Source organism: Pseudomonas sp. FP1740, from assembly GCF_030687165.1.
Lineage (GTDB): Bacteria > Pseudomonadota > Gammaproteobacteria > Pseudomonadales > Pseudomonadaceae > Aquipseudomonas.
Genome location: NZ_CP117461.1, coordinates 5,008,839 through 5,122,382, shown reverse-complemented (window position 1 = coordinate 5,122,382; position 113,544 = coordinate 5,008,839). Strand labels below are relative to the sequence as shown.

Genomic DNA, 113,544 nt, shown 5'->3' with positions numbered 1-113,544 from the left:
GGTGCCGGCGGCGAACTCGTTGTGGGCGGAGTTGGCGACATAGGTCCAGGCTCCGTCGGTGCCGATGGAGAACTGGCCGTAGCTGCCGGCGATGTTGGTTTGGGCGACGAAGGTTGCGGCGCTGTCGACGTCGCTGATGGTCAGGGTGCCGGCGGTGGAGATGTCGACGGCGGCATTGGTCTCGGTGAGGTTGGCGGTGCCAGCGGACAGCACGGCCGCATCGTTGGTACCGAGGATGTGCACGGTGACCGAAGTGAGGGTGCCGTCGGCACTGCTCACGGCGAAGGTGTCGGTGTAGGTGGTGCCGGCGGCGAACTCGTTGTGGGCGGAGTTGGCGACGTAGGTCCAGGCTCCGTCGGTGCCGATGGAGAACTGGCCGTAGCTGCCGGCGGTGTTGGTTTGCGCGACGAAGGTTGCGGCGCTGTCGACGTCGCTGATGGTCAGGGTACCGGCGGTGGAGATGTCGACGGCGGCATTGGTCTCGGTGAGGTTGGCGATGCCGGTGGACAGCACGGCCGCATCGTTGGTACCGAGGATGTGCACGGTGACCGAAGTGAGGGTGCCATCGGCACTGCTCACCGTGAAGGTGTCGGTGTAAGTGGTACCGGCGGCGAACTCGTTGTGCGCGGAGTTGGCGACGTAGGTCCAGGCTCCGTCGGTGCCGATGGAGAACTGGCCGTAGCTGCCGGCGGTGTTGGTTTGCGTATGGAAGCTTTCCGGGCTGTCGATATCACTGACGGTCAGGCTACCACCCGTGGTCAGCGGAGCATTGGTTTCAGTCAGTGTGACACTGGCCGAGGACAGCACGGCGACGTCATTGCTGCCGGTGACGGTCACGGTCACCTGCTGGGTGTCGACGCCACCGAGGCCATCGCTGACCTGGAGGGTGAACACTTCATTGTGAGTCTCGCCGGCCTGCAACGATTGCACGGCACTGGCGACGCCATTGGTGCCGTTGGCCAGGGTGTAAGTCCATTGGCCCGTGCTGTCGACGGCGATCGAGCCATAAGTGCCGGTATTGGACCCAGCAATGCTCCAAGTGGCGGTGGCCGCATGGTCGATGTCGCTCGAGCTGAACTGGCCACTGACGCTGAGGGTGGTGTCTTCCTGCACGGTGCCGACATCGTTGCCCGACGCGAAGCTGAGCACCGGCGCGTCATTGCTGCCGGTGACGGTCACGGTCACCTGCTGGGTGTCGACGCCGCCGAGGCCGTCGCTGACCTGGATGGTGAACACTTCGTTATGGCTCTCGCCGGCCTGCAACGATTGCACGGCACTGGCGACGCCATTGGTGCCGTTGGCCAGGGTGTAAGTCCATTGACCGGTGCTGTCGACGGCGATCGAGCCGTAGGTTCCGGTTGCCGAGCCATTGATCGACCAGGTGGCGGTGGCCGCGTGATCGATGTCGGCCGAGCTGAACTGGCCGCTGACGCTGAGGGTACTGTCCTCCTGCACCGCACCGGCATCGTTACCCGACGCGAAGCTGAGCACCGGCGCATCGTTGCTGCCGGTGACGGTCACGGTCACCTGCTGGGTGTCGACGCCACCGAGGCCATCGCTGACCTGGAGGGTGAACACTTCGTTATGGCTCTCGCCGGCCTGCAACGATTGCACGGCACTGGCGACGCCATTGGTGCCGTTGGCCAGGGTGTAAGTCCATTGACCGCTGCTGTCGACGGCGATCGAGCCGTAGGTGCCGGTATTGGACCCGGCAATGCTCCAGGTGGCGGTGGCCGCGTGGTCGATGTCGCTCGAGCTGAATTGGCCGCTGACGCTGAGGGTGGTGTCCTCCTGCACGGCGCCGGCATCGTTGCCGCTGGCGAAACTGAGTACGGGTGCGTCGTTGCTGCCGGTGACGGTGACGGTCACCTGTTGGGTGTCGACGCCGCCGAGGCCGTCGCTGACCTGGATGGTGAACACTTCGTTATGGCTCTCGCCGGCCTGCAACGATTGCACGGCACTGGCGACGCCATTGGTGCCGTTGGCCAGGGTGTAAGTCCATTGACCGCTGCTGTCGACGGCGATCGAGCCATAGCTGCCGGTATTGGACCCGGCAATACTCCAGGTGGCGGTGGCCGCGTGGTCGATGTCGCTCGAGCTGAATTGGCCGCTGACGCTGAGGGTGGTGTCCTCCTGCACGTTGCCGGCATCGTTGCCGCTGGCGAAGCTGAGCACGGGGGCGTCGTTGCTGCCGGTGACGGTCACGGTCACTTGTTGGGTGTCGACGCCGCCGAGGCCATCGCTGACCTGGATGGTGAATACTTCGTTATGAGTCTCGCCGGCCTTCAGTGACTGCACCGCACTGGCGACACCGTCGGTGCCATTGGCCAGGGTGTAAGTCCACTGACCGCTGCCGTCGACGGCGATCGAGCCGTAGGTTCCGGTTGCCGAGCCATTGATCGACCAGGTGGCGGTGGCCGCATGGTCGATGTCGCTTGAACTGAACTGGCCGCTGACGCTGAGGGTGCTGTCTTCCTGCACGGCGCCGGCATCGTTGCCCGATGCGAAGCTGAGCACCGGCGCATCGTTGCTGCCGGTGACGGTGACAGTCACCAGATGGGTGGCGACGCCACCGAGGCCATCACTGACCTGCACACTGAACACTTCGTTGTGACTCTCGCCAGCCTTCAGCGATTGCACGGCACTGGCGACACCGTCGGTGCCATTGGCCAACGTGTAGGTCCATTGGCCGCTGCTGTCGACGGCGATCGAGCCATAGCTGCCGGTGTTTGACCCGGCAATGCTCCAGGTCGCCGTGGCCGCGTGATCGATGTCGGTCGAGCTGAACTGGCCACTGACACTGAGGGTGGTGTCTTCCTGCACCGCGCCAGCATCGTTGCCGGTGGCGAAACTGAGCACCGGCGCATCGTTGCTGCCGGTGACGGTGACAGTCACCAGATGGGTGGCGACGCCACCGAGGCCATCACTGACCTGCACACTGAACACTTCGTTGTGACTCTCGCCGGCCTTCAGTGATTGCACCGCACTGGCAACGCCATCGGTGCCGTTGGCCAGGGTGTAAGTCCATTGGCCGCTGCTGTCGACGGCGATTGAGCCGTAGGTTCCGGTTGCCGAGCCATTGATCGACCAGGTGGCGGTGGCCGCATGGTCGATGTCGCTTGAACTGAATTGGCCACTGACGCTGAGGCTGCTGTCCTCCTGCACCGCACCGGCATCGTTGCCCGACGCGAAACTGAGCACCGGCGCATCGTTGCTGCCGGTGACGGTGACAGTCACCAGATGGGTGGCGACGCCACCGAGGCCATCACTGACCTGCACACTGAACACTTCGTTGTGACTCTCGCCAGCCTTCAGCGATTGCACGGCACTGGCGACACCGTCGGTGCCATTGGCCAACGTGTAAGTCCATTGGCCGCTGCTGTCGACGGCGATCGAGCCATAGCTGCCGGTGTTTGACCCGGCAATGCTCCAGGTCGCGGTGGCCGCATGATCGATGTCGCTCGAACTGAACTGGCCGTTGACGCTGAGGGTGCTGTCTTCCTGCACGGCGCCGGCGTCGTTGCCCGATGCGAAGCTGAGCACCGGCGCATCGTTGCTGCCGGTGACGGTGACAGTCACCTGTTGGGTGTCGACACCGCCGAGGCCATCGCTGACCTGAATGGTGAACACCTCGTTATGACTCTCGCCGGCCTGCAACGATTGCACGGCACTGGCGACGCCATCGGTGCCGTTGGCCAACGTGTAGGTCCATTGGCCCGTGCTGTCGACGGCGATCGAGCCATAGCTGCCAGTATTGGACCCGGCAATGCTCCAGGTCGCGGTGGCTGCATGATCGATGTCGCTTGAACTGAACTGGCCGCTGACGCTGAGGGTGGTATCCTCCTGCACGGCGCCGACATCGTTGCCGCTCGCAAAGCTGAGCACCGGCGCGTCGTTGCTGCCAGTGACGGTGACAGTCACCAGATGGGTGGCGACGCCACCGAGGCCATCACTGACCTGCACACTGAACACTTCGTTGTGACTCTCGCCGGCCTGCAGTGATTGCACGGCACTGGCGACGCCATCGGTGCCGTTGGCCAGGGTGTAAGTCCACTGACCGCTGCCGTCGACGGCGATCGAGCCGTAGGTTCCGGTTGCCGAGCCATTGATCGACCAGGTGGCGGTGGCGGCATGATCGATGTCGCTTGAACTGAACTGGCCGCTGACGCTGAGGGTGGTGTCTTCCTGCACGGCGCCGGCATCGTTGCCGCTCGCAAAGCTGAGCACCGGTGCGTCGTTGCTGCCGGTGACGGTGACGGTCACCTGTTGGGTGTCGACGCCGCCGAGGCCATCGCTGACCTGGAGGGTGAACACTTCGTTGTGAGTCTCGCCGGCCTGCAGTGATTGCACCGCACTGGCGACGCCATCGGTACCGTTGGCCAGGGTGTAAGTCCACTGACCGCTGCCGTCGACGGCGATCGAGCCGTAGGTTCCGGTTGCCGAGCCATTGATCGACCAAGTGGCGGTGGCATTGTGATCGATGTCGCTCGAGCTGAACTGGCCACTGACGCTGAGGGTGGTGTCCTCCTGCACGGCGCCGACATCGTTGCCGCTCGCAAAGCTGAGCACCGGCGCATCGTTGCTGCCGGTGACGGTGACAGTCACCAGATGGGTGGCGACGCCACCGAGGCCATCACTGACCTGCACACTGAACACTTCGTTGTGACTCTCGCCAGCCTTCAGCGATTGCACGGCACTGGCGACACCGTCGGTGCCATTGGCCAACGTGTAGGTCCATTGGCCGCTGCTGTCGACGGCGATTGAGCCGTAGGTTCCGGTTGCCGAGCCATTGATCGACCAGGTGGCGGTGGCCGCGTGATCGATGTCGGCCGAGCTGAACTGGCCGCTGACGCTGAGGGTACTGTCCTCCTGCACCGCACCGGCATCGTTACCCGACGCGAAGCTGAGCACCGGCGCATCGTTGCTGCCGGTGACGGTCACGGTCACCTGCTGGGTGTCGACGCCACCGAGGCCATCGCTGACCTGGAGGGTGAACACTTCATTGTGAGTCTCGCCGGCCTGCAGTGATTGCACGGCACTGGCGACGCCATCGGTGCCGTTGGCCAACGTGTAGGTCCATTGGCCCGTGCTGTCGACGGCGATCGAGCCATAGCTGCCAGTATTGGACCCGGCAATGCTCCAGGTCGCGGTGGCCGCGTGATCGATGTCGCTTGAACTGAACTGGCCGCTGACGCTGAGGGTGGTGTCTTCTTGCACGGCGCCGACATCGTTGCCCGATGCGAAGCTGAGTACGGGCGCATCGTTGCTGCCGGTGACGGTGACAGTCACCTGCTGGGTGTCGACGCCGCCGAGGCCGTCGCTGACCTGGATGGTGAACACTTCGTTATGGCTCTCGCCGGCCTGCAACGATTGCACGGCACTGGCGACGCCATTGGTGCCGTTGGCCAGGGTGTAAGTCCATTGACCGGTGCTGTCGACGGCGATCGAGCCGTAGGTGCCGGTTGCCGAGCCATTGATCGACCAGGTGGCGGTGGCGGCATGATCGATGTCGCTTGAACTGAACTGGCCACTGACACTGAGGGTGGTGTCTTCCTGCACCGCGCCAGCATCGTTGCCGGTGGCGAAACTGAGCACCGGCGCATCGTTGCTGCCGGTGACGGTGACAGTCACCAGATGGGTGGCGACGCCACCGAGGCCATCACTGACCTGCACACTGAACACTTCGTTGTGACTCTCGCCGGCCTTCAGTGATTGCACCGCACTGGCAACGCCATCGGTGCCGTTGGCCAGGGTGTAAGTCCATTGGCCGCTGCTGTCGACGGCGATCGAGCCATAGCTGCCGGTGTTTGACCCGGCAATGCTCCAGGTCGCGGTGGCCGCATGATCGATGTCGCTCGAACTGAACTGGCCGTTGACGCTGAGGGTGCTGTCTTCCTGCACGGCGCCGGCGTCGTTGCCCGATGCGAAGCTGAGCACCGGCGCATCGTTGCTGCCGGTGACGGTGACAGTCACCAGATGGGTGGCGACGCCGCCGAGGCCATCACTGACCTGCACACTGAACACTTCGTTGTGACTCTCGCCAGCCTTCAGCGATTGCACGGCACTGGCGACACCGTCGGTGCCATTGGCCAACGTGTAGGTCCATTGGCCGCTGCTGTCGACGGCGATCGAGCCATAGGTGCCGGTATTGGACCCGGCAATACTCCAGGTAGCCGTGGCCGCATGATCAATGTCGCTCGAGCTGAACTGGCCGCTGACGCTGAGCGTGGTGTCTTCCTGCACCGCGCCGGCATCGTTACCGGTGGCGAAACTGAGCACCGGCGCATCGTTGCTACCAGTAATGGTGATGGTCACGGTCTGCGTCGCCGAAACAGCGTTAGCCGCGCCGCTGTTGTCGGTGGCGACCACGGTGTACGAGAAGGTGACGGTTTCACCCGCGCCGAGGAAATCGAGGTTCTGGCTGGTGCTGTAGTCCCAACTGTTGTGATCGACCGAGAAACCGGCGACCAGTGCCGAAGCCACGCCCGCATCGAGCGTGCCGCCGCTCCAGGCGATGTTGCCGTTGGAGGTGTGCGACACAGTCACCACGTCGATGTTGTCCACATCGGCAAAGCTCAGTGCACCGCTGTCGCTCAGTGTGGCCGTACCGTTGCCTTCGCTCATGGCGCCGGTGGTGTCGGCAATCGTCAGCGTCGGCCGGTCGTTGGTGCCGGTGATGGTAATGGTCACGGTCTGTACCGTGCCGTCGCCGATCGCCACGTTATAGGTCTGGGTGAGGGTCTGGCCTTCGCCCAGGAACTGCACGGCGGCGTTGTCTACCGCGAAGTGCCAGCCCAGCGAACCGCTACCGGTGCCGGTGCTGTCGTGCAGTGGATCTGTGGTGAAGCTGCCCAGGTAGCCGGAAGCGCCCGGTGTGACGGTGACGCTATGGGTGTCGATCAGGTCGGCGTCGGTGAAGGTGATGCTGCCGTTGGCGGCGTAGTCGCCACTGTCTTCCTTGGCATCGCCGGTCTGCACGCCGCTGGTGATGTGCACCTGGTCGTTGGTGCCGGTGAGGGTGATGACCACATTTTGCGTTGTCGACGAACCATGCCCATCGTTGAGGGTGACCACATAGGTTTCGGTCGCCGTCTGACCTTGGGCCAGGTACTGGGCTGCCGCGTTGTTCACGGTGTAAGTCCAGTTAACGGTGCCATTGGCCGCATTGGCCGCTTCAATGACAGAGGCAAGGCTGAAGTTGCCCAGCGCCGTGGTATTGCCTCCCGCCGCCACGAATGACGCGGTATGCGTGTCGCTCAGATCGACATCGCTAAATGCAATCGTGCCCGTCGTGCTCAGCGAGTCGGTTGTGCTCGGCGTTGTGGGCGCATCTTCGGTCACCGTGCCAGCCTGCACGCCAATGTTCATCGTCACGCTGTCATTCATACCTGCGAATTGCACTTGCGCAGTGGCCCAGCTGAGCGTGCCATTGCCGAGACGAATCGCATACGTAAAGCTGTCCGCCAGAGACGCTCCGGCAGCAAGCGACTGAAGCTGCGCCTTGAAAGCAGTCGACAATGTAGCGGCGTCGTAGCCGACCTTGCCATCCGAGGTAATCCAGATCTTTGCCCCATTGAGGCTGGTGTCGGTGCTCGTTGCCTCGATTCTGCTCGTGTCCTGGACCAGCAGATCGGCCGGGGCATAAACCTTGGTGGCAGTAGAAAGACTGGTCGCGTTATCAACTGACCAGAGCGTCTTTGCGCTACCGCCCAGGTCATTGGACATGACGTCCAGGTACACGACTCCCAGCAGGTCTTCAGTGATGGTCGAGCTGCTGGTGCCAATGACGCCTGTAGTGAAAATGTCGTCCTGCGCCTGCGGTGTATTGGAAAACGAGGTAACGGTGCCGTCGCTGGTCGTTGTGGTGGTAGCCATGTCTTTCTCCCGAGAATGTTTTTTTTATTGGAATCGCCAGGGACTGCTAACAGGACGAAGTCCCATGCTTACGCCGCTCAGAGTGTTCAGGAGCGGTACGGGACGGCTACCGGACATCGTCGAACGTCTGGGCTTGACGGGACAGGTGCTGCCGGCAGAGAGGCGCTGGTATTGCGGGGGGGAAGAAACTCGCCGTACTTGAGGAGCGAATCGCAGGAGCGGTCGGGCGAACGTGGGCCCAAGCCTGAGGCTGCGCTGCGCATGGCGCGCAGTATCCTGAGAGCGCCCATAGTGAAGGGACTCCTGAAGTAATGGCTGGATGAGGCCGTATTTTGGTACAGCGCTGATTCAGGGATACGGCCTTTCCTGATATCAGTTTGATAGGTGTTTAGTTGTGGGGTCAGGCTTTGTAAAGGTGTTAAGCGCAGGTAACAGTACGATGTGCCAATATTCCGACAAGTGGATGTTTTGGTGTCAATATTATGTCGATTTGTTTTTGGCGAAGTGCCCGCCGGCACTCAATAGTGGTGTGCCTCAAATGAGCTGAAACCCTTATGCGGCAAGGGCTGGCTGCGTAATTTCAGTGCAAGGACATTCTAAAATTGCAGCGTCAGTGGTTAAAAAAGCCCGTTAGAGCATTCCTCTGGCGGTTTTTTTCTTGCTCGAACCACCTGACGACTTACGTGGAAAACCCGTCATGACAACGAATTACGCGATTGCACACCCGCTGCTTCAAGGGATTGCCACTACTGGCCGATAACCCGATCGGTCGTTGTGAATTTCGTCTCCGGCGACCGGCAAACCTTATTACGCGATTGTGCGAAATTGCTTGATAGCCGATGGCCTCTCGCTATCATCTGCGCGCCTGAAAAGTCGCAAAGAAACTCGCAGTCATTGCCTTTAGGTTGTTCTTCCTTAAATTGCCTGGAAATCTTCGATGCTGTCGTATCACCAAAAAAGCTTTCTGATCGTCGATGATTTCTCGGATTTCCGCAGTTCCGTCAGGTCCATGCTGCGGGAGTTGGGCGTCAAGGACGTCGACACCGCCGATACCGGTGAGCAGGCGCTGCGCATGTGCTCGCAGAAGTCCTACGATTTCATCCTGCAGGATTTCCACCTGGGCGATGGCAAGAAAAACGGTCAGCAGGTACTCGAAGACCTGATGATCGAGAAGCTGATCAGCCATGAAAGTGTGTTTGTCATGGTCACCGCCGAAACCAGCCAGGCCATGGTGCTTAGTGCACTGGAGCATGAGCCCGATGCTTACCTGACCAAACCGTTCAACCGTTCCGGCCTGGCTCAGCGCCTGGAGCGACTGGAACAGCGCAAGACCTTGCTCAAACCGATCCTGCAAGCGCTTGACCGGGGTAAACCGGTTGAAGTGCTCAATGCCTGCATCGCCTTGTGCAAACAAGACATTCGTTATTCGCCGCTGTGCCTGCGTTACCGCGCCGATGCGTTGCGCGACCTGAACCAGAACGAAGCGCTGGAGCGTCTTTACGACAGCATCATTGCGGATCGGCCTTTGCCCTGGGCGTTTGCCGGGTTGGGCCAATTGCTGTTCAAGCGCGGGCAGGTCAGCCAGGCCAAGGGCATTTACGAAAAAGCCTTGAAAGTCTTCCCGATGATGCCGGCCCTCTACGATGGCATGGCCGATGTGCTGGTCGCCGAAGGCGACACCAAAGCGGCGCAGAAAGTGTTGGAGGAAGCAATTCGCCTGTCGCCGCTGGCGGTGCGCCGGCAAGCGTTGCTGGGCAAGCTGGCAATGGCCAACGAAGATTTCGACACCGCCTCCAAAGCCTATCGCCAAGCCGTGAACCAAGGGGCGCAGTCACGTTTCAAGGATGCGGAAAGCAACCTCGGCCTGGCCCATGCCTTGATTAGCAAAGGTGCGGAAAAGGGCCTGGACACTCGAACCCGCCTGGAAATCAACACGACGCTGAGTGCAGTGGCGAAGGAGAACCCTTCCGACCCAGGCCTGCAGATTCGGGCGCGTTTGATGAAGGCTACCAGCCTGCTGCTCAACGATGCCGAAACCGCCGAGAAGCTCACCGAGCAAGCGTTGATGCGCCTCGATGGCATGGAGCAGTTCATGAGCGCCGAAGCGGCGCTGCTGGTGGCCAAGCAGCTGCAAATGCTGGGGCAGGCGAGTGCCGGCGCTTCGATGCTGAAAAACTGTGCGGAGATCTACGGCGACGATCCGACCGTGATGAAGGGCATCGCCAAGCTGACCGACGATCCGACCATCCTCAACTCGGGCAACGCCGCCGCCGACCTCAACCGTCAGGGCGTGCGGGTGTACAAGACCGGCAACCTGGTGGAAGCCCGGGAGGTGTTCCGCAAAGCCCTGGCGCTGCAACCGAAGAACATCAGTATTGCCCTGAACATGGCGCAGTCGCTGCTGCACGGCACCGACACCAGTGTGCCGTCGGCCGAACTGGAAGAGTGCCGGGCCTGCCTGAAAACAGTCGGCCTGATGCCCGATACCGACGCGCGTTATCCGCGCTACCAGAAACTGAAAATCAAGGCGTTCGGCGAATGATCGACAGCGAACCGTCACTCGACTTCTCCACGGTGATTGCCTCCACCGTGCACGACATGAAGAACTCCCTGGCGATGCTGATGCAGGCCCACAGTCAATGGCTGGCGCGCTTGCCTGATCCCAAGCGGCAGACCCCGGAGCAGGGCGTGATCGACTTCGAGTTCGCCCATCTCAATGGCATGCTGGTGCAGTTGTTGGGACTGTACAAACTCGGCGTCAACCAGATGCCGTTGCAGCCGGCTTACCATGAACTGGATGACTTCATCGAGGCGCAACTGGCGGCTCACCAGGAAGTGTTCGCCAGCCGCGGCATTATCGCGACCTATGAAGTGGACCCGTTAAGCCCGCTGGGTTTTTTCGACCGTGAACTGATTGCCTCGGTGCTCGCCAATTGCATCAACAACGCCATCCGTTACGCTCGCCACGCCTTGTTGATCAGCGTCAGCGATGAAGCCGGGCAACTGGTGCTGACCATCAATGACGATGGCGAGGGTTATCCGGCCGAGATGATCGAGCGTCAGGCCGATTACGTGCAGGGCATCAACCACAGCAGCGGCAGTACCGGCCTGGGCTTGTACTTTGCCGGGCGGATCGCCGCGTTACATCAACGCAATGGCGTCGGTGGGCGCACCGAAATCAGTAACGGCGGCCCATTGGGTGGTGGTGTGTTCAGCCTGTATCTCCCCTGAGCGACACGATCCTCACAGGATTGCGCCTTTTTGTTTGACGCTGCTTGATATTCCGAACAGCCGGAGCCTATTTTGTACGGGTCGCCGTTCGCGGCTCGTACAACAACAAGGATTGCGTCATGACAACCGATGGCCATCGTTCACTCGCGCAGCGATTGACGGGCATTGATGAGATTGAATGTGTTACGCCGGACTTGAACGGCGTGCCACGCGGCAAGGTAATGACCGCTGAAGGATTTCTTGAGGGGCGGCGTTTGCAAATGGCGCGGGGAGTACTGCTGCAATGCATCATGGGCGGCTATCCGCCCGCGCACTTTTACGGCAGCGATGATGGCGATCTGGCGCTGGTGCCTGATCCGGGGCAGATCCATCGCTTGCCCTGGAGTTCGCACCCTCGGGCACTGGCCATATGCGATGCGCAGGAGCTGACCGGCGAGAGTTCGCATCTGTCGACTCGCGGCCAACTCAAGGCGGTGATCGCTCGCTACGCCGCCCTCGGTCTGGCGCCGGTCGTGGCGACCGAGCTGGAATTCTTTGTGTTCGCGCCCAACCCTGACCCGACGCAACCCTTCCAGCCGCCGGTCGGCCTGGACGGTCGCCGCGAGGACGGTCATTCGGCGTTCAGCATCAGCTCCAATAACGGCCTGCGGCCGTTCTTCACTGAAGTCTACGCAGGCATGGCGGCGCTGGGTTTGCCGCGCGATACCTTCATGCACGAGATGGGCGTCAGCCAGTTCGAGATCAACCTGCTGCACGGCGATCCGCTGCTGCTGGCCGACCAGACCTTGCTGTTCAAGCATCTGCTCAAGGAAGTGGCGCTCAAGCATGGCCTGACCGTGGTCTGCATGGCCAAGCCGTTGGCTCACACGCCGGGCAGTTCGATGCATATTCACCAGAGCGTCGTCGAGATCGACAGCGGGCGTAACGTGTTCAGCGACAAGGCCGGCGAGCCGACCGCGACCTTCCGTCATTTCATCGGTGGCCAACAGGCTGGCCTGGCGGATTTCACCGCGCTGTTTGCGCCGAACGTGAACTCTTATCAGCGCCTGTGCCATCCTTTTGCATCGCCGAACAATGCCTGCTGGTCCCATGACAACCGCGCGGCCGGCCTGCGCATTCCGGCCAGTTCACCGGTCGCTCGTCGGGTCGAAAACCGCCTGCCGGGGGCTGACGCCAATCCGTATCTGGCGATTGCCGCGAGCCTGGCGTCGGGGCTGTATGGCATCGAAAACAAACTGGAACCGAGCGAAGCGGCCCGGGGCGAATTCGTGGTGCCGGATAATCTTGCGTTGCCGTGTACCTTGCATGCCGCTCTTGAACGTCTGAAACGTAGCCAATTGGCGAAGGAACTGTTCGGCAAGGAGTTCATCGAAGGCTACATCGCTTCGAAGACCATGGAGTTGACCAGCTTCCTCGATGAAATTACTCCCTGGGAACGGCGTGTTCTAGCAGCCCAGGCCTGACGATCTGTCGCCATCGGGCTATCGTTGTCGATAGCCCGATACTCACTGCAAGGAGCCGCTCGGAACGCCGATGCGCCAAATCCTGAAATCCTTTCGAGGACTTTATTTCGCCTCGCTGATGATGTTGATCGGCTCGGGCCTGTTGAGTACCTACCTTGCCCTGCGCCTGGCGGCCGATAAAGTCGACAGCCTGTGGGTCGGCGCGTTGATGGCGGCCAACTATTTCGGCCTGGTGCTGGGCGGCAAGATCGGCCATCGGCTGATTGCCCGGGTCGGGCATATTCGAGCTTATTCAGCCTGCGCCGGGATCGTCGGTGCGGCGGTGCTGGGCCATGGCCTGGTGGACTGGCTGCCCGCGTGGTTGTTCCTGCGGGTGATCGTTGGCCTGGGCATGATGTGCCAGTACATGGTGATCGAAAGCTGGCTCAACGAGCAGGCAGAAGCCAAGCAACGTGGCGTGGTGTTCAGCGGCTACATGATCGCTTCGTACCTGGGGCTGGTGTTGGGTCAGCTGATTCTGGTCATGCACCCGGGCCTGGGCCTGGAACTGCTGATGCTGGTCGCACTGTGTTTCGCCCTGTGTCTGGTGCCGGTGGCCCTGACCCGGCGGATTCACCCGGCACCTTTGCACCCGGCGCCGATGGAGCCGCGCTTCTTCATCAAACGCGTGCCGCAGTCACTGAGCACGGTGTTGGGGGCGGGATTGATCGTCGGTTCGTTCTACGGCCTGGCGCCGCTGTATGCCTCCCAGCAAGGATTGTCCACCGAGCAGGTCGGTCTGTTCATGGGCAGCTGCATTTTTGCAGGCCTGGTGGTGCAGTGGCCGTTGGGGTGGCTATCGGACCGCTACGATCGGGCGCTGTTGATCCGCAGTTTTGCGTTTAGCCTGGCGCTGGCCGCGTTGCCGCTGGCGATCATGCAGCAGGTACCGCTGGAGGTGCTGTTCATCGCCGGGTTCCTCTGTTCGTTGGTGCAGTTCTGCCTGTACCCGCTTGCGGTGGCGTTCTCCAACGACCACGTCGAGGGTGATCGCCGGGTGTCGCTGACGGCCATGTTGCTGGTGACCTACGGTGTCGGCGCGAGTGTCGGACCGCTGGTGGCCGGGGTGCTGATGAAATTGTTCGGCAGTCACATGCTCTATGCCTTTTTCAGCTTCTTCGCGCTGGTGCTGGTGTGGCGAATCCGTCCGAAAGCGGTGACCAACCTGCATCAGGTGGACGATGCTCCGCTGCATCACGTGGCCATGCCCGACAGCATGTCGAGTTCGCCACTGGTTGCGTGCCTTGACCCGCGTGTCGATGAGCAGGTGGTGCAGGATCAGATGCAGAACCCGGTCAACCCGGAGGCTGATGTCGATCCGGATGCCGAGCCCAAACCAGAACCTGAACCAGTTTCGGATTCAGAAGACCCGGACGCAGGTCGCGAGCAAAGTTTTACCGAAGCGCGGCCTTGATCCAGGCATAAAAAAACGGGCGGCCCCCGCAAGGGACTGCCCGTTTTTTATTGGCGGGGCGTATCAGAAATCGTCTTTATCGAAGCGCCGCGCTTCACGCTGAAGCTGATAGACGAACCGCTCGACCTGCCGTTGCACCAGGCCGCTCATGTTGTGAAAACGCACGCCGGCGAAGGTGGTGTTGATCTTTTCTTCAAAGTGCAGGTAACGCAGCTCTACCGGTGCCGTCATGCTGCCGAAGGGCAGGGCGGCGATGAAGCGGTCGTAGACCTGGCCCAATTGCAGCTTGGCGGTAATGTCGCCTTCGAAGCGCAACTTGCAGCCGGTGGCGGAGATGTCCAACAGTTTGCCGCCGAGGGGCGACTTGAGTTTCTCACCGCCCAGCTCGACATTGACCAGTTGTGCCAGCTTCAACGCAGCGCGGAAAGCATTGCGGCGCTGGTGGTAAACCACCTCATCGGGCAGCGCGCCCCGGTAGCAGCGGCCATCACCGGACTCGTCGATGGTCAGCGGGCCATTGCTTTCCCAGGCGATGCGTACGCCATCGTGGAAGCCTTCGACCTTGAACGGTTCGCCGGCCAGCAGAAAGCGTTCGCCGTCGCGCGGGATCATTTCGTCCAGGGCGATCATCTTGCTGTCACGGTCGACGTCCACCAGATAACTCTGGAAGCGCTGGCTGCGCTCATGGAACGTGATGATCAGCGGGTCATGGCTGTCTTGCAGCTGACGCAGGTTGCCGGAGATTTCCAGGGGCGTGGTGAGCACCTTGGGTGGCTGCGGAGCATCTTCCGCGCTTAAGGCATTGGACACGAGGTATCAATCTCCAGACAAATATGACTACTGGCCGGCATTCTGCCAGCATGTTTCGCGTCTTGATAGGGCGTGCTCATTGAAAGGCTCAAGCCTGACTGAGCGGGCGTGGCTTGGCGAGCCTGGAGGTTGATCCGCGGGCATCGTAGAGCGCTGGCGGTTCGCCGCCGGTGAGGATTTTCAGCTGGTTGGCCGTGGCGGCCTGCTGCACCAGAATCGACTGGCCATTGTTGGCATTGGCGGCCTGGCACTGGGCCAGGAGGTCGGTCAGCACGTCGCTCTGTTCCAGCAACCGTTCGCCAATACTCGACTGGCTGGCGAGCTGCTCCAGGCCTTGGCGGTTGGTTGGCAGGTTGAGGCTGGCGAGGATTTCACTGCGCTTGCGGCCATGCTGTTCGAGCAGAATGATCAATGCCTGTTTATGCGCCAGAATTTCTTCGAGCAATGGCATGTCACGACCGTGCAAGGCGAGGGACTCGGTTTGCAGTAGCTCCAGCAGTTGTTGCGCCGGGGCAAAGTCGTCGATGATCAGTTGCAGTAAATGAGTGTCGTGCATGGCTGGCCTTGGGTTTTAAGCGTCCAAAAGCCTGGCGCGGGCCGTGGCCTAGCGCTGGGCTTCGAAGTTGAGCAGTTTGCTGGCTACACGGTTGCTGTCGACTTTATAGCTGCCATCGGCAATCGCTGCTTTCAACTCGGCCACGCGGGCGTTGTCGACGGCAGGCTGATCGCGCAGCTTGTCAGTGACCTTCTGCAACTGTTGAGCCTCATTGCTGAGGTGTACCGATTCCCCGCTTTTGGTGGTACTGGCCTGTTCGGCCGGGGTATTCAGCGGCGCGGATTGGCCGGCTTCGGCGGTTTCCTTAGCGGTGCTGGTACGCGTACTGCCCGTAAGTGACGAGGAGCTGTTTAAACGACTGAAATCGATGACCATGACAAAAAACCTCTGGATATTTGGACGCTTGCCATGTTTTCGGCGATTCCCCGAAAAACTTTAGGCCCATTTATCAATGAGCTCGCAGGCGCCAGCGCATGCCCTGCATGCGGCACAGTTTAGGCAACCGCCAGGCGGTGCGCCATCACTTCACAAACACAGAGCCCTTACATGGCCACTTCCACCTGGCCGGGCGCTGTGACTTGCGCCTTGATGACCCGCTGGGAGTTAAGGTTCTTCACGCGAATCTGCTCGCTCAGGCCGCCGTTGGACAGCGCTTCACCCGGCATGCGCACACTGAGCGTACCGCTGCGGGCGGTAATCACCACCTGGTCGCCCTTGCGAACCACTTCCGCCTGTTCGAGATGCACCAGCGTAATGATCTGATCGGCGACCATTGGTCGGGTAAGTTTTTGCCCGATCGCCTGATCGACGGAAGTCAGAAACCCCTGATTTATCAGGCTGATATCACGCTCGCGCAGGGTTACGTCCTGAGGTTCGATAATCCCTGTGCGCTTGAGCGGACGAGTGGTCGTCACAATGTCGCGAAACAGCTTCACTTGAGCGGGCACGAAGACCGTCCAGGGCGAGGCGCCCTCGCAGCGAACCTTGACCGTGACCCGTCCCAGAGGCCTTGCCGGGCTCTCGAGGGTGGCTGTCAATTCCTTGTCGCACATAGGCATGCGCAGGCGCGGATCGAGCTGGTTGACCTGGATTTCGTAGCGACCTTGCGTTTGACTGGTGGCCAGATAGTCCTCTACGGTGAATTCAAGAAAGCCCTGGGTGACGCCGATAAGCATGTCAGGCAAGGTAACCGTATCAGCAAGGGCAGGGCTGCCAGCGTTGAACAGGCAAGCGGCCGACATCGCGCAGAGCAATCTGCGGCAGGTTGATGTCAGGTGTCGGAAAAATGTCGGTTCTGTGTTCATAAGAGTTAAAAAGCAAGCGCCGTGCCGTTTCGTGATGAATGTGCGTCGCAACACACTTAGCGTTGGTGTAGGAGTCTGGGCATGGCTGGTGTAATGGATTCGGTAAACCAGCGCACGCAACTGGTAGGGCAGAATCGCCTTGAGCTGTTGTTGTTCCGTCTCGACGGCCAGCAGCTGTATGGGATCAACGTGTTCAAGGTTCGCGAGGTGCTGCAATGCCCCAAGCTGACCCTGATGCCCAAGTCCAGTCCTGTCGTGTGCGGTGTGGCGAATATTCGGGGGGCAACCATTCCGATCCTGGATCTGGCGATGGCGACCGGTGCCGGTCGGTTGCTGGACCAGAGCAATCCCTTCGTGATCATCACGGAGTACAACACCAAGACCCAGGGTTTCCTGGTTCGGTCGGTGGAGCGCATCGTCAACATGAACTGGGAGGAGATTCATCCGCCACCCAAGGGCACGGGGCGCGATCACTACCTGACGGCTGTGACTCGGGTCGACAACCAGTTAGTCGAAATCATCGACGTCGAGAAGGTGCTGGCGGAAGTGGCGCCGACACCGGAAGCGATTTCGGTGGGCGTGGTCGATGTTGAAACCCAGCACAAGGCGCTCTCTTTGCGCGTATTGACGGTCGACGACTCGTCGGTGGCGCGCAAGCAGGTGACCCGTTGCCTGCAAACGATTGGTGTCGAAGTGGTGGCGTTGAACGACGGCCGGCAAGCGCTGGATTACCTGCGCAAGCTGGTTGACGAGGGCAAGAAGCCGGAAGAAGAGTTCCTGATGATGATCTCCGACATCGAGATGCCGGAGATGGACGGGTACACCCTGACGGCCGAGATCCGCGCCGACCCGCGCATGCAAAAGCTCCATATCATCCTGCATACTTCGTTGTCGGGTGTGTTCAATCAGGCGATGGTCAAGAAGGTCGGTGCCGATGACTTCCTGGCCAAGTTCCGTCCTGATGACCTGGCATCCCGGGTAGTCGACCGGATCAAAGCAGCAGATAACAGCTAGAGGCCTTCTGCCCCTGGCGGTCAACACGATTTAAGAGGCGGTATCTTTGTCTACGGGTAATTTGGATTTCGAACAGTTCCGGGTATTCCTGGAAAAAGCCTGTGGCATTTTGCTCGGTGAAAACAAGCAATATCTGGTCTCGAGCCGTCTCAACAAACTGATGGAACAGCAGGGCATCAAATCGTTGGGTGAGCTGGTTCAGCGCATCCAGACCCAGCCGCGCAGCGGTTTGCGCGAGATGGTGGTGGATGCCATGACCACCAACGAAACTCTGTGGTTTCGTGACACCTATCCGTTTGAAGTCTTGAAGAACAAGGTATTGCCTGAAGCGATCAAGGCCAGCCCCGGTCAGCGCCTGCGGATCTGGTCGGCGGCGTGTTCGTCGGGTCAGGAACCGTATTCGCTGTCGATGTCCATCGATGAGTTCGAACGGGTCAACATGGGCCAGTTGAAGATGGGCGTGCAGATCGTTGCCACCGACCTGTCCGGCACCATGCTGACCAATTGCAAAACCGGCGAGTACGACAGCCTGGCCATCGGTCGCGGTCTGTCGCCCGAGCGCCTTCAGCGTTACTTCGACCCCAAGGGGCCGGGGCGCTGGGCCGTCAAGGCACCGATCAAGAGTCGGGTGGAGTTTCGCTCGTTCAACCTGCTGGACAGCTACGCAAGCCTGGGCAAGTTCGACATCGTGTTCTGCCGCAACGTGCTGATCTACTTCTCCGCCGAGGTGAAGAAAGACATCCTGTTGCGCATTCACAGCACGCTCAAGCCGGGCGGTTATCTGTTCCTTGGCGCGTCCGAAGCGCTGAACGGTTTGCCGGACCATTACCAGATGGTCCAGTGCAGCCCGGGGATCATTTACCAGGCGAAGTAGTGATTCGTTGACGGCATACAAAAAAACGGGAGTCCTCAGGGGCTCCCGTTTTTTTTGCCTGCTTGTTTCTCATAGGCACCCCAATACCTGTAGGAGCGAGGCTTGCCCGCGAAAGCGTTGGGGCGGTCAATGATGATTGTTGTCTGGCACACCGTTTTCGCGGGCAAGCCTCGCTCCTACAGTTGATCGGTGTTGCCCTGGGAAAGCGGCAGAAAAGCGGCAGGCGGCGGAAATCGGTTGCCGCTTTTCTGGCATTGCCGCCTCGTCACTGCCCGCAAAGCCCCGGTTTACGGGCTTTTTTGAATTGGCACGCCGCTTGCTATGTTCACGTTACGAAAAATCAGGTCACCCGAAGGTTTCCCGACATGAGCATCAGCTTCGATAAAGCGCTCGGTATCCACGAACAAGCCCTGGGCTTCCGCGCTCAGCGTGCCGAAGTCCTGGCCAACAACATCGCCAACGCCGACACCCCGAACTACAAGGCTCGGGATCTGGACTTCTCGAAAGTGCTCGCCGAGCAGAACGAGAAAACCAAAAACGGCAAGTTCGCCTTGAGCATGACCAACAGCCGTCACATCGAAGCTGAAGGCCTGGGCAATGGCGATGAGTCGCTGATGTATCGCACGCCGATGCAACCGTCGATCGACCAGAACACCGTGGACGCCCAACTGGAACAGTCGAACTACGCGGAAAACGCGGTCAACTTCCAGGCCAGCTTCACCCTGCTCAACAGTAAATTCAAAGGGCTGGTGTCAGCCCTGCGCGGAGAGTAATTCATGTCCCTGTCCAGTGTTTTCAACATTGCCGGTAGCGGCATGAGTGCCCAGACCACTCGCTTGAACACCGTCGCCAGTAACATCGCCAACGCCGAGACCGTTTCGTCGAGCATCGACCAGACCTACCGCGCTCGTCACCCGGTGTTCGCCACCATGTTCCAGGGCGGCCAGAGCGGCGCCAGCGATTCGCTGTTCCAGAACCAGGACGCGGCCGGTCAAGGCGTGCAAGTGCTGGGTGTGGTCGAAGACCAGAGCAACCTTGAAGCGCGCTACGAGCCGAATCATCCGGCTGCCGATGCCAAGGGCTACGTCTACTACCCGAACGTCAACGTCGTCGAAGAAATGGCCGACATGATTTCCGCAAGCCGTTCGTTCCAGACCAACGCAGAAATGATGAACACCGCCAAAACCATGATGCAGAAGGTCCTGACCCTCGGTCAGTGATAAGGGGCGACTTTCGATGAGTGTTACCGATACCACCAGCGGCGTAAGCATCAAGGATGTCCTGGCCAACTCTTCGGTCAAGACCACGACCACCAGTGATGGTCTTTCCGCGGCGACCAGCAGTGCCACCGGCAGCAAGGCATTGGGCAAGGATGCGTTCCTGCAACTACTGGTCACCCAGCTGAAAAACCAGAACCCGCTCGATCCTCAGGACAACAGCGCGTTCGTAGCCCAGTTGGCGCAGTTCAGTAGCCTGGAAGGCATCACCACGCTGAACGACACCGTCAGCGGTATTGCCGGCAACTACAACTCCTCGCAAGCCTTGCAGGCTTCTTCGCTGGTGGGCCGCTCGGTCATCGCGCAGACCGACAAGGCCGTGGTCGACACCTCCAAGAGCCTCAACGGTACCGTCGTGGTGCCAACATCGGTTTCCGCAGCCACCGTCAAAATCACCAACTCGGCAGGTACGGTCATCCGCACCCTCGACCTGGGCAGTCAAAGCGCCGGCAATGCCAGCTTCATTTGGGACGGCAAGGACAGTTCGGGCGCGGTGGCACCGGCGGGTACTTACACCTTCGGCGCAACGAGCACCATCGACGGCACGAACACCTCACTGATTACTTACCTGCCGGCAACGGTCAACAGCGTGACCATCAGCCAGACCGGCGGTGAGTTGATGTTGAACCTGGCAGGCCTGGGCAGCGTTGCCCTGTCCAAAGTGCAAACCATTGGTCTATAGAGCCGACTAACACGGCACAAAGGAGTGGAATATGTCTTTCAATATCGGTCTTAGCGGTCTCTATGCAGCCAACAAACAACTGGACGTGACCGGCAACAACATCGCCAACGTCGCGACCACCGGTTTCAAATCGTCCCGTGCAGAATTCGAAGACGTGTACTCGGCCACTCGCCTGGGTACCGGCAGCAAGACCATCGGTAACGGCGTGCGCCTGGCCAACGTTTCCCAGCAGTTCAGCCAGGGTGATGTGAACAACACCGGCAACGTGCTGGACATGGGCATTCAGGGCAACGGCTTCTTCATCCTCAGCGACAACGGTTCCCTGAGCTACACCCGTGCCGGTGCGTTCAAGACCGACGCTCAAAACTTTGTTGTCGATAACAACGGCAACCGACTGCAGGGTTATGGCGTCGACTCCAATGGCAAGATCATCAACGGTGTGTTGACTGACTTGAAGATCGATACCTCGAGCCTGAAGCCGAATCCGACTACCAAGGTTGATCAGACGATGAACCTGAACTCGGCGGAAACCACGCCGACCGTGGCCCCGTTCAGCCCGACCGATACCAACAGCTATAACAAGACCATCTCCACCAAGGTCTACGACAGCCAGGGTAACGAGCACACCATGGACCAGTACTACGTGAAAACGGGTACCAACGCGTGGCGTGTCTATACCTACATGGACGGTCGTACCCCTTCGGATCCGGCCAACAACACCTTGACTCCACTGACGGCTGACATCACGTTCAACTCCGACGGCAGCATCAACACGCTGACAGCCGGCGCTGGCTGGACCAAAACCGGCAACACGTTGACCATGACCGGTTGGGTGCCAGGCGCCATTACCAACGCCGCAACGATTCCTGTGACCTGGGGCCCGAACGGTTCCGTCGCTGCCACTGGCGGTATCGCGTTCAACATGGCGCTGACCACCTCTTACAACTCGCCAACCGCCCGTACCGCCCAATACCAGGACGGCTACGCCACCGGCCAGATCTCCAGCCTGACCATCGACGCCAGCGGCGTCATGACCGCCAACTTCAGCAACCAGCAAACCAAGGCCATCGGCCAGGTGGCGGTGGCCAGCTTTGCCAATGAGCAAGGCCTGCAGCCAATTGGCGGTACCCGCTGGAAAGAAACCTTCGCCTCCGGTGTAGCCGGTGTCGATGCACCGAAGACCGGTACCCTGGGTTCGGTCGTGTCCAACTCCCTGGAAGAGTCCAACGTCAACCTGACCAACGAACTGGTTGATTTGATCAAGGCGCAGAGCAACTACCAGGCGAACGCCAAGACCATCTCCACCCAGAGCACCATCATGCAGACCATCATTCAGATGACCTGATGCTGTATAGCGCTGCATAAAGAACCCCTCTCACGAGGGGTTTTTTTTGTCTTGCAGAATCAGGCAGGCAAAAGAAAACCCCCGACCAGCCAAAGGCTCATCGGGGGTTTCAGGTAAGCGCCCTGGAGCGCCTACCGGCTCAGCTTATTGGCAAGCTTCGCAATCCGGCTCATCGATGGCGCAAGCCTTCGGCACTGGAGCTGGACCGGCTGGGGCTGCCAGGACCGAGTCGTCACCGTGGTTGCCGCCGCTGGAAACAGCGTTCAGCTTACCGGTGTTGATGGTCGACTTCTCGGTGCTGGTCGCGGCCAGGGCACGGAGGTAGTAAGTGGTTTTCAGACCACGGTACCAGGCCATGCGGTAGGTCACGTCCAGCTTCTTGCCCGAAGCGCCGGCGATGTACAGGTTCAGCGACTGAGCCTGGTCGATCCACTTCTGACGACGGCTGGCGGCGTCGACGATCCATTTGGTGTCCACTTCGAAGGCAGTCGCGTAGAGCTCTTTGAGTTCTTGCGGGATGCGCTCGATCTGCTGCACCGAACCGTCGTAGTACTTCAGGTCGTTGATCATGACCGAGTCCCACAGACCGCGAGCCTTCAGGTCGCGAACCAGGTACGGGTTGATCACGGTGAATTCGCCCGACAGGTTCGATTTCACATAGAGGTTCTGGTAAGTCGGTTCGATCGACTGCGACACGCCAGTGATGTTGGCGATGGTTGCGGTCGGTGCGATGGCCATGATGTTGGAGTTACGAATGCCTTTCTGTACACGGGCGCGAACCGGTGCCCAGTCCAGGGTTTCGTTCAGGTCAACGTCGATGTACTTCTGGCCACGCTGCTCGATCAGGATCTGTTGCGAATCCAGCGGCAGGATGCCTTTGGACCACAGCGAACCCTGGAACGTCTCGTAGGCGCCACGCTCGTCAGCCAGGTCGCAGGAAGCCTGGATCGCGTAGTAGCTGACCGCTTCCATCGACTTGTCGGCGAACTCGACGGCAGCGTCGGAACCGTAAGGGATGTGCTGCAGGTACAGAGCGTCCTGGAAGCCCATGATGCCCAGACCGACCGGACGGTGCTTGAAGTTGGAGTTCTTCGCTTGCGGCACCGAGTAGTAGTTGATGTCGATCACGTTATCGAGCATGCGCACGGCGGTGTTCACGGTGCGTTGCAGCTTGGCGGTGTCCAGCTTGCCGTCGACGATGTGGTTCGGCAGGTTGATCGAGCCCAGGTTGCAAACGGCGATCTCATCCTTGTTGGTGTTCAAGGTGATCTCGGTGCACAGGTTCGAGCTGTGAACCACGCCCACGTGCTGCTGCGGGCTGCGCAGGTTGCACGGGTCTTTGAAGGTCAGCCATGGGTGGCCGGTTTCAAACAGCATGGACAGCATTTTGCGCCACAGGTCTTTGGCCTGGATGGTCTTGAACAGCTTGACCTTGCCCGGGTACTCGGTCAGGGCTTCGTAGTACTCGTAACGCTCTTCGAAGGCCTTGCCGGTCAGGTCGTGCAGGTCCGGTACTTCGGACGGCGAGAACAGGGTCCACTTGCCGTCATCGAAGACACGCTTCATGAACAGGTCAGGGATCCAGTTGGCGGTGTTCATGTCGTGGGTACGACGACGGTCATCACCGGTGTTCTTGCGCAGTTCGATGAACTCTTCGATGTCCATGTGCCAGGTTTCCAGGTAGGCACAGACAGCGCCTTTGCGCTTGCCACCCTGGTTAACGGCGACGGCGGTGTCGTTCACCACTTTCAGGAACGGCACGACGCCCTGGGATTTGCCGTTGGTGCCCTTGATGTACGAACCCAGCGCCCGAACCGGGGTCCAGTCGTTGCCCAGGCCGCCGGCGAATTTCGACAACATGGCGTTGTCGTGGATCGCGTGGTAGATGCCCGACAGGTCATCCGGCACGGTGGTCAGGTAGCAGCTCGACAGCTGTGGACGCAGGGTACCGGCGTTGAACAGGGTCGGGGTCGAGGACATGTAGTCGAAGGACGACAACAGGTTGTAGAACTCGATCGCACGGTCTTCTTTCTGCTTCTCTTCGATCGCCAGGCCCATGGCCACGCGCATGAAGAAAATCTGTGGCAGTTCGAAGCGGATACCGTCCTTGTGGATGAAGTAACGGTCGTACAGGGTTTGCAGGCCCAGGTACGTGAACTGCTGATCGCGCTCGTGGTTGATCGCCTTGCCGAGTTTTTCCAGGTCGAAGGATGCCAGAACCGGGTTCAGCAATTCGAATTCGATACCTTTGGCGATGTACGCAGGCAGTGCCTTGGCATACAGGTCGACCATTTCGTGGTGGGTCGCGCTGTCGGCGACACCGAGGAAGCCCAGGCCTTCGGCACGCAGGGTGTCCATCAGCAGGCGGGCGGTCACGAACGAGTAGTTCGGCTCACGCTCGACCAGCGTACGGGCGGTCATCACCAGAGCGGTGTTGACGTCGGTCAGGGCCACGCCGTCGTACAGGTTTTTCAGGGTTTCGCGCTGGATCAGCTCGCCGTCGACTTCTTCCAGGCCTTCGCACGCTTCGGTGACGATGGTGTTCAGACGACCCATGTCCAGAGGGGCGAGGCTGCCATCGGCGCGGGTGATGCGGATCGATGGGTGAGCGTTGACGGCTTCTTCGGCAGGGGAGTGCGCTGCGCGCTCTTTGGCGCGGGAATCACGGTAGATCACATAGTCGCGGGCGACTTTCTGCTCGCCGGCACGCATCAGGGCCAGTTCGACCTGGTCCTGGATTTCTTCGATGTGGATGGTGCCGCCCGAAGGCATGCGACGCTTGAAAGTCGCGGTGACTTGTTCGGTCAGGCGGGCAACGGTGTCGTGGATTCGCGACGAAGCGGCAGCGGTGCCGCCCTCAACTGCGAGAAACGCTTTGGTGATGGCGACGGTGATCTTGTCATCGGTGTAAGGGACGACAGTGCCGTTACGCTTGATCACGCGCAGTTGGCCAGGCGCGGTGGCGGACAGATCCGAATTCGAATCGGTGGCCTGCGGCAAGGTGCCCTGCGGGTTCTCGCGAGTTGTGTCGGTTTGCATGGGGGGTTGTCTCCACATTCTCTATGTTTGTTTGGGCACCATCACGGTGCCCACCGTTCTGTCCTGAAGCACTACAACCGGCGGGGGCCGGGCATACCAACTTCGGGACAGATCAGGAAGGGGGCTATTGGGCGCCGCTTCCATGCCGAAGTCTTTGGTGTCACGCCTTGGGCCTGAAACCGAATTCCGTTTTGGGCGGCAGTAAATGACTGCAACACCCGTACCGTTATCGCCGTTTCGGGCTTAAAAACAGTAGCCATCCGCACGCGCGGTTTGGTCTTTCGAAAATACGTTTGGTTCAACCGGAAAGAGGCAATAAAAGCGCTTGAAATCGGTGTCCGGTTTGTGTTTGGTTTTTGGCATAAAACCCTACATGTAGGGTTTTTTTTGCGCCGAGGTACAAGATAATGCGTTTTGGAGGGTGTTGCAACGTACTACCTGTGGATAAACCTGTGCGTAAATTGTGTGTGAAAGAGGGAACAGGCGTGTAGGCCGCGACCTAGCTGGAGCCGACCATTTTTCACTGATTTTCAGCGACAGAAAACAGTCATCCGGATTTTTAAGGGCGCGAACCCTATCACAAAAAACCGTTGTGTCCGAACGCATTTACCGGCTTGTGTTCCAGACGTGTGGCGTTTATACAATCGGCCCATGCAGATGCGTTCTTATCCTCCCCAATCATTACAAAAAGACGGGTGGATCCTTCCTTATTGATGGTGTTGGCAAGCAGAGGTCATCGTGGAGCAAGAAGCCTGGCAGGTATTGATTGTCGAGGACGACCAGCGTCTGGCCGAACTGACCCGCGATTACCTGGAAGCCAATGGCCTGCGCGTATCGATCGAGGGTAATGGCGCCCTGGCCGCAGCACGCATCATCAAGGAGAAGCCGGACCTGGTGATTCTCGACCTGATGCTCCCCGGCGAAGATGGCTTGAGCATTTGCCGCAAGATTCGCGACCGCTATGACGGGCCGATCCTGATGCTCACCGCGCGCACCGATGACACCGATCAGATTCTTGGCCTGGACCTGGGCGCCGACGACTACGTCTGCAAACCGGTGCGTCCACGTTTATTGCTCGCGCGTATTCAAGCCCTGCTGCGCCGCAGCGAAGCCCCGGAGGTGGCCCCGGAAAAACTCCGGCGCCTGCAGTTCGGCCCGCTAGTGGTGGACAACGCATTGCGCGAAGCCTGGCTGCATGACAAAGGCATCGAATTGACCAGCGCCGAGTTCGACCTGCTCTGGCTGCTGGTGGCCAATGCCGGGCGTATTCTGTCTCGTGAAGAAATATTCACCGCGCTGCGCGGTATCGGTTATGACGGCCAGGACCGCTCCATCGACGTGCGCATCTCGCGCATCCGCCCCAAGATCGGCGATGACCCGGAGCATCCGCGGCTGATCAAGACCGTCCGCAGCAAAGGCTATTTGTTCGTGCCGGAAGCCTGCACCCTGTGAACTCGATCTTCCTGCGTATTTATGGCGGCATGTGCGCGGCGCTGATTCTGGTGGCCGTACTCGGCGTGCTGGCCTTGCACCTGCTTAACCAGGTGCGCAGCGAGCAGTACCGCGAGCGCCTGGCCCACGGCACCTTCTCGCTGATGGCCGATAACCTGCAACCGATGAACGAAACCGAGCGCCATCGGGCGTTGCTGTTGTGGGAGCGCTTGCTCGGGATTCCGCTGGCGCTGAAGACGTTCCCCCAGACCGACCTCGACCTGACCCAGCGTACCCGCGTATTGCGCGGCCAGGCCCTGGTGGAGCAGACCGGCCCGCACGCGGCGAAGGTTTATCGTCTGGTCAGCGACAAGGAGCAACTGGTGCTCACCGGTGAAGTCCAGCAGATCAGCGAGCAACTGGCGCGGGCGACCATTTACCTGCTGGCCGATGAACTGGTGCGCTACCCGGTGGCCGAGCAGCCCAAGCGTCTGGAGCAGTTAAAGGAAGATAAGGGCTTCGGCTTCGATCTGCGGCTGGTGACGGTCGATGAAGCCGACATGGACGAAGACCAGAGCCGCCGCGTGTCAGAAGGCGACACGGTGATGGCGTTGGGCAAGGGCGGCGATTCGATCCGGGTGTTTGCCGGCATGGTCGGTACACCGTGGGTGCTGGAAATCGGTCCGCTGTATCAGATGAATCCTTACCCGCCCGAGTGGTTGGTGCTGATCGCGGCCCTTGGCCTGAGCCTGATTGGTTTGATTGTCTATCTGTTGGTGCGGCAACTGGAGCGTCGTTTGCGCGGTCTTGAAGCCGCCGCCACACGCATTGCCAAGGGCAGCCTGGAAACCCGCGTACCGGCACGCGGCGCCGACTCGGTGGGGCGGCTGGCCTCGGCGTTCAACGGCATGGCCGAGCACTTGCAGCAATTGTTGGCGATTCAGCGAGAACTGGTGCGTGCCGTGTCCCATGAATTGCGCACACCGGTGGCGCGCCTGCGTTTTGGCCTGGAGATGATCGGCTCGGCCACCACGCCTGAGGCGCTGGAGAAATACCGCGAAGGGATGGACCACGACATCGAAGACCTCGATCGACTGGTCGACGAGATGCTCACTTATGCGCGGCTGGAGCAGGGCTCGCCGGCGCTGAATTTCCAGCGGATCGATCTGGATGCGTTGGTCAATCAGGTGATCGAGGAGTTGGCACCGTTGCGCGCCGAGGTCACGGTACAGCGCGGCTTGTGCCTGTCGGCCGCCGATTGTGACGGCGCTTGGGTCGAGGCCGAGCCACGTTACCTGCACCGGGCGTTGCAGAATCTGGTGAGCAACGCCATGCGCCATGCCCATTCACGGGTGACCGTCAGCTATCAGGTGGGTCAGCAGCGCTGTCGGGTGGATGTCGAGGATGACGGGCCGGGCGTGCCGGAAACCGCGTGGGAGAAAATCTTCACCCCGTTCCTGCGCCTCGACGATAGCCGCACCCGCGCCTCGGGTGGGCATGGGCTGGGGTTGTCGATCGTGCGGCGGATCATCCATTGGCACGACGGGCGAGCGCTGATCAGCAAGAGCAAAAGCCTGGGCGGGGCGTGTTTCAGTTTGAGCTGGCCGAGGAATCAGGAGCGGCGTTGAGGTTGGGCACGTGACAGGGGGCTTCAGGCCTTGATACTGACCAGACTCAACAACTGCCCATCCATCACCGCAAACTGCGCGTCCAGTTCGGTGCCGCTATGCCATTCACTGGACAGGTCGGTCAGCAACCGCAACCGTACTTCACCGCCCTCGCTCCACTCCAGCACTTCGGCGTGTTCGAAATAGAAGCGCTTTTGGACGATCGGGTAGAGCGCCTTGAACAGACTTTCCTTCACCGAAAACGTCAGCGTCACCACCATCGCCAACTGATCGCGAGCCCCGGCGGCCATGCGCCGCAACTCAGGCCCGGTGAGAATCTCTCCGGCCAGGCGTTCGGCCCGTTCTGCGTCGAGCAGATTTTCCAGGTCCATTCCCAAGCCGCGCCAATGGGCCTTGTTCGCGACAATCGCCGCGGCCCGGCCGGTGCTGTGGGTGATCGAACCGGTGATATGCGCTGGCCACACCGGTGCGCGGTCTTCACCTATGGCCGGAATGAAGCTCAACCCTTCCAGCTGTAGCAATGCGGCCCGAGCGCAAATCCGCCCGGCAAGAAACTCGGCCTGACGCTTGGCCACCGAACGCTGGATGCTCGCGGGCGGCTCGATGGCACTGCGCTGGAAATCATCGCTGGCCAATTGCTTGGTATCGAAGTGAGTGCCCAGCAGGACCGTATCGGGCAGCACAATCGGCAGCGGCCAATGGGCGTCGAGCGGGGTGCAGCAGGCGGGTAGGGCGGGGACGGGATTCATGACGGGCATTTTGCCGTTTAGCTCAATGGCTGGGTAGTGGCAGCAGGGCTTTTGTGGCGAGGGGGCTTGCCCCCGTTCGGCTGCGAAGCAGTCGTAAACCCGGTCAACGTAGTGTGTCTGTCGACATGCGATTGCAGGTTTTGGGGCTGCTTCGCAGCCCAACGGGGGCAAGCCCCCTCGCCACAGAGGTCTATCTGATCAGCCAAAGATCTTCTTGAAAAACGCCTGCATGTCCGCCCACGATTTCTCATCGGCGGCCTTGTTGTAACCAATGTCCGGCCCGCCATGATCGCCGTGGCTCAGACGATCCGCATCAGGGTTGCTGAAGCCATGCTTGGCGCCTTCGAGGCTGACAAATTTATAGTCGGCACCGGCCTTGTCCATTTCCGCCTTGAACGCCGCCACATTATCCGCCGTGACCATGCTGTCCAGCGCGCCATGCTCCACCAGGATTTTCGCTTTCACACTGCCAGGCGCCGCCGGCGTATTGGTCGCCAGTGCACCGTGGAAACTCACCACGCCCGCCAGCGGCAAGCCCTGGCGTGCGGCATTCAGCACCACTGCGCCGCCGAAGCAATAGCCGATGGCCGCCAGTTTGGCCGGATCGGTCTGTGGCTGTTTCTTCAGCAAATCGAGCCCGGCCTGAAACCGCGCGCTGGCTGCTGCGCTGTCCTTCGTCGCGGCTTGCATGAACGCCATGGCGTCCTTGGGGTGTTCGGTGTTCTTGCCGTCGCCATACATGTCGATCGCCAGCGCGCTGTAGCCCAGACCGGCCAGATCGCGGGCGCGACGCTTGGCGTAGTCGTTGAGCCCCCACCATTCATGCACCACTACCACACCCGGGCGCGGGCCTTTGATAGCGTCATCGTAGGCGTAATAACCGATCAGTTTTGTGCCATCGGCACTTTGATAGGGAATTTCCTGGGTCTTGATGGCGGCCTGGCTGAGCCCGCTCACGGCCAGCAATACAAGGGCGAGCAACACACGCATGGCTGAATCTCCTTATAAACAAACGTCAAGAAAGCGTAGTCGATTTGATTCAGCTCAGGTTCAGAGTGCGTTCAGGGGCCGTACAGGGTGAGGCCAGTAACCTTGCCCCGTACCCAAAAAGCACATAGCGCATGAGGAAATTCCCCAATGACTACTTTGAAAAAACTGCTGCTGGCTTTCACCGTGATGGGCGCCAGTGTTGCCGCCCACGCCGACACCACCAATTTTGCCGGCCTGACCTTTGGCCAGACCAGCGACAAGGTTAAAAAATCCAGTGCCCTGAACGACAACCTCAACCACCCTAACGCCGACGGTGTGATCGGCAAGGACAACACCTGGGGTTTGCGTGTGGGCCAGCAAGACAGCCAGGGCCGCTACTACGCCACTTACGACAACGTGTCGGGCTCGCATAATGGCATTAAACTGCGTCAGGAAAACCTGCTGGGCAGCTACGATCTGTTTTACCCAGTGGGTGGCAGCACCAAACTGTTCGGCGGTGCCACGGCCGGTTTGACCAAAATGACCCAGGAATCGCCAGGCTTCAGCCGCGACAGCGACATCGGTTACGCCATTGGCGGCCAGGTCGGCGTGTTGCAGCAAGTTACGCAAAACACCTCGGTCGAGCTGGGTTACCGTTACCTGCGTAGCAACGCCAGCACCGAGATGAGCGAGCGCGGCGGCAGCAAACAGGGTTCGCTGGACTTGACCAGCAGCGCCCAGACGTACTTGTCCGCCAACTACGCTTTCTAAACAGCGTTTGGTTGCCAGTCAGTTAAGCCTCGCAACCTGTGGGAGCAGGCTTAACTGACCTTTGGAGATGTTGATTTGCCCCGGAGAGCCTTATGAAATTGCTGGTTGTCGAAGATGAAGCGCTGTTGCGCCATCACCTGCAGACCCGTTTGACGGACAGCGGCCACGTGGTCGAGGCCGTGGCCAACGCCATCGATGCGTTGCATCAGGCCGAGCAGTTCAACCATGACCTGGCGGTGATCGACCTCGGTCTGCCGGGCATGGGCGGGCTCGACCTGATTCGTCAGCTGCGCTCCCAAGGCAAGACGTTTCCGATCCTGATCCTCACCGCGCGCGGCAACTGGCAAGACAAGGTCGAAGGCCTCGCCGCCGGTGCCGACGACTACGTGGTCAAGCCGTTCCAGTTCGAAGAGCTGGACGCCCGGCTCAATGCCTTGCTGCGTCGCTCCAGCGGTTTCACCCAGTCGACCATTGTCGCCGGTCCCTTGCTGTTGGACCTCAATCGCAAACAGGCGTCCCTCGATGACCAGCCGCTGGCGCTGACCGCCTACGAATACCGGATCCTCGAATACCTGATGCGCCATCACCAGCAAGTGGTGGCCAAGGACCGCTTGATGGAGCAGCTCTACCCGGATGACGACGAGCGCGATCCAAATGTGATCGAAGTGCTGGTCGGCCGCTTGCGTCGCAAACTCGAAGGCCCGGCCGGGTTCAAGCCGATCGATACCGTGCGTGGCCTAGGCTACCTGTTCAATGAGCGCTGCACTTGATTCGTTCCCTTCGTGTCCGCTTGATGCTCGCCGCCACCACCCTGGCGGTGTTGTTCATGCTGGCGTTACTGCCGGCGATGCAGGGCGCGTTCAGCCTGGCGTTGCAGGACTCCATCGAGCAGCGCCTGGCGTCGGACGTCACCACGCTGATCTCCGCCGCCCGGGTGGATAACAACCGCTTGCAAATGCCGGCGCAGTTGCCCGATGAGCGTTTCAACCTCGCCGACAGCCGATTGCTCGGCTACATCTATGACCGCGAAGGTCACCTGGTCTGGCGCTCGAAGGCCACCCAGGAAGAGAACATCAACTACAAGCCGCGTTACGACGGACGCGGCAACGAGTTCGCGAGGATTCGCGAGGCCAATGGTGAAGAGTTTTTCGTCTATGACGTCGAGGTCAAGCTGCTCGGCGGCAAAAGCGCGGCGTTCAGCATCGTCGCGCTGCAACCGGTGCGCGAATACGAAGCCACCCTCGAAGGCCTGCGGGAAAACCTCTACCTGGGCTTCGGTGCCGCGCTGCTGGTGTTGCTCGTTTTGCTCTGGGTTGGCCTGACCTGGGGCTTGCAGGCGTTGAGCCGGCTGAGCCAGGAGCTGGACCAGATCGAAAGCGGCACCCGCGAAAGCCTCAGCGAACAACACCCGCGTGAACTGCTGCGCCTGACCGGCTCGCTCAACCGTTTGCTGCACAGCGAGCGTGAACAGCGCAGCCGTTATCGCGACTCTCTCGACGACCTGGCCCACAGCCTGAAAACTCCGCTGGCGGTGCTGCAAGGGGTCAGCGAAGACATGGCGCAAAAGCCGCAAGAGCGCGATCAGGCTTGGGTGCTGCAAACCCAGATCGAGCGCATGAGCCAGCAGATCAGCTATCAACTGCAACGGGCCAGCCTGCGCAAAAGCGGACTGGTGCGCCATCAGGTGCGCCTGCGCCCGGTGCTGCAAAGCCTCTGCGACACCCTGGACAAGGTCTACCGCGACAAACGCGTGCGGGTCGCCTTCGATCTGCCGGATCAGTGCTACGTGCCGATCGAGCAGGGCGCCTTGCTGGAAATGATGGGCAACCTGCTGGAAAACGCCTATCGCCTCTGCCTCGGCGAAGTGCGCATCAGCGTGCGCGAAACCCTCAGTGGCATTGAGCTTTGCATTGAAGACGATGGCCCCGGTGTACCACCGGACCAACGCGCGCGAATTCTCGAGCGCGGCGAGCGGCTGGACCGCCAGCATCCGGGGCAGGGGATTGGCTTGGCGGTGGTCAAGGACATCATCGAAAGCTACAGCGCCAAGCTGACGCTGGGGGATTCGCCGATGGGCGGGGCGGCATTCCGGATTCATTTTCCGGTGGTTTGATGTGGGTGCCTGGCCGAAAAGATCGCAGCCTCGTTGCACTCGACAGCTCCAGGGAATTGCGTCCACCTGTAGGAGCTGTCGAGTGCAACGAGGCTGCGATCTTTTGATCTTAAACGGCGATGTTTAAACGACACTTCCAGAAACTCACTCAGGCTACACATCCTTGCGCCGTTGCCTACGACTACGCCAGAATCCGCCGGCTAGTGCGCCTGTGGCGTGGGCTATATCGTTTCCCTGTCGTTGACGAATCAGCGATCGGGTCTCGCAGCCCGTGTATCTCTAGACGCACAACATCCTCCGTTCACATTATGGCGGCTGTACGTGGGAGACCTTCGGGTCTGCCGGTTCTAGAGTCCCGGTCTGCGACCCGCGTATAGCTGCCACCTTCTTTCGTCTCGCAGCGAACAGTGGCGGCTCCATGACTCTAGGAGGCTTTATCCATGTTCAAACCAACGCCTAATCCACCAGCACCCGACGACGTTTCCCCCTACGAATCCCTCGACTCAAAAAAACTCCACGAAGCCGCCGACCGCGCCCTCGACCACTACCTCAAACCACCCACTCCCAAAGACACCAAGCGCAAACCCAGCACCATTTACCATGTCGGTGCGAAGGTCGATAACGAAACCCTGCTGGTCAACGCCTGCGAATCCCTGGCGTCAGCGAGCGTGATGCTCAGTGAATTCGCCGGGTTGATGGACATGCCACATCGCAACATGATGTTGGGGATTCAATCGGTGGTCATGCTCGGTGAGCTGGCCGTCAACCGAGTGCTGGATAACCTTGATCCGCAGGGCTAGCGAGGATCTGTGGCAAAGGGGCTTGTTGTGGCGAGGGGGCTTGCCCCCGTTCGGCTGCGCAGCAGTCGCAAAACCGGTGTATGCGGTGTACCTGAATACCTGCGGTTGCAGATTTTGGGGTCGCTTCGCAACCCAACGGGGGCAAGCCCCCTCGCCACAACAGCCTGTCTAGCTGCATAGTTATGCGGTGAGTACACCATCAATTCTCCTGCGCCCGATAAGCCCCCGGCGTCAACCCCGTCCACTTCTTGAACGCCCGGTGAAACGCCGAAGGCTCTGAAAACCCCAACTGCTCGGCAATCTGTTGCAACGACAGGTCCGCCCGCCCCAGGTGATAAATCGCGATGTCCCGGCGTAACTGATCCTTCAATTCCTGAAAACTCGTGCCTTCCTCACGCAAATGCCGACGCAAGGTTTGCGGGCTGATGTGCAGGTGCGCCGCCACCGCTTCCAGATCCGGCCAGCGTGCGCTGTCGCGGCTGAGCAAGCGCCGCAATTGGCTGCTCAGGCTGTCGCCTTCGTCGGGGCGTGACAGCAGGTCGGCAGGGGAGCGCTCGAGAAAGTGCTTGAGGGTTCGTTCGTCCTGCAACAGCGGCATGTTCAGGTAGCGGCTGTGGAACAGCAGGCTACTCTGAGTAGTATCGAACGTTAGCGGGCAGGAAAACAGCAAGTCGTATTCGGCCCCGTGCTCGGGCCTCGGGTAGCTGAATGTGGCGTGCTCCAGACGAATGCGCTGGCCGATCAGCCAGCTGCCGAAGCGATGCCAGATCACCAGCAGGCTTTCGCTGAGGAAGTGGTCCGGGTCCCACAGCGGCGAATCGTCGAGACTCAGGCGAATCATCTCGCCTTCGCGGCTCAGAGTCAGACGCGGCGCCCCGGGAAACAGGCTGTAAAACAACAGGCCGCGATTGAGTGCTTTCTCCAGCGTGCGGCAGTGGATCACCGCGTGGCACATCATCGCGAAGCTGCCGGGTTTGCTCGGGGCCTGCCCGAAGCCCAGGTATTCGTCGTCCAGGGCCAGCCACAATCCCTGGATCAACCGGGTGAACTGTTCAGGCGCGATTCGGGCGCGCGGTTCTTCAAGCAACTCGGGGCTGATCCCCAGTTGCTGCATCAGGCTCGAATAGTCGTAGCCACGTCGGCGCGCGCCGCCGAGGGCGGCACGGGCGAAATGGCTGGCGATGGTGCGTTCACGCATGGGGGCAGGTCCGTCCACTGAGCAATGGATGGTAGCGGTGCCCATCGACGATGAACAAGGCGGATATCCGCCAAATTGCAGGACGAGGTCAGGCGGGTTGGCGGAAATCCGCCACATAGTTGTAACTGGTTGGTGACCAAAAGAAACCTGTAACCCTTGATGTCAAAAGGCTCGCAGGCTTTTTGGCGAATGTGGCACGGGCCTTGCGATACAACCAGCAGATGCCTGCCGTTGCGCAGCTCGACAAAACAAATCCCTCCAGTGCAGGAGGGTTCGCAATTGAAGTGTCTTGGGCAACAGATGGATGTTGTCACCGGGCGCTCTTGAGGAACTTTGCAATGACGACTCGTCAGCCACTGTACAAATCCCTGTATTTCCAGGTGATCGTTGCCATCGCCATCGGCATCCTGCTCGGTCACTTCTACCCGCAGACCGGTGTAGCCCTCAAGCCGTTGGGTGACGGGTTCATCAAACTGATCAAAATGATCATCGCTCCCATCATTTTCTGCACCGTCGTCAGCGGTATCGCGGGCATGCAGAACATGAAGTCGGTTGGCAAGACCGGCGGTTACGCGCTGCTCTACTTCGAAATCGTTTCGACCATTGCACTGCTGGTCGGTCTGGTGGTGGTCAACATCGTGCAGCCGGGTAACGGCATGCACATCGATGTCACCACGCTGGATGCCTCCAAAATCGCTACCTATGTGGCTGCCGGTGCGGATCAAAGCGTCGTTGGCTTCCTGCTTAACGTCATCCCGACCACCATCATTGGTGCGTTCGCCACGGGCGATATCCTGCAAGTACTGATGTTCTCGGTGATCTTCGGTTTCGCCCTGCATCGCCTGGGTGCCTACGGCAAGCCGATCCTGGACTTCATCGATCGCTTCGCCCACGTGATGTTCAACATCATCAACATGATCATGAAGCTCGCGCCGCTCGGTGCCTTCGGTGCCATGGCGTTCACCATCGGTGCCTACGGTGTGGGCTCGCTGGTGCAACTCGGTCAGTTGATGGCCTGCTTCTACATCACCTGCCTGCTGTTCATTCTGGTCGTGCTGGGTGGTATTGCTCGCGCTCACGGCTTCAGCGTGCTGAAAGTGATTCGTTACATCCGTGAAGAGCTGCTGATCGTGCTGGGTACTTCCTCTTCGGAGTCGGTACTGCCACGCATGCTGATCAAAATGGAGCGTCTGGGTGCGCAGAAATCCGTGGTAGGTCTGGTGATCCCGACTGGCTACTCGTTCAACCTCGACGGTACTGCGATCTACCTGACCATGGCGGCAGTGTTCATTGCTCAGGCCACCGACACCCACATGGACATCACTCACCAGATCACTCTGCTGGTGGTGTTGCTGCTGTCCTCCAAAGGCGCAGCTGGCGTGACCGGTAGTGGCTTCATCGTACTGGCCGCTACCTTGTCCGCTGTTGGCCACCTGCCGGTTGCCGGCCTGGCGCTGATCCTGGGTATCGACCGTTTCATGTCCGAAGCCCGCGCGTTGACCAACCTGATCGGTAACGCGGTTGCCACCATTGTTGTGGCCAAGTGGGTCAAGGAACTGGACACCGACGTGCTGCAATCCGAGCTGGCCTCGGGCGGTCGCGGCATTGCCGACGAGCCTAAAGACGATGTTTTGGGCCACGTCGAAGGGGCAACCCCGACGAACGCCAAGTAAGCCTTGTTGTAATGAAAAACCCGCTTCGGCGGGTTTTTTGTTGCCTGCGATTTGAGCGTAACGGTCAGCGTCACTGGCACATAAGGTGATTGCTGCAATGTCCCGGGCTGCCTAGGCTTGGGGGACTGCACTGGAGAACGCTCATGCTCGGTCCACTGGCATCACTCAAGGTTCTGGATTTCTCGACATTGTTGCCGGGGCCGTTCGCCTCGTTGCTGTTGGCGGACATGGGCGCCGAGGTGCTACGCATCGAATCGCCGACCCGCATGGATTTGCTGCGGGTGCTGCCGCCCCATGATCAAGGCGTGTCGGCCAGCCACGCGTACCTCAATCGCAACAAGCGCAGCCTGGCGCTGGATCTCAAGCAGCCCGAGGCGCTGGAGGTGATCAAGCAATTGCTTGTGGACTACGACATTGTGCTGGAGCAATTCCGCCCTGGCGTGATGGAACGGCTGGGCCTGGGGTATGAAGCCTTGAAGGCGATCAATCCACGGTTGATTTATGTGTCGATCACCGGCTACGGCCAGACCGGCCCTTACAAGGACCGCGCCGGCCACGACATCAACTACCTGGCGCTGGCGGGCCTTTCGAGCTACACCGGCCGTGCCGACAGCGGCCCGTTGCCGTTGGGCATGCAGGTGGCGGATGTCGCGGGCGGTTCGTTGCATGGGGTGATCGGGCTGCTGGCAGCGGTGATTGCGCGGCAACAGACCGGGCAGGGGCAGCATCTGGATGTGAGCATGACCGACTGCGCTTTCAGCCTGAACGCCATGGCCGGCGCGGGATACCTGGCCTGCGGCGTTGAGCCGGGCAGGGAAGACCAGATGCTCAACGGCGGCAGCTTCTACGATTACTATCGGTCACGCGATGGCCGCTGGTTGTCGGTGGGCAGTCTGGAACCGGGGTTCATGCAGCAACTGTGCACGGCGCTGGGCCGTCCGGAACTGGCGGCCGAGGGACTGTCGTCCGACCCCGCCCGGCAACGGGCGCTCAAGGACGCACTGAACATTGAATTCGAAAAACACGACTTTGCCTGGTTGTGTGAGCTGTTTGCGGGGGTCGATGCATGTGTCGAGCCGGTGTTGAGCCTGGGCGAAGCGGTCACGCACCCGCAGTTGCAGGCGCGGGAAATGGTGGCTGAGGTGCCGCGGGGCGATGGCTCGACCCAGGCGCAGATGGCCTGTCCGTTGAAGTTTTCAGCGGGGTTGCCTGAGCCGCGGCACATAGGCGCCCGGCTGGGGCAGCATACGGATCAGGTGTTGGGGGAGTTGGGGTTTAGTGTTGAGCGGATTGAAGCGCTGCGGCGGGCCAAGGTAGTTATCTAGCGTCTGTCCCGGCCGAAACTCAACTTATTCGACCCGCATCTCCCCACTGAACACCAACGTACTGCGACAGCGCCGGCACAAATACCGCCGCCCCTGGCGCACCAGGCTATGACGCTGGGCCGAAAACGGGAAATCGCTGTCGGCGCAGGGGCATTTGTAGATGTAGCGGGTCACGCTGCGGCGTTTGACGTCATAGGTGTGGCAGCGGTTGGGCGGCAGTTCGTAGACGCCGCGCATGATCAGTTGCCACTCTTCGCCGTGGGGCTGGATGCGGTCGCCGAACAGTTGATGGGCGATCAGGTGCGCGACTTCATGCGCCACGGTCTGCTTGAGGAAGTCTTCGGTGTTTTCCCGGTACAGCTGCGGGTTGAAGCGCAGCAGGTTCTCATGCAAATGCGCGACACCGGCTTTTTGCCCGCGCAGCTTGAGGCTCACCACGGGGCGTTTGAAAGGTCGTTTGAAAAAGGATTCGGCTTGCAGGAAACAGTCTTCGACGCGGGTATTGAGTTGCTCGGGCATGCTTGATGGATCTCCAAGGATGTCGAGTATGCCGCAACCCCGAGGGCTTGCGAATCGCTCAGGCGCCGAATGGTCGTTGCTCGCATTAGAAGGCCGCCTTGCGGCGGCCTGTCGTGGCGGAACGTGTTTTTTATGTCGGCGCTTGTTTGTCAGTTGGTATAGACCGGTCCCACGCCAAGGCCCCAGACAATCACGGTAAACGCCATGATGGCTACCAGCACCACCAGTCCTACGGCGAGCACCGAGCTCGAAAACAGGAAGCCCTCGTCCGATGGGATGTTCATGAACGTCGGTAGCCCCACATACAACAGGTACACCGTGTAGCAGACAGCCGCGGTGCCGACGATCATCCCCAGCCACAAGTGCGGGTACAGCGCCGCCAGGCCGCCGATGAACAGTGGGGTGGCGGTGTACGTGGCGAATGCGATACAGCGCGCCAGGCTCGGGTTGGCGTCATAGGTACGGGCCATCCAGTGAATGAAGGCGCCCATCACCGCGACACCGCCGAGCATCGCCAGGTACGACATGATGGTCATCCATAGCGCGCTTTCCATGGTCAGCATGACCGGCGCTCGATTACCGATGACCCAGCCGACTTGCGTAGTGCCGATAAATGCCGATATGGCAGGGATCGCCGCCAGAATCAGGGTGTGTGTCAGGTACATGTGGCTGATGCTTTCTTCCTCGTCGCCACGGATTTCTTTCCATTCCTGGTCAGGGTGGGTAAAGAGTCCCACTACGTGATGGATCATGCCAGTCACTCCTCTTGTTGTTGCCATCGCCCCCCAGCGGAGCGCTTACGGGCCAAAGTGGCCAGGTAAGAACAGGTCTGAATACGTGTGCGACCTTATGTCGCAGTATAGAAAGGAGTTACTTGCAATAGTGCGAGGGCTTTAGAGCAAATCGCGCTGTAAAGCACACCGTTAATCGCGGAAGTGTCTTGAGATTTTGATCCTCGGTGGTGCTGAAATGACCGAAGATCGCGGATATGTACCCGAATCTCGTACGATCCATCAGGGCTCTTCGCCCTTGAAGGGTTTTTGCGTAAAATGCCGGCCTTTCGTCACACCTCACGGATTTCGCGTCATGGGCACTCTTACGGTCAACCAGAACAAACTGCAAAAGCGCCTTCGCCGCCAGGCCGGTGAGGCTGTAGCCGATTTCAACATGATTGAAGACGGCGACAAGGTCATGGTCTGCCTGTCCGGTGGCAAGGACAGCTACACCATGCTCGATGTGCTGATGCATTTGCAGAAGGTCGCGCCGATCAAGTTCGAGATTGTCGCCGTGAACATGGACCAGAAACAGCCAGGCTTCCCCGAGCACGTGCTGCCGGCTTACCTCAAGGAACTGGGCATCGAGTACCACATCGTCGAGAAAGACACCTACTCGGTGGTCAAGGAGCTGATCCCGGAAGGCAAGACCACTTGCTCGCTATGCTCGCGCCTGCGTCGCGGCACGCTGTACACCTTTGCCGATGAAATCGGCGCGACCAAAATGGCCCTTGGTCACCACCGTGACGACATCGTCGAGACGTTCTTCCTGAACATGTTCTTCAACGGTTCGCTCAAGGCCATGCCGCCAAAGCTGCGCGCCGACGACGGGCGCAACGTGGTGATTCGCCCGCTGGCCTACTGCAACGAAAAAGACATCCAGGCCTACTCGGACCTCAAGCAATTCCCGATCATCCCGTGCAACCTCTGCGGCTCTCAGGAAAACCTGCAACGCCAGGTGGTTAAAGAGATGCTGCAGGAGTGGGAACGCAAGACCCCGGGCCGCACCGAGAGCATTTTCCGCAGCCTGCAGAACGTGATCCCGTCGCAACTGGCGGACCGCAACCTGTTCGACTTCACCAACCTGCGTATCGACGAAAGCGCCGCATCGCGGTTCGTCAACGTAGTGAACCTCTGACGGTTCAAGTCACTCAGACACACGGCGCTCGCGGGCGCCGTTTTCATTTCATCCCATAGGAGAGGGCATGCGCGATTACAAGTGGCTGCACGAATACTGTCTGAACCGCTTCGGTTCGGCGGCTGAACTGGAAGCCCATCTGCCGGTTCCCAAGACCCCGGCGCAATTGCGCAAGATCAGCGACGACCGCTACCTCTCGACCATGGCGTTGCGGGTATTCCGTGCCGGGCTCAAGCACAGCCTGGTGGATGCCAAGTGGCCGGCGTTCGAAGAAGTGTTCTTCAAGTTCGACCCGGAAAAAGTCGTGCTGATGAGCGCCGAGCATCTGGAGCGCTTGATGCAGGACGCGCGAATCATCCGCCACCTGGGCAAGCTCAAGAGTGTGCCGCGCAATGCGCAGTTTATTCTGGACGTAGCCCATGAGAAGGGCAGTTTTGGCGCCTTGCTCGCCGACTGGCCGGTGACCGACATCGTCGGGCTGTGGACCTACCTGAAAAAACACGGCCATCAGTTGGGCGGGTTATCGGCACCGCGATTCTTGCGGATGGTCGGCAAGGACACCTTCGTGCCGAGTTATGACGTGGTGGCAGCGCTGAATGCGCAGCAGATCGTCGACAAGGTGCCGAGCAGTCTGCGGGATCTGGCCACGGTACAGAATGCGTTCAACCAGTGGCATGAAGAGAGCGGTGGGCGGCCGATGAGCCAGATATCGATGATGCTGGCCTACACCGTCAATCACTGACGAAGATGATCGTTCCCACGCTCCGCGTGGGAACGCCGCCCGGGACGCTCCGCGTCCCTGTGACGCGGAGCGTCACTTGATGCATTCCCACGCAGAGCGTGGGAATGATCGGAGGGGGCCGTCAGGCGGGGGAAGTCTCGCCTTCCCCCGCCAACTTGCGGTTCAACTGATAGCGCCACCGCACATACAGCATCGCCGAGCAGAACACCGCCAGGCTCGCGCCCATCTCCAGCAAACCGAACAGCTGCCGGTTCGGGTCATAGGCGGCCAATGCGCCCTTGATGAAATACAGATTCACCACAAAACACATCCACGAATGCCCACGGGCACTGCCGACGATCATTCCCGGTGCCAGCAACAGCAGCGGCACCAGTTCGATCAGCAGAATCACCCACGGCCGCGCGCCATGCAGGTCGGCGAACACCAGGTAGTAGGCGCAAAGCAGCCCCGCCAGACCGAAAAAGCACAGCAGGCTGATGACGCGCATCGCCCGTACACGTGGTTCGAGCCATTCGATGGCAGGCAACACCTTAGGCTTTTTAGCCACGATGGCTCTCCAGTTTCTGCGCAGTCTTGGCCAGGCGCAGGCCCAAGGCACGGCACAATGCGACTTCATGTTCGTTCAAGCCGCTTTTGCCATCGGCCCCGGCGTGATGACTGGCGCCGTAAGGCGTGCCGCCGCCACGGGTTTCCAGCAGCGCCGATTCACTGTAGGGCAGGCCGGTGATCAACATGCCGTGGTGCAGCAATGGCAGCATCATCGACAGCAGTGTGGTTTCCTGACCGCCGTGCAGGCTGGCGGTCGAGGTGAAGACCCCGGCCGGTTTGCCCACCAGGGCGCCGGTCAGCCACAGGTTGCTGGTGCCGTCGAGGAAGTACTTCAACGGTGCGGCCATGTTGCCGAAGCGGGTCGGGCTGCCCAGGGCCAGGCCGGCGCAGTTCTTCAAATCGTCGAGGCTGGCGTACAGCGCGCCTTCATCGGGAATGTCCGGCGCCACGGCTTCGCATTCAGTGGAGATCGCCGGCACCGTGCGCAACCTGGCCTCAAGGCCGGCCTGCTCGACGCCACGGGCAATCTGCCGGGCCATTTCATTGGTCGAGCCGCTGCGGCTGTAATACAGCACCAGAATGTACGGCGCGCTCACGGCAACAACTCCAGTACATTTTCCGGCGGACGGCCGATGATGGCTTTATCGCCGACTTCGAGAATCGGCCGCTCCATGAGTTTCGGGTGTGCGGCGATGGCGGCGATCAATTGCGCCTCGCTCAAACCGCTGTCGGCCAGGTTGAGGGTTTTGTACTCGTCCTCGCCGGTGCGCAGCAATTGCCGGGCGCTGATGCCGAGTTTGTTCAGCAGGCTCTGGATTTGCGCGGCGTCCAGCGGTGTTTCCAGGTAGCGGACGACCGTTGGCGTCAGGCCACGGGCTTCGATGAGTTCGAGCGCACCGCGGGATTTCGAGCAGCGCGGGTTGTGATAAAGCGTCAGATCGGTCATGTGCGGGTCGCTTCTTGCGTAAAGTGGCGGCTATTCTAACTGTGCGGCGCGTAATCCAGAACCTTGGGAGGCGATGGGTCGCAGGTGCATTCCATTTTTGACAAGGATTGAGACATGACAAGGCGACTGGCAGCGGCATTGGCGATCATGGGGGCGTTATTACTGGGGGGCTGTGGCAACGACTATGGCATCGACCAGAATGGTCACAAGGTCGCCGCCGAGCGTCTGGACAAACAATGGCTGGTGCTCAATTACTGGGCCGAGTGGTGCAGCCCGTGTCGGACCGAAATCCCACAGCTGAATGTGTTGGCCGAGCAGCTCCAGGGCAAGAAGATCGGCGTGTTCGGGGTCAACTTCGACAATGTGCAGGGCGAAGAGCTGAAAAGCGCCAGCGAGAAACTGGGGATCAAGTTCATTGTATTGGCCCAGGACCCGGCCGACCTTTTCGAGTTGCCGCGCAGTGAAGCGCTGCCAGTGACTTACATCATTGATAACAAGGGCAAGGTGCGGGAACAGTTGATGGGCGAGCAGACGGCGGCGGGGGTGATGGCGAAGCTTGAGGCGTTGCAGGCGACCAACTGACCGAGCACCGACCTGTTGAGTTGATCGTTCCCATGCTCTGCGTGGGAACGCCGCCCGGGACGCTCCGCGTCCCTGTGACGCAGAGCGTCACTAAATGCATTCCCACGCGGAGCGTGGGAACGATCAGTTCGGTGCGATCAGTGCGAGGGCATCAACCCTCTTCAAGCCACCAACGCAATGGCTTGCCTTCGGCCGGCCAGAAGCGCATCTGATCAATTGGTGAGACGTCCCAGCGCTGGACGTTTTCCAGCGCCTGCAGGAAGCGTTTTTCCTGCTCCATCAACGCCGGCGCGCAGAGTTTGCGGGTGCTGCCGATCTTGCCGAAGCTGAGCTTTTCACCTTCCAGGGAATACGGCGCGAACCAGTGGTTGCAGCCGCCGTTACCGTAGGCCCGACCGTCGTCACCGAGCGTGATGGTCAGGTGGCTGTAGTCCATCAGCGGACGTTCGCCGATCCACTCCAGAATGTAACTGCGGTTCTGTTGCAACTTTACCGGCTCGGCGGCGCAGCCCAGCAGGCTGGCACCGACCATCGTGGTCAGAGCAAGGCGTTTCATCACGCAGGCTCCTGGCACTTCGGGCACAGGTGCTTTTCGCCGGCTGCGGTCCAGCCCAGTTCGGCAATCCGTGCGGTGGCGGCCGGTTTTTCAGCTTTGTTGCCCAGCTTGGCGTCGACCGCGAACTCGAAGCTCAGCTCTTTGGCACAGCTGTCGCAGTTGACTTTCCAGGTGTGGATCGCCAGTTCGCCGAACACCGGACCACTGGCCACCGCGACCCATTGGCCCGGCGGGTTGATCAGGTGGCGAACCGTTTCGACGGTCAGTCGCATGGACAAGTCCTTGCTGCCTTTGAGGGTCACTACCAGCACGTCGTTGTTACGAATCGAGCCACCGTTGCCGGTGACTTGATAACGCCCCGGCACCAGGGCGCGGCATTCGGTGAGGGTGTGTTGCGGGTTCATCAGGCTGTAGCGGAAATCGTGTTCGACCATGGGTCCTCCAAATATGCGCGATATGCTAGCACGGGCATCAACCCAGCATGGCGCGGGCATGTGACCTTCGATCTGGTTCAAATGAGCTGCCCACTCGTGGCACACTGCCACTTTTGCATCTCTAAGGAACAGAAATGGCGTTGATCGAATGTTACGAGTGCAAGCAACGCATCAGTTCCGTGGCGCCTGCTTGCATTCATTGCGGTGCGCCTGCGGCAATGGTGCACGCGGCCACTTCGACGGCAGCGCCTGTGGAAGCACCGCTTTCTTTCGGGCGTTTGCCGAGCAATGAGAGTGTGCCTCGGGTGACCCCGGCCGCCTTCGGGCGTAAACGAAAAACCGAAATCCAGGCTGAGGTCCCGGCACCGGTGCTCAATGGACCGCGTCCGGTGGAACTCTGGCTGAAACTGATGATTTTCTTTCTGCCGCCGTTTTTTGTCTGGTTCCTGCTGCGTCGCGGGCATTCAACGGGGCAACGCTTGTTGGGCTTCGGCTGGCTGGGCCTGATGTTCGTCTTGTCCAAGGCCTGAGCCGTTCAGCGCTCGACCTGATTGTGTGGCGAGCCGGCCGCCCAGGCCGCGATGTTCTGCAATGTGGTCGCGGCAATCGCACCCAGGGCTTCGCGAGTGAGGAAGGCCTGGTGTGCGGTGATGATCACGTTCGGAAAGGTCAGCAGGCGCGCCAGCACATCGTCTTGCAGTGGCAGGTCGGAGCGGTCCTCGAAGAACAACTGCGCCTCCTCTTCATAGACATCGAGCCCCAGATAGCCCAATTGGCCGTTTTTCAATGCGTCGATCAGCGCCGGCGTGTCCACCAGACCGCCACGACCGGTGTTGATCAACATCGTGCCGGGCTGCATGTGCGCCAGTGACTCGCGGTTGATCAAATGTTTGCTCTGCTCGTTGAGCGGGCAATGCAGGCTGATGATCTGAGACTCGGCCAGCAGTTGCGGCAAGCTCAGGTAGCGTGCGCCGAGGGCTTCGACCTGTGGGTTCGGATAGGGGTCATAGGCCAGCAATTGGCAGCCGAAGCCGTGCATGATTTTCGCAAAGGTCGCGCCGATCTGCCCGGTGCCGACCACGCCGACGGTCTTGTTCACCAGATCGAAACCGGTCAACCCGTGCAGGCTGAAATCGCCCTCGCGGGTACGGTTGTAGGCGCGGTGCAGACGGCGGTTGAGCGCCAGGATCAACGCCACCGCGTGTTCGGCCACGGCGTGGGGTGAGTAGGCCGGGACCCGCACAACCGTCAGCCCCAGGCGCTTCGCCGCCGCGAGGTCGACATGGTTGTAACCGGCCGAGCGCAGGGCGATCAAGTGTGTGCCACCTGCTGCCAGGCGTTCAAGCACCGGAGCGCTGAGGTCGTCGTTGATGAAGGCGCAGACCACCTCGTGATGCTCGGCCAGCGCCGCCGTGTCGAGGCTCAGTCGTGCCGGCTGGAAATGCAGTTCGATGCCGGCGGGCAGGTCGGCGGCGAGAAAACTCTCGCAGTCGTAGGTCTGGCTGCTGAAAAGAATCGTGCGCATGCTGTCCTCCTGGAAGTCTCAAACCCCGTAGCAGCCTTCGGCAGCTGCTACAGGGTTTAAGTTTAGCGTTCAGGCCCTCCTGCGTTATTGCGCTGCATCAGGCATTGATGCGCGCATGGGCCGCGAGGCGATTGATGGCGCGTTCGAGTTCTTCCAGCGCGACGGGGGCTTTCGGGTCCTGTTGCTTGAGCAGGGTTTCGCTGCGCTGGCAGGCGGCGCGCAGTTGCGGGACGCCGCAATAACGGGTTGCCCCGTGCAGGCGATGGACCCGCTCGATCAGGGCGTTCTGGTCGTTGGCTTCACGAGCTACGCGGATGGCCTCGCGGTCGGCTTCCAGGGAGGCCAGCAGCATGGCCAGCATGTCCGCCGCCAGATCGGCCTTGCCGGCCGCCAGGCGCAGGCCTTCTTCGTGGTCGAGCACCTGCAGTTCATGACCGCTGTTGTTATCGCTATTACGCTCCGGCCCCTGATTGCGCAGCGCCAGGCCCGTCCATTTCAACACCACTTGCGCCAGTTGCCGTTCGCTGATGGGTTTGGTCAGGTAGTCGTCCATGCCGCTTTGCAGCAATGCGCGTTTTTCATTGGCCATCGCATGGGCGGTGAGGGCCACGACCGGCAGTGGCGTGCAATGCCGCTCGCTTTCCCATTGGCGAATGGCTTCAGTGCTTTGGCGCCCATCCATGCCGGGCATTTGCACGTCCATCAACACCAGGTCGAAAGTCTCGTTCTGTACGGCCTTGACCGCGGCGTAACCGCTTTCTACCGCGAGCACCTTGGCGCCCATGTCTTCGAGCAGGGTTTGCACCAGCAGCAGGTTGGCCGGGTTGTCGTCCACGCAAAGGACCTTCGGCGCGCGGCTGGAAACCGGTTCGGCGGGGTCGCTGCGCTGCTGGCGCGGGTTGACCAGATCAGACAGGGCCCGACGCAGCTTGCGGGTGCAGGCCGGTTTGGACTGGAGCTGGCTGTGGGGGTTGGGCACCGAGAGATGGAACAGCGTCAGTTCGGTGGTCGGGCACAGCACCAACACTCTGCAGCCCAGGTGTTCAAGGTCCCAGATGTGCTGGTTGAGGCGCTCCGGCGGCATGTCGTTGCTGGTGATGCCGAGCACCGCCAGGCCGATTGCCTGATCGGTCTGGTGGGCGCCGGTCACGCCATTGGCCAGGCTTTCCAGGGTATTGAACGGCGTGACGCTCAGGCCGCAGTCTTCCAGTTGATGCTGCAATGCCTGACGGGCCAGTTCATGGTTTTCCAGGACGGCCACCCGCTGCCCGAGCAACGGTGGGCCGGGCAGGTCTTCGGCGTCGTCGCGGGTTTTGGGCAGGCTCAGGCTGATCCAGAACTCCGAGCCTTCGCCCGGCGTGCTGTCGACGCCGATCTCGCCGCCCATTTGTTCGATCAGCCGTTTGGAAATCACCAATCCGAGGCCGGTGCCGCCGGGTTGTCGGGACAATGAGTTATCGGCCTGGCTGAAGGCCTGGAACAGGGCGCGCACGTCCTGGTTCGACAGACCGATGCCGGTGTCCTGAATGCTGATGCGCAGTTGCACGCTGTCTTCATGCTCTTCTTCGAGCATCGCCCGGGCGACGATGGTGCCTTCGCGGGTGAACTTGATCGCATTGCTCACAAGGTTGGTGAGGATCTGCTTGAGTCGCAACGGATCGCCCACCAGCGACAGTGGCGTATCGCGATAAACCAGGCTCACCAGCTCAAGCTCTTTGGCGTGGGCGGCCGGGGCGAGGATGTTCAGGGTGTCTTGCAGCAGGTCGCGCAGGTTGAACGGAATATGGTCGAGCACCAGTTTGCCGGCCTCGATTTTCGAGAAGTCGAGAATCTCGTTGATGATCCCCAACAGGCTGTCGGCGGACTTTTCGATGGTGCCCAAGTAATCGAGCTGGCGCGGTGTCAGTTCGCTTTTTTGCAGCAGGTGCGTGAAGCCGAGAATGCCGTTGAGCGGCGTGCGGATTTCATGGCTCATGTTGGCCAGGAACTCGGACTTGATCCGGCTCGCCTCCAGGGCTTCCTTGCGCGCCAGGTCCAGCTCGATGTTCTGGATTTCGATGGTTTCCAGATTCTGACGCACGTCTTCGGTGGCCTGGTCGACGCTGTTTTGCAATTCTTCCTGAGCGTTCTGCAGCGTCCCGGCCATGCGGTTGATGCCGGACGCCAGTTCATCCAGTTCCTGGCTCCCGAGGGGCGGCAGGCGGGTTTCCAGATGGCCGTCCTTGAGTTGCGCCACGGCTTGTTTGATCTGGCTCAATGGCCGGTTGATGGTTCGGCCCATGCGTAACGCCAGCAGCGCCGCACCGGCCAGGCCTCCGCCGATCAGCAGCAGGCTGGCGAACAGGCTGCGGTAACCGCGCAGCAGCATGCCGTTGTGGGACAGTTCGAGTTCGACCCAGCCCAGCAGGAGGTCGGCTTCATCGGGGATCAGGTCGCCGGCCAGGTTGCGGTGCTTGCCGAACACCGGCAGCAGGTAACGCGTGGCGTCATTGCCACTGCGGCGCAGCAACTGTGAACCGTTGCCCAGGGGCGCCTGATTGAGCATGGTCGGGCCGGCATGGGCCAGCGGCGTGCGGTCGGGGGCGAGGAAGGTCACCGCGCGCACGTCGGTCTGTTCCAGGGACTGGGTGGCGATGCGCTCCAGCAGCTCGTTGTCTTTGCGGCCCATGGCCGGCGCCACCAGGGGGGCCAGCTGTTCGGCGATCATTTCGCCGCGTTGCATGAGTTGGGATTGCAGGTCCGATTGCTGCATCCAGGTGAAATAGCCGCCCAGGACCAACGCCATCAGGGTGGTCGGCAACAGGGTCAGTAACAGCACGCGGCCTTTAATTCCCAGTTTCTTGAGCACGCATCTCTCCTGCATCCAGCTGTTTATTGACCTGCACATGCGTCCGGCACGCGCCACCTGCGCAGTGTAGCGATTTGCATGCGGGCAATCTTCGTAAAATTGATGTCGTTATTCGTCGGTCAGTTCAATGCTTTGGTCCAGGGAGGCAAACCTTGGGTTGCCCCTGGAGAGGCAATCTTGAATAATCATCAATTGAGAATTATTTGCAGATACTCATGACTCCCATTGCTATTGGCCATCCTCGCATCCTCTCTATCGAAGACGATCCAGTGCTCGGTGCTTATGTTCATGAGCATCTGGGGCGCTACGGTTTTCAGGTGACCTGGTGCCAGAACGGGCAGGAAGGCCTGGCGATTGCGCGCCAGCAGGCCTTCGATGTGGTGTTGATGGATATTCTCTTGCCGGGGCTCGATGGCCTGGCGGTGCTGACCCAATTGCGCCAGAGCCATTCCACGCCAGTGGTGCTGATGTCGGCGCTGGGTGCCGAGGCGGATCGCATCAGTGGTTTTCGCCTCGGGGCCGACGATTACCTGCCCAAGCCTTTCAGCATGGCCGAGTTGCGGGTGCGCATCGAAGCGATCCTGCGGCGGGTAGCGTTCGACCGTCGACCAGCGCCGATACCGACGCCCCCTGCGACGGACTGCCTGCGTTTTGACGATGAACTGGGCGAGGTCTTTTGGGGCGAGTACGCGGCCGGCCTGACCCGCAGCGAGTACCGCTTGCTGGACACGCTGAACCGCAACGACGATGAAGTGTTGAGCAAGGCGTTCCTTTATCAGCAGGTATTGCAGCGCGGTTATGCGCCCCATGACCGCAGCCTCGACATGCACATCAGCCAGATTCGCCGCAAGCTCAAGGCCATCGGTTACACCGAGCGTGAAGTGCGCACGGTTTGGGGCAAAGGGTATGTATTGAGTACGGTCGATGAAGTGGTCTGACGTGCCGGGCCGCACGGTGGCCCTGCAACAGCAACTGCTGCGCGATCTGTCCCACGAATTGCGCACGCCGCTCAGCCGGTTACGGGTGGCCTGCGAAAGCGAGCAGGACCTGGAACAATTGCGCGAGCGCATTAGCCGGGAAGTCGACGGCATGCAGCGCCTGGTCGAGGATGCGCTGCAACTGGCCTGGCTCGACACCGTGCGCACGTCTTTGCCCGATGAAGCGATCCAGGTCCAGGCCTTGTGGGAAATGCTCACGGAAAACGCTTGCTATGAAAGCAGCTGGCCGGCGAGTCAGTTGCACTGTGCGGTGGATGCCTCCTGCTGGGTGCGCGGCCATCTCAATACCCTGGCCCAGGCGCTGGAAAACATTCTGCGCAATGCCATTCGTCATTCACCGCAGGGCGGTGTCGTGATGTTCGGTGGCCGGCGTGATGGCGACTTTTGGCACCTGTGGCTGGAGGACGAGGGCGGTGGGGTGGCTGACGAGGATCTTGAGCGGATCTTCTCGCCGTTCATCCGGCTCGACGGCTCACGGCCGGGGGAGGGTGGGTTCGGATTGGGGTTGAGCATTGCGAGGAATGCGGTGCAGCGGCAGGGCGGGCGGCTTTGGGCGGAGAATGCAGGGCGGGGCTTACGGCTGAATATGCTGTTACTGGCTGATCTCCATGGCGACAATGCTGACGCCATCGCGAACAGGCCTGCACCTACAGTGGACATGTGTCGACCACTCATTGCGTGATCAACCCCAGGCCCTGCTCGCAGATTTTGCCGGAGCGTTCGCGTTTTTTTGTACGACCTTTCCTAAAGCCTTTCGCCGACACCTTCAGGCTGCCTTGACGGTTTAGAGTCACGTTTTTCCTCATCATCAAGGAGTTGGGCATGAATGCATCCAATATTGCCGGCACCACCGCAGATGTCCGTTTCGATGAGGTACTTGCGCTGATTCACAGTGCCAGACAGCAGGCCGTACAGGCGGTCAATACCCAGCTGATCGAACTGTACTGGCAGGTCGGTGCTTACATCAGCCGCAAGCTGGAGCAGGCTGAGTGGGGCGATGCCGTGGTCAGTCAGCTGGCTGAACATCTGGCCAAGACTCAACCAGGGTTGCGCGGGTTTACCCGGCGCAATCTGTTTCGTATGCGTCAGTTCTACGAAGCTTATCGGGGCAATGAGAAAGTGTCAGCGCTGCTGACACAATTACCCTGGACCCATAACCTGCTCATTCTGACTCAAAGTAAACACCCGCAAGAGCGTGAGTTTTATCTGCGTCTGGCTGTGCAGGAAAAGTGGTCGACGCGAGAGCTGGAACGTCAGCACAAAGCTGCGCTGTTCGAGCGCAGCATCACCCAACCGCCAAAAGTCTCTCCAGTGCTGAGACAAGCCAACCCTGCGGCGCTTGAGATATTCCGCGATGCTTACATGGTCGAGTTTCTCGACCTGCCCGGCGGCCATGCCGAAACTGATCTGCATCAAGGGTTGCTGGCGCGACTCAAGCAATTTCTGATCGAGTTGGGCCGCGACTTCTGCTTTGTCGGCTCCCAATACCCGCTGCAAGTCGGAGGGCGTGACTTTGCTCTGGACCTGTTATTTTTCCATCGTGGACTCAACTGCTTGATCGCTATCGAACTCAAGGTCGGCCGTTTCGAGCCGGAGTACTTGGGCAAGCTGGACTTCTATCTGGAAGCGCTGGATCGAGATGAACGCAAACCCCACGAAAACCCGGCCATCGGTGTGTTGCTCTGCGCCAGTAAGGATGACGAAGTGGTCGAATACGCCCTTAACCGCAGCCTGTCGCCAGCGTTGATCGCTGAATACCAGGTCCAGCTTCCGGACAAACAGCTGCTGCAGGCCAAATTGCATGAGTTTTATGCATTGAATATTGCACAAGGAGAAGAGGAGTGAACTGCTTATTCCCATAAGCCATAAGCCCCTTACTTTGCGTGATATGGCCTGCGCACGTTTGCCGGTATGATAGGCGCCCCCGCAGTCCGGATTGCGAATACGCCATGACCTTGCAGTACCCAACCATCGCCGATTGCGTCGGCAACACTCCGCTGGTCCGTTTACAGCGCCTGCCTGGCGTCACCAGCAACACGCTTTTGCTCAAGCTCGAAGGGAACAACCCGGCGGGTTCGGTCAAGGACCGTCCGGCGCTGTCGATGATCACCCGCGCCGAATTGCGCGGGCAGATCCACGTCGGCGACACGCTGATCGAAGCGACTTCGGGTAACACCGGGATTGCCCTGGCCATGGCCGCCGCGATCAAGGGTTACAAGATGATCCTGATCATGCCGGACAACTCCAGCGCCGAGCGTAAAGCCGCGATGACGGCCTATGGCGCCGAGCTGATTCTGGTCAGCCAGGAAGAAGGCATGGAAGGCGCGCGCGACCTCGCCCAGCGAATGGAAGCCGAAGGCCGTGGCAAGGTGCTGGACCAGTTCGCCAACGGTGACAACCCCGAGGCGCACTATACCACCACCGGTCCGGAAATCTGGCGTCAGACCCAGGGCACCATCACGCATTTCGTCAGCTCGATGGGCACCACCGGCACCATCATGGGTGTCTCGCGCTACCTGAAAGAACAGAACGAGAACGTGCAGATCATCGGTCTGCAACCGATGGAAGGCTCGGCGATTCCGGGTATCCGTCGCTGGCCGCAGGAATACCTGCCGAAAATTTATCAGGCCGATCGCGTGGACCGGATCGTCGACATGGCGCAAAGCGAGGCCGAGGACGTGACCCGTCGTCTGGCGCGCGAAGAAGGCATTTTCTGCGGCGTGTCTTCGGGCGGTGCAGTGGCGGCGATGCTGCGCCTGTCCAAAGAAGTTGAAAACGCGGTGATTGTCGCGATCATCTGTGACCGTGGCGACCGTTACTTGTCGACCGGCATTTTCGACGCGCCAAACTGATGGCCAAGCAAGAGAGAGGCCTGCGCTTTCAGCCCACGGGCGGCAGCAAGGCCCCGCAAGTCCCGACCGGCAAAAAGCAGCGTTTGACCATCGAGCGCCTGGCTAATGACGGTCGCGGTATCGCATTTTTTGAAGGTCGCACCTGGTTCGTCATCGGCGCCTTGGCCGGTGAAGAGGTCGAGGCGCGGGTCTTGGGTGCCCACGGTAAAGTGGTCGAGGCGCGTACCGAGCGGGTGTTCCAGGCCAGCCAATTGCGCCGCCCGGCACCGTGCGCCCATGCCGGTCGCTGCGGTGGTTGCAGCGTGCAGCATCTGCCCCACAACGAACAACTCGCCCTGAAACAGCGCATGCTCGCCGAGCAATTGTCGAGGGTTGCCGGCGTCGAACCCGAAGAGTGGGCTGCGCCATTGAGCGGTCCGGAATTCGGCTACCGGCGTCGTGCCCGGGTGGCGGTGCGTTGGGACATGAAGGCGAAAAAACTCGAAGTCGGTTTCCGCGCTGCCGGCAGCCAGGACATCGTTGCCATCAACGAGTGCCCGGTGCTGGTACAGCCCTTGCAGCCGATCATGACCTGCTTGCCGGATATGTTGCGGCGCTTGAGCAAACCTCAGGCACTGGGGCATGTGGAATTGTTCAGCGGTTCGTCATTGGCGGTATTGCTGCGGCACATGGCGCCGTTGTCCGAAGCCGATATGACGATCCTCAAGGAATTCTGCGCGTTCCATGAGGCCCAGTTGTGGCTGCATGGCGACGGCGAGCCGCAACCGGTCGAGGCCGATCAGACCCTGGCCTATCGCCTTGAACCGTGGGACTTGAACCTGGCGTATCGGCCTGGAGATTTCATCCAGGTCAACGCCGGGGTCAACGAAGCGATGATCGCTCAGGCGCTGGAATGGTTGGCGCCGAAAGCCGATGAGCGGGTTCTGGACCTGTTCTGCGGATTGGGCAACTTTGCCTTGCCGCTGGCCAGGACCGTTCGTGAAGTGGTGGCGGTGGAAGGTGTGCAGGCCATGGTCGAGCGGGCCGCCGCGAACACCGCTAGTAATAATTTGCATAACGCGAAATTTTTTCAGGCCGATTTATCCCAGCCTTTGGCTGATGCCGAATGGGCCAGCGAAGGCTTTTGTGCGGTACTCTTGGACCCACCTCGCGACGGTGCTTTCGAGGTGGTGCGCAAGCTTGCGTCCCTGGGTGCCGAACGATTGGTTTATGTGTCATGCAACCCTGCAACTCTGGCGCGCGACACGGTCGAATTGATCAAGCAGGGCTACCGGTTAAAACGTGCCGGGATTCTCGATATGTTTCCTCAAACGGCGCATGTCGAGGCCATGGCGTTATTTGAAGCGAGCTAGGATGGCTCGTCTGGTCCGACTGACCGTCCGTGCCGCCACGCATCAGCCCGGCGGGGCGCCCGGACAATGAAGGTCAGCGATTTGACGCATTGAATCTGCGTCGTAGGGAAGGTAAAGCAAGATGGTACAGGTGAGAGCACACCAGCCGATCAACACTGACGGCAGTATCAATCTCGAGGCTTGGCTCGATCACGCGGTCAGTATCGATACGGCACTGGATCGCGAAGCCTTGAAAGAAGCCTGCGAGTTCGCTCGCGAGGCCGAACAACAAGCCAATGCGGCGAAAAACCTGTGGTCCGAAGGGACCTCGAGTTTCCGCACCGGCCTTGAGATCGCCGAGATTCTCGCCGACCTCAAACTCGATCAGGATTCGTTGGTCGCGGCAGTCTTGTACCGCGGCGTGCGCGAAGGCCAGATCCAGTTGCCGGCGGTCAGCCAGCGCTTCGGCCCGGTGGTCGCCAAACTGATTGACGGCGTGCAACGCATGGCGGCGATCAGTGACAGTCTGAGTCCGCGTAAATCCATGGTGATGGGCACCCAAGGCCAGGTGGAAAACCTGCGCAAGATGCTCGTGGCCATGGTCGACGACGTGCGCGTCGCGCTGATCAAACTGGCCGAGCGCACCTGTGCGATCCGTGCGGTAAAAACCGCCGATGACGAGAAGCGTAACCGCGTCGCCCGTGAAGTCTTCGACATCTACGCGCCACTGGCTCACCGCCTCGGTATCGGTCATATCAAGTGGGAGCTGGAGGACTTGTCCTTCCGTTACCTCGAGCCCGACCAGTACAAGCAGATCGCCAAGTTGCTCCATGAGCGACGGCTGGATCGCGAGCGCTTCATCAGCGATGTGATGACCCAGCTCAAGAACGAGTTGCAGGCCACCGGCGTCGAGGCTGACATCAGCGGCCGGGCCAAACACATCTATTCGATCTGGCGCAAAATGCAGCGCAAGGGTCTGGAGTTCAGCCAGATCTACGACGTGCGCGCCGTTCGCGTGCTGGTGCCGGAAATGCGTGACTGCTACACCGCGCTCGGCATCGTCCACACCCTGTGGCGGCACATCCCGAAAGAGTTCGACGACTACATCGCCAACCCGAAAGAGAATGGCTACCGCTCGCTGCACACCGCGGTAATCGGCCCTGAAGGCAAGGTGCTGGAAGTGCAGATCCGCACCCACGCCATGCACGAAGAAGCCGAGCTGGGGGTTTGCGCGCACTGGCGATACAAGGGCACCGACGTCAAGTCCGGCTCGAACCACTATGAAGAGAAAATCTCCTGGCTGCGTCAAGTTCTCGAGTGGCACGAAGAGCTGGGCGATATCGGCGGCCTTGCCGAACAACTGCGGGTCGATATCGAGCCGGACCGGGTTTATATCTTCACTCCCGACGGTCATGCCATCGACTTGCCGAAGGGCGCGACACCGCTGGACTTCGCCTACCGCGTGCACACCGAAATCGGTCACAACTGCCGCGGCGCCAAGATCAACGGGCGCATCGTGCCGCTCAACTACAGCCTGCAAACCGGTGAACAGGTCGAGATCATCACCAGCAAGCACGGCACCCCGAGCCGCGACTGGCTGAACCCGAACCTGGGTTACATCACCACGTCGCGGGCGCGGGCGAAGATCGTTCACTGGTTCAAGTTGCAGGCCCGCGATCAGAACGTCGCGGCCGGTAAAACCTTGCTTGAACGCGAACTCAGTCGCCTCGGCCTGCCGCAGGTGGATTTCGACAAGCTGGCCGAAAAGGCCAACATGAAGACCGCCGAAGACATGTTCGCCGCATTGGGCGCAGGCGATTTGCGCCTGGCGCAACTGGTGAACCTGGCGCAGCAACTGGTCGAGCCGGAACGCGGCAACGAACAGCTGGAGCTGATCCCGCGCAAAGCCACCGGCTATAAACCGGGCAAGCGCGGCGATATCCAGATCCAGGGCGTCGGCAACCTGATGACCCAGATGGCCGGCTGCTGCCAGCCGTTGCCGGGGGACGCCATCGTCGGTTACATCACCCAGGGCCGTGGCGTGAGCATCCACCGTCAGGACTGCGCCTCGGTGCTGCAACTGGCCGGGCGCGAGCCGGAGCGGATCATCCAGGTCAGCTGGGGGCCGGTGCCGGTGCTCACCTATCCGGTGGACATCATCATTCGCGCTTACGACCGTTCCGGTCTGCTGCGTGACGTGTCGCAGGTGCTGCTCAACGAGCGGATCAACGTGCTGGCGGTCAACACCCGCTCGAACAAAGAGGACAACACTGCGTTGATGTCCCTGACCATCGAGATTCCGGGGCTGGATGCGCTGGGGCGGTTGCTGGGGCGGATCTCCCAGTTGCCGAACATCATCGAAACCCGCCGTAACCGCACACCGTAAGCGTTCACTTTTTTGTGGCCGCCAGGCTTTTGTGGGAGCTGGCTTGTCGGATCGCGGCGGTGCGGCGATCCGACTTGCCCGGTTCCCACAGGTTCTCGCAGAGATTGATTGATGTATTCACTTGAAGACCTGCTGCACCTGATGAACCGTCTGCGCGACCCGCAGTACGGCTGCCCGTGGGACATCAAGCAAACCTACGCCACCATCGTCCCGCACACCCTGGAGGAAGCCTACGAAGTTGCCGATGCTATTGAGCGCGGCGATTTCGATCACTTGCAGGGTGAGTTGGGCGACTTGTTGTTCCAGGTGGTTTATTACAGCCAACTGGCTCGGGAAGAAGGGCGCTTCGAATTTGCCGGCGTGGTCGACAGCATCACGCGCAAGTTGATCCGCCGTCATCCTCACGTATTTCCCACCGGGGATCTGTACGCGCCGCTGGACGTCCCGCGTCTGAATGAAGAGCAGGTCAAGCAACGCTGGGAAGAAATCAAGGCCGAAGAACGCGCCGAGAAGTCTTCGGCGCCGGAGCAGTTGTCCTTGCTCGATGACGTACCCGCGGCACTGCCGGCATTGTCCCGTTCGGCAAAACTGCAGAAGCGCGCAGGGCAGGTCGGTTTCGATTGGCCGGACGCCTTGCCGGTACTCGACAAGGTTCGCGAAGAGCTCGATGAAGTGCTCGAAGCCATGGCCGACAATGACTCGGTGGCGATTGCCGATGAAGTCGGCGACCTGCTGTTTTCCGTGGTCAATCTGGCGCGTCACCTCAAGGTCGATCCGGAAACCGCACTGCGTGGCGCGAACACAAAATTTGAAAGACGCTTCCGATTTATCGAACAGGCATTGCGCGACACCCACCGTCCCATAGAAGATTGCACCCTCGAAGAGTTGGACGCCTTGTGGGGCGAAGCCAAACGTCAGGAAAAGAATTTGCCCAGCTGCGGCTGAGCTGTTGCCTAAGTGAGTAAGCACCATGAGCCTTTCCCTTCGCGACCAGTTGCTCAAAGCAGGGCTGGTCAACCAAAAGCAGGCCAAACAGGTCGGCAAAGAAAAACAGAAACAACAGCGTCTGGCCCACAAAGGCCAGATCGAACTCGATGACTCCCAGCAGCGTGCGGCTCAGGAAGCCATGGCCGAGAAGGTCAAGCGCGACCAGGAGCTCAACCGTCAGCAGCAGGAGAAGGCCGAGCAGAAGGCCCGAGCCGCCCAGGTCAAGCAATTGATCGAAGTCTCGCGCCTGCCCAAGCTGAACACCGAGGACTACTACAACTTCGTCGACGACAAAAAGGTCAAGCGTATCTCCGTCAACACCCTGATGCGCAACAAGCTCAGCAGCGGTTCCCTGGCGATCGTGCATCACGCTGGCGGTTACGAAGTGATCCCCCGTGAAGCGGCCCTGAAGATTCAGGAGCGCGACCCACAGCGCATCGTGCAGCTGAATGTGAAGACAGAAGAAGTCAGCACCGAAGACGATCCGTACGCGGCCTATCAGATTCCTGACGATCTGATGTGGTAAGCCGTTAGCAGCTGCAACAACGACAAACCCCGCTCATGGCGGGGTTTGTCATTTTCAATGCGGTGGTTATGCAGAACGCGCTTCGCGTTGCTGCTCCAGTGATTCCAGTTCGGCCTTGTATCGGTGGGCTTCGGTCTCGGAATGGAACATCCCGACCAGCAGGTCTTGTTGATGTACATCCCAGATGCGGATACCGGCGGCGATGCCTTCATGGGACATATGTGAATCGTCGCGTTCAGTTACTTTTACAGTCATCTGCTAGCTCCAATCTCTGTTATCTGCAGCAAGGCGTGTGCAGGCCTTTGTTATAAGTTTTGTTAGCTGGCTAAGTAAACGACTGAAATCGGTAACGGATTATTGCAAAAACGGAGAAAGTGCTGCAGCCCGCGAAATACGCGACATTCAGTCGCAGGCTGTTGAGTTCCATGACAAATGTTTCATGTTTCAAGGGCTGTCTGGCCGTAGATAAAACCTGGCCAAAAAAAACGCCCCGAACCAGTCGGGGCGTTTTTATGTGTGGCGTAGGCGGGGTATTACTTACCCTGCCAGCGCTTCAGTACCAGCGTGGCGTTGGTGCCACCGAAGCCGAAGCTGTTGCTCATCACAGTGTTGATGGTGGCGTCTTCGCGAGTCTTGGTCAGGATTGGCATGTCTGCCACTTCCGGGTCCAGTTCGTCGATGTTGGCGGAACCCGCCATGAAGTTGCCTTCCATCATCAGCATGCAGTAGATCGCTTCGTGAACGCCGGCGGCGCCCAGGGAGTGACCCGACAGGCTCTTGGTGGAGCTGATGGCCGGAGCGTTGTCGCCGAACACTTCACGCACACCTTTCATTTCCATCACGTCGCCGACCGGAGTCGAGGTGCCGTGGGTGTTCAGGTAGTCGATCGGTGCGTCAACGGTGGACATGGCCATCTGCATGCAGCGGATGGCGCCTTCGCCGCTTGGGGCGACCATGTCGTAGCCGTCGGAGGTCGCGCCGTAGCCAACGATTTCCGCGTAGATCTTCGCGCCGCGGGCCAGAGCGTGTTCCAGCTCTTCGACCACGACCATGCCGCCACCGCCGGCGATGACGAAACCGTCACGCTTGGCGTCGTAGGCACGGGAAGCTTTTTCCGGGGTTTCGTTGTACTGGCTGGACAGGGCGCCCATGGCGTCGAACAGGAACGACTGGCTCCAGTGCTCTTCTTCACCGCCGCCGGCGAATACGATGTCCTGCTTGCCCATCTGGATCTGTTCCATGGCGGTACCGATGCAGTGAGCACTGGTGGCGCAGGCAGAAGCGATGGAGTAGTTCAGGCCCTTGATCTTGAACGGGGTGGCCAGGCAAGCGGAAACAGTGCTGCTCATGGTCCGCGTTACGCGGTATGGGCCGACGCGCTTGACGCCTTTCTCGCGCAGGATGTCCAGCGCTTCCATCTGGTTCAGCGTGGAGGCGCCACCGGAACCGGCGATCAGGCCGGTACGCGGGTTGGAAACTTGCTCTTCGGTCAGGCCGGAGTCTGCGATGGCATCTTTCATGGCCAGGTAGGCGTAAGCCGCCGCGTGGCCGACGAAGCGATAGATCTTGCGATCGATCAGCTCTTCGAGGGGAAGGTCAATGGAGCCGGAAACCTGGCTACGCAGACCCATTTCGGCATATTCCGGGTTGAACCGGATGCCAGGGCGGCTTGCACGCAGGTTAGCGGAGACGGTCTCTTTGTCATTGCCCAGGCACGAAACGATGCCCAGACCAGTGATAACGACGCGGCGCATGCGGATAACCCTTAGAAGTTGTCAGTGGAGGTGAAAACGCCGACCCGAAGGCCTTCGGCGGTATAGATTTCGCGGCCGTCGACAGTCACGGAACCATCGGCGATGGCCATGTTCAGCTTGCCTTTGAGGACGCGTTTGATATGGATGTTATAGGTGACTTTCTTGGCGGTCGGCAGTACCTGGCCAAAGAATTTCACTTCGCCCGAGCCCAGGGCGCGACCACGACCCGGCAGACCTTGCCAGCCGAGGAAGAAACCGACCAGTTGCCACATGGCATCGAGGCCCAGGCAGCCCGGCATCACCGGATCACCTTCGAAGTGGCAGGCGAAGAACCACAGGTCTGGAGTGATATCCAGCTCGGCGACCAATTCACCTTTGCCGTACTTGCCACCCTCTTCGGAGATCAGGGTGATGCGATCGACCATCAGCATGTTCGGGGCGGGCAGTTGCGCGTTACCCGGGCCGAACAGCTCACCACGACTGCAGCGCAGCAGGTCTTCCCGAGTAAAGGCGTTTTGTTTGGTCATGCGAGCTCCTCAATAGTCCATGCGGCAGGGGGGCGAATCTTCCCGGCCGATCGAAGCGTTCATGCCTCGAGTCAGCAGCCTACTCATAGACTATTGCGTTGTAGTGAAAGTCACAGCACCAAGGACATGAATGTACACTTGTGCACTGAAATTATTATTCAAGCCCCTTTTAGGGCCTGTTCGGGTGCCTAAGACTGCCGCACTTTCGTCTTTCACGCCAGTCGCAGATCGTCGAAAGGCCTGCACTACTGCACCCAACGCTGCAGAATTTGCTGCAGATCAGTGCGTTTAAAGGGCTTGGCCAGGTAATCGTTCATTCCCGCGGACAAACAGGCTTCACGATCGCCCTGCAAGGCGTTGGCCGTCAGGGCAATGATCGGCACGTCAGCGCAGCCGGGCAGTTGGCGAATCTGTCGGGTGGCCTCGTAGCCGTCAATGACCGGCAGTCGGCAATCCATCAGAATCGCTTCGAAAATCAGGCTCTCGGCGCTGCGCACCGCTTGTGCGCCATCTGTAACGACGCTGACAGTAAAGCCCAGACTGCGCAACATTGCTTCGACCACGGTGCGGTTGACCGGGTTGTCTTCCACCAGCAGCACATTACGACCTTCGCCATGGTCATTGCCGGTATGGACTCGTGGCATCAGCGTTGGCAATGGCTGCTTGTAGAGGGCCAAAGGAATTTCCAGGGTGAACACCGAGCCTGCGCCTTCTTCGCTCTGAGCGCGCAAGGTGCCGCCCATCCGCTCAGCCAGGGTACGGGCAATTGGCAGCCCTAATCCGGTGCCGCCGTAACGTCTTGAAATAGAACTGTCGGCCTGCTGGAACGCGTTGAACATCAACTCCAGGCTTTCGGCCGGGATACCGATCCCGCTGTCGCGCACGGTGCAGGTGAACCACAGCAATTCGTGATCCAGCGACTGCCACTGCGGTTCGATCGTGACGCGGCCCCGTTCGGTGAATTTCAGCGCATTGCCGACCAGGTTGACCAGTATCTGCCGGATCCGCGTCGGGTCGCCCTGAACCTGCAGCGCACGCATGTCTTCGGGGATGTGCAGTTGCAGATCGAGCCCGCGTTGCACCGCGCTGTGCTGGAACGATTGGGCGCAGCTGCCGATCAGGTCCGCGAGGTTGAACGCAATGTGCTCCAACTCCAGTTCCGAACGCTCGATGCGCGAGAAGTCGAGAATGTCGTTGATCACTTTGAGCAGGTGTTCAGTCGATTCCGAAGCCAGCGCGGCGTACTCGATCTGTTCCTCGGTCATCGCGGTGGTTTCCAGCAGTTGCAGCATGCCCAACACGCCATTCATCGGCGTGCGCAGCTCATGGCTCATCATGGCCAGGAAGTCGGATTTGGCGTTGTTGGCCCTTTCCGCTTCTTCGCGGGTCTGGATCAATTGCGCCATGGCCTGATGCTGTTCGCGGCTGGCTTTTTCAAGGCCCTGGGCAAGGTTGTTGATGTGTTGCGACAGGGCGCCCAGTTCGGTGTCGTCGACAATCGGCAGGGGCGTTTTGTAGTCGCCTTCCTGGATTGCCTTGACCGCATTGCCGATATCGTGGATCGGTTGCGACAGGCTGCTGGCCAGGCGCCGAGCCAGCAGAAAGGTAAACAGCAGGGCGAACAGGGCCAGGATCCCGGCCTTGAACAGGATTTCCTGCTGGCGCTGGTTGAAGGCGTCATTGGACAGACCGACGATCACCCGGCCCAGGTAATCCTCTCCCGGCTTGGTTGGGGCGGTGCGGCTGTTCTGGAAGAAGTCATTGTTGAGCGCGATGCGTTGCAGCCGCACCGGTGCCTGGAACACTTCGACCTGGTGCGAGCGATTGTGGGTTTCCGACGGTTGTTCGACGTACACCAGAATCCGGTTGGTGCTGTCCTGAACCTCCAGAAAACGCACATTGGGCGTGGCCAGGGTGGCTTTGAGCAAACTCTCAAGCACGTCGTTATTACCCGAGATCACCCCGTATTCGGTGGCCGGCGCCAGTTGGTTGGCGATCAGTTGACCGGTGTGGTTGAGTTCCTGGCGCAGGTCCTGGATTCGCACGAAGGTGAAGAAACTGATCAGCAGCAACGTCAGCAGCAGCGCCGGGCCGAGGCTGATGATCTGGGTACGGGTATTGATGTCCCAACCGCTATGGAAGGTCATGGGCGATGTTCTCCTTCGGCCAGCTGTGTTGCGACAGAGGCTTCATTCATCGGTTCAATGCTTAATGAACGAGCCACTTGCGGGTTGCTCAAGACCTTGAAGTGCTGCGGATAAAGGGTGCGCGGCCAGGTGCTGGAGGGGCGGTCGAGCAGTTCGTCGAGAATCTTCAGCCAATCGCGCTGGTCGCTGTAGGTGCTGGCGAGGCTGCCCGCCCTGACGAAGGCGGCATTGGGGCCGATCAGCGGCAGCTGCCGCGCGTAGCTGCTGAGCAGCAGGTTTTTCACGGTTTTGGGGTTGTACAGATCAGGATCATCCAGGCCCAGCAGCACATCGCTGTTTTTCAGCAGGGCCTGCAACGGGCGGCTGTCATTGGTGTCGTCCCAACGCTCGGTGACCACTTCAAGGCCCAGGGGCAGGGCGGCATGATGCAGTTCCTTCAGCAGGAATTCGCTGTGGCTGTCGAAAAGCACGCCGACCCGTCGAGCCTCGGGCAGGACGAGTCGGGTCAGGCGCAATTGTCGATCCAGCGGCGGATCGCTCCAGAGCAGGCTCAGGTGCGGTGGCGAAACATCGCCAAAGCGTTGGTGGGCTTGCAGACGGCTGATGCGCAGCACCAGCGTTGGCGGGCCTTGGGCGTCTTGCAGGCGCCAGTCGAGACTTTGCAAGTCGAGCAGAATCAGGCGGGTGCCCGCTGGCAGTTGGCCGGGTGCCGGCAAGCTGGCGACCGGCTGGAAACGCACGCTGTCGGTGGGGCGCAACTCGCTCAGGGCCTGGACGAAAGACTGCACGCCAGGGCTCTCTTCGGCGCCGGTCAGCAGAATGTCGGCGGCCCGGGCCGGCAGATTGCACAGCAGCCCGGCAAACACCAGGCACAGCCCCGCCAGCAGGCGGCCAAGGGTTGGCGTCTTCCGTGGCAGGCAATACTGCATCTTAAAACTCCAGCTCCGCGCTGAAGTAGAGCACTCGGCGTTCGTCGTAGTTGTTGTCGACGAAAGTGGTGGGCTGATTGTCGAGGCGTTGCTGGAGGACCCCGGCCAGCTCCAGATTGGCCTTGCCCAGGCCGATGCGTTTGGCGATGCGAGTGTCGACCCGCTCGAAGCGATAACCGTTGAGGGCATCGGCGCCATAGTAGAAGAGCGCGCTGTTCCAGCCCTGGCCCCAGTTGCGCAGCCAACCGGCGGAGCCGCTGTTGCGCGCCGTTTGTCGTGCATCCAGCGGGTTGCTCGCCTCGGCATCGACATAGGCGTAGGTCAGGCGCAGACGGTCGGCGCTGCTGACGCGCCAGTCCAGCTGGGTTTCAGTGCCGCTGAAGCGCGAGCTGTTCGAGTTGCTGGCAATGTACTGATTGTTGCGCAGCGGTTCGCTGATCATGCCGTTGATTTCGTCGTAGAACAGCTTCACATCGACCGTCAGTCCCCAGTCTGTGAAGTAGCCGTTGTAGCCCAATTCCCGGGAGCGCATGCGTTCCTGTTTGAGGTCACCCGGGCCACGGGTCCTGACGAAATAGCGGGCGCTGGTCTGGCCATAGGCACTGGGCTGCAGGTTGGTCACCTGATAGCTCCAGTTGACGCTGTTCTCGAACATGTCCGGCGAGCGGACGGCTTCCGAGTACACCGCGCGCAAACCGTGGCGTGGGTTGATCAGATAGTTGACCGCCAGCCGTGGGGTCAGTGAGCTGCCGGTCAATTGCGTGTCTTCGAACATCGCCCCGCCCTGCAGCAACCAGTGCTCAGTAGCGCGCCACTCGAGTTGGCCGAACGCCCGCCAGGTGGTGTCGTCGAGCGTGCCATTGAAGTAGGTCTCGGAATCGGCCCGGTCGTAACGATAGTTGATGCCGCTGACCAGCCGCAGCGTGTCGGACAGGCTGAGGGTGTCTTGCAGTTCGAGGTCGTAGCGCGACTCTCGGGCACTCTGGTCGATGTCGCCGCACAGCGTTTTGTTCGCGCCGTTTCGCCATTGCGCCAGAACCTGATTGGCCAGGTCTTGTTCTGCCGCTGTGCCGGGGGGCGCGCCGGTGAAACGAGCGATGTTGCGCGCCAGGCGTTCGGTGTAATTGGGGTTGAGCTGCCAAAGTTGGGTCAGCTCCGGGCTGAACGAGATCTCGGCATCGCAGGCACGCCAAGTCTGCTGACGATCCCAGTGTTGCGCCGAGCCTTGAATATAAAGGCTGTGATCAGGGTTGATGTCCAGGTTCCAGCGCAGCGAGCCCGCGTAGTCCTTGGCGATGACGTCGGAATTGTTCCCAGCGGCGGTAATCCCTGAGAACACCGGGCGGTAGGTATAGGGGCGCTGGTTGCTCCCGTCCTTGGCGTTCAGTTGCCAGTCGATGCTCTGGTTTTCATTGAGTGTCTGGCTGACGGCCAGGCTGAAGCGGTTCAAGCGACGGCTGTCGCGGTAATCGGCGCCGGTGCGGTCCGAGTCGAAGCCATCGTCTTGTTGCCCGGACAACGACAGGCGCAAGTCGCCGCTGTCCCAGCCCATGCCCTGGCTGGCGTAGAAATCGTTGATGCCGCGTTGGCCTCGGGTGATTTTCAGCCGTGTGCCGTGGCTGTCGGCCGGTTTGCGGGTGATGATATTGACCACCGCCATCAGCGCGTTGGCGCCGTAGCTGACGGTGTTCGGGCCACGGAAAACCTCGATGCGCTCGATGTCTTCCATGGCCACCGGAATATCACTCCAGTCCACCGTGGCCAGGCCCGCGCGGTACACCGAGCGGCCGTCGATCAGCACTTGCATGCGCCGCGCTTCGCTGGCGTTGGTGCCGTGGTAGTTCACCGCCGCCTGGTTGCCGCTGATATTGCCGACCATCATCCCCGGCACCAGCCGCAGCAACTCGCTGATGTCCCGCGCGCCGCTGGCATTGATCAGTTCGCTGTCGATCACCGTCATGCTGCCCGGCACGGCCGCCGGCGACTGCTTCAGGCGCGTCGCGGTGAGCACTTGCGGCAACGGATCGTTGTCCAGGAACAGGTCGTCGGCCAGCAATGGCGAGCTGAACATCAGCGCCAGCACCAGTGGCGAGCGAGGAGAGGGAGAGCCAAAAGACACGGCACGGCCTTGATAGCGATTAATTGGCGCGCATGTTAACCGAGCGCAATGACTTTTCCAGTCACGTTGTGGGCATTTTCCTCGGTTTTCTTGGTCTTCTTCCTACAAGTGCCGGTAATTGATGTCGGGGCTGGCCGCCACTGGGCCGCTCCGTATAATGCGGGCATCGCCACTGGTATGGATTAACGGATTGCATATGACTGAACAGCGCCCAATTGCGGTCCTGGGAGGCGGAAGTTTTGGTACCGCCGTGGCTAATCTGCTGGCCGAGAACGGGCATCAGGTGCGGCTGTGGATGCGTGACCCCGAGCAGGCCGAGGCCATTCGGGTCAATCGCGAGAACCCGCGTTACCTCAAAGGCATCAAGATTCTTGCGGCGGTGGAGGCGGTCACAGACCTGCAAGCCACGCTGGAAGCCTGCGACCTGTGCTTCGTCGCGTTGCCCTCCAGCGCACTGCGCTCGGTGTTGGCGCCCTACGCTCAGCTTTTGAGCGGCAAAATGCTGGTGAGCCTGACCAAAGGCATCGAAGCCCATACGTTCAAGCTGATGAGCCAGATTCTTGAAGACATCGCCCCGCAAGCGCGCATCGGCGTGCTGTCGGGGCCGAACCTGGCCCGTGAAATCGCCGAACACGCGCTGACCGCCACGGTGGTCGCCAGCGAAGACGAAGACCTTTGCCAGCAGGTTCAGGCCGCTCTGCATGGCCGGACCTTTCGCGTATACGCCAGCGCCGACCGCTTTGGCGTGGAGCTGGGCGGGGCGCTGAAAAACGTTTACGCCATCATCGCCGGCATGGCGGTAGCGTTGGGCATGGGCGAAAACACCAAGAGCATGCTGATTACCCGGGCTCTGGCGGAAATGACCCGTTTCGCGGTGAGTCAGGGTGCCAACCCGATGACGTTCCTGGGGCTGGCGGGCGTCGGCGATTTGATCGTCACCTGCTCATCGCCGAAAAGCCGCAATTATCAGGTCGGGTTTGCCCTCGGCCAGGGCTTGAGCCTGGAGGACGCGGTGACGCGTCTGGGCGAAGTGGCCGAAGGCGTGAATACCCTCAAGGTGCTCAAGGCCAAGGCTCAGGAAGTGGGCGTGTATATGCCGCTGGTCGCCGGATTGCACGCGATTCTGTTCGAAGGGCGCACGCTTGATCAGGTGATTGGGTTGTTGATGCGTGGCGAACCGAAAACCGACGTGGACTTTATTTCCCCCAGTGGTTTCTAAGCACTTAACCGATACGAGCAGGGAGCGAGACAGACATGAACGATCCGAAAGTAGAAGGCAAGTACGAATCCATCCTGCTGCGAGTTCTGTGGATGATTGTCTATGTGCTGGTCTGGCAAGTGGCGCAGTTGATCCTCGGCGCAGTGGTGCTGGTGCAGCTGATCTATCGTTTGATATATGGCGCACCGAGCGCCAGCCTGATGAATTTCGGCGACAGCCTGAGCCAGTATCTGGCGCAGATCGGTCGTTTCGGCAGCTTTCACAGCGACCAGAAGCCCTGGCCGTTCGCCGACTGGCCAGCGCCGCGTACACCGGAAGGTGAAGCCCCGCACGTTGTGGCGCCGGCGCCGCATCCGGCCCGAGATGAGGAACCGAAACTATGAAACTCTGGGTATTGCGTCATGGTGAAGCCGAGCCTCACGGTACCCGCCCGGACTCCGAGCGGGCCCTGACCGATAAGGGGCGCAAAGAGGTGAAGCGCATCGCGGCCAAATTGAAGGGCAAACACCTGACTGCCATTTATGCCAGCCCTTACCTGCGAGCGCAGGAGACCGCAATGCTGGTGCGTAAGGAGCTGGGTTTTGCACCGGAGATTCGCACCGTCGAATGGCTGACGCCCGACAACAATCCGCAAGCAGTGGCGGAGCAGTTGGTTTCCGTGGATCACGCGCTGCTGGTCAGCCACAACCCGCTGGTCGGTAACCTGCTGGGCTATTTGCAGCATGGTCACGTGCAAGACCCGGAGCGAGTCGGTACCGCCGGACTGGCGGAGCTTGAGGGCGACGAACTGCTGGTTGGGTCCATGAAGCTCAACGGCATCAAAACCCCATAACCGGCTCCCACAGGACCTGTGTCGTTGCTGGTTTTTGTGTGAAATAGTCAACCAAGCACTTGCTTGGTTGACTACGCTTGCTCCAGATCAAAAATGAAGGAGCAAGTCGCATGTCTGCTGCTGTTCGTTTGCCACTGGACGTCTTCTACGAACGCGAAGCCCGTCATCCGCGCCAGCGCTTTCTGGTGCAGCCGACCGGGGGCGGCCAAGTCGAGACGCTGACCTGGGCCGACGTCGGTCATCAGGCGCGCTGTGCCGCCCACTGGCTGCGGGCTCGCGAATTGCCGCAAGGCAGCCACATCGCATTGATCTCGAAAAACTGTGCCCACTGGATCATCGCCGACCTGGCGATCTGGATGGCCGGGCATGTCTCGGTGCCGCTGTACCCCAATCTGACCGCCGAATCCGCGGCCCAGGTGCTCGATCATTCTGAAGCTGCACTGGCGTTCATCGGTAAGCTGGATGACTGGCCGGGTATGTCCGTCGGGATTAGGCCTGACCTGCCGACCATCAGCCTGCCGCTGTGCCCGGTGGGCACTTTCAATTTCAGCTGGGCCGACCTGCAACGCAGCTCACCGATTCAGGACGATCCCAAACCCGCCGCCGATCAACTGGCGACCATCATTTACACCTCTGGCACCACGGGCCAGCCCAAAGGCGTGATGCACAGTTTCGGCACGCTGGGATTTGCCACCACCCATGGCACCCGGTTGTTTGGCCTGAATGAGTCGGATCGCCTGCTGTCCTACCTGCCGCTGTGCCATGTCGCCGAGCGGATGTTCGTCGAGCTGGCAGCGATCTACACCGGGCAAACGGTGTTTTTCGCCGAGAGCCTCGACACCTTCCTCACCGATTTGCAGCGTGCCCGACCGACCGCGCTGTTCGGCGTGCCACGCATCTGGACCAAATTCCAGATGGGCGTGTACGGCAAGATCCCGGCAAAACGCCTCGACTTCCTGCTCGGCCTGCCTTTCATCGGCAAACGGGTAGGGCACAAAGTCCTCGCCGGGCTGGGGCTGGACGCTTTGCGTATTGCCTTGTCCGGCGCGGCGCCAGTGCCGCAGGCCTTGTTGAACTGGTATCGAAAACTGGGGCTGGACGTGCTGGAGGTGTACGGCATGACCGAAAGCTGCGGTTACTCCCACATCGGCCTGCCCGGTCAAAACAACCCTGGCTGGATCGGCAAGCCATGCCCGGAGGTCGAAGTACGGGTTGAGCCATCAGGTGAAGTGCTGGTGCGCAGCGGCGCGATCATGCTCGGCTATTTCAAGGAGCCTTTGAAAACCGCCGAAACCCTCACCGAGGACGGCTTCCTGCGCACCGGTGACAAGGGCGAGGAAGACGCCGAGGGCAACCTGCGCCTGACCGGGCGCCTGAAGGAAATTTTCAAGACCAGCAAAGGCAAATACGTGGCCCCGGCGCCGATCGAGAATCGCCTGGCGGTGCATTCGCGGATCGAACAAGTGTGCGTGGTGGGCGACGGCTTGAGCGCACCGCTGGGGTTATGCGTGTTGTCGGCGGTTGGCCTGCAAGACGCCAGCGGAACGATGAGGGCGGGCCTGCATTCAAGTCTGGAAAAGCTGCTGGAGGAGGTCAACGGTTCGCTTGATAAACATGAACGCTTGCACCGGCTGGTGGTGGTCAAGGACTGTTGGGCGGTGGAAAACGGTTTCCTGACACCGACCTTGAAGATCAAGCGCAACATGATCGAATCGGCTTACGGTGCGCGCTTCGAAGAATGGAGCGCGCGCAGCGAGGCGGTGCTGTGGCAGGATTGAGTCACGAACAACACCAACAAAGGAACGCAACAATGACTCTGTGGCGCACCACTCCCAACATCGAGCAGTTGAACGCTATCCAGAAAAACACCATCGGCGAAGTGCTGGATATTCGCTTCGAAGCCTTCGATGACGAGTCTCTGACCGCGAGCATGGTCATTGACCACCGTACGCACCAGCCTTATGGATTGCTGCACGGCGGCGCTTCGGTGGTGCTGGCCGAAACCGTTGGCTCGATGGCCAGTTTCCTGTGCATCGACGCCAGCAAGTTTTATTGCGTGGGCCTGGAAATCAACGCCAACCATTTGCGCGGTCTGCGCAGCGGTCGGGTGACGGCGGTGGCCAAGGCGATTCACATCGGGCGCACCACCCATGTCTGGGATATTCGCTTGACCAGTGATGAGGGCAAGGCCAGTTGTGTGTCGCGGCTGACCATGGCGGTGGTGCCGTTGGGGGAGAATCCACCAGCACGATGAGTTTCGGCCTGCCAGGGGCATCCTTGCTCCCTCGTCATAGCCCTGACCCGACTGTCATCATTCCTGTCAGTTACGGTCATTGCTGTAGGACGTCGTCTTACGGACAATCAACGTCTGTTTTTTGCACATGGATCTGCCGGTATGTCGCAACAGATATTTTTCGCCCACGCCAATGGCTTTCCTTCGGGGACCTACAGCAAGTTGTTCGCGGCGCTGGCGCCCGAGTACCAGGTGGCGCATCTGGAGCAGCACGCCCATGACCCGCGTTTTCCGGCGGACGACAACTGGAACAATCTGGTGGATGAGCTGATTCATCACCTCCAGCAGCAGCCGGAGCCGGTCTGGGGCGTTGGCCACTCTTTCGGCGGCGTGCTGCACCTGCACGCCGCGTTGCGTTGTCCTGAGTTGTATCGCGGCGTGGTCATGCTCGATTCACCGGTGCTGACCCGCACCGATCAATGGGTAATCCGTGCCGCCAAACGCTTCGGTTTCATCGATCGCCTGACCCCGGCCGGTCGCACATTGGGACGACGGGAAGAGTTCGCCGATCTGGAAGCGGCCCGCCTGTATTTCGCCGGTAAAACCCTGTTTCGTGGCTTCGACCCGGAATGCTTCGAAGCCTATCTTCAACATGGTTTGCAAAAGGTCGGCGACAAGCTGCGCCTGCGTTTCGACCCGGCCACGGAAATCAGCATCTACCGCGGCGTACCCCACACCAGCCCCGGTCGCGCGCGGCAGTTGAAAGTGCCGCTGGCGGTGGTTCGCGGGCACAAGAGCCGCGTGGTGATGCGTCATCACGCCCGATCCGTCGGGCGCATGCCGCTGGGCGAGTCCTTGACCCTGCCCGGCGGTCACATGTTTCCCCTCGAACGTCCACAAGACACGGCTACGCTGCTGAAGAGCCTGTTCAGTCGCTGGGACAGTCGCCGCCAACAGGATTGCGCATGAGCAGCGTTGTTGAAGAAGTTCGCCTGAGCCTGCCGCATATCGAGTTGGCGGCGCACCTGTTCGGTCCCGAGGACGGCTTGCCGGTGATCGCCTTGCACGGCTGGCTGGACAACGCCAACAGCTTTGCCCGGCTGGCGCCGAAGCTCAAAGGCTTGCGCATCATCGCGCTGGACATGGCCGGGCACGGTCACTCGGGGCATCGGCCGAACGGCGCCGGTTACGCCCTGTGGGACTACGCCCACGACGTGCTGCAAGTGGCCGAGCAGTTGGGATGGAAACGTTTTGCGCTGCTGGGGCATTCCCTGGGGGCGATCGTCTCGCTGGTGCTGGCCGGGTCGTTGCCGGAGCGGGTGAGTCACCTGGCGTTGATCGACGGCGTCATTCCTCCTACAGACAAGGGCGAAAACGCCGCCGAGCGTATGGGCATGGCCCTGCAAGCGCAGCTGGATCTGCGGGAAAAACGCAAACCGGTCTACAGCACGCTCGATCGGGCTATCGAAGCGCGCATGAAAGGTTTGGTGGCGGTCAGTCGCGAAGCCGCCGAACTGTTGGCCCAGCGCGGCTTGATGCCGGTGCCGGGCGGTTATACCTGGCGCACCGACAACCGCCTGACGCTGCCGTCGCCGCTGCGTCTGACCACTGAGCAGGCAATGGCTTTCGTCCAGCGCGTCAGTTGTCCTGCACACCTGGTGGTCGCGGCTGACGGCATGCTCGCCAAACATCCCGAGTTGCTGGAACGTCTACCCTTTAGCCGTGAACAGTTGCCTGGCGGCCATCATTTGCACCTGAACGACGAACCCGGCGCCGACCTTGTCGCAGACTGTTTCAATCGGTTCTTCGCCGTTCCTTGACTTGCGCCGGGCAACTGTCGAGGCTGGGCGGGTTGAAATGGGAGACAACCATGATAGATCTGTACACCGCTGCGACCCCGAATGGCCACAAGGTCTCTATCGTGCTCGAGGAACTCGGCCTGCCCTATACGGTGCACGCCTTGAGTTTCGACAAAAAGGAACAGAAGTCCAAGGACTTCCTCAAGATCAATCCCAATGGCCGCATTCCCGCGATTGTCGACCGCGCCAATGGCGATTTCGCCGTGTTCGAGTCTGGCGCGATCCTGATTTACCTCGCCGAGATGACCGGCAAACTGCTGCCCCAGGACCCGAAAGGGCGCTCGGTGGTGTTGCAGTGGCTGATGTTCCAGATGGGCGGCATCGGCCCGATGCAGGGCCAGGCCAACGTGTTTTTCCGCTACTTCCCGGAAAAGCTCCAGGGCGCCATCGATCGCTATCAACATGAAACCCGACGCTTGTATGAAGTGCTCGACACGCGTCTGCAAGCCGTGGAATTTCTGGCGGGCGAGTACAGCATTGCCGACATCGCGACCTTTCCGTGGGTCCGTGGCCACGACTGGTCCGGCGTCTCGGTGGACGGCTTGCCGGCCTTGCAGCGCTGGATGGCAGCCATGGAGGCGCGCCCGGCGGTACAACGCGGCTTGCTGGTGCCTGAGCGCATCGATGACGCCAGTGTCATCAAGGGTGCCCAGGCCATGTTGATCCGATGAGTCTGTCCATGCGTTCACTCACTCTGCTGGCGCTGTGCAGTTTCAGTCCCTGGTTGCTGGCCGCTGACATTCCAGGCAGTCAGGATCTGAAGATCGTGCCGCGCGTGGCCGATGCGCAGATCGTCGACTATCGCCCGACGGTGGAACTCGAACGGATTTATCCGCTGGGGTCTATCCGCAAGATCAGCGGTCAGTTGCGCTACGACGGCCAGGTTGCCGCCCGGGGGCAAACGACCTCGGTCACCTACGAATTGCCACCGGAGCATTCCTCCACCGATGCCTTCACCGCCGCCCGGGAAGCCTTGCAGAAGCAGGGGGCCGAGCTGTTGTTCTGGTGCCAGGCACGGGATTGCGGGGAAAGCAGCCTGTGGGCCAATGAAGTCTTCGGCAATTCCAAACTGTATGGCGCCGATAATCAGCAGGCTTATTTGCTGTTGCGTCTGGCCGCTCCTCAAGACAACTCGCTGGTGGCGCTTTACAGCATCACTCGCGGCAATCGCAGGGCGTATCTGCACGTCGAACAATTCGATGCCTCGGCACCACTGGGGGATTTGCTGCCGACGTCCGCGACGTTGCTGCGCCAGCTCAAAAGCACCGGGAAGCTCGATTTCCCCAAACTTGACGGCGACCCTGACGACACCTGGCTACGTTTGATTTCCCGAGGCCTGAACCTGGACACTACCTTGCGGGTCAGCGTTTCGGGGCCCAATGCCGAAGCCTGGCGCCAGGCACTGATCGGCCAGGGCGTGCGTACGGCACGGATGGAAACCGGTAGCGTCGAAGGCTCTGGCCTGCGCTTCGAACTGTTGCGATAAGCTTCATTTGGCGAATGCGTCTGCGCATTTGCCTACTCTTTGCGGGCTGACTTTTTTCGGGATCTTACATGGTCAATAACGATCGGCTGTTGGTGCAGATCCTGCTGCTGGTGCTGTTTGGCGCGAGTTTATGGGTAATGGCGCCGTTCTGGTCGGCGCTGTTCTGGGGCGCGGTGCTGGCGTTTGCCAGTTGGCCGTTGATGCGTCTGTTGACCCGCTGGCTCAATGGCCGTGAATCCCTGGCGGCGCTGTTGCTGACACTCGGCTGGATGCTGCTGGTGGCGGCACCGCTGGTGTGGCTGGGGTTCAACCTGGCGGACCACGTGCGCGATGCCACGGCGTTCATCAAGGATGTGCAAGTCGATGGTCTGCCCGAAGCACCGGTCTGGGTAGGCAGTATTCCCCTGGTCGGCGAGCGGTTGGTAGGAATCTGGAACAGCATCGATCAGCAGGGCGCGGCGATGATGCTAGCGATCAAGCCGTATCTGGGGCAGGTCGGCAACTGGTTGCTGGCGCGCAGTGCGCAGATTGGCGGCGGGATTCTCGAGCTGACGCTAAGTATTGTCTTCGTATTCTTTTTCTACCGGGACGGGCCAAGGTTGGCGGTATTTGTCCATGGGTTGCTGGAGCGGCTGATTGGCGACCGCGCCGGGTATTACATCGAACTGGTGGCGGGCACCGTGCAACGGGTGGTCAACGGAGTGATCGGTACAGCGGCGGCCCAGGCGGTGCTGGCGTTGATCGGCTTCCTGATTGCCGGTGTGCCTGGGGCGTTGGTGTTGGGGATTGTGACGTTTTTGCTGAGCCTGATTCCGATGGGGCCGCCATTGGTGTGGATTCCGGCCACGGCATGGCTGGCCTGGAAGGGCGAATACGGGATGGCGGTGTTCCTCGGGATTTGGGGGATGTTCATCATCAGCGGGGTCGACAATGTGCTTAAGCCGTACCTGATCAGCCGGGGCGGGAATTTGCCGTTGGTGATTGTGCTGCTGGGGGTGTTTGGCGGGTTGATTGCGTTCGGGTTTATCGGTCTGTTCATTGGCCCGACGTTGTTGGCCGTGGCTTACAGCCTGCTGACCGATTGGAGCAAGAGTCAGGCTCGGGTTGAGGATCGCCGGCCCTGAGTTTTTTGTTGGGGCTTAGGCATCGCGAGCAGGCTCGCCCCCACGCTTATTTTGTGGCCGACACAAACCCATATGGGAGCGAGCCTGCTCGCGATGCTTTTTGACTTAAGTGACCACGTTCAGGTGTTTGCCCACGGTCGCCACATTGTCGAGCGAGTATTGCTTGCTCAGGTTGGCAATCATTTTGTTCAGGGCTTCGGTCACGTTGAGCTGATGGGTCGAGCTGTCGGAGTTCTGCTCGCGGCCGGCTTGCAGGACGGCTTTCAGTTCATCGCTGCTGACGCCACCACTGCTGTCGCTATCGAGTACTTTGAGTAACGCGGCGCTGGTGTCGGTGGAGGTCGATGAAGTGCTGTCGCTGGCCTGCAACGCGCTGCTCAGTTCCGTGGCGGTGACACTGCCATCGCTGTCGGCGTCGAGCTGGCTGAACAGTTCTTCGCTGGACATCTGCTGAGGTGGCGGTGGCGGCGGGGTCAGGCTGGCGGCGAGTTCGTCCTGGCTGACGGTGCCGTCTTCATTCTTGTCCAGGGCCGAGAAGATTTCCGAGCTGTCGGCCGTGCTGCCGGTGCTGGTCAGGCCATTGCTCAGCTCATCGCTGTTGATGGCGCCGTCGCCGTCTGTGTCCAACGCGCTGATCAGCGCATCGGCCAGCTCGGTGTTCGGTGCCTGATCGCTTGGTGGTGGCGGCGGAGGGGCCATCGCGGCCATCTCTTCGCTGCTCAGGCTGCCGCTTTCGTCGCTGTCCAGGTCGCTGAAGTTCTTGCTCAGGCTGACCAGCAGACCATCGTCGGATTTCTGCGACAGGGCGCTCTTGAGCTCATCCTGATCCACCGCGCCGTCGCTGTTGTTGTCGAGTTTGGCGAGCAGTTCTTTCTGGAGTTGCTGGCTGCGGGCGCTGTTGGTGGTGGTACTGCTGGTGCTGGTATAGCTCGTGTAGCTGCTGACACTACCGATCATTGTGCTCACTCCTTGGAATGGGAAACCGGTGGGTGCACCGGTTTATGCAGGCTCAAGGGGCAAGTTATCGTGGGTATGTGGGATTTGTACCGATGGGTACACAACTTATCCAGTTAGACCCCGATCCCGTGGCAGACTTAGACGCGGGGCAGGCGGATGACGGCGGTCAGACCACCGCCGGGCGTTTCTTCCAGGCTCAACTGCCCGCCCAAACGCTCCGCGGCTTCCCGGGCGATGGTCATGCCCAGACCGACGCCGCCGGAATTGCGATTGCGCGAACCTTCCAGGCGAAAGAACGGTTCAAACACCGCTTCACGTTTTTCCGCCGCGATACCCGGGCCATGGTCAATGACCCGGATCACCAGTTGTTCGCGACTGTCCTCAAGCGTGATCAGCGCGTCCCCGGCATAACGCAAGGCGTTGTCCAGCAGGTTGTTGATGCACGAGCGCAAAGCCATCGGTTGAACCTGCAGCGGGGCGCAATGGCCGCGGGCCTGGACGTCGGCGCCCTGGTCCTGGGCGTTTTCGCTCAGGGACTCCACCAGCGCCTGCACGTCCATCCATTGTGGCGCCTCGCTGGTGCGCTGTTCGTGCAGGTAAGTGAGGGTGGAATCGAGCATGCCGATCATGTCGTCCAGGTCCTGACGCATCTGGCCTTGCAGCTTCTCATCGTCGATCTGTTCCAGCCGCAGCTTGAGCCGCGACAGCGGTGTGCGCAGGTCATGGGACACCGCGCCGAGCATGCGCGAACGTTGCTGCATTTGTTCAAGAATGCGTTTCTGCATCAGGTTGAAAGTGTGCGCCGCTTGCCGCGCCTCCCGTGGGCCGGACTCATCCAGCGGCGGACTGTCGAGATTTTCACTCAGGCGCTCGGCGGCGTCGCTCAGGCGCTGAATCGGGCGGGTCAATAGCTTGGCGCCGTACCAGGCGGCGATGATCAGCGAGACAAACTGAAAGGTCAGTGGCACCAGCGGCCCGCCGAACCATGGCCGCGGTGGTCGATTGCCGAAACGCGGGTCCATTGGTGGGGGAGGGCCGTCGAAGCGCTCGGAAAACCCCGGTGGCGGAGGGGGAGGCGGGGGCGGCCCGTAATGTTTGAACCATAAAAAAGCTAACAAGTGCGCCAGTACGATCGCCACCAACAGCACGCCGAACAGGCGACCGAACAGCGTATCGAAGCGCGCACGCATCAGCTGATGTCTCGTGCGTCGAACAGATAACCCTCACCACGAACGGTCTTGATCAACTGCGGGGCTTTCGGGTCGTCGCCCAGTTTCTGGCGCAGGCGCGACACCAACAGATCGATGCTGCGATCAAACGCTTCGATCGAGCGACCGCGCGCCGCGTCCAGCAGTTGTTCGCGGCTGAGCACCCGGCGCGGACGTTCGATGAACACCCAAAGCAAACGGAATTCGGCGTTGGACAGCGGCACCACCAGGCCATCGGCGGCGATCAACTGGCGCAACACGCTGTTCAATCGCCAGTTGTCGAAGCGAATATTCGCACGCTGTTCAGTACGGTCGTCGCGCACCCGACGCAGAATGGTCTGAATCCGCGCAACCAGTTCCCGCGGCTCGAACGGCTTGGCCATGTAGTCGTCGGCGCCCAGTTCCAGGCCGATGATCCGGTCGGTGGGTTCGCAGCGGGCGGTGAGCATCAGAATCGGGATGTCCGATTCGGCGCGCAGCCAGCGGCACAGCGACAAACCATCTTCACCCGGCAACATCAGATCGAGCACCACCACATCGAAATGCTCGGCTTGCAGCGCCTGACGCATGGCGGCGCCATCGGAGACGCCGCTGGCGTGGATATTGAAACGGGCCAGGTAGTCGATCATCAGTTCGCGGATCGGAACGTCATCGTCGACGATCAGGGCGCGAATGCTCCAGCGTTTGTCATCGGCCGGCGCTTTTTGATCGTCGTTCAGAGGTGCTGGGGAGTTGTGCATGCGTGCGTTCATCTGCCAGGTAGGCTGCCAACCACAAAGATAGGCTGCGAGGTTGTGGCTTCAGCATAGGCGTCCGGCCGTGAGGCGGGAAGTGCTGTAGGGCTTGTTGCGGCTGACGAGGGTAGCGTTGAAGGGTGTTGTGGGCGTGTCGTGTGTGTATCGGGGTCGACACAATTGCCGCAGCAGCTAGTCTTGCCTGAGCCGCGACGACGAATTACCGATCATCGGGTCCCGCAGCGCCGCTGGTTCCGCTACAATGCGCGCCGATTTCGACTTGCCTGAGAGCCCACTCATGTCCGCCTGCCAGACGCCTATCATCGTCGCCCTGGATTTCCCCACCCGTGACGCCGCACTGAAGCTGGCCGATCAACTGGACCCGAAACTGTGCCGGGTCAAAGTCGGTAAAGAACTGTTTACCAGTTGCGCTTCGGAAATCGTCGGCACCTTGCGCGACAAGGGCTTTGAAGTGTTCCTGGACCTCAAGTTCCACGACATTCCGAACACCACCGCCATGGCCGTCAAGGCGGCTGCAGAAATGGGCGTATGGATGGTCAATGTGCACTGCTCCGGCGGCCTGCGCATGATGGCCGCCTGCCGCGAAGTGCTCGATCAGCGCAGCGGCCCGAAACCGCTGTTGATCGGCGTGACCGTGCTGACCAGCATGGAGCGTGAGGATCTGGCGGGTATTGGCCTGGACATCGAGCCGCAGGAGCAGGTGCTGCGCCTGGCCGCACTGGCGGAAAAGGCCGGGATGGACGGTCTGGTCTGCTCGGCCCAGGAAGCCCAGGCCTTGAAAGCCGCTCACCCGTCGTTGCAACTGGTGACGCCGGGGATTCGTCCGGCGGGCAGTGCCCTGGACGATCAGCGCCGCATCCTGACGCCGCGTCAGGCGCTGGATGCAGGTTCCGATTACCTGGTGATCGGCCGTCCGATCAGCCAGGCGGCGGATCCGGCCAAGGCGTTGGCGGCGGTCGTCGCAGAAATCGCTTAAGCGCCACGGACCCTGTGGGAGCGGGCTTGCCCGCTCCCACAGGGTTTTGTGCTCTTTTCAGATATTGGGTTAAACCTTCAACACCAACTTCCCGAAATTCTCGCCGCTGAACAACTTCATCAGCGTCTCCGGGAATGTTTCCAGTCCCTCGACGATGTCTTCCTTGCTCTTGAGCTGCCCCTTGGCCATCCAGCCGGCCATTTCCTGCCCGGCAGCGGCGAACTGTGCGGCGTAATCCATCACCACGAAGCCTTCCATCCGCGCGCGGTTGACCAGCAACGCCAGGTAGTTGGCCGGGCCTTTGACTGCTTCCTTGTTGTTGTACTGGCTGATGGCACCGCAAATCACCACCCGTGCCTTCATGTTCAGGCGGCTCAGCACGGCGTCGAGAATATCGCCGCCGACGTTATCGAAATACACGTCGACGCCTTTCGGGCATTCACGCTTGAGGCCGGCGATCACGTCTTCGTTCTTGTAATCGATGGCACCGTCAAAACCCAGCTCATCGATCAGGAACTTGCACTTGTCCGCGCCGCCGGCGATGCCGACCACCCGGCAACCTTTGATCTTGGCGATTTGCCCGGCGATGCTGCCTACCGCACCGGCCGCGCCCGACAACACCACGGTGTCGCCGGCTTTCGGCGCGCCGACATCGAGCAGGGCGAAGTAGGCGGTCATCCCGGTCATGCCCAGCGCGGATAAGTAACGCGGCAGTGGCGCCAGTTTCGGATCGACCTTGTAGAAACCTCGCGGCTCGCCAAGGAAGTAATCCTGCACACCCAAGGCACCGTTGACGTAGTCCCCCACGGCAAAGCCCGGATTGTTCGAGGCGATGACTTTGCCTACGCCCAGTGCGCGCATGACTTCGCCAATGCCGACCGGAGGGATGTAGGACTTGCCCTCGTTCATCCAGCCACGCATGGCCGGGTCCAGGGACAGGTATTCGTTCTTGACCAGGATCTGACCTGCCGCAGGCTCACCGACTGGTACTTCTTGATAGGTGAACGTCTCGCGGGTAGCTGGCCCCACGGGACGTTTGGCGAGCAGGAACTGGCGATTGGTCTGGGTAGTCATGGCAGGCACTCAAGGTGAATGAAGTCTTGTTGATAGACCTTCATGGACGATGCTGCAAGGTTGGCTGACACGGCGAATGCACATCGATCCAGTGCAGTGATAATCAGGGCGGCAGTTCCATCACTGCCACTCATGGGTGCCCAACCGGCCTTCTGATAGTGCTGCCGTGTCACAGGGCGCTGTGGCTAACTGAAAACACGTGACTCCCCACATTCTTCTCTTCGAGGACATAACAATGAGCATGACGTTTTCCGGTCAGGTCGCCGTTGTGACGGGCGCGGCCAATGGCATTGGCCGCGCAACCGCTTTGGCGTTCGCCGCCGAAGGTTTGAAAGTGGTGGTGGCCGATCTGGACGTGGCCGGTGGTGAAGGCACTGTGGCGCTGATTCGCGCTGCCGGCGGTGAAGCGACCTTCGTGCGCTGCAATGTCACTGTGGAAAGCGATGTAAAAAATCTGATGGACGAGGTCGTGAATGCCTACGGCCGTCTCGACTATGCCTTCAACAATGCCGGCATCGAAATCGAGAAAGGCAAACTGGCCGAGGGCACGCTCGATGAGTTCGACGCGATCATGGGCGTCAACGTCAAAGGCGTCTGGCTGTGCATGAAGTACCAGTTGCCATTGCTGCTGGCCCAAGGTGGCGGCGCGATCGTCAATACCGCTTCGGTCGCCGGTCTGGGGGCTGCGCCGAAGATGAGCATCTACGCTGCCTCGAAACATGCGGTGATCGGCCTGACCAAATCGGCGGCGATCGAATACGCCAAGAAAAAGATTCGCGTGAATGCGGTGTGCCCGGCGGTGATCGACACCGACATGTTCCGTCGTGCCTATGAAGCGGACCCGAAGAAGGGCGAGTTCGCCAATGCCATGCACCCGGTCGGACGCATTGGCAAGGTCGAGGAGATTGCCAGCGCGGTGCTGTACCTGTGCAGCGACGGCGCGGCGTTCACCACCGGTCATTCGCTGGCGGTGGATGGTGGGGTCACGGCGTTTTAACTCTTTCCAGGCCGCGATGGTTTGGAATCTGCGGATGTTGTGGGAGCGGGCTTGTGTGGCGAGGGGGCTTGCCCCCTCGCCACACAAGCCCGCTCCAGGTTTTTATCATTCGGCGCCAGGTTCCGTGAAAGCACTGGGCATTGTGTTTCAAATGGTTAGAACCGACGGTTTTGGCGGTTTTGTCGCACATCTTGTCGAGCGCTCCTGTGATTAACTGTTTTCCGCAAAACAGACAGGAGTTTGCTTGCTCATGGAGTTGAGAATCGATCGACAGGCATTGGTGCCGGTCGTGCAGCAAATCGTCGACGCGATGGCCGACTGGCTCCATCGTGGCGAGGTGTCGCCGGGGACGCGATTGCCTTCCGTGCGGCAAATCGCGCGGATCAATCTGCTCAGCCAATCCAGTGTTGTCGAGGCCTGTGAGCGGTTAGTGGCCCAAGGTGTGCTGGCCACGCGTAGCGGGGCGGGTTTCTTTGTCGCGGCAACGAATCTGGACGCTCACGGGCAACGGGATTTTTCCTGGTTCGAGGGGGTTGAGCAGCAGAGTGGCGTCGCGGGTGAACTGAAGCTGGGTTGCGGCGGATTACCCGAAAGCTGGCGCGAGACTGACGACCTGAGCTATGCCATACGCCAGGTCAGCCGCACCGACATGGCCGGTTTGTTCAACTACAGCACACCGCTGGGCCTGCTTGCCCTGCGCCAACAGATCCTCAAACGACTGAAACAGCTGGATATCGCGGTGGATGAAAGTCGAATCCTCACCACGGCAGGTGCCAGTCATGGGCTCGACCTGATCGTGCGCACATTGTTCAAACCGGGCGATTGCGTGGTGGTGGAGAACCCCGGTTATTCGATGTTGTTCGATTTGCTCAGGCTGCACGGGGTCAGCATGATCGAAGTCCCACGAACGCCTCACGGACCCGACACCGAAGCACTCCAGGCACTGTTGCTGAAATACAAACCCCGTGGCTTGTTCATCAACAGCTTTTATCACAACCCCACCGGCAGCAGTTTGACCCTGGGCGTGGCTCGGCAGGTTATGCAGCTGGCCAGAAACCATGGCGTACTGGTGATCGAAGACGACGTCTATGCGGATTTGTACCGCGGTCCCGGGACGCGTCTTGCGGCACTGGGTATCGATGACAACGTGATCTACGTCGGCAGCTACTCCAAAACCCTCAGCAGTTCGTTGCGGGTCGGCTTTGTCGTGGCGGGTGCCGACGTCATTGCGCGACTGGCCGAGGTCAAGATGATCAGCAGCATGGGTGCTTCACGGTTTTGCGAATCGGTGCTGGCTTCTTTATTGGCCAGTGGTGCCTATCGCAAATTGGTGCAGCGTCAGCGCCAGCGTTTAAGCACCGACAGGGACGCGGCCTTGCAGGTGCTTGAAGACGCGGAATGGGAGGTTTTCGGTAAACCCGCAGGTGGCCTGTTCATCTGGGCGCGATCGCGCAAGTCCGACGCCGTTCAGGTGCAGGTTCAGGCGCGACGCTTCGGCATCCTGCTGTCATGCGCAACGGCATTCAGCCCCACCGGCGAGGCCCATGACTGGCAGCGCATCAACGTTGCCTATGCCTGTGATCCTCGTGCTCGGGCATTTTTTCAGGCTACGGCCCGGGATCGACCTAAAGCATTCTGAAAACGACGCGGGCGTAGCTTTTGGCCATTATTCAGACGCCAGAGACTTGTGTTGGCACAAGCCCGTTGCGAATCTGCATCAACAGATAATGGCAGGGGACTAAGCGCAATGATTTCGGCCGTGCAAGGACGTTTTGCCAACCTCGGTATGGCGAAAAAACTGGGTGTCGGGTTTGTACTGGTGCTGCTGTTGACAGCCCTGGTGGCGGCCATTGGCGTATGGTCCCTGCAAACCATCAGTCATCGCTTCGATGGGCTCAAGCAGATGTCGTCGCTCAACAGCGGTTTGCTCAAGGTGCGTCTGCTTGAGCAGGAGTACGCCTTGCGCGGCGACCCGAAAACCGTGGACGCCTTGCACGCGGGGGTAGACGCGTTGATCGCGCTGGCGACCGAGCTCAAGGCTCAGTCCGCAGCCAACGTGCCGGTCATGAGTGACGTCGAACAGTCTCTGGGGGCTTATCGCAAGGCCTTTGACGAGTTCGTCTCGCTGAGTCAGGCCAAGGACCTGGCGCTGGAAATGGCCAGTTGGTCGGTGTCCAGTGTGGCCAATAACCTGGATGTGCTGCAGGCCGGGCTTAGCGATGATGGCGCCTATGCCTTGAAGGAATCCGAGGGCAAGGACGGCGCGCAATTCATCGAGCAGGCGAATCAGGTCAGCCAGGTCTCGCGGCTGATGTTGCAGGCCATGAACGAAGCGCACGTACGCCTGGATCAGAGCCGCAAGGGCGACGACAGTGCCGGGCAGGGCAAGATCGAGCAAGCCGACCAGGCGCTGGCCCAGGCCGAACAGTTGAAAGCTACCGTAAAGGATGAGGGTTACCAGACGGTCCTCAATGAAGTGTCCGGTCATATCGGCAGTTTCACTGAAAAACTCGCCGAGTACACCGGCCTGTTGGCGCAGGAAAAGACTGTCTCCGAGCAACTCCACCAGCGCGCCGCGCAAGTGGTGGAGCGGGTGGATCAGGCTTACGTTGCCGAAGACCGGTCGATGCAGGCAGAGCTGAAAAAGAACTCGCTGTTGATCATCGGCTCCTCGGCACTGGCCTTGCTGGTCGGGCTGATTGCCGCGTGGGTGATTACCCGGTTGATCGTCGCACCGCTGCGTAGCGTGATCCGTGTCGCCCAGCAGATCGCCGCGGGCGATTTGAGCGCGACGATTGAGGTGACCCGTCGCGACGAGATCGGCCAGTTGATGCAAGCCATGCAGCAAATGGGCGCGGGGCTCAGCTGCATCGTCAGTGGTTTACAGGCTGGTATCGAACAGCTGGCAAGCTCTGCGCAATCGCTGTCGGCGGTGACCGAGCAGACCAACCTTGAAGTTAGCAGTCAGAAAGAAGAAACCGAGCAGGTCGCCACCGCGATGAACCAGATGACTGCCACGGTGCACGACGTCGCACGTAACGCGGAGGAGGCCGCCCAGGCGGCGCAGAAGGCGGACGACAAGGTCGAAAGCGGTCAGCAGGTGGTGCGTCAGAGTATGGTGCGGATCGAGCAACTGGCGGACTCGGCCACCTCGGCCAGCTCCAGCATCGAAAGCCTCAGTGCAGAAATCCAGAACATCGGCACGGTGCTCAGCGTGATCAAAAGCGTTGCCGAGCAGACCAACCTGTTGGCGCTCAATGCGGCCATCGAGGCGGCGCGGGCCGGTGAGCAGGGCAGGGGCTTTGCGGTGGTGGCCGATGAGGTTCGGGCGCTGGCCAGGCGAACCCAGCAATCGACCGAGGAAATCGAGCGTCTGGTCAGTGCCTTGCGCTCGGCGGCGCAGTCGTCGGTGCAGCAGATTCAGAGCAGTGGCGAGTTGGTGAAGCTGGCGGTGAGCGATGCGTTGCAGACCGAAAGTGCATTAGGGAGTATTGCGGCGGCGGTGTCGCTGATTCAGCAGATGAACCAGCAGATTGCGGCGGCTGCGGAGGAGCAGAGCTCGGTGGCCGAGGAGATCAATCGCAGCGTCACGAGCATTCGCGCCAGTGCGGATCAGTCTTCATTGGCGATGCAGGGCAATGCGGCGTCGAGTATCGAGCTGGCGCAGTTGGGAAGTGAGTTGAGGGGGATGGTGGGGCATTTCAAGCTGTAGCAGCTGCTGAAGGCTCGGGCTGCGTCCGGATGATCCATTGATTCGGCGGCCATCAATCCCAACGCAAAAAAAAAAGCCACCTGACCCGGTGGCTTTTCAGCATTTGCATGATCAGTCGTAGATCACTTTCTTCTTCCAGTCGGCGTCAGCCTCGACGTCTTTGAGCCCTTCAGTCAGTTGGTTCACTTCGCCTTCAACCGGGGCAATCTTGTCCATGACCTGATCGTTGGCGCGAGCCAGGAGTTTCTCCAGGTACTCGAGTTGTTCGCTGTAGACCTGGGGCTCCGGCTGTTTGCGCAGGTACTGCACGCCACGCTCGAAGGCCAGGCGGGCCTGGCCTGGCTGGTTTTGTTGCAGGGCATGCTGGCCGAGGTTGTTGAAGAACTCGATGTGCAGCAGGACCAGGATGTGGCGGACCTCGCGGATCCAGTGCTTGGCTTCGTTGGTCGGCAAGTAGCCGTCCTGTGCGGCACGGGTGATCTGGCCATGCAGGGCTTCGAGCAGGAAACGCACGTCTTTGGCCTTGGCTTCGGTCTGGATCGGTGCCGGCGGGTTGTTGACCGGGATCGATTCGCCCTGAGCGACCAAGGCACTGAGCTCGGTAATCCGTGCCTTGAGCGGGGCGCTGGTTTTCTCCAGGTTGAGCAGGCGCTGGCAGACGTTCAGTTCCAGACGGGTCAATAGCAACTTGAGCGCGGGTGTCATGAACTGACCGGGAAAAGTCTCGGTGATTTCGCCGCAGCGACGCAGGCGGTCGTTGAGTTCAACCTTGGTGCGGGCTTTTTCCAGCTTATTGTTTTCCACCACATGGTTCATGTAGCCAATGGCGATCAATAGTGCGATCCCGGCTACGACTAGCAGGGTGATCATGAGTGGTGTCACCGGTAAGACCTCTTTATGGGGTTCGCGTTCGAGTCGAGTGTAGTTGGCTTGGCATATGGGCGCATAGGGCTGCTCGACGAGTGAATCAGCTATAGCTCTTCTTATATCGGCCGCAATGCCGCTTCTATAAGTAAATAGCGTGCGAGGTGCACATTGCCATCATCTCGGCATGGACTATAGCGTCTTGGTGGATGCCAGAATATAGGCGCCAAAGGTCAGGCGACACAAAAGCCTGAATCGCTGCCAAAAGCAGGGCGAAGTCATTGATTTAAATAAATTTATATCTGGGGGTTGACGACCCCTCAATCCATCCATAGAATGCGCGCCACTTACAGCGTAAAGCACACAGCGAAACGCGGTAGGGAGTGAATGTTGTACGTGTGTCCCCTTCGTCTAGTGGCCTAGGACACCGCCCTTTCACGGCGGTAACAGGGGTTCGAGTCCCCTAGGGGACGCCAATGCGGGAATAGCTCAGTTGGTAGAGCACGACCTTGCCAAGGTCGGGGTCGCGAGTTCGAGTCTCGTTTCCCGCTCCAATTTTAAACAGCTTTGCTTTCGGGCAAGGCTGAGTGAAACCAGAACCAAGTCTTCGGATGCGGGTCTGGGCACCGAAACACACACCATGTGTTCCGGGCAGCGTGTCCCCTTCGTCTAGTGGCCTAGGACACCGCCCTTTCACGGCGGTAACAGGGGTTCGAGTCCCCTAGGGGACGCCATTTGCGGGAATAGCTCAGTTGGTAGAGCACGACCTTGCCAAGGTCGGGGTCGCGAGTTCGAGTCTCGTTTCCCGCTCCAAATTCAAAAAAGCGCCGCTCATTTGAGCGGCGTTTTTTTATGCGCGTAAAAAAACCTGCCTCAACTTCCAAGGCTCTGCACCAGGCTTTCAAGGGCTTCAATGGTTGTATCTTCCAGTGGCGGTTGCGCTGCTACCGCTCTAAGTTGGCTGGCCAAACGGTATTCGCTGGGCGTGCAGTTGACGAACTGCTTGAAGGCGCGGGCGAAGTAGGAAGGATCCTTGAAGCCGGCCTCATAACCGATGCTGGTAATCGGCATCTGGCTGTTGTCGAGCAGCTGTTTGGCAAAACTCATGCGCTTGTCCAGGATGTAATCGGTGAAACCGACGCCATTGGCTTCCTTGAACAGGCGACTGAAGCGAAAAGTCGTCATGCCGCAGCGCTTGGCCAAATCCCTCTGATCGATGCTGTCCCGAAAGTGCTGGTCGATGTACAGCATGGTATGGCTCAGCGCCTGGTGTTTTTGGTGCCCGGAGGTCAGGCGGATGCTCTCTGGCAGAGTGGGCGAGTGGTCGATCAGCAATGTCTTGTCCTGACCGGCATTGCGGCGCAATTCGCAGAGCTGCATCAGTGCCGTCAGGTAGCGCTTCCTCTCGGCGTTGGTGAGCGGGAGCACCATGTACTCCCAGACACTGGAGCGCATGGCCCAGACGGCCAGTTCTTCTGAGTGCTGCACGGTGAACATGGTGATCGGGATGGTAGGGGTGGTGCGTTTGATCTCCAGCAACAACCTCAAGCCGGGGGTGTCGGGGCGATCGAAATGGACGCAGATCATGTCTGCCTGTTCCCCGCTGGGCAGCACGGAATTTTTCGCCAGTTTGCAGTCACAAGTGTCCTCGAACTGCGCGATGAGTTCCTTCGTGGAACGATCGTGAGTCAGATCGAACCATAGCAGCGATGGCCTTCTGGTCATGTTGGACGTCATGTCTCTACTCTGCGGTTCTACGGGCCCCTCTTCGCTGAGTAGTATTGCTAACGTGCTGTCACTTTGCAGATTAAATCCTGATAAGAAAGACGAGCTTTAGTTCTATCGGCTCTATGCGTTGCCTGGGAGTCAGTCCCGGGCAACTGTCTGTTGGCGTGCTGTCGGCGCACCGGGCATCAGCCGCTCGTCGCTTGTAAATCGAAGTCAGTGGTATTCGCGAGCCATCCCTTGTTTTACCCCTCCGGCTACTCCTTCAAAGGCCAATGACCCTATTTGGCCGCGTCCGCAAAAAAGTCCTAGTGATGTGCAAAATCTTCCTAACGCCCATGCCTTGCCCCTGACTAGGGTTGCATCAGGCAGTGCAGAACGTACTGCCTTCCGGAAAAAACAACATTCGAGTGAGGTGGGCAAAATGATCATGCAAGCAATCAAGGCTTCGGTAGTGAAGTTCGCCAAAGATGAAAACGGCCTGACCATCGTGGAATACGCCGTGGCTGGTGGACTGATTACGGTGGCTGTCGCCGCAATGTTCGTGAAACTCGGAGGCGCGGTGAATACCCAAATCACAGCACTGTGCGCTGCGGTCAAAGGTGCTGCCTGCTGATAACGGTAATTCCCGTTGGGGCGACATGGCGATGCCCATGGAACAGACGGTTGCTTCTATTTTGCTGATGAGGCTGCCGGACTACTTTCTTAATGGGCTTCGCGTTGTTTCTAGCAAAGTATGTTCTGAGCGGTTTGACCGCTGGAGTGGGAGAACAAAATGACTCTGCAAACAATCAAGGCTTCGGTACTGAAGTTCGTCAAAGATGAAAACGGGCTGACCATCGTGGAGTACGCGGTAGCTGGTGGTTTGATTACGGTCGCTGTCGCCGCAATGTTCGTGAAACTTGGAGGAGCGGTGACTACCCAAATCACAGCACTGTGCCAAGCCGCCAATAGCAATGTCGCGTGCTAACGATTAATCCCAGTAGGGAGACACGCCATGTCCACGGAACTGATGGTATCGACTGTTTTACTGATAGGACTTTTGGGCGTGGCGGTGGTGAGCGATCTGCTTCGCCACCGTATTCCCAACACGCTGGTCTTGTTGGGTCTTGCCCTGGGATTGGTCGGTCAAATGTATTCAGGTGGTGTCAGCGGATTGGGTGACAGCCTGTTGGGCGTCCTGATCTGTTTTGGGCTGTTTCTGCCCATGTACGCCTTGGGTGGAATGGCTGCCGGCGACGTCAAGTTAATGGCCATGGTCGGCAGTTTTCTACCGTTTCATTTCGCGTTGTGGGCTGCCATGTTCAGCCTGATAGCCGGTGGCGTGTGCGGTTTTCTGATCGTGCTGGTTCGCGGTCAATTGCGTCAGACCATGGGGCGCTATTGGTTGATTCTCAGGGCGCAGGCCTATCTGGCGCCGACTTCAGATGAAGTAGCCGGCAAGCCTTTCCCTTATTCGATTGCAATTTTGATAGGCACTTTGAACAGCGTCTACTGGCAACTGGTTGCCGGTGGATTGGGAGGTTAGTCATGCACGTCATTGTCGATAGTGATGCCTACCCCAGCGATCGGGAAGCGGTGCAACGACTGGCTCCTCAGCCGTGCACAATCCGCGAGACGGGTCTGACAGACAGTTTTCTCGGTGAGTTGGTATGCAAGCATTTGTATGACGCCGGCGTGCTAGACATGCCGCGGCTGGTGGAGCGCCTGGCGCTGACTGGTGCTGTACTTGAAGAGGTCCTGGCGTTTCTGCGCAAGGATGGCCGAATCGAAGTGCTTGGCCAGATGGGCCAAGCGGCTGGGCAGATGCTGCGTTACGGCCTGACCGAACGCGGTCGTAGTGCCGCCCGCGATGCCCTGACACGCAGCGGCTATATCGGTGCGGCACCTTTCCCGGTGAGTACCTACCGTTCCCTGATCAAAATCCAGACCATTCACCACGGTCGCATCAGCTCGAGTGATATGCACAAGGCCCTTACCGGCGTGGTACTCACGGAGGGAATGCTCGATCAGTTGGGCGTGGCCCTGAACTCCGGGCGCGCAATCATGATTTATGGTCCCGCAGGTACCGGCAAGACCTATGTCAGCAGTCGGTTGATCCGTCTGTTCGCCGAGGCCATCTGGGTGCCGCATGCCATCGTGATCAACGAGTCGGTGATCGAAATCTATGACCCGCAGGTGCATCAGCGGCTGGATGAAAACGGTCATCAGAACAATCTGATGCTCAACGAAGGGATCGATCGTCGACTGCTGTGCTGCAAACGCCCGATCGTTATTACGGGCGGTGAGTTGAGCATGGAACAGCTGGACGTTCGCTATGACCCTTTCACCCGTCAGTACCAGGCCGCCTTGCAGCTCAAGGCCAGCAATGGCCTGTTCATCATCGATGACATGGGACGCCAGCGCATGGCCCCCGCCGAGCTGTTGAACCGCTGGATCGTCCCGATGGAAGAGAAACGCGATTTCCTCAACCTGGGCGGCGGTCGGCATTGCGAGCTGCCGTTCGATCTGATTCTGGTGTTCTCCACCAACCTCAATCCCTTGGAGCTGGCCGATGAGGCCTTCCTGCGCCGGATTGGCTACAAGCTGCAGTTCGGATACCTGAAGCCTGAGGAATACGAAAAGATCTGGCGTCAGGAAAGCGAGCGTCTGGGCATTCCTTTTGACCCGCTGCTGCTGCGTTATGTACTGCAAAGGCTTTATGCAAGTGAAGGCATGCCCCTGGTGCCTTGCCATCCCCGCGATCTCCTGAACATGGCCCTCGATCGTCAGCGTTACCAGGGCGGTTCCGGGAACCTGTCGCCGCAGGAGCTGGAATGGGCCTGGCACAACTATTTCGTCCAGCTCGACTTTTCTTGATACGGAGATACTGACATGAGCTCTCGTACTCTTCCCCTGATAGGCGTTTCCCTGGTCATGGGCCTTGGTGCTGCATGGATGGCCGACTCCTGGCTGAGCGCACGGCTCAATGCCACGCCAGATGATCACCTTCGAAGCGTGGTAGTTGCCACGGTAGAGATTCCATTCGGGCAGATGGTCGAGGCCCAACAGGTCACCACCGTGCGCATGCCCATGGACACGATCCCGGACGATGCTCTCGATTCCAGCGACAAGGCCGTGGGCAAGATCGCAACGTTCGACATCTTGCGGGGCGACGTCATGCGCGGCGCACGCCTGAGCGAGCACCTGGGCGGCAGTACCCTGGCCTCTCTGATAGCCACAGACAAACGTGCCATATCGGTACGCGTGGACGATGTGGTCGGTGTGGGCGGATTCCTCCTCCCAGGCAACCGGGTCGATGTACTGGCGACCAAAACCACCAGTGCCGGCAGTAACAGCGCCGTGTCCAGGACCATCCTCGAGAACTTGCGGGTGCTGGCGGTGGACCAGACGGCAGGTACCGACAAGACCCAACCGGTGGTGGTGCGCGCAGTGACGCTGGAGATGACGACCGCAGAGGCTGAAACCCTGGTCACGGCGCAAACGGAAGGGAAACTGCAACTGACCCTGCGCAACCCGCTGAACTCCGAGAAAAAAATCGTGACCGCCGCGCCAGTTGCACCGGCCCCCATGGTTGTGGCCGCCGCCCCGGTGCAAAAACGCGTGGTGCCACGTGGCGACGGTGGCGGAGCTCTCACCATCATCCGCGGGATCCAGACCAGCGTTGTGAAAGTTCGTTGACAGGGCGGTAGGGGTGCTTGGGCACCAAGGTATTGGCGGAGCCGATCCGGATCAGTATCGGCAAAGAGGGCTTGATGATGAATCTTCGTATTCAGCGGCCGTTCACTGCGACGCCAAGGCGCCAGGAAGGAGCGGTGAGCGTACTGATGGTGATCGCTCTGGCGGCGATCGCCATGATGGCGGCGTTGGCTCTGGACGGCGGACACATGATGCTGAACAAGACCCGCCTGCAAAATGCAGTGGACGCCGCCGCCCTGAGTGGCGCCAAAACCCTGAGTCAGGTGGAAGGTGGTACCAGCATGGCCAGCGCGACGCGCACTGCCGCGCTCAATACGTTGATGCAGAATGCCAATGCCACCGGCAATAACGAATTGGCAACGGCTATTGGCGGCAATCCAGGCACATTTGCGGTGGTGGAGCTTTCCAGCAGAGTCTATGGCCCGTTCTCCTATCCCGGGCCTTTGGATGCCAAATATGTTCGGGTATCGGTACCGAACTACAGCCTGACAGGATTTTTCTGGGGCTTCGTCCAGTCATTCGGCGCCGTGGGGAACAAAGCGGTGGCGGCGATCGCCACCGCCGGCCCCAGCCCTACCAACCCATGTGATCTCGCACCGTTGATGATCTGTGGCGACGCGACTAAATACGACCCGGCTGCGGGCATGTTCTGGGGCTTCCAATTTGGTGATTTGCAGGTGTTGAAGTCGGCTGCCGGCAATACGTCCGCCATTGGCCCGGGTAACTTCCAATTGCTCGATTTCGGTTCGGGCGGGAGTTCGGTCAGAGAGGACCTGGCCGGAGGCGGCTCGGTTTGCCGCAATGTCGGGGACACTGTCAATACCTCACCCGGCAACACAGTCGGCCCTGCGTCTCAAGGTTTGAATACGCGTTTCGGCATCTACAACGGCCCGGTCAGTGCCTCGGACTATCCGCCAGATCTGGTGACCTCGTCGAGCAGTCCTGCGATCACCTACAACGACTCAGTCACCCCGGCGCAGACGCTGTACAAAGGACAACCCGTCACCTCGAGCAACGGCAATCTCACCGCGGGCAGCAACGCGATACTGGACTACAACGACTGGAAGGCGAGCGTTGCCGCCTGTGTGGCAGGGTCTGGCAGTGGCTGTCAGAGCAATGGGGTATTCGAGCGCCGGATGCTGAAAGTCGTGGTGGGCGACTGCACCGGCAAACAGGGCGGTTCAACCACGATTCCTGTCCTGGGATTTGGCTGCTATTTCGTGGTGCAGCCAATGAGTAGCGGTGGTACGCAAGCGCAAATTTTTGGGCAATTTGTGAAGGAGTGCGAAGGCGACAACGTGACCGGCCCCTCGCCGTCCACCGATTCTGGTCCGCAGATCATTCAGCTCTACAAAACCTACATTGGCAGCGGCACTGGCACTCCGAGCACAGACTCGTAGGAGGCGTCATGGGTCTTCACGTATTTAAACGACCACAGGCCCAGCAGGGTGTGGCGCTGGTGGAATTCACCCTCGTCCTGCCGCTGTTGCTCCTGTTGTTGCTGAGCCTCGGTGAGTTCGGCCGCATGCTCTACCAGTACAACGTCCTGTTGCAGGCCAGCCGTGATGCCGACCGTTTCGTCGCCAGCCAGGCCTGGAACTCTACGCTGGGTGCTGTTTCTCTGAGCAGTACGCTGCTGACCCAGACGAAAAACGTCGCGGTCTATGGCGTGCCTGCAAATACCGGGACCGCAGTGGTGTCAGGGTTGACGACCGGCATGGTGACAGTCTCCGCGCTGGGTGCCGATCCCACCCACCCCGACCATGTGCGAGTCACCATCACCTATAACTTCTGCCCGGTGATTGGAAGTGGCAATTGTGGTGGAGCGATTCCAGGATTTTTTGGTAGCCAGATCGCACTGAGCATTCCGCTGGTCGCCACCACTGTCATGAGGGCACTGTGATGAATCGCAAACGCATGCGCGGCACCTATGTCGTGGAGTTCGCCATCATTGGCATGCTGGTATTCACGCTGTTGTTCGGCGTGCTGGAAATGGGCCGCCTGTACTTCACGGTCAATGCGCTGGATGAAGCCGCGCGGCGTGGTGCGCGCCTGGCGGCGGTGTGCAATATCAGCGATCCGGTGATCTTGCGCCGGGCGATCTTCAATGCCGCGACCGATGCCGGTACAAGCCAACTGATCACGAGTCTGGCCACCACCAACCTGGCGCTGACCTATCTGGACGTCAACGGTGCTGTGGTGGCCAATCCCGGCGACCTGGTCAGCGCCACTGGTTTTCGTGCCATCCGTTATGTCCAGTTGAGTCTGCAAGGCTTTGTTTTCAATCTGTTTATTCCCGGGTTCGGCGTGCCCATTACCTTGCCTGCATTCAGGGCAACCTTGCCACGCGAAAGCCTGGGGCGTCATTCCGATTCCGGGGAGATCACACCATGCTGAATACCAAGGACACCCCGCTTTCCAGCTCGACCGGCAAGGCCGGGCTGCGGTTGCTGATCAGCAGTCGTGATGCCACCTCGTTGCGCGATCTGCAGAGCGTATGCCAGCGCATGCCTTGCCTGGAGGTGAGCACTCGCCTGGTGAGCAATGGGCATGTCGACCCACTCTACGGCTTGGACCGTATGCCCGATCTGTTGCTGTTGCGCGTCAGCCACCTGTGGCGTGAGGAGCTGGCGGCGCTGTTGCAGCGTCCGGCACATGAGCGTCCGCCGATGTTGGTGTGCGGCCTGCTGAGTGAACAGGAAGGCATGCGTCTGGCGATGCAAGCCGGCGCCCGAGACGTGCTGCCGGAACCCATAGCCGAGACCGAACTGGTTGCCGCCTTGAATCGCCTGGTCATGGAGGTTCGCACCGGCAGCGGGGCAGAAGGGAAATTGATCGCGGTGATGAGCGCCAAGGGTGGTTCCGGCGGAACCTTGCTGGCCTGCAATCTGGCTCAACAGCTCAGCGTCAAGGGCGGCAGCACCCTGCTGCTGGACATGGACCTGCAATTCGGCAGCGTGACGCATTACCTGGATGTGGCGCAGACACACAGCCATCTCGAGGTTTTGCATCAGATTGACGGCATGGACAGCGTCGCGTTGCGCGGTTTTTGCAGCCACTTCAGCCCCACCTTGCATGTGCTGGGTGGCCGGGCAGGTGAGCTGTGCCTGCCGCAGGATGCCCAACCCGAGCAACTTGACACCCTGTTGCAGCTGGCCCGCGCCAGCTATGACTGGGTGGTGATCGACCTGCCGCGGCAAATCGACCACCTCACCGGCTCTGTGCTGGAACAGGTGGATCGGGTCTACGTGGTGGTGCAGCAAAGCGTCAGCCATCTGCGCGATGCCAGCTCCCTGGTGCGAATTCTTCGCGAAGACCTGGGCGTGCGCGGCGATCAGTTGCAGATCGTGGTCAACCGCTATGACAAGGCCGCAGCGATCAGCCTCAAGGATATTGGCGAAGCACTGCGCTGCACCAATCTGTCGAAATTACCCAACGACTTCAACCTGGTCAGCCAGAGTCAGAACACTGGCGTGCCGTTGGGGCTGCATGCGCCGAGGGCCGCGATTACTACCGCCCTGCGCGACATGACCGAGGACCTGGTCGGTCAACAGGTGGCCGGGAACAAAGGCTTACTCAAACGCGCCTTCAACCGTTTTTTCGGGGGATGACCCATGATCAGCGACTTTCGTAACCGCTTGCGCAAACAGTCCGGTAAACCCGCAGCATCGTCAGCGGCTCAGTTGGGCGACGACCAGCTGGATCCGGCAGAGGAATTAATGGCGTGGGAGCGTGCAACACCGGACGTTCTTTACGAAACCAGAAGCCAGGTCACCCCGGTGGAAGCCGAGTGGCGGGAAAAGATCTACCAGCAATTGCTCAAAGTCATGGACCTGTCCTTGCTGGACGCCCTTGAACAGGCCGAGGCCACGCGGCAGATTCGCGATATTTGCCAGCGCCTGCTCGATGAGCATTCGGCGCCGGTGAGTACCACCAGCCGCCAGTTGATCATCAAGCAGATCACCGACGAGGTGCTCGGCCTGGGGCCCCTGGAACCGTTGCTGGCCGATCACAGCGTGTCCGACATTCTGGTCAACGGCCATGCCTCGGTCTATGTCGAGCGCTTCGGCAAACTGCAACGGACCGATGTGCGCTTTCGCGATGATCAGCATTTGTTGAATATCATCGACCGTATCGTGTCCGGCCTGGGTCGGCGTATCGATGAGTCTTCGCCGTTGGTGGATGCCCGGCTCAAGGACGGTTCGCGGGTCAACGCAATTATCCCGCCGCTGGCCATCGACGGCCCGAGCATGTCGATTCGCCGCTTTGCCGTGGACCTGCTCAATACTGACAGTCTTATCCAGGTGGGCACGCTGACCCCGGCCATTGCCCTGCTGCTCAAGGCAATTGTGCGCGGACGCTTGAACGTGTTGATTTCGGGCGGTACCGGTAGCGGCAAGACCACCATGCTCAATGTGCTGTCCAGTTTCATCCCGCACAACGAACGGATCGTCACCATCGAAGATTCGGCCGAACTGCAACTGCAGCAGCCCCACGTGGTGCGCCTGGAAACCCGGCCTTCGAACATCGAGGGGCGCGGCGAGGTGAGTCAGCGGGAGTTGGTGCGCAACAGTTTGCGGATGCGCCCGGACCGCATTGTGATCGGCGAGGTGCGTGGCGCCGAGGCGCTGGACATGCTGACCGCCATGAACACCGGCCACGACGGCTCGTTGACCACGATTCACGCCAACACCGCGCGCGATGCGTTGGGGCGAATCGAGAACATGGTGTCGATGACCGGGGCGACCTTTCCGATCAAAGCCATGCGTCAGCAGATCGCGTCGGCCATTGATGTGGTGATCCAGCTGGAGCGCCAGGAGGATGGCAAGCGCCGCCTGGTCAGCGTGCAGGAGATCAACGGCATGGAGGGCGAGATCATCACCATGACCGAAATTTTCTCCTTTGCACGTCAAGGCATGGGCGAAAACGGCGAAGTGCTCGGCGATTATCGCCCCAGCGGCATGATCCCGGCCTTCCGCGATGTGCTGGCCAAGCGCGGCATTGAGTTGCCGCTGACGATGTTCAGGCCTGAATGGATGGAGGCACGGCAGCCATGAACCATATTCCTGGTGAATTCATTGTGATGTTCCTGGGCATGGTGTTTATCGCTGTGTTCCTCTTGTCCCAGGGGGTTGTGGTGCCAGTGTTCGGCGAGGCCGGCAAGATGCGCAAGCGCATCCGCGGCCGTTTGCATGTACTGGAGAAGGCCAACAACCTGCCCAACATGCAGACGGTGTTACGGCAGAAATATCTGACGCGCTTGTCGCCTCTGGAGGCCATGCTCGAGCAATTGCCCTTTATGGCAAACCTGACATCAATGATCGAGCAGGCCGGCCATGACTATCGTGCTTACCGGGTGATATTGCTCGGGCTGTTCCTGGGCGCTTGTACGGTCGTCTCGATCTGGATGGTCTCGACAGTCTGGTGGATGGCGCTGTTGGCGGGCTTCGGGGTGTTCTGGTTACCGCTGTTGAAAGTTTCTCGTGACCGGAGCAAACGTTTCAACGCGTTTGAGGAAGGCCTGCCGGATGCGCTGGATGCCATGTGCCGGGCCTTGCGCGCCGGACACCCGTTCAACGAAACCCTGCGCTTGGTCGCCGAGGAGCACAAGGGGCCGGTCGCTCATGAGTTCGGTCTGACCTTCGCCGATATCAACTATGGCAACGATGTACGTCGGGCCATGCTCGGCCTGCTGGAGCGCATGCCGAGCATGACGGTGATGATGCTGGTGACTTCGATCCTCATCCATCGCGAAACCGGCGGCAATCTGACCGAAGTGCTGGAGCGTCTGAGTCGGCTGATCCGCGGACGCTTCCGCTTTCAGCGCAAGATCAAAACCCTGTCGGCGGAAGGGCGCATGTCGGCCTGGGTGCTGGTGGCGATTCCCTTCGTGCTGGCCATTGCGATTGTGCTCACAAGCCCCACCTACATGCCTGTGCTGCTCAATGATCCCATAGGCCACAAGCTGATCATCGGGGCTTTCTGCGCCATGTTGATCGGTATTTTCTGGATACGGAAAATCATCCGGATTCAGGTTTAAGCGGTATTTGCTACCGGGAGGTACAGGTCATGGACTTTTTACTCGGGTTGTTCAGTCGGGTCACGGGAAACGAAGAGCTGGCGCGCATATTGTTCATTAGCGTGGTCGGTTTTAGTACGGTGCTTGCGGTCGCCGCAGTGATGTTGCTGATGTTGGGTCTTCAGGACCCGGTTCAGCGTCGTCTGGCGCTGATCAAGCGCGGTCATTTAGGCAACGCGGCTGGGCAGGAGGCTCCGGGTAACCTGCAACTGTTACTGGAACGGATAGGCCAGCGCTTTGCCTCGGCCGAATCGGCCCAGACATCCGTAACCCAGACCTTGTTGATGCACGCGGGGTACCGTTCCTCTTCGGCGGTGCAGATGTACTGGGCGGTGCGCTTGATGTTACCGCTATTGATGGTCGGCGTTGCGCTGCTGCTGTTGCCGCTGATCCCCAATGTTTCCCTGAGCATGGGGCTGCTGTTGGTGGTCATGGTGGCCGCTGCCGGTTGGCTGGTCCCGGCGTTGTATGTCGGAAAGCGCAAAGAGCTACGACAAGGTCGGCTACGTGCTGCGTTTCCGGATGCTCTGGATCTGATGGTGGTATGCGTGGAGTCGGGCCTGGCCCTACCCACGACCATCGAGCGAGTGGCTGAGGAAATGTCGGTCAGTCAGGTTGAACTGGCTGAAGAACTGGCCCTGGTCAATGCGCAAATCCGCGCGGGAATTACCAGTACCGAGGCGCTCAAGCAACTGGCCGTGCGTACTGGTCTGGAGGACGTGCAAGGGTTGGTCAGCTTGTTGGCGCAGAGTATCCGCTTTGGTACCAGCGTGGCCGACACTCTGCGCATCTATGCCGATGAATTCCGTGACCGGCGTACGCAGGCTGCCGAAGAGATGGGGGCGAAAATTGGCACCAAGCTGATATTCCCGCTGATTTTCTGCCTGTGGCCGAGCTTCTTTCTGGTCGCCATCGGCCCGGCCCTGATCGGTGTATTCAGAGCATTTGGAAATATGTGAGTCAAATTGGTGGAGGCTGTCGAGCGCGATGGCCTTGCCACCCGAGCCTTACTTGTACTTCCCCTCCCAAGATCTACACATCTCCCGAGCTGCCGAAGGCTGCGATCTTTTGCTTCTTCTGGCAGGCAATTCAGTTGCCTGGACAGGCGATAAAAGTAAAAGGTCGCAGCTTTCGGCGGCTCATACGGGGGAATTCGGTCAGAACTAAAAAATGTGTAGATGCCAATACTTTCCTGCAGACGTAATTAAGCCTGGCTTTTTAGCCAGGCTACTCTGGACGATGCCAGAGGTTGATCATCCATTGACGTGCCTCATTTGCTGCTGGTGGCCATTTCCCCCCCGGCTTTCTGCTCAAAGAAAATCGGGATCGGGTAGGTGAAACTGTTCAGCCAACGCTGGAAGGCCAGGTCACGCTCAGTGGCCGATGCAGTTTGCCGAAAAGGGGAGGCAACCACACCACGAATCTGTAGCTGCATCCACTGTTCGGTGCCTTTTTGCGGCGCCGAGGAGGGACCCGGCTCAATAGCCCAGGCACTGGTGGACAGGCAAGCCATGCACACAATCAACAGCCTTTTGGTATTCATCTCGACTCCTCGTACGTTCTACTTGATCGCAGCACTGGGTGAGGCATCGGCTACCTCAGCCTTACGATTCCCCTCGGAAGCCACCGCTTTTTTGGCTGAGGCCTTGAGTTTTTCCGCTCGGTTTTGAGCCTCTGCGACTTGCTGGGGACTCAAGCTGGCGCGGTTCGCGAGTTCGGCAGCCGCCTTCCAGTTATCCTGATAAATCAGCAGCGTCACCATGTTGAGTGCCGCCAGTGAATCGGCCTGCTTGAGCTCCATGGCCGTCATGAACTCGAAGCGTGCTTCAGGGATCCGTCGCTGATTGAGGTAGACGACCCCCAGGTCATTGCGCATCTTGTCGTCGGTGGGGGACATCTTCACCGCTCGCTCAAGGTGAGTGGCAGCGGTGGCGTTATCATTTTTGGCCGCGGCCAACTGGCCCAAGCCATGTTCCCCTTCAGGGGCCAGACAGGTGCCGAGCAGGCTTTGATACAACGGCTCCGCATCTTTACGCCCCATCAAGCGCAGCACCCGAGCCTTTCGCAGGCGAACCTGGACCAGGTCATCGGGCAAACCTTCAAGATTCGCCAGGCTGGCATACAAACGGCCCTCATTGACCATGTTGTCAGCCAGATTCAGGGCCAGCTCTTGCTCCGAACTGGGTTTGGCACAGACAGCCGGTCGCGAAGACAGGCCATTGGTGGCACAACCTGCGAGCATCAATGTCGCCGTTATTGCAATGACTGCTTTCATCGAGTGTCCTCTGGCTACAACACGTTGAACGCCTGGCCAATGGCAATACAGCTGGCCCGCCAAGCGCTCAAGATCACCGTTAAGAGTGAGGGCGAAAGCCCGGTTCAGCGTCTGGCTCCGGCTCATTGCGAGAGCCCGCTCTTACTATCGAAATCACCATTTTCGAGGAAGAACATGCGGTAGAAGTTCGGGTCGTAATTGCGCAGCTGCTCGCCAGGCAACGACGGCAGTTGTGCATTGGCCGCCAGGGGCTGGACCAGATGCGGGGTGACGATCATCAGCAGTTCGCGCTCTTCACGATTGATGGTGTTATCACGGAAGAACGCGCCCAGAATCGGGATATCGCCCAGCCCCGGGAATTTGTTCACCTGGGAATTGTTGCGGGTACTGATCAGGCCGCTGATGACGAAGCTTTCGCCGTCGGCCAGGGAGATGCTGGTGTCGGTACGGCGTATGGTCAGCGCCGGAACTATCGTGCCGGCGATGCTCACGGCGTTGGTGAAGTCCAGTTCACTGACTTCCGGCGCCACCTTCAGGGCAATACGGTTTTTCTCGATGATGGTTGGCGTCAGGGTCAGGCGGATACCGAACTCCTTGTACTCGATGGAGATGTTATCGCTGCCGGCACTGGGCACTGGAATCGGTACTTCACCGCCGGCCAGGAAGCTCGCACTTTGCCCGCTGAGCGCTACCAGGCTTGGCCGCGCCAGGGTATAGGCGAAACCGCTGCCTTCCAGCGCATTGATCGCCACCAGGGTATTGCCGGTCGCAAAAGAGAGGTTGAAATTATCGTTGTTCACCGGCAATGACGGCGTAACGATGCCGCCGATGGTGGGCAAGGTTCTCGGCGAGCCGAACAGGAAGTTGCCACGGGTGCCGAAAATAGACGCTGAGGCTTCCTTGAGTTTGGTCCGGCTGACTTCAACGAAGCGAATATCGGTTTGCACCTGGCTTGGCAGCAGCGGGTCTTCGTAAGGTCCGGTCGACGCACTGGTCAGCGCCGAGGTAGCCTTGCCCTTGACGAACACCATGCTTTGGCGCGGCGTTTTCGAACAGGAGGTCCAGACCATCAGGCTGGTGGCTCCCGGTGTCAGACCGGTGAGTATGAAGGCGCTGGGATTGTTGCCGCTGGGTTGCACATCGGCAACTTTCGGGTCACCCACGGCCAATTGCGTCACCGGAACCGGTGTGTGCAGTTCACTCTGAAGCCCCTGACCGACCTCGAACGTTGTCGGCATACTGTCCATCTGCGAACAATTGGCCGCCGCGGCCTGAGCCGCGTCCACGCTGAGGCCCATCCAGAACAGGCCATGGATAATTCGCTTGAAAGCGGGCACGGTACGATAGCTCATTAAGTGCATCCTCGCTGAATAGGCCATCTACAAGGCAAACCAAGTTGCCTCGGATCACTACAGGGGGCCTGAGTCGACCCTCAACCTCGCCAGAGCACTCACCACTAATGACCAATGCCCCCGGCAATATTCCTTGGTGCTACACGCAAGCAGGTGCAATACGCTGATCCGAATGAACAGCGAGCGACCTTCTAAAACGGCTTTTAGTGATCCAGATACCTGGGCTGCCGACCCGAGCGACAGGCTCAGGCTCGACAACCATCGCGGTTATAGGCGGCACTTCCCGCCAACCTGACTCCCCTAAAAAGCAACCGGCAATCACAGCTCTGCGCCGGTAAACGCCTGTCAGGATCATAGTGAGGTAACTCCTTTTGCCAATTCGCTATCTGATCTCTGAACCTAACGTCAAAATTCAAACCGTTATGACTTCTTCTTGTTTGAAGGTAGTTCAAACAAAGCAAAGCGCCACGATTTAAAACAAAACTTTCAGGGCAGAGTGTGGAGATAGCCATGTTGCTGGCGTTGGAGCGGCAAAAAAATGCGGTTCGGCGAGGCAACTAAGGCGGCAGGGCTTACATGGACAGAATCAGGCGTCCGGCGAACAGAATAAGGATCACCCCCATGGTTCGTTCGAACCAGTGCCCCATACGCATGAACAGCAGTCGCACCCGGGCGCTGGAAAAGAACAAGGCCACGATCACGAACCACAAGGCGTTCACGAAGCACATCCACAGCCCGTACAGCGCCTGAATCTGCAGCGGTGTCGAGGCACTGATGATGGTGGTGAAGATCGCCAGGAAGAACAGCGTGGCCTTGGGGTTGGTGGCGTTGGTCAGAAACCCCGTGCTGAAGGCCTTGAACAGGGTCTGCTGCTCAGTTGACGCTGCCGCGCCGTTGTCGCCTTCAGTCGCCACTTTGGGTTTGCTGCGCAACAGGCTCACACCGAGATACAAAATGTAGACCCCCCCGATCACCTTGGCCACCGTCAATAGCCAAGGCGTGGTGTGCATCAATGCGCCGACGCCGAGCAAGGTGTACAGCACATGCACGGAAATGCCTGCGCCGATGCCCAGCGCCGTGCAGATGCCCACTAAACGCCCGAAACGCACGCTTTGGCGGATGGTCACGGCGAAGTCCGGCCCGGGAGCTACCACGGCCAGAAAATGGATGGTTGCCAGCGCCAGAAACTCGCCCAGGTAATTCGAAAACATCTCAACTCCAGAAAGTCAGGGGGGATGCATTGCCGCGGTAGCCGACAAAGAAAGAAAGGCTCAATCGCGGATCGTCCACACCCGGCGTCACCGAGTGCATGCGGCGTGAATTGAACATGATGAAATCACCCGGCTCAGGGCGAACCTCCAGGGTCGGAGGTCCGAGCAAGGCCGGATCGATGCCGTAACTGTCGCCACGCATCTCGTCGAACTGGTCCGGGGAAATGTCGTGGTCCCACATCTGCAATACGCCGCCCTCGGTCGGCATGTTCAGGTAAACATTGCAGGCGAACTGCGCTTCCAGGCTTCTGGCCTGGAAACTGTCCGGGGCGTCCTTGGCGAAAATGTCGTGATGGGCGAGGAAGCACACGCCGGGTTTGACCACGCGCGATAGCCCCACATACATCTTGCGGCCATAGAGATTTTCCAGATGCGCCCCCGCCGGCCAGGACTCATCGAGCATGCAGCGCAGGGTGTCGACAGGCGAGGAGTAGGGCGCACAACGGCTGCGCAACTCGGCGATGTTGCTGGTGGCGCGCTCGAAATAGTCTTCGATCAGCAGTGGCTGGTTTTCCGCTTCGTAAAACGCCATGCCGATGCGACCGATGCTCGGTGCGTTGATGTAGCCTTCGAAGCCGGGGGCGAGGATCTTGTCGCCGATCTGGATCGCCAGTGGCCGAGGCAACAAGCCTCTGACGCGGATGGCGAGGACTTCTTCGTTGGCCAGTTTTTGTATGCACGTCTCATCGAGACGCTCGACGTCAAGCATCATGTCTTAGGTCCATCTATCAGATAGTCAACAGAGCCCGCGAACGCAGGCTCCTCCGGCGTCAGGCGATGACGGGGTCGACATCGCCCAAAAGCTCAATCCACGTGGTAGTGGACTGACAGCGTTCCCTTTTTCTGCGAAAGGGAAGCGATCGTGACCTTGCCCAAATCCTTCAGGCTACGTACATGGGTGCCGCCGCAGCCGTAGGCGGGCAGCTCACCGAAACCGATTTCACGGGCGCCTTCGCGCAACGACGTCAAGCGCGGCAGATCATGGGCGATCCATTGCTTGATGCCGTGCTGAATCGTCTGGGCATCAACCTCCTGTGCGCCATCGCCCGGTTTGAATTGCACACGTCCTTCATCCGGCCAGTGATGAGCCTTGATTGGCATCCAGCCCAGGGCCTGTACGAAGTGACCGATCAGGTGCCCCGCCGAATGCATGCGCGTATTGAACTGGCGGCGTTGCTCGTCGACCCGAATCTGGATCATGCCGAGTTTTACCGGGTGGTCGACGAAATGGATGATCCGCTCCGTTTCCTGCACCACGCGCAGCACCTGGCTTTCGCCGATCCAGCCGGTGTCACAGGGTTGCCCGCCGCCCTGAGGGTGAAACAGAGTGGCGCGCAGCACCACGGCGAACTCGTTCTCATAGGGCGTGCAATCCAGGACTTCCACATTGGCCCTGAGGTCATCACTATGGAAAAAGAGGCGAAGCGTCATATTCCATGCCCTTATTAAAGTTTCTATTTTTATTATATGAACCGTGGAATTGCGTGATAATCCGTTCAACCATCAAAGGACTGTTGCGCTGTGAGCATAAATCTTCCCCTGCCGCTGCTCGGTGAAATGGCGATTTTCGTCAAGGTTGTCGAAACCGGCAGTTTCTCCGAAGCGGCGCGTCAGTTGGGGTCTTCACCCTCGGCGGTGAGTCGCAGCATTTCGCGGCTGGAGAAGGCGCTTGCCACGCGTTTGTTGCAACGAACCACGCGCAAGCTACGCCTGAGCGACGGAGGCGAAGAGGTGTTCAAGCGCTGCCGGGAGATGGTCAGCGCGGCGAAGTCGGTGATGGAAATCAGCGGTCAGTTCACCCAGGAAGCGGAAGGGCTGGTGCGCGTCAGCGTGCCCAAGGCCGTCGGGCGATTTGTGATTCATCCGCATATGCCGGAGTTTCTGCGGCGTTATCCCAAAGTGGATGTGGAGTTGTTGCTCGAGGACCGCCAGGTGGATTTGATCGATGACAACGTCGACCTGGCCATCCGTATTACCGATCGGCCCCCTGCGGGGCTGGTGGGGCGCCAATTGCTGACCATCGACCATTTGCTCTGCGCCACGCCACAGTACCTGGCCGAGCACGGCACACCGACTCATCCCCACGACTTGCTCAATCACAGCTGCATTTATCTGGGCGAAACCCCGAGCGATGCGCGCTGGAAGTTCAAGAAAGGCAGTAAAGCCGTGACCGTCGGCGTGCGCGGACGTTACGCCGCCAATCACACGGGCGTGCGATTGGGCGCGGTATTGCAACACATCGGGATCGGTAGCCTGCCGTACTTCACCGCCCGTTATGCGCTGGAACAGGGGCTGATTGTGCAGGTATTACCGGACTGGACCTTTCTGGCGTCCTACCACGGAGGCGCCTGGCTGCTGCATTCGCCCACCCGCTATCTGCCGCCCAAGTTACGGGTGTTCATCGACTATCTGGTGGAATGCCTGGAGAAGGAGCCGACCTTGAGCAATCCGGGCAAGCCAAGCGCGATGGGCAAGGGCGTGGCAGCGTATGAGTTGCCGGAGAGTGATGGGTTGCTTTGATCTTCCCGGCCAAAAAAAGGCCCGCATGATTAACCATGCGGGCCTTTTTCGTTACTGATTGGAGATCAGTGCTTGCTGTCCTGGTTCGACATCGCCAACAGCTGCTTTTCCTGATTCCAGTCGAACGGCTCATCGTTCTGTTCGGCTTCGTAGCGACGCTCTTCCAGCGCCTGATACATGTCGATCTCTTCATCGGACAAGTAGTGCAGGCAGTCGCCGGCGAAGAACCACAGCAGATCCCGCGGGATCAGGTGGGCAATTTGCGGATAGCGGGAAATCACTTGAGTCAGGATGTCCTGGCCCAGGTATTGGCTTTCGATCGGTTCGATCGGCAGGGATGCCAGCAGTTCGTCGAAGCGCTCCAGGAACAAGGCATGGCTTTCTTCGGGAACCTGTTCGGCCTCACCTACGGCGACCAGGATGCTGCGCAGGTGGTCGAGCAAGACGAGATGATCGGCAACGACATTGGACACGAGATAAGTCCTCAAGAGCAAAACGGGCGCAGGAGTATAAAGCCCCCGCGCCCCTTTTTCACAGGGTAAAGCGCCCCATGATGGTAAGGCGACACACGGTCCTCTGGATCAGCGGACCTTGCCCTTGCCCAGCACCAGCACCTCTTTATCGAAATCATCGACGTCGATCACCTTGCGCCGCGCCACCTCCACTTCACGCAAGGTCTCGGCCTCAACCGGTTGCAAGACGCCAGCCTCCAGTGCGGCATCGATGACCGACTCCCCGACAGTGGGTTTGACCTGGCGACTTCTCAGCGCCGTGTTGAGTTTTTTCTGTAGCGGTTTGGCGGCGTTCAGCAAGTCGCAGGCGTGCTGCAAGGCGCCGACCGGATCTTCTGTCGATTGCGGGCGATAGCAGCCCGCCAATAACTCCTCAAGGGTCGGGTCGCCCTTGGCGCGGCCGAGGACTGCTGCGACTTTGGCCGCCAGTCTGTCCGACGGGCCTCTGTGCCGGCGACCGAACGGGAACACCAGTACCCGCAGCAGGCAGCCGAGTACCTTGTTCGGAAAGTTGGTCAGCAGTTCGTCCAGCGCACGCTCGGACTGGCCGAGGCTCTCTTCCATCGCCCAGGCGAACAACGGACGCATATGCTCCGGCGAATCGAGATCGTGATATCGCTTGAGCGCGGCGGAGGCCAGATACAGGTAGCTGAGCACATCGCCCAGACGAGCGGACAAACGTTCGCGGCGTTTCAGGTCGCCGCCCAGCAGCATCATGCACTGGTCTGCAAGCATGGCAAATGCCGCGGCCTGACGGTTGAGGGCGCGCACGTAGCGTTGGCTGAGCCTGTCCCCGGGCATGTGTTCGAAATGCCCGAAGCCTAGGTTCAACACCAGGGTGCTGGCGGCGTTGCTCACGGCAAAACCAATGTGTTTGAGCAGCAGGTCGTCGAATTCGATCAGTGCCTGTTGTTTGTCTTCGCGGTGGACAAGGGCCATTTCCTTGAGCACGAACGGATGGCAGCGAATGGCGCCCTGGCCGAAGATCATCAGGTTGCGCGTCAGGATGTTCGCACCTTCGACCGTGACGGAAATGGGCGCACCTTGCCAGCTACGCGCGAGATAGTTGTTCGGGCCCATGATGATGGCCTTGCCGCCGTGAACATCCATGGCGTGACTGATGCACTCGCGACCGCGTTCGGAGAGGTGGTATTTGATGATGGCCGAGGGCACCGACGGTTTTTCGCCGAGGTCGACGGCGTTGGCGGTGAGCATCCGTGCGCTGTCCATCAGCCAGGTACTGCCGCCTATCCGCGCCAGTGCTTCCTGAATCCCTTCGAAGGCTGACAGCGGTGCGTTGAATTGCTCGCGAACCTGTGCATATTGGCCTGTCACCAGACTGCTGAACTTGCCCGCGGCGGTTCCGATGGCAGGCAGCGAAATGGAGCGCCCCACCGACAGGCAGTTCATCAGCATCATCCAGCCTTCGCCGAGCATTTCCTGACCGCCGATGATGAACTCCAGCGGTATGAACACATCCTTGCCGGCGTTCGGGCCGTTCATGAAGGCGGCGCCCAGCGGCAAGTGACGGCGACCGATGTCTACACCGGGAGTCTGGGTTGGAATCAAGGCGAGACTGATCCCCAGGTCGACTTTGTCACCCAGTAGATGATCCGGGTCATAGGCCTTGAAGGCCAGGCCGATCAAGGTCGCCACCGGACCGAGGGTGATGTAGCGTTTTTCCCAGTTCAGGCGCAGGCCGAGGGTTTCCTGGCCTTCCCATTCACCTTTACAAATCACCCCGGTGTCGGTCATGCCCCCGACGTTGGAACCGGCCATCGGGCCTGTCAGGGCAAAGCAGGGGATATCGTCGCCGCGGGCCAACCGTGGCAGGTAATGATTGCGTTGTTCGTCGGTGCCGTAGTGCAGCAGCAGTTCCGCGGGGCCCAGAGAGTTGGGCACCATGACGGTGGAAGCGAGGTCGCCGCTGCGGGTTCCCAGTTTCATCGCGATCTGGGAGTGGGCATACGCCGAGAAGCCTTTGCCGCCGTACTCCTTGGGAATGATCAGGGCAAAAAAGCCATGCTGCTTGATGTGATCCCAGGCCTTGGGCGGCAGATCCATCAACTGGCCGATCTGCCAATCGCTGACCATCGCGCAGAGCTCTTCGGTCGGGCCATCGATAAACGCCTGTTCCTCTTCACTCAGTTGCGCTTTTGGATAGGCCAGCAACTTGTTCCAGTCAGGACGACCGCTGAACAGCTCGCCATCCCACCAGACCGTGCCGGCTTCAATGGCTTCACGCTCGGTTTGCGACATGGGCGGCAGGTTTTTTTGAAACCAGTTGAATATGGGCGCCGTGAACAGTTTTCGGCGCAGGTCCGGCAGCAGCAGCGGGGCGGCCACGGCCGCGAGCAACGCCCAGAAAATCAGCAGCAGCCAGACGGGGGCATGGCTCGCATGTCTGAAGATGCCCATCGCCAGCAGATAAACAGCGATGATGCCCGACGCGGGCAGAGGCGCGGTGCGGCGATGTGCCAGCCAGGCAATCCCGACCACCAGAACCAGTATCCACAACAGCAACATAATTAATTCTCCTGAAGCCAGGGGCAAAACCACTCTCAGAGCTTAGACGGCATCCATAAAAGTGGGTGGTCGGAGCGATCGGGTTGTGCTTGTAGGACGAAACGGCCGGACTTCGTCAGTTATTTCGATGGAGGGCTCGTCAACAGGGCGGGCAAGCGCCGATATTTGGCCGAAACGTCGTTACCTCTGTGCTGAAGGTGTCGCTAGACTCGTGGCTTCCTCCAGGAGATAGCTCCCATGCACGCGTATCTGAGCCCCGGCCGCTTCATCGACAGTGACCATCCCTCGGTGGTGGCGTTCGCCGAAAAACATCGTGGCGCCGGGCGCGATCCGCAGGAGCAGGCGATCAATCTCTATTACGCCGTGCGCGAGGCCGTGCGCTATAACCCCTACACCTTCAGCCGTGATCCGCAGACCTTGCGCGGCAGCTATGCGCTGGCGGCCGGGGAGAGTTATTGCGTGCCCAAAGCCACGCTGCTGGCAGGTTGCGCTCGGCATTGCGGGATCCCGGCGCGTATCGGTCTGGCGGATGTGCGCAATCACCTGTCGACGCCGCGCCTGCTCGAACTGCTCAAGAGCGATGTGTTCGCCATGCACGGCTACACCGAGCTTTATTTGAACGAGCGTTGGGTTAAAGCCACGCCGGCTTTCAATCAACAACTGTGCGAATTGTTCAATGTCGCGCCGCTGGAATTCGACGGGATCCACGACAGCGTGTTCCATTCCTTCAACCGTGACGGCGAGCAGTTGATGGAGTACCTGATCGATCACGGCCAATTCACCGATGTGCCTGAAGCATTCTTTTTCGAGCACCTGCAAAAGTGCTATCCGCATCTGTTCGGTGAGCAAGTGCCGGTGCTGCTGGGTGATATGCAGAGCGATTTGAGCCGCGTCTGATCCGGCGTATGCTGCCTGCGCATTCATTCAACAAGGAGCGGTCATGCTGAAGATCTGGGGTCGGAAAAATTCGTCGAATGTCAGAAAGCCGTTGTGGGCCGCCGAAGAATTGGGCCTGGCTTATGAAGCTGTTAATGCCGGCGGTGCCTTTGGCGTAGTCGACACGCCTGAGTACCGGGCGATGAATCCCAACGGCCGGGTGCCGGTGATTGAAGACGACGGTTTTGTGCTGTGGGAATCCAACACCATCGTGCGTTACCTGATGGCCCGCCATGCCAGCGGCACGGCGTGGTATCCGGCGGACCTGCAGGCCCGTGCCAGCGCCGAGAAGTGGATGGATTGGACCACCTCAAGTTTTGCCGCACCGTTCCGCACGGTGTTCTGGGGCGTGTTGCGCACCCCGCCAGAGCAGCAGGACTGGCCGGCCATCAAGGCTGCGATCAAGGAGTGCGACGATCTGCTGTCGATGGCCGATCAAGCGCTGGCGGTTAAACCATACCTGTCGGGCGATGAGATCGGCATGGGCGACATTCCCTTGGGCAGCTTCATTTATGCCTGGTTCGAAATGCCGATCGAGCGCGCGCCGCTGCCACATCTAGAAGCCTGGTACGCACGGTTGAAACAGCGTCCGGCCTATCGCAAAGCCGTCATGACCGCGTTGACTTAATACTCACTATCAACACGCGTGACTGTACTTGTGTGGCGGCGACAAGCACCATTGCGCTCATGCGCCGCGGTTGCATTGCTCGCCGCCCGCCCTTATTTATTCCTTTCTTCCCTTCCTGGTGCGTAAATCCGATATGAGTTCCGCTCTGTCCATCCGGCAGCTAACCAAAACCTACGGCAACGGTTTCCAGGCCTTGAGTGGTATCGATCTGGACGTCGCCGAAGGTGACTTTTTCGCTTTGCTCGGCCCGAATGGCGCCGGCAAATCCACGACCATCGGCATTATCTCGACCTTGGTGAACAAAACCAGCGGCACGGTGAATGTGTTCGGTCACGACCTGGACAAGGAACCAGCGGCGCTCAAGCGCTGCATTGGTGTGGTGCCCCAGGAGTTCAACTTCAACCAGTTCGAAAAGACCTTCGACATCGTCGTGACCCAGGCCGGTTACTACGGCATCCCGGCGAGAATCGCCAAGGAACGCGCCGAGCAGTACCTGACCCAACTGGGTTTGTGGGACAAGCGCGATGTGCCGTCACGCTCCCTGTCCGGCGGCATGAAGCGCCGACTGATGATCGCCCGGGCGCTGGTCCACGAACCACGGCTGCTGATCCTTGATGAACCGACGGCGGGGGTGGACATCGAATTGCGTCGCTCGATGTGGACCTTCCTCACCGAGCTGAACAAGAAAGGCATCACCATTATCCTCACCACCCACTACCTGGAAGAAGCTGAACAGTTGTGCCGCAACATCGGCATCATCGACCACGGCACCATTGTCGAGAACACCAGCATGAAGCAGTTGCTCGGCCAACTGCATGTCGAGACGTTCCTGCTGGACCTGAAGAACACCTTGCAAGTGGCGCCGCAGTTGCTTGGTTACCCGTCCAAACTGATCGACAGTCATACCCTGGAAGTCCAGGTCGACAAGGCCATGGGCATTACCGCGCTGTTCACCCAATTGGCGCAGCAGAACATCGAAGTGTTGAGCCTGCGTAACAAAACCAATCGCCTTGAGGAGTTGTTCGTGTCCCTGGTGGAGAAAAATCTGTCGAAGGTGGCGGTATGAGTTCCGAGCTGCAACCCAACCTCGTCGCCCTCAATACCATCGTTTACCGTGAGGTCAAGCGCTTCACCCGGATCTGGCCGCAGACTTTGCTGCCGCCAGCCATCACCATGGTTCTGTACTTTGTGATCTTCGGCAATCTGATCGGTCGGCAGATCGGCGGCATGGGTGGCTTCACGTACATGGAGTACATCGTGCCGGGGCTGATCATGATGTCGGTGATCACCAACTCCTATGGCAACGTGGTGTCGAGTTTCTTTGGCAGCAAGTTCCAGCGCTCCATCGAGGAATTGATGGTGTCGCCGGTGTCGCCCCATACGATTCTGATCGGCTACACCCTGGGCGGCGTGCTGCGCGGGTTGATGGTCGGGCTCATCGTGACGCTGCTGTCGCTGTTCTTCACCACGCTACAGGTGCATCACCTGGGCGTGACCGTCCTGGTGGTGCTGCTGACGGCGACGATCTTCTCGTTGCTGGGTTTCATCAACGCGGTATTTGCACGCAATTTCGATGACATCTCGATCATCCCGACCTTCGTGCTGACACCGCTGACGTACCTGGGCGGGGTGTTCTACTCGATCAGCCTGTTGCCACCGTTCTGGCAGACCGTTTCGCTGGCCAACCCGGTGCTGCACATGGTCAACGCCTTCCGTTACGGCATCCTCGGCGTGTCGGACATCAAGATCAGCGTGGCGATTGCTTTCATGCTGGTAGCGACTGTTGTGCTGTACATCGGTTGTGCGCGGCTGCTGGTGAGTGGGCGCGGGATGCGTACCTGATCAAGACCGTGTCACGGCCTTCGCGGGTAAACACCGCCAAAAGAAACGGCCTCCCAAGTGGAGGCCGTTTTTCATTCCTGCATCCGGCTGCGCTTACGCCGTGCCCACTGCCGACTCACCCACCAGCGCCAATACATCATCACCAGACAATAAGCCAACGCCCCAAGCACCAGCCCCGTTACCACCGAACCCAGTAAAAACGGTTGCCACAAAGTCGAGAGCTCGCCGCTGATCCATGCCCAGGTCAACTCGTCCGGCAAGCTCCTGGCGGGGACGTCCATCAGCCAGGCGCCGGTCTGGTAGGTGCAGAAGAACACCGCCGGCATGGTGATCGGGTTGGTCAGCCAGACCAGGCTGACCGCTATCGGCATGTTGCCGCGCACCACGATGGCGAGGATGGCCGCCAACAGCATTTGCAACGGGATGGGCAGGAACGCCGCGAACAGGCCGACGGCCATGGCCCGTGCGACGGAATGACGATTGAGGTGCCAGAGGTTCGGGTCATGCAGCAGGGTGCCAAGAAAGCGTAAGGATTTGTGTTCCCTGATGCTGGTCGGGTCTGGCATGTAACGTTTGAATAAGCGCCGGGGCATAAGGCTTCTCGGTCGGTTAAGGCGGCAAGTATGTCTGGATTCTACGAACCGCCCATTCAGACTTTGTGACAATTGTTAACGACGCCTGTGCGGCGCGACGGCTAAGCCTAGGGAAGGGACTCTCAAGGACGGGCTTATGCGCACAGGGATGATGGCGCTGGCGTTGGGTCTGCTGGCCCTGCGTTTTTTGCCGGCACTGCCGCCGGCAGGGTTGTGGCTGTTGTTGCCGGTAGTGGGTTTGATGTTGCTGCCGTTTCGAACCTTTCCACTGGCATTTTGGTTGTTCGGTTTCAGTTGGGCGTGTGCGAATGCGCAGTGGGCGCTGGATGATCGCCTGGCGCTGAAGCTCGATGGCGAGACTCGCTGGGTCGAAGGCCGGGTTACCGGGTTGCCGCAACAGGCCGAGGGTGTGGTGCGTTTCGAGCTGACGGACAGTCAGTCGCGTCGCACCCAACTGCCTCGGCACCTGCGTCTGGCCTGGTATGGCGGGCCGCCCGTCAACAGTGGCGAGCAGTGGCGGCTGGCAGTCAAATTGAAGCGTCCTGCCGGGCTGCTCAACCCCCATGGTTTTGATTACGACGCCTGGTTGCTGGCCCAACGTATTGGCGCCACTGGGACCGTCAAGGACGGTCAGCGACTGGGGCAAGCGCAGTGGGCCTGGCGCGACGGCATTCGTCAGCGTTTGCAGGCCGTGGATGCGCAGGGGCGAACGGGGGCGCTGACGGCGTTGGTGCTGGGGGATGGCGCCGGGCTCAGCCGTGAGGACTGGCAGGTGCTGCAAGACACCGGCACCGTGCATCTGTTGGTGATTTCCGGGCAGCACATTGGTTTGCTGGCGGGGCTGGTGTATCTGCTGATCGCCGGGCTGGCGCGCTATGGCTTATGGCCCAGGCGCTTGCCGTGGCTGCCATGGGCGTGTGGGCTGGCGTTCGCGGCGGCGCTCGGTTATGGGCTGCTGGCCGGTTTCGAGGTGCCGGTGCGTCGGGCCTGCCTGATGATTGGTTTGCTGTTGTTGTGGCGGCTACGGTTTCGTCACCTCGGCGCCTGGTGGCCGCTGTTGCTGGCGCTTGACGGTGTTTTGCTGCTGGACCCGCTGGCAAGCCTGCAACCGGGTTTCTGGTTGTCCTTTGCGGCAGTAGCGGTGCTGATTTTCACCTTTGGCGGGCGATTGGGCCCGTGGCGTTGGTGGCAAACCTGGACCCGTGCCCAATGGCTGATCGCAATCGGCCTGTGCCCGCTGCTGTTGGTGCTGGGGTTGCCGATCAGTCTCAGCGGGCCGCTGGCCAATCTTCTGGCGGTGCCCTGGATCAGTCTGATGGTCTTGCCGCCGGCCTTGCTCGGAACGCTGCTGTTGGCCGTTCCTTTTGTGGGCGAGGGGTTACTGTGGTTGGCTGGCGGTCTGATCGACCTTTTGTTCAAGGGGCTGGCGTTGGTGGCCGGGCAATTGCCCGCGTGGGTGCCGGTGGCGGTTCCGTTGTGGGTTTGGGCGTTCGGCGCGCTGGGCGCATTTCTGCTGTTACTGCCACCGGGCGTGCCGTTGCGCCCACTGGGCTGGCCGATGTTGCTGTTGCTGGTTTTTGCGCCCCGGCACACGCTGCCTGAAGGCGTCGCCGAAATCTGGCAACTGGATGTCGGCCAGGGGTTGGCCATTCTGGTGCGCACCCGCCATCACACGCTGCTGTATGACGCCGGGCCACGGTTCGGTGATATCGACCTGGGTGAGCGGGTGGTGTTGCCAACATTGCGCAAACTGGGGGTGAATGGACTTGATTTGATGCTGATCAGCCATGCCGACGCCGATCACGCCGGCGGTGCGCGAGCGATTGCCAGCGGTGTGCCGGTGACTCGGGTACTGAGTGGCGACCCACTGGCCCTGCCGGACGAGCTACATGCCGAGGGCTGCGAGAGCGGTCAACAGTGGACCTGGGACGACGTGCGGTTCCAGCTCTGGCAGTGGTCGTCGGCCAGCGACAGCAATCAGAAATCCTGCGTGCTGCAGATCGAAGCCAACGGCGAGCGGTTGCTGCTGACCGGCGATATCGATACCGCGGCCGAGCAGGTGCTGCTCGACGGTCCATTGGCGGTGCCGACGGACTGGTTGCAGGCCCCGCACCACGGCAGTCGCAGTTCATCTTCGATGGCGTTGCTCAGCGCTCTGCAGCCTAAAGCGGTGCTGATTTCCCGTGGCAACGGTAACTCTTTCGGTCATCCCCATCCCACAGTGGTGGCGCGCTATCAAAAGCGTGGCATGGCGATCTACGACAGCGCCGGGCAGGGTGCCATTCGTCTACAACTGGGGCGCTTCGAACCGCCCTGGACGATGCTTCAGGAACGGCGTTTCTGGCGCGATCGGCCATCATTGAGCCAGTAAGCCGAGTCATTAAAGCCCGACCGGATGCGACATCACGGTCTTCGGTGCGCCCACCCCCTATGTTAGAGTGGCGCACTTTTTCGAGGGGACTGTCACTGTGTGGGAATTGGTCAAATCCGGCGGCTGGATGATGCTGCCGATCATTCTGAGTTCCATCGCGGCCATGGCGATCGTCGCCGAGCGTCTCTGGACCCTGCGCGCCAGCCGCGTGACCCCGGAGCACTTGCTCGGGCAGGTGTGGGTCTGGATCAAGGACAAACAACTCAATAAAGAAAAACTCAAGGAACTGCGCGCCAACTCCCCCCTGGGCGAGATCCTGGCTGCCGGTCTGGCGAATTCCAAGCATGGTCGCGAGATCATGAAAGAGTGCATCGAAGAGGCCGCCGCGCGGGTGATTCATGAGCTCGAACGTTACATCAACGCCCTGGGCACCATCGCCGCCATGGCTCCGTTGCTGGGGCTGCTGGGTACGGTGCTGGGCATGATCGATATTTTCAGTGCGTTCATGGGCACGGGCATGGGCACCAACGCCGCGGTGCTGGCCGGGGGTATTTCCAAGGCGCTGATCACCACCGCCGCGGGCCTGATGGTCGGTATCCCGGCCGTGTTCTTCCACCGCTTCCTGCAACGTCGGATCGATGAGCTGGTGGTGGGCATGGAGCAGGAAGCGATCAAACTGGTCGAAGTGGTACAGGGCGATCGCGACGTGGACCTGGCCGAGGGCAAAGCGTGAAATTCCGTCGTAAACCGCGGGAAACGATAGACATCAACCTCGCGTCGTTGATCGACGTGGTGTTTATCCTGCTGTTGTTTTTCGTCGTGACCACCACTTTCACCCGTGAAACCCAGTTGCGCGTCGACCTGCCGGAAGCGGTCAGTGGCTCCCCGGCCGAAGACCAGCAGCTCAAGCAACTGGACATCGCCATCAGCGCCGACGGGGCATATTCGGTCAACAACCAGTTGTTGCCGAAGAACGACCTGACCAGCCTGATGGAGGCGCTGCAGAAAGAATCCAATGGCGACACCAATCTGCCGCTGTCCATCAGCGCCGATGGCAAGACGCCTCATCAGTCCGTCATTACTGCCATGGACGCTGCCGGCAAGCTCGGTTTCAGCCATTTGCGCATGACCACTGTCGAGGCGGCGCCAGCGTCCTGATGGCCATGTCCGA

At 60.1% G+C, this 113,544-nt stretch carries 103 protein-coding genes, 4 tRNA genes and 2 pseudogenes (2 of these 109 running past the window's edge); 70 read left to right on the top strand and 39 right to left on the bottom strand.

Annotated elements, in window-relative coordinates:
* Nucleotides 1-7,875, bottom strand: partial view of a VCBS domain-containing protein gene (locus PSH69_RS22880; RefSeq protein WP_305409916.1) — the 5' portion only. The gene continues 3,828 nt to the left of window position 1, outside the view; only the first 7,875 of its 11,703 coding nucleotides appear in the window; the start codon lies at nt 7,873-7,875; its stop codon lies off the left edge, out of view.
* A gap of 937 nt (nt 7,876-8,812) precedes the next feature.
* Here PSH69_RS22880 and PSH69_RS22875 point away from each other — a divergent pair.
* The 4 genes from PSH69_RS22875 to PSH69_RS22860 all read left to right on the top strand — a co-directional run bounded on the left by PSH69_RS22875 (nt 8,813) and on the right by PSH69_RS22860 (nt 14,022).
* Nucleotides 8,813-10,417 (top strand): tetratricopeptide repeat-containing response regulator, encoded by a 1,605-nt coding sequence (locus PSH69_RS22875; RefSeq protein ID WP_305409915.1) that lies wholly within the window; start codon nt 8,813-8,815, stop codon nt 10,415-10,417.
* On the top strand, nt 10,414-11,106 hold the full coding sequence (locus PSH69_RS22870; protein WP_305409914.1) for a sensor histidine kinase KdpD: 693 nt from the start codon (nt 10,414-10,416) through the stop codon (nt 11,104-11,106). The genes PSH69_RS22875 and PSH69_RS22870 overlap by 4 nt, the downstream gene beginning before the upstream one ends.
* 221 nt (nt 11,107-11,327) lie before the next feature.
* Entirely contained in the window at nt 11,328-12,569 is a 1,242-nt protein-coding gene (locus PSH69_RS22865) for a glutamine synthetase family protein (protein WP_305412860.1), read from the top strand.
* 70 nt (nt 12,570-12,639) lie between these two features.
* Nucleotides 12,640-14,022, top strand: a complete 1,383-nt coding sequence (locus PSH69_RS22860; protein ID WP_305409913.1) for an MFS transporter — start codon at nt 12,640-12,642, stop codon at nt 14,020-14,022.
* A 63-nt stretch (nt 14,023-14,085) separates the two neighbouring features.
* Here the strand turns inward: PSH69_RS22860 and PSH69_RS22855 are convergent, their stop codons facing one another.
* The 4 genes from PSH69_RS22855 to flgA all read right to left on the bottom strand — a co-directional run bounded on the left by PSH69_RS22855 (nt 14,086) and on the right by flgA (nt 16,692).
* Nucleotides 14,086-14,832, bottom strand: a complete 747-nt coding sequence (locus PSH69_RS22855) for a flagellar brake protein (protein WP_230174709.1) — start codon at nt 14,830-14,832, stop codon at nt 14,086-14,088.
* Between the two features lie 88 nt (nt 14,833-14,920).
* Entirely contained in the window at nt 14,921-15,388 is a 468-nt protein-coding gene (locus PSH69_RS22850; RefSeq protein WP_305409912.1) for a flagella synthesis protein FlgN, read from the bottom strand.
* Between the two features lie 48 nt (nt 15,389-15,436).
* Nucleotides 15,437-15,763: a flagellar biosynthesis anti-sigma factor FlgM gene (flgM, locus tag PSH69_RS22845; RefSeq protein WP_007937499.1), complete on the bottom strand. Its 327-nt coding sequence runs from the start codon at nt 15,761-15,763 to the stop codon at nt 15,437-15,439.
* Nucleotides 15,764-15,930: 167 nt separating this feature from the next.
* Nucleotides 15,931-16,692, bottom strand: a complete 762-nt coding sequence (flgA, locus tag PSH69_RS22840) for a flagellar basal body P-ring formation chaperone FlgA (RefSeq protein WP_026286438.1) — start codon at nt 16,690-16,692, stop codon at nt 15,931-15,933.
* A gap of 81 nt (nt 16,693-16,773) precedes the next feature.
* Here flgA and PSH69_RS22835 point away from each other — a divergent pair, with 81 nt between their 5' ends.
* The 6 genes from PSH69_RS22835 (at nt 16,774) to flgE (ending at nt 21,884) form a co-directional block, all read left to right on the top strand.
* The gene (locus tag PSH69_RS22835; protein WP_007937503.1) at nt 16,774-17,706 is read left to right on the top strand and encodes a chemotaxis protein CheV; all 933 of its coding nucleotides are present in this window, start codon (nt 16,774-16,776) and stop codon (nt 17,704-17,706) included.
* 46 nt (nt 17,707-17,752) lie between these two features.
* Nucleotides 17,753-18,580: a protein-glutamate O-methyltransferase CheR gene (gene cheR / locus PSH69_RS22830; RefSeq protein WP_007937505.1), complete on the top strand. Its 828-nt coding sequence runs from the start codon at nt 17,753-17,755 to the stop codon at nt 18,578-18,580.
* Nucleotides 18,581-18,945: 365 nt separating this feature from the next.
* Nucleotides 18,946-19,353 (top strand): flagellar basal body rod protein FlgB, encoded by a 408-nt coding sequence (flgB, locus tag PSH69_RS22825; protein ID WP_007937506.1) that lies wholly within the window; start codon nt 18,946-18,948, stop codon nt 19,351-19,353.
* 3 nt (nt 19,354-19,356) lie between these two features.
* The gene (gene flgC / locus PSH69_RS22820) at nt 19,357-19,800 is read left to right on the top strand and encodes a flagellar basal body rod protein FlgC (RefSeq protein ID WP_305409911.1); all 444 of its coding nucleotides are present in this window, start codon (nt 19,357-19,359) and stop codon (nt 19,798-19,800) included.
* A gap of 16 nt (nt 19,801-19,816) precedes the next feature.
* Complete coding sequence (gene flgD / locus PSH69_RS22815; protein ID WP_305409910.1) at nt 19,817-20,539, top strand: flagellar hook assembly protein FlgD; 723 nt, start codon at nt 19,817-19,819, stop codon at nt 20,537-20,539.
* 31 nt (nt 20,540-20,570) lie between these two features.
* Nucleotides 20,571-21,884 (top strand): flagellar hook protein FlgE, encoded by a 1,314-nt coding sequence (gene flgE, locus PSH69_RS22810; RefSeq protein ID WP_305409909.1) that lies wholly within the window; start codon nt 20,571-20,573, stop codon nt 21,882-21,884.
* Between the two features lie 144 nt (nt 21,885-22,028).
* Here flgE and PSH69_RS22805 read toward each other — a convergent pair whose 3' ends face one another.
* Nucleotides 22,029-24,923, bottom strand: a complete 2,895-nt coding sequence (locus PSH69_RS22805; RefSeq protein ID WP_028938897.1) for a ribonucleoside-diphosphate reductase subunit alpha — start codon at nt 24,921-24,923, stop codon at nt 22,029-22,031.
* 738 nt (nt 24,924-25,661) lie between these two features.
* On the opposite strand from PSH69_RS22805, the gene PSH69_RS22800 reads away from it, so the two are divergent.
* Both PSH69_RS22800 and PSH69_RS22795 read left to right on the top strand, forming a co-directional pair.
* The gene (locus PSH69_RS22800; protein WP_019650367.1) at nt 25,662-26,375 is read left to right on the top strand and encodes a response regulator; all 714 of its coding nucleotides are present in this window, start codon (nt 25,662-25,664) and stop codon (nt 26,373-26,375) included.
* Nucleotides 26,372-27,982 (top strand): ATP-binding protein, encoded by a 1,611-nt coding sequence (locus PSH69_RS22795; RefSeq protein WP_019581241.1) that lies wholly within the window; start codon nt 26,372-26,374, stop codon nt 27,980-27,982. The genes PSH69_RS22800 and PSH69_RS22795 overlap by 4 nt, the downstream gene beginning before the upstream one ends.
* Nucleotides 27,983-28,005: 23 nt before the next feature.
* Here the strand turns inward: PSH69_RS22795 and PSH69_RS22790 are convergent, their stop codons facing one another.
* Together PSH69_RS22790 and PSH69_RS22785 are read right to left on the bottom strand one after the other, a co-directional pair.
* Nucleotides 28,006-28,731, bottom strand: a complete 726-nt coding sequence (locus PSH69_RS22790) for a 4'-phosphopantetheinyl transferase (RefSeq protein ID WP_305409908.1) — start codon at nt 28,729-28,731, stop codon at nt 28,006-28,008.
* A 198-nt stretch (nt 28,732-28,929) separates the two neighbouring features.
* Nucleotides 28,930-29,721 (bottom strand): dienelactone hydrolase family protein, encoded by a 792-nt coding sequence (locus tag PSH69_RS22785; protein ID WP_305409907.1) that lies wholly within the window; start codon nt 29,719-29,721, stop codon nt 28,930-28,932.
* Between the two features lie 147 nt (nt 29,722-29,868).
* Here PSH69_RS22785 and PSH69_RS22780 point away from each other — a divergent pair, with 147 nt between their 5' ends.
* The 4 genes from PSH69_RS22780 (at nt 29,869) to PSH69_RS22765 (ending at nt 33,384) form a co-directional block, all read left to right on the top strand.
* Entirely contained in the window at nt 29,869-30,471 is a 603-nt protein-coding gene (locus tag PSH69_RS22780) for a membrane protein (RefSeq protein ID WP_019581238.1), read from the top strand.
* Nucleotides 30,472-30,563: 92 nt separating this feature from the next.
* On the top strand, nt 30,564-31,241 hold the full coding sequence (locus PSH69_RS22775; protein ID WP_018926312.1) for a response regulator transcription factor: 678 nt from the start codon (nt 30,564-30,566) through the stop codon (nt 31,239-31,241).
* Nucleotides 31,238-32,584, top strand: coding sequence for an ATP-binding protein (locus PSH69_RS22770; RefSeq protein WP_305409906.1), 1,347 nt, complete (start codon nt 31,238-31,240; stop codon nt 32,582-32,584). The genes PSH69_RS22775 and PSH69_RS22770 overlap by 4 nt, the downstream gene beginning before the upstream one ends.
* 440 nt (nt 32,585-33,024) lie before the next feature.
* Nucleotides 33,025-33,384, top strand: coding sequence for a DUF6124 family protein (locus PSH69_RS22765; protein WP_019581235.1), 360 nt, complete (start codon nt 33,025-33,027; stop codon nt 33,382-33,384).
* A gap of 199 nt (nt 33,385-33,583) precedes the next feature.
* Here PSH69_RS22765 and PSH69_RS22760 read toward each other — a convergent pair whose 3' ends face one another.
* Nucleotides 33,584-34,582 (bottom strand): AraC family transcriptional regulator, encoded by a 999-nt coding sequence (locus tag PSH69_RS22760; protein ID WP_305409905.1) that lies wholly within the window; start codon nt 34,580-34,582, stop codon nt 33,584-33,586.
* Between the two features lie 338 nt (nt 34,583-34,920).
* Between PSH69_RS22760 and PSH69_RS22755 the strand changes: the two genes are divergently transcribed.
* The gene (locus tag PSH69_RS22755; RefSeq protein WP_305409904.1) at nt 34,921-36,255 is read left to right on the top strand and encodes a dicarboxylate/amino acid:cation symporter; all 1,335 of its coding nucleotides are present in this window, start codon (nt 34,921-34,923) and stop codon (nt 36,253-36,255) included.
* A 143-nt stretch (nt 36,256-36,398) separates the two neighbouring features.
* Entirely contained in the window at nt 36,399-37,580 is a 1,182-nt protein-coding gene (locus tag PSH69_RS22750; RefSeq protein ID WP_305409903.1) for a CaiB/BaiF CoA-transferase family protein, read from the top strand.
* Between the two features lie 24 nt (nt 37,581-37,604).
* Here the strand turns inward: PSH69_RS22750 and PSH69_RS22745 are convergent, their stop codons facing one another.
* Both PSH69_RS22745 and PSH69_RS22740 read right to left on the bottom strand, forming a co-directional pair.
* Nucleotides 37,605-38,099, bottom strand: coding sequence for a SprT family zinc-dependent metalloprotease (locus tag PSH69_RS22745; protein ID WP_007937535.1), 495 nt, complete (start codon nt 38,097-38,099; stop codon nt 37,605-37,607).
* 149 nt (nt 38,100-38,248) lie between these two features.
* Nucleotides 38,249-38,851, bottom strand: a complete 603-nt coding sequence (locus PSH69_RS22740) for a Yip1 family protein (protein WP_019581231.1) — start codon at nt 38,849-38,851, stop codon at nt 38,249-38,251.
* 334 nt (nt 38,852-39,185) lie between these two features.
* Between PSH69_RS22740 and ttcA the strand changes: the two genes are divergently transcribed.
* A complete protein-coding gene (ttcA, locus tag PSH69_RS22735) occupies nt 39,186-40,010 on the top strand; it encodes a tRNA 2-thiocytidine(32) synthetase TtcA (protein WP_007937538.1) in 825 nt (274 codons plus the stop codon).
* 67 nt (nt 40,011-40,077) lie between these two features.
* On the top strand, nt 40,078-40,752 hold the full coding sequence (locus tag PSH69_RS22730) for a DNA-3-methyladenine glycosylase I (RefSeq protein WP_305409902.1): 675 nt from the start codon (nt 40,078-40,080) through the stop codon (nt 40,750-40,752).
* 121 nt (nt 40,753-40,873) lie between these two features.
* Here the strand turns inward: PSH69_RS22730 and PSH69_RS22725 are convergent, their stop codons facing one another.
* The 3 genes from PSH69_RS22725 to arsC are packed head-to-tail and all read right to left on the bottom strand — an operon-like array spanning nt 40,874 to nt 42,247.
* On the bottom strand, nt 40,874-41,299 hold the full coding sequence (locus PSH69_RS22725) for a DUF2069 domain-containing protein (protein WP_305409901.1): 426 nt from the start codon (nt 41,297-41,299) through the stop codon (nt 40,874-40,876).
* Entirely contained in the window at nt 41,292-41,897 is a 606-nt protein-coding gene (wrbA, locus tag PSH69_RS22720; protein ID WP_018926302.1) for an NAD(P)H:quinone oxidoreductase, read from the bottom strand. The genes PSH69_RS22725 and wrbA overlap by 8 nt, the downstream gene beginning before the upstream one ends.
* On the bottom strand, nt 41,894-42,247 hold the full coding sequence (arsC, locus tag PSH69_RS22715) for an arsenate reductase (glutaredoxin) (RefSeq protein WP_305409900.1): 354 nt from the start codon (nt 42,245-42,247) through the stop codon (nt 41,894-41,896). The genes wrbA and arsC overlap by 4 nt, the downstream gene beginning before the upstream one ends.
* A gap of 114 nt (nt 42,248-42,361) precedes the next feature.
* Between arsC and PSH69_RS22710 the strand changes: the two genes are divergently transcribed.
* Nucleotides 42,362-42,829: a TlpA disulfide reductase family protein gene (locus tag PSH69_RS22710; protein ID WP_305409899.1), complete on the top strand. Its 468-nt coding sequence runs from the start codon at nt 42,362-42,364 to the stop codon at nt 42,827-42,829.
* 151 nt (nt 42,830-42,980) lie between these two features.
* Here the strand turns inward: PSH69_RS22710 and PSH69_RS22705 are convergent, their stop codons facing one another.
* Both PSH69_RS22705 and PSH69_RS22700 read right to left on the bottom strand, forming a co-directional pair.
* Entirely contained in the window at nt 42,981-43,385 is a 405-nt protein-coding gene (locus PSH69_RS22705) for an META domain-containing protein (RefSeq protein WP_007937547.1), read from the bottom strand.
* The gene (locus PSH69_RS22700) at nt 43,385-43,819 is read right to left on the bottom strand and encodes a hypothetical protein (protein ID WP_018926299.1); all 435 of its coding nucleotides are present in this window, start codon (nt 43,817-43,819) and stop codon (nt 43,385-43,387) included. The genes PSH69_RS22705 and PSH69_RS22700 overlap by 1 nt, the downstream gene beginning before the upstream one ends.
* A gap of 134 nt (nt 43,820-43,953) precedes the next feature.
* On the opposite strand from PSH69_RS22700, the gene PSH69_RS22695 reads away from it, so the two are divergent.
* Complete coding sequence (locus tag PSH69_RS22695) at nt 43,954-44,349, top strand: hypothetical protein (RefSeq protein ID WP_305409898.1); 396 nt, start codon at nt 43,954-43,956, stop codon at nt 44,347-44,349.
* 5 nt (nt 44,350-44,354) lie between these two features.
* Here PSH69_RS22695 and PSH69_RS22690 read toward each other — a convergent pair whose 3' ends face one another.
* Nucleotides 44,355-45,344 carry a 2-hydroxyacid dehydrogenase gene (locus PSH69_RS22690; RefSeq protein WP_305409897.1) on the bottom strand — a complete coding sequence of 330 codons (990 nt, stop codon included), beginning with the start codon at nt 45,342-45,344 and terminating at the stop codon, nt 44,355-44,357.
* Nucleotides 45,345-45,441: 97 nt separating this feature from the next.
* Nucleotides 45,442-48,192 (bottom strand): response regulator, encoded by a 2,751-nt coding sequence (locus PSH69_RS22685; protein WP_305409896.1) that lies wholly within the window; start codon nt 48,190-48,192, stop codon nt 45,442-45,444.
* Nucleotides 48,193-48,407: 215 nt separating this feature from the next.
* Between PSH69_RS22685 and PSH69_RS22680 the strand changes: the two genes are divergently transcribed.
* The 8 genes and pseudogenes from PSH69_RS22680 to PSH69_RS22645 all read left to right on the top strand — a co-directional run bounded on the left by PSH69_RS22680 (nt 48,408) and on the right by PSH69_RS22645 (nt 57,272).
* On the top strand, nt 48,408-49,130 hold the full coding sequence (locus PSH69_RS22680) for a response regulator transcription factor (protein ID WP_305409895.1): 723 nt from the start codon (nt 48,408-48,410) through the stop codon (nt 49,128-49,130).
* A 13-nt stretch (nt 49,131-49,143) separates the two neighbouring features.
* Nucleotides 49,144-49,872, top strand: a pseudogene (locus PSH69_RS22675) (sensor histidine kinase); the annotation flags it as partial.
* Nucleotides 49,873-50,012: 140 nt separating this feature from the next.
* A complete protein-coding gene (locus tag PSH69_RS22670) occupies nt 50,013-51,035 on the top strand; it encodes a YhcG family protein (RefSeq protein WP_305409894.1) in 1,023 nt (340 codons plus the stop codon).
* A 104-nt stretch (nt 51,036-51,139) separates the two neighbouring features.
* Nucleotides 51,140-52,042 (top strand): cysteine synthase CysM, encoded by a 903-nt coding sequence (cysM, locus tag PSH69_RS22665; RefSeq protein ID WP_018926292.1) that lies wholly within the window; start codon nt 51,140-51,142, stop codon nt 52,040-52,042.
* Complete coding sequence (gene rlmD / locus PSH69_RS22660) at nt 52,042-53,394, top strand: 23S rRNA (uracil(1939)-C(5))-methyltransferase RlmD (RefSeq protein ID WP_305409893.1); 1,353 nt, start codon at nt 52,042-52,044, stop codon at nt 53,392-53,394. The genes cysM and rlmD overlap by 1 nt, the downstream gene beginning before the upstream one ends.
* A 121-nt stretch (nt 53,395-53,515) precedes the next feature.
* Complete coding sequence (relA, locus tag PSH69_RS22655) at nt 53,516-55,759, top strand: GTP diphosphokinase (protein ID WP_019581222.1); 2,244 nt, start codon at nt 53,516-53,518, stop codon at nt 55,757-55,759.
* Between the two features lie 111 nt (nt 55,760-55,870).
* Entirely contained in the window at nt 55,871-56,704 is an 834-nt protein-coding gene (mazG, locus tag PSH69_RS22650; RefSeq protein ID WP_028938909.1) for a nucleoside triphosphate pyrophosphohydrolase, read from the top strand.
* A 25-nt stretch (nt 56,705-56,729) separates the two neighbouring features.
* Nucleotides 56,730-57,272: a DUF2058 domain-containing protein gene (locus PSH69_RS22645; RefSeq protein WP_018926288.1), complete on the top strand. Its 543-nt coding sequence runs from the start codon at nt 56,730-56,732 to the stop codon at nt 57,270-57,272.
* 66 nt (nt 57,273-57,338) lie between these two features.
* On the opposite strand, the gene PSH69_RS22640 is transcribed toward PSH69_RS22645, so the two are convergent.
* The 6 genes from PSH69_RS22640 to PSH69_RS22615 all read right to left on the bottom strand — a co-directional run bounded on the left by PSH69_RS22640 (nt 57,339) and on the right by PSH69_RS22615 (nt 64,748).
* Nucleotides 57,339-57,527, bottom strand: a complete 189-nt coding sequence (locus PSH69_RS22640) for a hypothetical protein (protein ID WP_305409892.1) — start codon at nt 57,525-57,527, stop codon at nt 57,339-57,341.
* 278 nt (nt 57,528-57,805) lie between these two features.
* Nucleotides 57,806-59,026, bottom strand: a complete 1,221-nt coding sequence (gene fabB / locus PSH69_RS22635) for a beta-ketoacyl-ACP synthase I (RefSeq protein WP_007937568.1) — start codon at nt 59,024-59,026, stop codon at nt 57,806-57,808.
* An 11-nt stretch (nt 59,027-59,037) separates the two neighbouring features.
* Nucleotides 59,038-59,553 carry a 3-hydroxyacyl-[acyl-carrier-protein] dehydratase FabA gene (fabA, locus tag PSH69_RS22630; protein ID WP_018926285.1) on the bottom strand — a complete coding sequence of 172 codons (516 nt, stop codon included), beginning with the start codon at nt 59,551-59,553 and terminating at the stop codon, nt 59,038-59,040.
* A gap of 245 nt (nt 59,554-59,798) precedes the next feature.
* Complete coding sequence (locus PSH69_RS22625; RefSeq protein WP_305409891.1) at nt 59,799-61,700, bottom strand: ATP-binding protein; 1,902 nt, start codon at nt 61,698-61,700, stop codon at nt 59,799-59,801.
* Entirely contained in the window at nt 61,697-62,629 is a 933-nt protein-coding gene (locus tag PSH69_RS22620) for an ABC transporter substrate-binding protein (RefSeq protein WP_305409890.1), read from the bottom strand. Before PSH69_RS22620 ends, PSH69_RS22625 begins: the two co-directional genes overlap by 4 nt.
* A gap of 1 nt (nt 62,630) precedes the next feature.
* Nucleotides 62,631-64,748 (bottom strand): TonB-dependent siderophore receptor, encoded by a 2,118-nt coding sequence (locus tag PSH69_RS22615; protein ID WP_305409889.1) that lies wholly within the window; start codon nt 64,746-64,748, stop codon nt 62,631-62,633.
* A gap of 196 nt (nt 64,749-64,944) precedes the next feature.
* Between PSH69_RS22615 and PSH69_RS22610 the strand changes: the two genes are divergently transcribed.
* From PSH69_RS22610 to PSH69_RS22565, 10 genes are all read left to right on the top strand, one after another.
* On the top strand, nt 64,945-65,967 hold the full coding sequence (locus PSH69_RS22610) for an NAD(P)H-dependent glycerol-3-phosphate dehydrogenase (protein ID WP_019581218.1): 1,023 nt from the start codon (nt 64,945-64,947) through the stop codon (nt 65,965-65,967).
* A gap of 35 nt (nt 65,968-66,002) precedes the next feature.
* On the top strand, nt 66,003-66,350 hold the full coding sequence (locus tag PSH69_RS22605; RefSeq protein WP_305409888.1) for a DUF4389 domain-containing protein: 348 nt from the start codon (nt 66,003-66,005) through the stop codon (nt 66,348-66,350).
* Nucleotides 66,347-66,799, top strand: coding sequence for a phosphohistidine phosphatase SixA (gene sixA / locus PSH69_RS22600; RefSeq protein WP_305409887.1), 453 nt, complete (start codon nt 66,347-66,349; stop codon nt 66,797-66,799). The genes PSH69_RS22605 and sixA overlap by 4 nt, the downstream gene beginning before the upstream one ends.
* Before the next feature lie 110 nt (nt 66,800-66,909).
* A complete protein-coding gene (locus PSH69_RS22595) occupies nt 66,910-68,577 on the top strand; it encodes an AMP-binding protein (protein ID WP_305409886.1) in 1,668 nt (555 codons plus the stop codon).
* Between the two features lie 32 nt (nt 68,578-68,609).
* Nucleotides 68,610-69,053: a hotdog fold thioesterase gene (locus PSH69_RS22590; RefSeq protein WP_096480908.1), complete on the top strand. Its 444-nt coding sequence runs from the start codon at nt 68,610-68,612 to the stop codon at nt 69,051-69,053.
* Nucleotides 69,054-69,194: 141 nt separating this feature from the next.
* Complete coding sequence (locus PSH69_RS22585) at nt 69,195-70,001, top strand: alpha/beta fold hydrolase (RefSeq protein WP_305409885.1); 807 nt, start codon at nt 69,195-69,197, stop codon at nt 69,999-70,001.
* Nucleotides 69,998-70,852, top strand: coding sequence for an alpha/beta hydrolase (locus PSH69_RS22580; protein ID WP_305409884.1), 855 nt, complete (start codon nt 69,998-70,000; stop codon nt 70,850-70,852). Before PSH69_RS22585 ends, PSH69_RS22580 begins: the two co-directional genes overlap by 4 nt.
* Nucleotides 70,853-70,902: 50 nt before the next feature.
* Nucleotides 70,903-71,562 (top strand): glutathione S-transferase family protein, encoded by a 660-nt coding sequence (locus PSH69_RS22575; protein WP_305409883.1) that lies wholly within the window; start codon nt 70,903-70,905, stop codon nt 71,560-71,562.
* A gap of 8 nt (nt 71,563-71,570) precedes the next feature.
* Nucleotides 71,571-72,377 carry a DUF4892 domain-containing protein gene (locus tag PSH69_RS22570; protein ID WP_105342854.1) on the top strand — a complete coding sequence of 269 codons (807 nt, stop codon included), beginning with the start codon at nt 71,571-71,573 and terminating at the stop codon, nt 72,375-72,377.
* A 68-nt stretch (nt 72,378-72,445) separates the two neighbouring features.
* Entirely contained in the window at nt 72,446-73,501 is a 1,056-nt protein-coding gene (locus PSH69_RS22565) for an AI-2E family transporter (protein WP_138866980.1), read from the top strand.
* A gap of 105 nt (nt 73,502-73,606) precedes the next feature.
* Here the strand turns inward: PSH69_RS22565 and xopAW are convergent, their stop codons facing one another.
* From xopAW to PSH69_RS22550, 3 genes are all read right to left on the bottom strand, one after another.
* Nucleotides 73,607-74,458: a XopAW family type III secretion system calcium-binding effector gene (gene xopAW, locus PSH69_RS22560; protein ID WP_305409882.1), complete on the bottom strand. Its 852-nt coding sequence runs from the start codon at nt 74,456-74,458 to the stop codon at nt 73,607-73,609.
* A gap of 137 nt (nt 74,459-74,595) precedes the next feature.
* The gene (locus PSH69_RS22555; protein WP_018926270.1) at nt 74,596-75,648 is read right to left on the bottom strand and encodes a HAMP domain-containing sensor histidine kinase; all 1,053 of its coding nucleotides are present in this window, start codon (nt 75,646-75,648) and stop codon (nt 74,596-74,598) included.
* On the bottom strand, nt 75,648-76,406 hold the full coding sequence (locus tag PSH69_RS22550; RefSeq protein ID WP_019581208.1) for a response regulator: 759 nt from the start codon (nt 76,404-76,406) through the stop codon (nt 75,648-75,650). Before PSH69_RS22550 ends, PSH69_RS22555 begins: the two co-directional genes overlap by 1 nt.
* Before the next feature lie 292 nt (nt 76,407-76,698).
* Here PSH69_RS22550 and pyrF point away from each other — a divergent pair, with 292 nt between their 5' ends.
* On the top strand, nt 76,699-77,397 hold the full coding sequence (gene pyrF, locus PSH69_RS22545) for an orotidine-5'-phosphate decarboxylase (RefSeq protein WP_167331181.1): 699 nt from the start codon (nt 76,699-76,701) through the stop codon (nt 77,395-77,397).
* 69 nt (nt 77,398-77,466) lie between these two features.
* Here the strand turns inward: pyrF and PSH69_RS22540 are convergent, their stop codons facing one another.
* Nucleotides 77,467-78,471, bottom strand: a complete 1,005-nt coding sequence (locus PSH69_RS22540; RefSeq protein WP_018926267.1) for an NADP-dependent oxidoreductase — start codon at nt 78,469-78,471, stop codon at nt 77,467-77,469.
* A gap of 235 nt (nt 78,472-78,706) precedes the next feature.
* Between PSH69_RS22540 and PSH69_RS22535 the strand changes: the two genes are divergently transcribed.
* The 4 genes and pseudogenes from PSH69_RS22535 (at nt 78,707) to PSH69_RS30375 (ending at nt 83,180) form a co-directional block, all read left to right on the top strand.
* Complete coding sequence (locus PSH69_RS22535; protein WP_018926266.1) at nt 78,707-79,468, top strand: SDR family oxidoreductase; 762 nt, start codon at nt 78,707-78,709, stop codon at nt 79,466-79,468.
* 250 nt (nt 79,469-79,718) lie between these two features.
* Complete coding sequence (locus PSH69_RS22530; protein WP_305409881.1) at nt 79,719-81,107, top strand: PLP-dependent aminotransferase family protein; 1,389 nt, start codon at nt 79,719-79,721, stop codon at nt 81,105-81,107.
* A 108-nt stretch (nt 81,108-81,215) separates the two neighbouring features.
* Nucleotides 81,216-82,271 (top strand): annotated as a pseudogene (locus PSH69_RS30380) (methyl-accepting chemotaxis protein); the annotation flags it as partial.
* A 27-nt stretch (nt 82,272-82,298) separates the two neighbouring features.
* Nucleotides 82,299-83,180 (top strand): methyl-accepting chemotaxis protein, encoded by an 882-nt coding sequence (locus PSH69_RS30375; protein ID WP_370695271.1) that lies wholly within the window; start codon nt 82,299-82,301, stop codon nt 83,178-83,180.
* 111 nt (nt 83,181-83,291) lie between these two features.
* On the opposite strand, the gene PSH69_RS22520 is transcribed toward PSH69_RS30375, so the two are convergent.
* On the bottom strand, nt 83,292-84,050 hold the full coding sequence (locus tag PSH69_RS22520; RefSeq protein ID WP_018926263.1) for a hypothetical protein: 759 nt from the start codon (nt 84,048-84,050) through the stop codon (nt 83,292-83,294).
* Nucleotides 84,051-84,444: 394 nt separating this feature from the next.
* Here PSH69_RS22520 and PSH69_RS22515 point away from each other — a divergent pair.
* From PSH69_RS22515 to PSH69_RS22500, 4 genes are all read left to right on the top strand, one after another.
* Nucleotides 84,445-84,520, top strand: a tRNA-Glu gene (locus PSH69_RS22515).
* A 2-nt stretch (nt 84,521-84,522) separates the two neighbouring features.
* Nucleotides 84,523-84,598, top strand: a tRNA-Gly gene (locus PSH69_RS22510).
* A 104-nt stretch (nt 84,599-84,702) separates the two neighbouring features.
* Nucleotides 84,703-84,778, top strand: a tRNA-Glu gene (locus tag PSH69_RS22505).
* Between the two features lie 3 nt (nt 84,779-84,781).
* Nucleotides 84,782-84,857 (top strand) — tRNA-Gly (locus PSH69_RS22500).
* A 60-nt stretch (nt 84,858-84,917) separates the two neighbouring features.
* On the opposite strand, the gene PSH69_RS22495 is transcribed toward PSH69_RS22500, so the two are convergent.
* Nucleotides 84,918-85,781, bottom strand: a complete 864-nt coding sequence (locus PSH69_RS22495; RefSeq protein ID WP_305409879.1) for a DNA-binding response regulator — start codon at nt 85,779-85,781, stop codon at nt 84,918-84,920.
* A gap of 412 nt (nt 85,782-86,193) precedes the next feature.
* Between PSH69_RS22495 and PSH69_RS22490 the strand changes: the two genes are divergently transcribed.
* The 12 genes from PSH69_RS22490 (at nt 86,194) to PSH69_RS22435 (ending at nt 96,506) form a co-directional block, all read left to right on the top strand.
* A complete protein-coding gene (locus PSH69_RS22490) occupies nt 86,194-86,385 on the top strand; it encodes a Flp family type IVb pilin (RefSeq protein WP_305409878.1) in 192 nt (63 codons plus the stop codon).
* Nucleotides 86,386-86,544: 159 nt separating this feature from the next.
* Entirely contained in the window at nt 86,545-86,739 is a 195-nt protein-coding gene (locus tag PSH69_RS22485) for a Flp family type IVb pilin (protein ID WP_305409877.1), read from the top strand.
* A 27-nt stretch (nt 86,740-86,766) separates the two neighbouring features.
* On the top strand, nt 86,767-87,297 hold the full coding sequence (locus PSH69_RS22480; RefSeq protein ID WP_305409876.1) for a prepilin peptidase: 531 nt from the start codon (nt 86,767-86,769) through the stop codon (nt 87,295-87,297).
* Between the two features lie 2 nt (nt 87,298-87,299).
* Entirely contained in the window at nt 87,300-88,628 is a 1,329-nt protein-coding gene (locus PSH69_RS22475) for an AAA family ATPase (protein WP_305409875.1), read from the top strand.
* A 15-nt stretch (nt 88,629-88,643) separates the two neighbouring features.
* Nucleotides 88,644-89,450: a Flp pilus assembly protein CpaB gene (gene cpaB, locus PSH69_RS22470; protein WP_230139508.1), complete on the top strand. Its 807-nt coding sequence runs from the start codon at nt 88,644-88,646 to the stop codon at nt 89,448-89,450.
* Between the two features lie 74 nt (nt 89,451-89,524).
* Nucleotides 89,525-90,868 (top strand): TadE/TadG family type IV pilus assembly protein, encoded by a 1,344-nt coding sequence (locus tag PSH69_RS22465; protein ID WP_305409874.1) that lies wholly within the window; start codon nt 89,525-89,527, stop codon nt 90,866-90,868.
* 8 nt (nt 90,869-90,876) lie between these two features.
* Nucleotides 90,877-91,371 carry a TadE/TadG family type IV pilus assembly protein gene (locus PSH69_RS22460; RefSeq protein WP_305409873.1) on the top strand — a complete coding sequence of 165 codons (495 nt, stop codon included), beginning with the start codon at nt 90,877-90,879 and terminating at the stop codon, nt 91,369-91,371.
* The gene (locus PSH69_RS22455; protein ID WP_305409872.1) at nt 91,371-91,865 is read left to right on the top strand and encodes a TadE/TadG family type IV pilus assembly protein; all 495 of its coding nucleotides are present in this window, start codon (nt 91,371-91,373) and stop codon (nt 91,863-91,865) included. Before PSH69_RS22460 ends, PSH69_RS22455 begins: the two co-directional genes overlap by 1 nt.
* On the top strand, nt 91,859-93,079 hold the full coding sequence (locus tag PSH69_RS22450; RefSeq protein ID WP_305409871.1) for an AAA family ATPase: 1,221 nt from the start codon (nt 91,859-91,861) through the stop codon (nt 93,077-93,079). The genes PSH69_RS22455 and PSH69_RS22450 overlap by 7 nt, the downstream gene beginning before the upstream one ends.
* A 3-nt stretch (nt 93,080-93,082) precedes the next feature.
* Entirely contained in the window at nt 93,083-94,525 is a 1,443-nt protein-coding gene (locus PSH69_RS22445) for a CpaF family protein (RefSeq protein WP_305409870.1), read from the top strand.
* Complete coding sequence (locus PSH69_RS22440) at nt 94,522-95,508, top strand: type II secretion system F family protein (protein ID WP_305409869.1); 987 nt, start codon at nt 94,522-94,524, stop codon at nt 95,506-95,508. Before PSH69_RS22445 ends, PSH69_RS22440 begins: the two co-directional genes overlap by 4 nt.
* Before the next feature lie 29 nt (nt 95,509-95,537).
* Nucleotides 95,538-96,506 (top strand): type II secretion system F family protein, encoded by a 969-nt coding sequence (locus PSH69_RS22435; RefSeq protein WP_305409868.1) that lies wholly within the window; start codon nt 95,538-95,540, stop codon nt 96,504-96,506.
* A gap of 311 nt (nt 96,507-96,817) precedes the next feature.
* On the opposite strand, the gene PSH69_RS22430 is transcribed toward PSH69_RS22435, so the two are convergent.
* The 6 genes from PSH69_RS22430 to PSH69_RS22405 all read right to left on the bottom strand — a co-directional run bounded on the left by PSH69_RS22430 (nt 96,818) and on the right by PSH69_RS22405 (nt 101,876).
* On the bottom strand, nt 96,818-97,090 hold the full coding sequence (locus PSH69_RS22430; protein ID WP_230139501.1) for a DUF3613 domain-containing protein: 273 nt from the start codon (nt 97,088-97,090) through the stop codon (nt 96,818-96,820).
* A gap of 18 nt (nt 97,091-97,108) precedes the next feature.
* The gene (locus PSH69_RS22425) at nt 97,109-97,822 is read right to left on the bottom strand and encodes a tetratricopeptide repeat protein (RefSeq protein WP_028938933.1); all 714 of its coding nucleotides are present in this window, start codon (nt 97,820-97,822) and stop codon (nt 97,109-97,111) included.
* Nucleotides 97,823-97,944: 122 nt separating this feature from the next.
* Nucleotides 97,945-99,174, bottom strand: coding sequence for a type II and III secretion system protein family protein (locus tag PSH69_RS22420; RefSeq protein ID WP_305409867.1), 1,230 nt, complete (start codon nt 99,172-99,174; stop codon nt 97,945-97,947).
* Between the two features lie 572 nt (nt 99,175-99,746).
* A complete protein-coding gene (locus tag PSH69_RS22415; RefSeq protein ID WP_305409866.1) occupies nt 99,747-100,385 on the bottom strand; it encodes a LysE family translocator in 639 nt (212 codons plus the stop codon).
* Nucleotide 100,386: 1 nt separating this feature from the next.
* Nucleotides 100,387-101,157, bottom strand: coding sequence for a 2OG-Fe(II) oxygenase (locus tag PSH69_RS22410; RefSeq protein WP_305409865.1), 771 nt, complete (start codon nt 101,155-101,157; stop codon nt 100,387-100,389).
* Between the two features lie 92 nt (nt 101,158-101,249).
* Nucleotides 101,250-101,876: an alanyl-tRNA editing protein gene (locus PSH69_RS22405; protein WP_305409864.1), complete on the bottom strand. Its 627-nt coding sequence runs from the start codon at nt 101,874-101,876 to the stop codon at nt 101,250-101,252.
* A 90-nt stretch (nt 101,877-101,966) separates the two neighbouring features.
* Between PSH69_RS22405 and PSH69_RS22400 the strand changes: the two genes are divergently transcribed.
* The gene (locus PSH69_RS22400; protein ID WP_192379518.1) at nt 101,967-102,965 is read left to right on the top strand and encodes a LysR family transcriptional regulator; all 999 of its coding nucleotides are present in this window, start codon (nt 101,967-101,969) and stop codon (nt 102,963-102,965) included.
* A 65-nt stretch (nt 102,966-103,030) separates the two neighbouring features.
* On the opposite strand, the gene PSH69_RS22395 is transcribed toward PSH69_RS22400, so the two are convergent.
* Nucleotides 103,031-103,438, bottom strand: a complete 408-nt coding sequence (locus tag PSH69_RS22395) for a PA2817 family protein (RefSeq protein ID WP_305409863.1) — start codon at nt 103,436-103,438, stop codon at nt 103,031-103,033.
* A 108-nt stretch (nt 103,439-103,546) separates the two neighbouring features.
* The gene (locus tag PSH69_RS22390) at nt 103,547-106,003 is read right to left on the bottom strand and encodes an acyl-CoA dehydrogenase (protein WP_305409862.1); all 2,457 of its coding nucleotides are present in this window, start codon (nt 106,001-106,003) and stop codon (nt 103,547-103,549) included.
* 237 nt (nt 106,004-106,240) lie between these two features.
* Between PSH69_RS22390 and PSH69_RS22385 the strand changes: the two genes are divergently transcribed.
* The 4 genes from PSH69_RS22385 (at nt 106,241) to PSH69_RS22370 (ending at nt 109,409) form a co-directional block, all read left to right on the top strand.
* Nucleotides 106,241-106,900 (top strand): transglutaminase family protein, encoded by a 660-nt coding sequence (locus PSH69_RS22385; protein WP_305409861.1) that lies wholly within the window; start codon nt 106,241-106,243, stop codon nt 106,898-106,900.
* Nucleotides 106,901-106,943: 43 nt separating this feature from the next.
* Complete coding sequence (locus PSH69_RS22380; protein ID WP_305409860.1) at nt 106,944-107,567, top strand: glutathione S-transferase family protein; 624 nt, start codon at nt 106,944-106,946, stop codon at nt 107,565-107,567.
* A gap of 133 nt (nt 107,568-107,700) precedes the next feature.
* Nucleotides 107,701-108,633 (top strand): ABC transporter ATP-binding protein, encoded by a 933-nt coding sequence (locus PSH69_RS22375; RefSeq protein ID WP_305409859.1) that lies wholly within the window; start codon nt 107,701-107,703, stop codon nt 108,631-108,633.
* Nucleotides 108,630-109,409 (top strand): ABC transporter permease, encoded by a 780-nt coding sequence (locus tag PSH69_RS22370; RefSeq protein WP_018926238.1) that lies wholly within the window; start codon nt 108,630-108,632, stop codon nt 109,407-109,409. Before PSH69_RS22375 ends, PSH69_RS22370 begins: the two co-directional genes overlap by 4 nt.
* Nucleotides 109,410-109,480: 71 nt before the next feature.
* Here PSH69_RS22370 and PSH69_RS22365 read toward each other — a convergent pair whose 3' ends face one another.
* Entirely contained in the window at nt 109,481-110,002 is a 522-nt protein-coding gene (locus PSH69_RS22365) for a DUF2062 domain-containing protein (protein ID WP_018926237.1), read from the bottom strand.
* 136 nt (nt 110,003-110,138) lie between these two features.
* Between PSH69_RS22365 and PSH69_RS22360 the strand changes: the two genes are divergently transcribed.
* From PSH69_RS22360 to lpxK, 4 genes are all read left to right on the top strand, one after another.
* Nucleotides 110,139-112,373, top strand: a complete 2,235-nt coding sequence (locus tag PSH69_RS22360) for a DNA internalization-related competence protein ComEC/Rec2 (RefSeq protein ID WP_305409858.1) — start codon at nt 110,139-110,141, stop codon at nt 112,371-112,373.
* Between the two features lie 97 nt (nt 112,374-112,470).
* Nucleotides 112,471-113,106 carry a MotA/TolQ/ExbB proton channel family protein gene (locus tag PSH69_RS22355; RefSeq protein WP_162556235.1) on the top strand — a complete coding sequence of 212 codons (636 nt, stop codon included), beginning with the start codon at nt 112,471-112,473 and terminating at the stop codon, nt 113,104-113,106.
* The gene (locus PSH69_RS22350; protein WP_105342963.1) at nt 113,103-113,531 is read left to right on the top strand and encodes a biopolymer transporter ExbD; all 429 of its coding nucleotides are present in this window, start codon (nt 113,103-113,105) and stop codon (nt 113,529-113,531) included. The genes PSH69_RS22355 and PSH69_RS22350 overlap by 4 nt, the downstream gene beginning before the upstream one ends.
* Nucleotides 113,531-113,544 carry the start of a tetraacyldisaccharide 4'-kinase gene (gene lpxK / locus PSH69_RS22345; RefSeq protein ID WP_305409857.1) on the top strand. 997 nt of this gene lie beyond the right edge of the window, so only the first 14 of its 1,011 coding nucleotides appear in the window; the start codon lies at nt 113,531-113,533; the stop codon falls past the right edge of the window. Before PSH69_RS22350 ends, lpxK begins: the two co-directional genes overlap by 1 nt.

Excerpts from the sequence above, each read along its gene's own strand:
- PSH69_RS22385 (WP_305409861.1), top strand. The coding sequence starts at position 106,241 with ATGCACGCGTATCTGAGCCCCGGCCGCTTCATCGACAGTGACCATCCC.
- PSH69_RS22850 (WP_305409912.1), bottom strand. The coding sequence starts at position 15,388 with ATGCACGACACTCATTTACTGCAACTGATCATCGACGACTTTGCCCCG.
- PSH69_RS22765 (WP_019581235.1), top strand. The coding sequence starts at position 33,025 with ATGTTCAAACCAACGCCTAATCCACCAGCACCCGACGACGTTTCCCCC.
- PSH69_RS22575 (WP_305409883.1), top strand. The coding sequence starts at position 70,903 with ATGATAGATCTGTACACCGCTGCGACCCCGAATGGCCACAAGGTCTCT.
- flgD (WP_305409910.1), top strand. The coding sequence starts at position 19,817 with ATGAGTGTTACCGATACCACCAGCGGCGTAAGCATCAAGGATGTCCTG.
- ttcA (WP_007937538.1), top strand. The coding sequence starts at position 39,186 with ATGGGCACTCTTACGGTCAACCAGAACAAACTGCAAAAGCGCCTTCGC.
- PSH69_RS22475 (WP_305409875.1), top strand. The coding sequence starts at position 87,300 with ATGCACGTCATTGTCGATAGTGATGCCTACCCCAGCGATCGGGAAGCG.
- PSH69_RS22875 (WP_305409915.1), top strand. The coding sequence starts at position 8,813 with ATGCTGTCGTATCACCAAAAAAGCTTTCTGATCGTCGATGATTTCTCG.
- PSH69_RS22405 (WP_305409864.1), bottom strand. The coding sequence starts at position 101,876 with ATGACGCTTCGCCTCTTTTTCCATAGTGATGACCTCAGGGCCAATGTG.
- PSH69_RS22450 (WP_305409871.1), top strand. The coding sequence starts at position 91,859 with ATGCTGAATACCAAGGACACCCCGCTTTCCAGCTCGACCGGCAAGGCC.
- flgM (WP_007937499.1), bottom strand. The coding sequence starts at position 15,763 with ATGGTCATCGATTTCAGTCGTTTAAACAGCTCCTCGTCACTTACGGGC.
- PSH69_RS22555 (WP_018926270.1), bottom strand. The coding sequence starts at position 75,648 with ATGCGTGCGCGCTTCGATACGCTGTTCGGTCGCCTGTTCGGCGTGCTG.
- PSH69_RS22415 (WP_305409866.1), bottom strand. The coding sequence starts at position 100,385 with ATGTTTTCGAATTACCTGGGCGAGTTTCTGGCGCTGGCAACCATCCAT.
- PSH69_RS22605 (WP_305409888.1), top strand. The coding sequence starts at position 66,003 with ATGAACGATCCGAAAGTAGAAGGCAAGTACGAATCCATCCTGCTGCGA.
- PSH69_RS22790 (WP_305409908.1), bottom strand. The coding sequence starts at position 28,731 with ATGAATCCCGTCCCCGCCCTACCCGCCTGCTGCACCCCGCTCGACGCC.
- PSH69_RS22490 (WP_305409878.1), top strand. The coding sequence starts at position 86,194 with ATGATCATGCAAGCAATCAAGGCTTCGGTAGTGAAGTTCGCCAAAGAT.
- PSH69_RS22860 (WP_305409913.1), top strand. The coding sequence starts at position 12,640 with ATGCGCCAAATCCTGAAATCCTTTCGAGGACTTTATTTCGCCTCGCTG.
- PSH69_RS22805 (WP_028938897.1), bottom strand. The coding sequence starts at position 24,923 with ATGCAAACCGACACAACTCGCGAGAACCCGCAGGGCACCTTGCCGCAG.
- PSH69_RS22480 (WP_305409876.1), top strand. The coding sequence starts at position 86,767 with ATGTCCACGGAACTGATGGTATCGACTGTTTTACTGATAGGACTTTTG.
- PSH69_RS22455 (WP_305409872.1), top strand. The coding sequence starts at position 91,371 with ATGAATCGCAAACGCATGCGCGGCACCTATGTCGTGGAGTTCGCCATC.
- PSH69_RS22710 (WP_305409899.1), top strand. The coding sequence starts at position 42,362 with ATGACAAGGCGACTGGCAGCGGCATTGGCGATCATGGGGGCGTTATTA.
- PSH69_RS22380 (WP_305409860.1), top strand. The coding sequence starts at position 106,944 with ATGCTGAAGATCTGGGGTCGGAAAAATTCGTCGAATGTCAGAAAGCCG.
- PSH69_RS22760 (WP_305409905.1), bottom strand. The coding sequence starts at position 34,582 with ATGCGTGAACGCACCATCGCCAGCCATTTCGCCCGTGCCGCCCTCGGC.
- PSH69_RS22595 (WP_305409886.1), top strand. The coding sequence starts at position 66,910 with ATGTCTGCTGCTGTTCGTTTGCCACTGGACGTCTTCTACGAACGCGAA.
- PSH69_RS22360 (WP_305409858.1), top strand. The coding sequence starts at position 110,139 with ATGCGCACAGGGATGATGGCGCTGGCGTTGGGTCTGCTGGCCCTGCGT.
- PSH69_RS22440 (WP_305409869.1), top strand. The coding sequence starts at position 94,522 with ATGAACCATATTCCTGGTGAATTCATTGTGATGTTCCTGGGCATGGTG.
- PSH69_RS22435 (WP_305409868.1), top strand. The coding sequence starts at position 95,538 with ATGGACTTTTTACTCGGGTTGTTCAGTCGGGTCACGGGAAACGAAGAG.
- PSH69_RS22835 (WP_007937503.1), top strand. The coding sequence starts at position 16,774 with ATGGCTGGTGTAATGGATTCGGTAAACCAGCGCACGCAACTGGTAGGG.
- flgE (WP_305409909.1), top strand. The coding sequence starts at position 20,571 with ATGTCTTTCAATATCGGTCTTAGCGGTCTCTATGCAGCCAACAAACAA.
- flgA (WP_026286438.1), bottom strand. The coding sequence starts at position 16,692 with ATGAACACAGAACCGACATTTTTCCGACACCTGACATCAACCTGCCGC.
- PSH69_RS22375 (WP_305409859.1), top strand. The coding sequence starts at position 107,701 with ATGAGTTCCGCTCTGTCCATCCGGCAGCTAACCAAAACCTACGGCAAC.
- relA (WP_019581222.1), top strand. The coding sequence starts at position 53,516 with ATGGTACAGGTGAGAGCACACCAGCCGATCAACACTGACGGCAGTATC.
- pyrF (WP_167331181.1), top strand. The coding sequence starts at position 76,699 with ATGTCCGCCTGCCAGACGCCTATCATCGTCGCCCTGGATTTCCCCACC.
- PSH69_RS22485 (WP_305409877.1), top strand. The coding sequence starts at position 86,545 with ATGACTCTGCAAACAATCAAGGCTTCGGTACTGAAGTTCGTCAAAGAT.
- PSH69_RS22695 (WP_305409898.1), top strand. The coding sequence starts at position 43,954 with ATGGCGTTGATCGAATGTTACGAGTGCAAGCAACGCATCAGTTCCGTG.
- rlmD (WP_305409893.1), top strand. The coding sequence starts at position 52,042 with ATGGCCAAGCAAGAGAGAGGCCTGCGCTTTCAGCCCACGGGCGGCAGC.
- PSH69_RS22745 (WP_007937535.1), bottom strand. The coding sequence starts at position 38,099 with ATGCCCGAGCAACTCAATACCCGCGTCGAAGACTGTTTCCTGCAAGCC.
- PSH69_RS22610 (WP_019581218.1), top strand. The coding sequence starts at position 64,945 with ATGACTGAACAGCGCCCAATTGCGGTCCTGGGAGGCGGAAGTTTTGGT.
- PSH69_RS22570 (WP_105342854.1), top strand. The coding sequence starts at position 71,571 with ATGCGTTCACTCACTCTGCTGGCGCTGTGCAGTTTCAGTCCCTGGTTG.
- PSH69_RS22495 (WP_305409879.1), bottom strand. The coding sequence starts at position 85,781 with ATGACGTCCAACATGACCAGAAGGCCATCGCTGCTATGGTTCGATCTG.
- PSH69_RS22865 (WP_305412860.1), top strand. The coding sequence starts at position 11,328 with ATGACCGCTGAAGGATTTCTTGAGGGGCGGCGTTTGCAAATGGCGCGG.
- PSH69_RS22785 (WP_305409907.1), bottom strand. The coding sequence starts at position 29,721 with ATGCGTGTGTTGCTCGCCCTTGTATTGCTGGCCGTGAGCGGGCTCAGC.
- PSH69_RS22465 (WP_305409874.1), top strand. The coding sequence starts at position 89,525 with ATGATGAATCTTCGTATTCAGCGGCCGTTCACTGCGACGCCAAGGCGC.
- PSH69_RS22420 (WP_305409867.1), bottom strand. The coding sequence starts at position 99,174 with ATGAGCTATCGTACCGTGCCCGCTTTCAAGCGAATTATCCATGGCCTG.
- PSH69_RS22530 (WP_305409881.1), top strand. The coding sequence starts at position 79,719 with ATGGAGTTGAGAATCGATCGACAGGCATTGGTGCCGGTCGTGCAGCAA.
- PSH69_RS22870 (WP_305409914.1), top strand. The coding sequence starts at position 10,414 with ATGATCGACAGCGAACCGTCACTCGACTTCTCCACGGTGATTGCCTCC.
- PSH69_RS30375 (WP_370695271.1), top strand. The coding sequence starts at position 82,299 with ATGCAAGCCATGCAGCAAATGGGCGCGGGGCTCAGCTGCATCGTCAGT.
- fabA (WP_018926285.1), bottom strand. The coding sequence starts at position 59,553 with ATGACCAAACAAAACGCCTTTACTCGGGAAGACCTGCTGCGCTGCAGT.
- PSH69_RS22780 (WP_019581238.1), top strand. The coding sequence starts at position 29,869 with ATGACTACTTTGAAAAAACTGCTGCTGGCTTTCACCGTGATGGGCGCC.
- cysM (WP_018926292.1), top strand. The coding sequence starts at position 51,140 with ATGACCTTGCAGTACCCAACCATCGCCGATTGCGTCGGCAACACTCCG.
- sixA (WP_305409887.1), top strand. The coding sequence starts at position 66,347 with ATGAAACTCTGGGTATTGCGTCATGGTGAAGCCGAGCCTCACGGTACC.
- PSH69_RS22740 (WP_019581231.1), bottom strand. The coding sequence starts at position 38,851 with ATGATCCATCACGTAGTGGGACTCTTTACCCACCCTGACCAGGAATGG.
- PSH69_RS22755 (WP_305409904.1), top strand. The coding sequence starts at position 34,921 with ATGACGACTCGTCAGCCACTGTACAAATCCCTGTATTTCCAGGTGATC.
- PSH69_RS22390 (WP_305409862.1), bottom strand. The coding sequence starts at position 106,003 with ATGTTGCTGTTGTGGATACTGGTTCTGGTGGTCGGGATTGCCTGGCTG.
- PSH69_RS22460 (WP_305409873.1), top strand. The coding sequence starts at position 90,877 with ATGGGTCTTCACGTATTTAAACGACCACAGGCCCAGCAGGGTGTGGCG.
- PSH69_RS22730 (WP_305409902.1), top strand. The coding sequence starts at position 40,078 with ATGCGCGATTACAAGTGGCTGCACGAATACTGTCTGAACCGCTTCGGT.
- PSH69_RS22645 (WP_018926288.1), top strand. The coding sequence starts at position 56,730 with ATGAGCCTTTCCCTTCGCGACCAGTTGCTCAAAGCAGGGCTGGTCAAC.
- PSH69_RS22750 (WP_305409903.1), top strand. The coding sequence starts at position 36,399 with ATGCTCGGTCCACTGGCATCACTCAAGGTTCTGGATTTCTCGACATTG.
- PSH69_RS22410 (WP_305409865.1), bottom strand. The coding sequence starts at position 101,157 with ATGATGCTTGACGTCGAGCGTCTCGATGAGACGTGCATACAAAAACTG.
- flgC (WP_305409911.1), top strand. The coding sequence starts at position 19,357 with ATGTCCCTGTCCAGTGTTTTCAACATTGCCGGTAGCGGCATGAGTGCC.
- PSH69_RS22705 (WP_007937547.1), bottom strand. The coding sequence starts at position 43,385 with ATGAAACGCCTTGCTCTGACCACGATGGTCGGTGCCAGCCTGCTGGGC.
- PSH69_RS22690 (WP_305409897.1), bottom strand. The coding sequence starts at position 45,344 with ATGCGCACGATTCTTTTCAGCAGCCAGACCTACGACTGCGAGAGTTTT.
- PSH69_RS22445 (WP_305409870.1), top strand. The coding sequence starts at position 93,083 with ATGATCAGCGACTTTCGTAACCGCTTGCGCAAACAGTCCGGTAAACCC.
- PSH69_RS22520 (WP_018926263.1), bottom strand. The coding sequence starts at position 84,050 with ATGATCACCCTGCTAGTCGTAGCCGGGATCGCACTATTGATCGCCATT.
- PSH69_RS22370 (WP_018926238.1), top strand. The coding sequence starts at position 108,630 with ATGAGTTCCGAGCTGCAACCCAACCTCGTCGCCCTCAATACCATCGTT.
- PSH69_RS22540 (WP_018926267.1), bottom strand. The coding sequence starts at position 78,471 with ATGACTACCCAGACCAATCGCCAGTTCCTGCTCGCCAAACGTCCCGTG.
- PSH69_RS22430 (WP_230139501.1), bottom strand. The coding sequence starts at position 97,090 with ATGAATACCAAAAGGCTGTTGATTGTGTGCATGGCTTGCCTGTCCACC.
- xopAW (WP_305409882.1), bottom strand. The coding sequence starts at position 74,458 with ATGATCGGTAGTGTCAGCAGCTACACGAGCTATACCAGCACCAGCAGT.
- PSH69_RS22700 (WP_018926299.1), bottom strand. The coding sequence starts at position 43,819 with ATGGTCGAACACGATTTCCGCTACAGCCTGATGAACCCGCAACACACC.
- mazG (WP_028938909.1), top strand. The coding sequence starts at position 55,871 with ATGTATTCACTTGAAGACCTGCTGCACCTGATGAACCGTCTGCGCGAC.
- PSH69_RS22535 (WP_018926266.1), top strand. The coding sequence starts at position 78,707 with ATGAGCATGACGTTTTCCGGTCAGGTCGCCGTTGTGACGGGCGCGGCC.
- PSH69_RS22550 (WP_019581208.1), bottom strand. The coding sequence starts at position 76,406 with ATGCACAACTCCCCAGCACCTCTGAACGACGATCAAAAAGCGCCGGCC.
- cpaB (WP_230139508.1), top strand. The coding sequence starts at position 88,644 with ATGAGCTCTCGTACTCTTCCCCTGATAGGCGTTTCCCTGGTCATGGGC.
- arsC (WP_305409900.1), bottom strand. The coding sequence starts at position 42,247 with ATGACCGATCTGACGCTTTATCACAACCCGCGCTGCTCGAAATCCCGC.
- flgB (WP_007937506.1), top strand. The coding sequence starts at position 18,946 with ATGAGCATCAGCTTCGATAAAGCGCTCGGTATCCACGAACAAGCCCTG.
- PSH69_RS22625 (WP_305409891.1), bottom strand. The coding sequence starts at position 61,700 with ATGACCTTCCATAGCGGTTGGGACATCAATACCCGTACCCAGATCATC.
- PSH69_RS22565 (WP_138866980.1), top strand. The coding sequence starts at position 72,446 with ATGGTCAATAACGATCGGCTGTTGGTGCAGATCCTGCTGCTGGTGCTG.
- PSH69_RS22670 (WP_305409894.1), top strand. The coding sequence starts at position 50,013 with ATGAATGCATCCAATATTGCCGGCACCACCGCAGATGTCCGTTTCGAT.
- PSH69_RS22585 (WP_305409885.1), top strand. The coding sequence starts at position 69,195 with ATGTCGCAACAGATATTTTTCGCCCACGCCAATGGCTTTCCTTCGGGG.
- PSH69_RS22365 (WP_018926237.1), bottom strand. The coding sequence starts at position 110,002 with ATGCCCCGGCGCTTATTCAAACGTTACATGCCAGACCCGACCAGCATC.
- PSH69_RS22640 (WP_305409892.1), bottom strand. The coding sequence starts at position 57,527 with ATGACTGTAAAAGTAACTGAACGCGACGATTCACATATGTCCCATGAA.
- PSH69_RS22425 (WP_028938933.1), bottom strand. The coding sequence starts at position 97,822 with ATGAAAGCAGTCATTGCAATAACGGCGACATTGATGCTCGCAGGTTGT.
- PSH69_RS22775 (WP_018926312.1), top strand. The coding sequence starts at position 30,564 with ATGAAATTGCTGGTTGTCGAAGATGAAGCGCTGTTGCGCCATCACCTG.
- PSH69_RS22680 (WP_305409895.1), top strand. The coding sequence starts at position 48,408 with ATGACTCCCATTGCTATTGGCCATCCTCGCATCCTCTCTATCGAAGAC.
- PSH69_RS22590 (WP_096480908.1), top strand. The coding sequence starts at position 68,610 with ATGACTCTGTGGCGCACCACTCCCAACATCGAGCAGTTGAACGCTATC.
- PSH69_RS22580 (WP_305409884.1), top strand. The coding sequence starts at position 69,998 with ATGAGCAGCGTTGTTGAAGAAGTTCGCCTGAGCCTGCCGCATATCGAG.
- fabB (WP_007937568.1), bottom strand. The coding sequence starts at position 59,026 with ATGCGCCGCGTCGTTATCACTGGTCTGGGCATCGTTTCGTGCCTGGGC.
- PSH69_RS22620 (WP_305409890.1), bottom strand. The coding sequence starts at position 62,629 with ATGCAGTATTGCCTGCCACGGAAGACGCCAACCCTTGGCCGCCTGCTG.